At 62.1% G+C, this 110,818-nt stretch carries 115 protein-coding genes, 1 other RNA gene and 1 pseudogene (2 of these 117 running past the window's edge); 54 read left to right on the plus strand and 63 right to left on the minus strand.

Annotated elements, in window-relative coordinates; translation table 11 throughout:
- Window positions 1–89 carry the end of a prephenate/arogenate dehydrogenase family protein gene (locus tag HYPGJ_RS14485; RefSeq protein ID WP_083984192.1) on the plus strand. 841 nt of this gene lie to the left of the window's left edge, so only the last 89 of its 930 coding nucleotides appear in the window; its start codon lies off the left edge, out of view; the stop codon is at window positions 87–89.
- Between the two features lie 30 nt (window positions 90–119).
- Here the strand turns inward: HYPGJ_RS14485 and HYPGJ_RS14490 are convergent, their stop codons facing one another.
- Together HYPGJ_RS14490 and HYPGJ_RS14495 are read right to left on the minus strand one after the other, a co-directional pair.
- Window positions 120–545 (minus strand): hypothetical protein, encoded by a 426-nt coding sequence (locus HYPGJ_RS14490; protein WP_013216716.1) that lies wholly within the window; start codon window positions 543–545, stop codon window positions 120–122.
- 311 nt (window positions 546–856) lie between these two features.
- Entirely contained in the window at window positions 857–3,286 is a 2,430-nt protein-coding gene (locus HYPGJ_RS14495; RefSeq protein WP_046847763.1) for an adenosylcobalamin-dependent ribonucleoside-diphosphate reductase, read from the minus strand.
- 243 nt (window positions 3,287–3,529) lie between these two features.
- On the opposite strand from HYPGJ_RS14495, the gene HYPGJ_RS14500 reads away from it, so the two are divergent.
- A complete protein-coding gene (locus tag HYPGJ_RS14500; protein WP_013216714.1) occupies window positions 3,530–3,850 on the plus strand; it encodes a multidrug efflux SMR transporter in 321 nt (106 codons plus the stop codon).
- Between the two features lie 25 nt (window positions 3,851–3,875).
- Here the strand turns inward: HYPGJ_RS14500 and HYPGJ_RS14505 are convergent, their stop codons facing one another.
- From HYPGJ_RS14505 to ftsE, 4 genes are all read right to left on the minus strand, one after another.
- Window positions 3,876–4,673: a lysophospholipid acyltransferase family protein gene (locus HYPGJ_RS14505; protein WP_046847764.1), complete on the minus strand. Its 798-nt coding sequence runs from the start codon at window positions 4,671–4,673 to the stop codon at window positions 3,876–3,878.
- A complete protein-coding gene (locus tag HYPGJ_RS14510) occupies window positions 4,666–5,310 on the minus strand; it encodes a YdcF family protein (protein WP_046847765.1) in 645 nt (214 codons plus the stop codon). The genes HYPGJ_RS14505 and HYPGJ_RS14510 overlap by 8 nt, the downstream gene beginning before the upstream one ends.
- A gap of 154 nt (window positions 5,311–5,464) precedes the next feature.
- Window positions 5,465–6,583 carry an ABC transporter permease gene (locus HYPGJ_RS14515; protein WP_046847766.1) on the minus strand — a complete coding sequence of 373 codons (1,119 nt, stop codon included), beginning with the start codon at window positions 6,581–6,583 and terminating at the stop codon, window positions 5,465–5,467.
- On the minus strand, window positions 6,567–7,223 hold the full coding sequence (gene ftsE / locus HYPGJ_RS14520; RefSeq protein ID WP_046847767.1) for a cell division ATP-binding protein FtsE: 657 nt from the start codon (window positions 7,221–7,223) through the stop codon (window positions 6,567–6,569). The genes HYPGJ_RS14515 and ftsE overlap by 17 nt, the downstream gene beginning before the upstream one ends.
- A 167-nt stretch (window positions 7,224–7,390) precedes the next feature.
- On the opposite strand from ftsE, the gene hpt reads away from it, so the two are divergent.
- Both hpt and HYPGJ_RS14530 read left to right on the plus strand, forming a co-directional pair.
- On the plus strand, window positions 7,391–7,933 hold the full coding sequence (gene hpt / locus HYPGJ_RS14525) for a hypoxanthine phosphoribosyltransferase (RefSeq protein ID WP_046847768.1): 543 nt from the start codon (window positions 7,391–7,393) through the stop codon (window positions 7,931–7,933).
- A gap of 37 nt (window positions 7,934–7,970) precedes the next feature.
- Window positions 7,971–8,333, plus strand: coding sequence for a response regulator (locus tag HYPGJ_RS14530; protein WP_046847769.1), 363 nt, complete (start codon window positions 7,971–7,973; stop codon window positions 8,331–8,333).
- A 28-nt stretch (window positions 8,334–8,361) separates the two neighbouring features.
- Here the strand turns inward: HYPGJ_RS14530 and moaA are convergent, their stop codons facing one another.
- From moaA to mobA, 3 genes are all read right to left on the minus strand, one after another.
- On the minus strand, window positions 8,362–9,411 hold the full coding sequence (gene moaA, locus HYPGJ_RS14535) for a GTP 3',8-cyclase MoaA (protein ID WP_046847770.1): 1,050 nt from the start codon (window positions 9,409–9,411) through the stop codon (window positions 8,362–8,364).
- A gap of 72 nt (window positions 9,412–9,483) precedes the next feature.
- Window positions 9,484–10,038 carry a molybdopterin-guanine dinucleotide biosynthesis protein B gene (gene mobB / locus HYPGJ_RS14540; RefSeq protein ID WP_046848441.1) on the minus strand — a complete coding sequence of 185 codons (555 nt, stop codon included), beginning with the start codon at window positions 10,036–10,038 and terminating at the stop codon, window positions 9,484–9,486.
- 23 nt (window positions 10,039–10,061) lie between these two features.
- A complete protein-coding gene (gene mobA / locus HYPGJ_RS14545; RefSeq protein ID WP_046847771.1) occupies window positions 10,062–10,685 on the minus strand; it encodes a molybdenum cofactor guanylyltransferase MobA in 624 nt (207 codons plus the stop codon).
- Window positions 10,686–10,852: 167 nt separating this feature from the next.
- Between mobA and HYPGJ_RS14550 the strand changes: the two genes are divergently transcribed.
- Entirely contained in the window at window positions 10,853–12,391 is a 1,539-nt protein-coding gene (locus tag HYPGJ_RS14550) for a P-loop NTPase (protein ID WP_046847772.1), read from the plus strand.
- Between the two features lie 9 nt (window positions 12,392–12,400).
- Here the strand turns inward: HYPGJ_RS14550 and HYPGJ_RS14555 are convergent, their stop codons facing one another.
- Together HYPGJ_RS14555 and HYPGJ_RS14560 are read right to left on the minus strand one after the other, a co-directional pair.
- Complete coding sequence (locus HYPGJ_RS14555) at window positions 12,401–13,375, minus strand: c-type cytochrome (protein WP_244466173.1); 975 nt, start codon at window positions 13,373–13,375, stop codon at window positions 12,401–12,403.
- Between the two features lie 187 nt (window positions 13,376–13,562).
- On the minus strand, window positions 13,563–15,509 hold the full coding sequence (locus HYPGJ_RS14560) for a malonate decarboxylase subunit alpha (RefSeq protein ID WP_046847773.1): 1,947 nt from the start codon (window positions 15,507–15,509) through the stop codon (window positions 13,563–13,565).
- A gap of 272 nt (window positions 15,510–15,781) precedes the next feature.
- Here HYPGJ_RS14560 and HYPGJ_RS14565 point away from each other — a divergent pair, with 272 nt between their 5' ends.
- Complete coding sequence (locus HYPGJ_RS14565; protein WP_046847774.1) at window positions 15,782–17,227, plus strand: DHA2 family efflux MFS transporter permease subunit; 1,446 nt, start codon at window positions 15,782–15,784, stop codon at window positions 17,225–17,227.
- Window positions 17,228–17,455: 228 nt separating this feature from the next.
- Here HYPGJ_RS14565 and HYPGJ_RS14570 read toward each other — a convergent pair whose 3' ends face one another.
- Complete coding sequence (locus HYPGJ_RS14570; protein WP_244466256.1) at window positions 17,456–17,977, minus strand: S-adenosylmethionine decarboxylase; 522 nt, start codon at window positions 17,975–17,977, stop codon at window positions 17,456–17,458.
- A 308-nt stretch (window positions 17,978–18,285) separates the two neighbouring features.
- Complete coding sequence (locus tag HYPGJ_RS14575; RefSeq protein ID WP_046847775.1) at window positions 18,286–20,622, minus strand: AsmA family protein; 2,337 nt, start codon at window positions 20,620–20,622, stop codon at window positions 18,286–18,288.
- A 102-nt stretch (window positions 20,623–20,724) separates the two neighbouring features.
- Between HYPGJ_RS14575 and HYPGJ_RS14580 the strand changes: the two genes are divergently transcribed.
- Window positions 20,725–21,498, plus strand: coding sequence for a pentapeptide repeat-containing protein (locus tag HYPGJ_RS14580; RefSeq protein WP_046847776.1), 774 nt, complete (start codon window positions 20,725–20,727; stop codon window positions 21,496–21,498).
- Between the two features lie 98 nt (window positions 21,499–21,596).
- Window positions 21,597–22,343 (plus strand): thermonuclease family protein, encoded by a 747-nt coding sequence (locus tag HYPGJ_RS14585; protein ID WP_046847777.1) that lies wholly within the window; start codon window positions 21,597–21,599, stop codon window positions 22,341–22,343.
- Window positions 22,344–22,351: 8 nt separating this feature from the next.
- Here HYPGJ_RS14585 and HYPGJ_RS14590 read toward each other — a convergent pair whose 3' ends face one another.
- The 8 genes from HYPGJ_RS14590 to HYPGJ_RS14625 form a co-directional block, all read right to left on the minus strand.
- A complete protein-coding gene (locus HYPGJ_RS14590) occupies window positions 22,352–24,079 on the minus strand; it encodes an SDR family oxidoreductase (protein WP_052750917.1) in 1,728 nt (575 codons plus the stop codon).
- Between the two features lie 54 nt (window positions 24,080–24,133).
- Window positions 24,134–25,927, minus strand: coding sequence for an OmpA family protein (locus tag HYPGJ_RS14595; RefSeq protein ID WP_046847778.1), 1,794 nt, complete (start codon window positions 25,925–25,927; stop codon window positions 24,134–24,136).
- A 158-nt stretch (window positions 25,928–26,085) separates the two neighbouring features.
- Window positions 26,086–27,717, minus strand: coding sequence for an ABC transporter ATP-binding protein (locus tag HYPGJ_RS14600; protein ID WP_046847779.1), 1,632 nt, complete (start codon window positions 27,715–27,717; stop codon window positions 26,086–26,088).
- Entirely contained in the window at window positions 27,717–28,928 is a 1,212-nt protein-coding gene (locus tag HYPGJ_RS14605) for an ABC transporter permease (RefSeq protein ID WP_046847780.1), read from the minus strand. The genes HYPGJ_RS14600 and HYPGJ_RS14605 overlap by 1 nt, the downstream gene beginning before the upstream one ends.
- Window positions 28,929–28,933: 5 nt before the next feature.
- On the minus strand, window positions 28,934–30,055 hold the full coding sequence (locus tag HYPGJ_RS14610; protein ID WP_046847781.1) for a microcin C ABC transporter permease YejB: 1,122 nt from the start codon (window positions 30,053–30,055) through the stop codon (window positions 28,934–28,936).
- On the minus strand, window positions 30,055–31,938 hold the full coding sequence (locus HYPGJ_RS14615; RefSeq protein WP_052750918.1) for an extracellular solute-binding protein: 1,884 nt from the start codon (window positions 31,936–31,938) through the stop codon (window positions 30,055–30,057). Before HYPGJ_RS14615 ends, HYPGJ_RS14610 begins: the two co-directional genes overlap by 1 nt.
- Window positions 31,939–31,966: 28 nt before the next feature.
- The gene (locus HYPGJ_RS14620; protein ID WP_046847782.1) at window positions 31,967–33,904 is read right to left on the minus strand and encodes an extracellular solute-binding protein; all 1,938 of its coding nucleotides are present in this window, start codon (window positions 33,902–33,904) and stop codon (window positions 31,967–31,969) included.
- Window positions 33,905–34,049: 145 nt separating this feature from the next.
- The gene (locus HYPGJ_RS14625; protein ID WP_052750919.1) at window positions 34,050–34,619 is read right to left on the minus strand and encodes a cytochrome c family protein; all 570 of its coding nucleotides are present in this window, start codon (window positions 34,617–34,619) and stop codon (window positions 34,050–34,052) included.
- Window positions 34,620–34,788: 169 nt separating this feature from the next.
- Between HYPGJ_RS14625 and HYPGJ_RS14630 the strand changes: the two genes are divergently transcribed.
- The 13 genes from HYPGJ_RS14630 to truA all read left to right on the plus strand — a co-directional run bounded on the left by HYPGJ_RS14630 (window position 34,789) and on the right by truA (window position 46,057).
- The gene (locus HYPGJ_RS14630) at window positions 34,789–35,541 is read left to right on the plus strand and encodes a 3-deoxy-manno-octulosonate cytidylyltransferase (protein WP_046847783.1); all 753 of its coding nucleotides are present in this window, start codon (window positions 34,789–34,791) and stop codon (window positions 35,539–35,541) included.
- A 54-nt stretch (window positions 35,542–35,595) separates the two neighbouring features.
- On the plus strand, window positions 35,596–36,507 hold the full coding sequence (locus HYPGJ_RS14635; RefSeq protein ID WP_046847784.1) for a prephenate dehydratase: 912 nt from the start codon (window positions 35,596–35,598) through the stop codon (window positions 36,505–36,507).
- Between the two features lie 5 nt (window positions 36,508–36,512).
- Window positions 36,513–37,265 carry a glucose 1-dehydrogenase gene (locus HYPGJ_RS14640; RefSeq protein WP_046847785.1) on the plus strand — a complete coding sequence of 251 codons (753 nt, stop codon included), beginning with the start codon at window positions 36,513–36,515 and terminating at the stop codon, window positions 37,263–37,265.
- A gap of 300 nt (window positions 37,266–37,565) precedes the next feature.
- Window positions 37,566–37,661, plus strand: an RNA gene (gene ffs, locus HYPGJ_RS18570) — signal recognition particle sRNA small type.
- Window positions 37,662–37,772: 111 nt separating this feature from the next.
- The gene (locus HYPGJ_RS14645) at window positions 37,773–39,617 is read left to right on the plus strand and encodes a DNA polymerase III subunit gamma/tau (protein WP_046848446.1); all 1,845 of its coding nucleotides are present in this window, start codon (window positions 37,773–37,775) and stop codon (window positions 39,615–39,617) included.
- 38 nt (window positions 39,618–39,655) lie between these two features.
- Window positions 39,656–39,976, plus strand: a complete 321-nt coding sequence (locus HYPGJ_RS14650; RefSeq protein WP_013216683.1) for a YbaB/EbfC family nucleoid-associated protein — start codon at window positions 39,656–39,658, stop codon at window positions 39,974–39,976.
- A 119-nt stretch (window positions 39,977–40,095) separates the two neighbouring features.
- The gene (recR, locus tag HYPGJ_RS14655; protein ID WP_013216682.1) at window positions 40,096–40,701 is read left to right on the plus strand and encodes a recombination mediator RecR; all 606 of its coding nucleotides are present in this window, start codon (window positions 40,096–40,098) and stop codon (window positions 40,699–40,701) included.
- 54 nt (window positions 40,702–40,755) lie between these two features.
- Window positions 40,756–42,153, plus strand: a complete 1,398-nt coding sequence (locus tag HYPGJ_RS14660) for an MATE family efflux transporter (RefSeq protein WP_046847786.1) — start codon at window positions 40,756–40,758, stop codon at window positions 42,151–42,153.
- Window positions 42,154–42,191: 38 nt separating this feature from the next.
- Window positions 42,192–43,166 carry an NAD-dependent epimerase/dehydratase family protein gene (locus HYPGJ_RS14665; RefSeq protein WP_083984142.1) on the plus strand — a complete coding sequence of 325 codons (975 nt, stop codon included), beginning with the start codon at window positions 42,192–42,194 and terminating at the stop codon, window positions 43,164–43,166.
- 31 nt (window positions 43,167–43,197) lie between these two features.
- Window positions 43,198–43,713, plus strand: coding sequence for a peptide deformylase (def, locus tag HYPGJ_RS14670; protein ID WP_046847787.1), 516 nt, complete (start codon window positions 43,198–43,200; stop codon window positions 43,711–43,713).
- Window positions 43,714–43,785: 72 nt separating this feature from the next.
- Complete coding sequence (gene fmt, locus HYPGJ_RS14675) at window positions 43,786–44,718, plus strand: methionyl-tRNA formyltransferase (RefSeq protein ID WP_046847788.1); 933 nt, start codon at window positions 43,786–43,788, stop codon at window positions 44,716–44,718.
- Window positions 44,719–44,821: 103 nt separating this feature from the next.
- The gene (locus tag HYPGJ_RS14680) at window positions 44,822–45,259 is read left to right on the plus strand and encodes a hypothetical protein (protein ID WP_046847789.1); all 438 of its coding nucleotides are present in this window, start codon (window positions 44,822–44,824) and stop codon (window positions 45,257–45,259) included.
- Window positions 45,260–45,316: 57 nt separating this feature from the next.
- Window positions 45,317–46,057, plus strand: coding sequence for a tRNA pseudouridine(38-40) synthase TruA (truA, locus tag HYPGJ_RS14685; RefSeq protein ID WP_046847790.1), 741 nt, complete (start codon window positions 45,317–45,319; stop codon window positions 46,055–46,057).
- 13 nt (window positions 46,058–46,070) lie between these two features.
- Here the strand turns inward: truA and folE are convergent, their stop codons facing one another.
- From folE to mgtE, 4 genes are all read right to left on the minus strand, one after another.
- Window positions 46,071–46,664: a GTP cyclohydrolase I FolE gene (folE, locus tag HYPGJ_RS14690; protein WP_046847791.1), complete on the minus strand. Its 594-nt coding sequence runs from the start codon at window positions 46,662–46,664 to the stop codon at window positions 46,071–46,073.
- Window positions 46,665–46,793: 129 nt separating this feature from the next.
- Window positions 46,794–49,973 (minus strand): multidrug efflux RND transporter permease subunit, encoded by a 3,180-nt coding sequence (locus tag HYPGJ_RS14695; protein ID WP_046847792.1) that lies wholly within the window; start codon window positions 49,971–49,973, stop codon window positions 46,794–46,796.
- A 27-nt stretch (window positions 49,974–50,000) separates the two neighbouring features.
- Entirely contained in the window at window positions 50,001–51,146 is a 1,146-nt protein-coding gene (locus tag HYPGJ_RS14700) for an efflux RND transporter periplasmic adaptor subunit (protein ID WP_046847793.1), read from the minus strand.
- A gap of 303 nt (window positions 51,147–51,449) precedes the next feature.
- Window positions 51,450–52,820, minus strand: a complete 1,371-nt coding sequence (gene mgtE, locus HYPGJ_RS14705) for a magnesium transporter (RefSeq protein ID WP_046847794.1) — start codon at window positions 52,818–52,820, stop codon at window positions 51,450–51,452.
- A 381-nt stretch (window positions 52,821–53,201) separates the two neighbouring features.
- On the opposite strand from mgtE, the gene HYPGJ_RS14710 reads away from it, so the two are divergent.
- Window positions 53,202–54,356: a patatin-like phospholipase family protein gene (locus tag HYPGJ_RS14710; protein ID WP_046847795.1), complete on the plus strand. Its 1,155-nt coding sequence runs from the start codon at window positions 53,202–53,204 to the stop codon at window positions 54,354–54,356.
- 66 nt (window positions 54,357–54,422) lie between these two features.
- On the opposite strand, the gene HYPGJ_RS14715 is transcribed toward HYPGJ_RS14710, so the two are convergent.
- The 3 genes from HYPGJ_RS14715 to HYPGJ_RS14725 all read right to left on the minus strand — a co-directional run bounded on the left by HYPGJ_RS14715 (window position 54,423) and on the right by HYPGJ_RS14725 (window position 56,530).
- Window positions 54,423–55,349, minus strand: a complete 927-nt coding sequence (locus HYPGJ_RS14715; protein ID WP_046847796.1) for a hypothetical protein — start codon at window positions 55,347–55,349, stop codon at window positions 54,423–54,425.
- Window positions 55,350–55,512: 163 nt separating this feature from the next.
- Complete coding sequence (locus tag HYPGJ_RS14720) at window positions 55,513–56,070, minus strand: hypothetical protein (protein WP_046847797.1); 558 nt, start codon at window positions 56,068–56,070, stop codon at window positions 55,513–55,515.
- A gap of 241 nt (window positions 56,071–56,311) precedes the next feature.
- The gene (locus HYPGJ_RS14725; RefSeq protein WP_046847798.1) at window positions 56,312–56,530 is read right to left on the minus strand and encodes a ChaB family protein; all 219 of its coding nucleotides are present in this window, start codon (window positions 56,528–56,530) and stop codon (window positions 56,312–56,314) included.
- Between the two features lie 169 nt (window positions 56,531–56,699).
- On the opposite strand from HYPGJ_RS14725, the gene HYPGJ_RS14730 reads away from it, so the two are divergent.
- Complete coding sequence (locus HYPGJ_RS14730) at window positions 56,700–57,761, plus strand: Dyp-type peroxidase (RefSeq protein WP_083984143.1); 1,062 nt, start codon at window positions 56,700–56,702, stop codon at window positions 57,759–57,761.
- Entirely contained in the window at window positions 57,754–58,572 is an 819-nt protein-coding gene (locus HYPGJ_RS14735; RefSeq protein ID WP_046847800.1) for a family 1 encapsulin nanocompartment shell protein, read from the plus strand. The genes HYPGJ_RS14730 and HYPGJ_RS14735 overlap by 8 nt, the downstream gene beginning before the upstream one ends.
- Before the next feature lie 645 nt (window positions 58,573–59,217).
- Here HYPGJ_RS14735 and HYPGJ_RS14740 read toward each other — a convergent pair.
- From HYPGJ_RS14740 to HYPGJ_RS14755, 4 genes are all read right to left on the minus strand, one after another.
- Window positions 59,218–59,502 carry a hypothetical protein gene (locus HYPGJ_RS14740; RefSeq protein ID WP_046847801.1) on the minus strand — a complete coding sequence of 95 codons (285 nt, stop codon included), beginning with the start codon at window positions 59,500–59,502 and terminating at the stop codon, window positions 59,218–59,220.
- Window positions 59,503–60,175: 673 nt separating this feature from the next.
- Window positions 60,176–61,216, minus strand: a complete 1,041-nt coding sequence (locus HYPGJ_RS14745; RefSeq protein ID WP_046847802.1) for a replication protein RepA — start codon at window positions 61,214–61,216, stop codon at window positions 60,176–60,178.
- 81 nt (window positions 61,217–61,297) lie between these two features.
- Window positions 61,298–61,720, minus strand: a complete 423-nt coding sequence (locus tag HYPGJ_RS14750) for a hypothetical protein (protein WP_046847803.1) — start codon at window positions 61,718–61,720, stop codon at window positions 61,298–61,300.
- Window positions 61,717–62,430, minus strand: a complete 714-nt coding sequence (locus HYPGJ_RS14755; protein ID WP_159108306.1) for a ParA family protein — start codon at window positions 62,428–62,430, stop codon at window positions 61,717–61,719. The genes HYPGJ_RS14750 and HYPGJ_RS14755 overlap by 4 nt, the downstream gene beginning before the upstream one ends.
- Window positions 62,431–63,147: 717 nt before the next feature.
- Between HYPGJ_RS14755 and HYPGJ_RS14760 the strand changes: the two genes are divergently transcribed.
- From HYPGJ_RS14760 to HYPGJ_RS14770, 3 genes are read left to right on the plus strand one after another with little or no spacing between them, the layout of a single operon-like run.
- The gene (locus HYPGJ_RS14760) at window positions 63,148–63,441 is read left to right on the plus strand and encodes a hypothetical protein (RefSeq protein WP_046847805.1); all 294 of its coding nucleotides are present in this window, start codon (window positions 63,148–63,150) and stop codon (window positions 63,439–63,441) included.
- A gap of 4 nt (window positions 63,442–63,445) precedes the next feature.
- On the plus strand, window positions 63,446–64,552 hold the full coding sequence (locus tag HYPGJ_RS14765) for a hypothetical protein (protein WP_046847806.1): 1,107 nt from the start codon (window positions 63,446–63,448) through the stop codon (window positions 64,550–64,552).
- A 41-nt stretch (window positions 64,553–64,593) separates the two neighbouring features.
- Window positions 64,594–65,211: a hypothetical protein gene (locus HYPGJ_RS14770; RefSeq protein WP_046847807.1), complete on the plus strand. Its 618-nt coding sequence runs from the start codon at window positions 64,594–64,596 to the stop codon at window positions 65,209–65,211.
- A 201-nt stretch (window positions 65,212–65,412) separates the two neighbouring features.
- Here HYPGJ_RS14770 and HYPGJ_RS14780 read toward each other — a convergent pair whose 3' ends face one another.
- Window positions 65,413–65,712, minus strand: a complete 300-nt coding sequence (locus HYPGJ_RS14780; RefSeq protein WP_143440533.1) for a hypothetical protein — start codon at window positions 65,710–65,712, stop codon at window positions 65,413–65,415.
- Window positions 65,696–67,405, minus strand: coding sequence for a zincin-like metallopeptidase domain-containing protein (locus HYPGJ_RS18875; protein ID WP_159108307.1), 1,710 nt, complete (start codon window positions 67,403–67,405; stop codon window positions 65,696–65,698). The genes HYPGJ_RS14780 and HYPGJ_RS18875 overlap by 17 nt, the downstream gene beginning before the upstream one ends.
- A 244-nt stretch (window positions 67,406–67,649) precedes the next feature.
- Between HYPGJ_RS18875 and HYPGJ_RS14790 the strand changes: the two genes are divergently transcribed.
- The 9 genes from HYPGJ_RS14790 (at window position 67,650) to HYPGJ_RS14820 (ending at window position 71,779) form a co-directional block, all read left to right on the plus strand.
- Window positions 67,650–68,216, plus strand: a complete 567-nt coding sequence (locus tag HYPGJ_RS14790) for a DUF2726 domain-containing protein (RefSeq protein ID WP_052750921.1) — start codon at window positions 67,650–67,652, stop codon at window positions 68,214–68,216.
- Window positions 68,217–68,272: 56 nt separating this feature from the next.
- Window positions 68,273–68,458, plus strand: coding sequence for a hypothetical protein (locus HYPGJ_RS14795; RefSeq protein ID WP_046847810.1), 186 nt, complete (start codon window positions 68,273–68,275; stop codon window positions 68,456–68,458).
- On the plus strand, window positions 68,455–68,586 hold the full coding sequence (locus HYPGJ_RS19550) for a hypothetical protein (RefSeq protein ID WP_280136165.1): 132 nt from the start codon (window positions 68,455–68,457) through the stop codon (window positions 68,584–68,586). Before HYPGJ_RS14795 ends, HYPGJ_RS19550 begins: the two co-directional genes overlap by 4 nt.
- 121 nt (window positions 68,587–68,707) lie before the next feature.
- Window positions 68,708–69,337: a hypothetical protein gene (locus HYPGJ_RS14800; RefSeq protein ID WP_143440534.1), complete on the plus strand. Its 630-nt coding sequence runs from the start codon at window positions 68,708–68,710 to the stop codon at window positions 69,335–69,337.
- The gene (locus HYPGJ_RS14805) at window positions 69,334–69,792 is read left to right on the plus strand and encodes a hypothetical protein (RefSeq protein ID WP_143440535.1); all 459 of its coding nucleotides are present in this window, start codon (window positions 69,334–69,336) and stop codon (window positions 69,790–69,792) included. Before HYPGJ_RS14800 ends, HYPGJ_RS14805 begins: the two co-directional genes overlap by 4 nt.
- A gap of 41 nt (window positions 69,793–69,833) precedes the next feature.
- Window positions 69,834–69,983 (plus strand): hypothetical protein, encoded by a 150-nt coding sequence (locus HYPGJ_RS19245; RefSeq protein ID WP_159108308.1) that lies wholly within the window; start codon window positions 69,834–69,836, stop codon window positions 69,981–69,983.
- Between the two features lie 249 nt (window positions 69,984–70,232).
- The gene (locus HYPGJ_RS14810) at window positions 70,233–70,442 is read left to right on the plus strand and encodes a hypothetical protein (protein ID WP_143440536.1); all 210 of its coding nucleotides are present in this window, start codon (window positions 70,233–70,235) and stop codon (window positions 70,440–70,442) included.
- Between the two features lie 560 nt (window positions 70,443–71,002).
- Complete coding sequence (locus HYPGJ_RS14815) at window positions 71,003–71,356, plus strand: hypothetical protein (protein ID WP_143440537.1); 354 nt, start codon at window positions 71,003–71,005, stop codon at window positions 71,354–71,356.
- Between the two features lie 180 nt (window positions 71,357–71,536).
- On the plus strand, window positions 71,537–71,779 hold the full coding sequence (locus tag HYPGJ_RS14820; RefSeq protein WP_046847815.1) for a hypothetical protein: 243 nt from the start codon (window positions 71,537–71,539) through the stop codon (window positions 71,777–71,779).
- Here the strand turns inward: HYPGJ_RS14820 and HYPGJ_RS14825 are convergent.
- The 15 genes from HYPGJ_RS14825 to HYPGJ_RS14900 form a co-directional block, all read right to left on the minus strand.
- Entirely contained in the window at window positions 71,766–72,026 is a 261-nt protein-coding gene (locus HYPGJ_RS14825; protein WP_143440538.1) for a hypothetical protein, read from the minus strand. The two genes, HYPGJ_RS14820 and HYPGJ_RS14825, sit on opposite strands and share 14 nt — an antisense overlap.
- An 11-nt stretch (window positions 72,027–72,037) precedes the next feature.
- Window positions 72,038–72,913 (minus strand): glycosyltransferase, encoded by an 876-nt coding sequence (locus HYPGJ_RS14830; RefSeq protein ID WP_052750922.1) that lies wholly within the window; start codon window positions 72,911–72,913, stop codon window positions 72,038–72,040.
- Between the two features lie 24 nt (window positions 72,914–72,937).
- Window positions 72,938–73,426 (minus strand): helix-turn-helix transcriptional regulator, encoded by a 489-nt coding sequence (locus HYPGJ_RS14835; RefSeq protein WP_046847817.1) that lies wholly within the window; start codon window positions 73,424–73,426, stop codon window positions 72,938–72,940.
- 210 nt (window positions 73,427–73,636) lie between these two features.
- Window positions 73,637–74,812, minus strand: a complete 1,176-nt coding sequence (locus HYPGJ_RS14840; RefSeq protein ID WP_046847818.1) for a hypothetical protein — start codon at window positions 74,810–74,812, stop codon at window positions 73,637–73,639.
- Window positions 74,799–75,647 (minus strand): hypothetical protein, encoded by an 849-nt coding sequence (locus HYPGJ_RS14845; RefSeq protein WP_046847819.1) that lies wholly within the window; start codon window positions 75,645–75,647, stop codon window positions 74,799–74,801. Before HYPGJ_RS14845 ends, HYPGJ_RS14840 begins: the two co-directional genes overlap by 14 nt.
- Entirely contained in the window at window positions 75,644–75,970 is a 327-nt protein-coding gene (locus HYPGJ_RS14850; RefSeq protein WP_046847820.1) for an HNH endonuclease, read from the minus strand. The genes HYPGJ_RS14845 and HYPGJ_RS14850 overlap by 4 nt, the downstream gene beginning before the upstream one ends.
- On the minus strand, window positions 75,963–76,160 hold the full coding sequence (locus HYPGJ_RS14855) for a hypothetical protein (protein ID WP_046847821.1): 198 nt from the start codon (window positions 76,158–76,160) through the stop codon (window positions 75,963–75,965). The genes HYPGJ_RS14850 and HYPGJ_RS14855 overlap by 8 nt, the downstream gene beginning before the upstream one ends.
- Window positions 76,157–76,393: a hypothetical protein gene (locus HYPGJ_RS14860; RefSeq protein ID WP_046847822.1), complete on the minus strand. Its 237-nt coding sequence runs from the start codon at window positions 76,391–76,393 to the stop codon at window positions 76,157–76,159. Before HYPGJ_RS14860 ends, HYPGJ_RS14855 begins: the two co-directional genes overlap by 4 nt.
- Complete coding sequence (locus HYPGJ_RS14865; RefSeq protein WP_159108309.1) at window positions 76,390–77,739, minus strand: type IV secretory system conjugative DNA transfer family protein; 1,350 nt, start codon at window positions 77,737–77,739, stop codon at window positions 76,390–76,392. The genes HYPGJ_RS14860 and HYPGJ_RS14865 overlap by 4 nt, the downstream gene beginning before the upstream one ends.
- 45 nt (window positions 77,740–77,784) lie before the next feature.
- Window positions 77,785–78,087 carry a hypothetical protein gene (locus tag HYPGJ_RS14870; RefSeq protein WP_046847824.1) on the minus strand — a complete coding sequence of 101 codons (303 nt, stop codon included), beginning with the start codon at window positions 78,085–78,087 and terminating at the stop codon, window positions 77,785–77,787.
- A 57-nt stretch (window positions 78,088–78,144) separates the two neighbouring features.
- On the minus strand, window positions 78,145–79,188 hold the full coding sequence (locus HYPGJ_RS14875) for a hypothetical protein (RefSeq protein ID WP_046847825.1): 1,044 nt from the start codon (window positions 79,186–79,188) through the stop codon (window positions 78,145–78,147).
- Complete coding sequence (locus HYPGJ_RS14880) at window positions 79,188–80,285, minus strand: hypothetical protein (RefSeq protein WP_143440539.1); 1,098 nt, start codon at window positions 80,283–80,285, stop codon at window positions 79,188–79,190. The genes HYPGJ_RS14875 and HYPGJ_RS14880 overlap by 1 nt, the downstream gene beginning before the upstream one ends.
- Window positions 80,286–80,294: 9 nt before the next feature.
- Window positions 80,295–81,122 carry a hypothetical protein gene (locus HYPGJ_RS14890; protein ID WP_046847828.1) on the minus strand — a complete coding sequence of 276 codons (828 nt, stop codon included), beginning with the start codon at window positions 81,120–81,122 and terminating at the stop codon, window positions 80,295–80,297.
- Window positions 81,119–81,637 carry a hypothetical protein gene (locus HYPGJ_RS14895; RefSeq protein WP_046847829.1) on the minus strand — a complete coding sequence of 173 codons (519 nt, stop codon included), beginning with the start codon at window positions 81,635–81,637 and terminating at the stop codon, window positions 81,119–81,121. Before HYPGJ_RS14895 ends, HYPGJ_RS14890 begins: the two co-directional genes overlap by 4 nt.
- A gap of 237 nt (window positions 81,638–81,874) precedes the next feature.
- On the minus strand, window positions 81,875–82,381 hold the full coding sequence (locus HYPGJ_RS14900) for a helix-turn-helix transcriptional regulator (RefSeq protein ID WP_143440540.1): 507 nt from the start codon (window positions 82,379–82,381) through the stop codon (window positions 81,875–81,877).
- Between the two features lie 419 nt (window positions 82,382–82,800).
- On the opposite strand from HYPGJ_RS14900, the gene dnaB reads away from it, so the two are divergent.
- From dnaB to HYPGJ_RS14920, 4 genes and pseudogenes are all read left to right on the plus strand, one after another.
- The gene (gene dnaB / locus HYPGJ_RS14905) at window positions 82,801–84,258 is read left to right on the plus strand and encodes a replicative DNA helicase (RefSeq protein WP_046848451.1); all 1,458 of its coding nucleotides are present in this window, start codon (window positions 82,801–82,803) and stop codon (window positions 84,256–84,258) included.
- Window positions 84,259–84,757: 499 nt separating this feature from the next.
- Complete coding sequence (umuD, locus tag HYPGJ_RS14910; RefSeq protein ID WP_244466175.1) at window positions 84,758–85,195, plus strand: translesion error-prone DNA polymerase V autoproteolytic subunit; 438 nt, start codon at window positions 84,758–84,760, stop codon at window positions 85,193–85,195.
- The gene (locus HYPGJ_RS14915) at window positions 85,192–86,451 is read left to right on the plus strand and encodes a Y-family DNA polymerase (protein ID WP_046847831.1); all 1,260 of its coding nucleotides are present in this window, start codon (window positions 85,192–85,194) and stop codon (window positions 86,449–86,451) included. Before umuD ends, HYPGJ_RS14915 begins: the two co-directional genes overlap by 4 nt.
- Before the next feature lie 143 nt (window positions 86,452–86,594).
- Window positions 86,595–86,993, plus strand: a pseudogene (locus tag HYPGJ_RS14920) (dihydrofolate reductase); the annotation flags it as partial.
- 98 nt (window positions 86,994–87,091) lie between these two features.
- On the opposite strand, the gene HYPGJ_RS14925 reads toward HYPGJ_RS14920, so the two are convergent.
- Entirely contained in the window at window positions 87,092–87,886 is a 795-nt protein-coding gene (locus HYPGJ_RS14925; RefSeq protein ID WP_046847832.1) for an IS1 transposase, read from the minus strand.
- A 148-nt stretch (window positions 87,887–88,034) separates the two neighbouring features.
- The gene (locus tag HYPGJ_RS14930) at window positions 88,035–88,430 is read right to left on the minus strand and encodes a hypothetical protein (RefSeq protein WP_046847833.1); all 396 of its coding nucleotides are present in this window, start codon (window positions 88,428–88,430) and stop codon (window positions 88,035–88,037) included.
- A gap of 410 nt (window positions 88,431–88,840) precedes the next feature.
- Between HYPGJ_RS14930 and HYPGJ_RS14935 the strand changes: the two genes are divergently transcribed.
- Entirely contained in the window at window positions 88,841–90,127 is a 1,287-nt protein-coding gene (locus HYPGJ_RS14935; protein ID WP_083984145.1) for a Fic family protein, read from the plus strand.
- A gap of 3 nt (window positions 90,128–90,130) precedes the next feature.
- Here the strand turns inward: HYPGJ_RS14935 and HYPGJ_RS14940 are convergent, their stop codons facing one another.
- Entirely contained in the window at window positions 90,131–90,556 is a 426-nt protein-coding gene (locus HYPGJ_RS14940) for a helix-turn-helix domain-containing protein (RefSeq protein ID WP_046847834.1), read from the minus strand.
- Between the two features lie 66 nt (window positions 90,557–90,622).
- On the opposite strand from HYPGJ_RS14940, the gene HYPGJ_RS14945 reads away from it, so the two are divergent.
- The 12 genes from HYPGJ_RS14945 (at window position 90,623) to HYPGJ_RS14990 (ending at window position 100,262) form a co-directional block, all read left to right on the plus strand.
- Window positions 90,623–91,264 (plus strand): cation transporter, encoded by a 642-nt coding sequence (locus tag HYPGJ_RS14945; protein WP_083984193.1) that lies wholly within the window; start codon window positions 90,623–90,625, stop codon window positions 91,262–91,264.
- A gap of 95 nt (window positions 91,265–91,359) precedes the next feature.
- A complete protein-coding gene (locus HYPGJ_RS14950; RefSeq protein ID WP_046847836.1) occupies window positions 91,360–91,920 on the plus strand; it encodes a Spy/CpxP family protein refolding chaperone in 561 nt (186 codons plus the stop codon).
- Window positions 91,921–91,944: 24 nt separating this feature from the next.
- Window positions 91,945–92,763, plus strand: coding sequence for a pentapeptide repeat-containing protein (locus tag HYPGJ_RS14955; protein WP_052750924.1), 819 nt, complete (start codon window positions 91,945–91,947; stop codon window positions 92,761–92,763).
- Between the two features lie 86 nt (window positions 92,764–92,849).
- Window positions 92,850–93,230: a hypothetical protein gene (locus HYPGJ_RS14960; RefSeq protein WP_046847837.1), complete on the plus strand. Its 381-nt coding sequence runs from the start codon at window positions 92,850–92,852 to the stop codon at window positions 93,228–93,230.
- Between the two features lie 103 nt (window positions 93,231–93,333).
- On the plus strand, window positions 93,334–93,729 hold the full coding sequence (locus tag HYPGJ_RS14965; RefSeq protein ID WP_046848456.1) for a FixH family protein: 396 nt from the start codon (window positions 93,334–93,336) through the stop codon (window positions 93,727–93,729).
- Window positions 93,726–95,198 (plus strand): efflux RND transporter periplasmic adaptor subunit, encoded by a 1,473-nt coding sequence (locus HYPGJ_RS14970; RefSeq protein ID WP_046847838.1) that lies wholly within the window; start codon window positions 93,726–93,728, stop codon window positions 95,196–95,198. Before HYPGJ_RS14965 ends, HYPGJ_RS14970 begins: the two co-directional genes overlap by 4 nt.
- Window positions 95,195–98,353: a CusA/CzcA family heavy metal efflux RND transporter gene (locus HYPGJ_RS14975; protein WP_046847839.1), complete on the plus strand. Its 3,159-nt coding sequence runs from the start codon at window positions 95,195–95,197 to the stop codon at window positions 98,351–98,353. Before HYPGJ_RS14970 ends, HYPGJ_RS14975 begins: the two co-directional genes overlap by 4 nt.
- A gap of 123 nt (window positions 98,354–98,476) precedes the next feature.
- Window positions 98,477–98,815 carry a hypothetical protein gene (locus HYPGJ_RS14980; RefSeq protein ID WP_046847840.1) on the plus strand — a complete coding sequence of 113 codons (339 nt, stop codon included), beginning with the start codon at window positions 98,477–98,479 and terminating at the stop codon, window positions 98,813–98,815.
- Window positions 98,816–98,944: 129 nt separating this feature from the next.
- Window positions 98,945–99,178 (plus strand): hypothetical protein, encoded by a 234-nt coding sequence (locus tag HYPGJ_RS14985; protein WP_046847841.1) that lies wholly within the window; start codon window positions 98,945–98,947, stop codon window positions 99,176–99,178.
- Between the two features lie 178 nt (window positions 99,179–99,356).
- Complete coding sequence (locus tag HYPGJ_RS19505) at window positions 99,357–99,572, plus strand: GDCCVxC domain-containing (seleno)protein (protein ID WP_083984146.1); 216 nt, start codon at window positions 99,357–99,359, stop codon at window positions 99,570–99,572.
- 215 nt (window positions 99,573–99,787) lie between these two features.
- A complete protein-coding gene (locus HYPGJ_RS19555) occupies window positions 99,788–99,922 on the plus strand; it encodes a hypothetical protein (RefSeq protein WP_280136166.1) in 135 nt (44 codons plus the stop codon).
- A 91-nt stretch (window positions 99,923–100,013) separates the two neighbouring features.
- Complete coding sequence (locus tag HYPGJ_RS14990; protein ID WP_046847842.1) at window positions 100,014–100,262, plus strand: DUF2933 domain-containing protein; 249 nt, start codon at window positions 100,014–100,016, stop codon at window positions 100,260–100,262.
- On the opposite strand, the gene HYPGJ_RS14995 is transcribed toward HYPGJ_RS14990, so the two are convergent.
- The 11 genes from HYPGJ_RS14995 to HYPGJ_RS15050 all read right to left on the minus strand — a co-directional run bounded on the left by HYPGJ_RS14995 (window position 100,252) and on the right by HYPGJ_RS15050 (window position 110,553).
- Window positions 100,252–102,090, minus strand: a complete 1,839-nt coding sequence (locus HYPGJ_RS14995) for a multicopper oxidase domain-containing protein (protein ID WP_046847843.1) — start codon at window positions 102,088–102,090, stop codon at window positions 100,252–100,254. The two genes, HYPGJ_RS14990 and HYPGJ_RS14995, sit on opposite strands and share 11 nt — an antisense overlap.
- A 440-nt stretch (window positions 102,091–102,530) precedes the next feature.
- The gene (locus HYPGJ_RS15000; protein ID WP_052750925.1) at window positions 102,531–102,842 is read right to left on the minus strand and encodes a copper-binding protein; all 312 of its coding nucleotides are present in this window, start codon (window positions 102,840–102,842) and stop codon (window positions 102,531–102,533) included.
- 48 nt (window positions 102,843–102,890) lie between these two features.
- Entirely contained in the window at window positions 102,891–103,391 is a 501-nt protein-coding gene (locus HYPGJ_RS15005) for a cupredoxin family protein (protein WP_244466179.1), read from the minus strand.
- Window positions 103,392–103,417: 26 nt separating this feature from the next.
- Window positions 103,418–104,803 carry a copper oxidase gene (locus HYPGJ_RS15010; protein ID WP_046847846.1) on the minus strand — a complete coding sequence of 462 codons (1,386 nt, stop codon included), beginning with the start codon at window positions 104,801–104,803 and terminating at the stop codon, window positions 103,418–103,420.
- A 15-nt stretch (window positions 104,804–104,818) separates the two neighbouring features.
- A complete protein-coding gene (locus tag HYPGJ_RS15015; protein ID WP_244466181.1) occupies window positions 104,819–106,138 on the minus strand; it encodes a TolC family protein in 1,320 nt (439 codons plus the stop codon).
- 150 nt (window positions 106,139–106,288) lie between these two features.
- Complete coding sequence (locus HYPGJ_RS15020) at window positions 106,289–106,546, minus strand: hypothetical protein (RefSeq protein ID WP_143440541.1); 258 nt, start codon at window positions 106,544–106,546, stop codon at window positions 106,289–106,291.
- 918 nt (window positions 106,547–107,464) lie between these two features.
- Entirely contained in the window at window positions 107,465–108,202 is a 738-nt protein-coding gene (arsH, locus tag HYPGJ_RS15030; RefSeq protein WP_046847850.1) for an arsenical resistance protein ArsH, read from the minus strand.
- Entirely contained in the window at window positions 108,202–108,615 is a 414-nt protein-coding gene (gene arsC, locus HYPGJ_RS15035; protein ID WP_046847851.1) for an arsenate reductase (glutaredoxin), read from the minus strand. The genes arsH and arsC overlap by 1 nt, the downstream gene beginning before the upstream one ends.
- A gap of 2 nt (window positions 108,616–108,617) precedes the next feature.
- Window positions 108,618–109,682 carry an ACR3 family arsenite efflux transporter gene (arsB, locus tag HYPGJ_RS15040; protein ID WP_046847852.1) on the minus strand — a complete coding sequence of 355 codons (1,065 nt, stop codon included), beginning with the start codon at window positions 109,680–109,682 and terminating at the stop codon, window positions 108,618–108,620.
- Between the two features lie 2 nt (window positions 109,683–109,684).
- Window positions 109,685–110,209: an arsenate reductase ArsC gene (locus HYPGJ_RS15045; protein ID WP_046847853.1), complete on the minus strand. Its 525-nt coding sequence runs from the start codon at window positions 110,207–110,209 to the stop codon at window positions 109,685–109,687.
- Window positions 110,206–110,553: a metalloregulator ArsR/SmtB family transcription factor gene (locus HYPGJ_RS15050; protein ID WP_046847854.1), complete on the minus strand. Its 348-nt coding sequence runs from the start codon at window positions 110,551–110,553 to the stop codon at window positions 110,206–110,208. Before HYPGJ_RS15050 ends, HYPGJ_RS15045 begins: the two co-directional genes overlap by 4 nt.
- Before the next feature lie 79 nt (window positions 110,554–110,632).
- On the opposite strand from HYPGJ_RS15050, the gene HYPGJ_RS15055 reads away from it, so the two are divergent.
- Window positions 110,633–110,818, plus strand: the 5' portion of a protein-coding gene (locus HYPGJ_RS15055) for a DUF4238 domain-containing protein (RefSeq protein WP_046847855.1). Its footprint extends 669 nt past the window's final position; only the first 186 of its 855 coding nucleotides appear in the window; the start codon lies at window positions 110,633–110,635; its stop codon lies off the right edge, out of view.

Consider the following 110,818-nt stretch of genomic DNA (forward strand, 5'->3'; position numbering starts at 1 on the left):
GGCGCGGCGTGATCCATGCCAACCAGGATACGCCGCAGCCCGACTTTGGCCGCCGCGCAACCGGCGACGCAAAAGTTACGCAGCGTTAGCTTTGTGTGAGCGACGCGACGTGACGTGATTTACGCCGAGCGCGGACCCGCCGAGAATTGCGCCGTGATCAGATCTTCTTCGACGGCGAGCGCTTCCTGCTCCGAAGCCGCGAGCAGATGGACATGCACTTCGTCCGCGCCGAGAGCCGACGCGTGCTGGCGGATTTCCGCAAGGTTCAAGGTGGCGTTCTGATTGCGCAGGCGGCCGATCGCAAGCACGGTGCGGGCAGCTTTGTTCGTGCGGCGCACGAGGATATAATTCGCGTCCTCGATCGCCGGGCAATCGAAAAGACTGTAGACGGTGTGCACGTAGCGCTTGCCCGAAGCGCCGGTCCAGAAATGGAAGCGCGGCGGATTTTCCGAAACCAACGGCGCCGTATCCACGAACGGCTGACTGGCTTCTTTGCTGGTGCGCCGCGTACGGACGTCGGCAAGCCAGATGATCTCGGCACTCATAACGCACACCCCTGATCGGCGAACTCTCGCCGTAGATTTCCTTGCGCCTGTGATACCCCGCTGGAATGTGAGGAATCGTGAACTTTGGATCGAAAATTTGACCGGCTGGCTCGAGCCGAGCGCGCGTGGTCAATGAAGTGTTGAGAACCTCGCGAATTGCGCACACTCCAGGTGAGCATTGGCGACAAGCGAGCGAGCAAATATCAACATTTGCTAACGGACGGATTTTCGCGGCGGCAACAATGCGGCAATCCGGCGGCGAAGGAGGGATCAAGCCGCCGCGCGCTGCCGCAATCCGTTAACGGACGAAATCATCCGCAATGAGAGTAGGAGCAGACGGCGCAGGTCCAGCACCCCTCGATCCGGCGGAGCGCTCGCTCTCCGCACTTGGGGCAAGCGCGGGCGCCGGGGATTGGCGCGGAATGCTGGCGATCGTCTTCCCGCGACGCGTCTGCGAGAGGCGCTCTGCGATCTTCGGCTGAGCCTCGCGCAAGGGCGACGGGTCGACGAAGCGTGCCATGATCGTCCACGCCCTCGGCCTCGTCGCGATTGAGAAAGCCGATGCGGAGCATATGTTCTTCGATCACGTCACCGATGGCGGCAAGCAGGCTCGGAACGTAACGCCCGCCCATCCAGCGCCCGCCCTCGGGATCGAAAACCGCCTTTAACTCTTCGGCAACGAATGCGACGTCGCCGCCGCGGCGGAACACGGCGCTGATCATCCGTGTCAGCGCCACGGTCCAAGCGTAATGCTCGAGGTTCTTGGTATTGATGAACACCTCAAACGGCCGCCTGCGCCCGTCGCGCACGATGTCGTTGATCGTGACGTAGAGCGCGTGCGCGCTCGCGGGCCACTTGATCTTATAGGTGACGCCTTCGAGGGCTGCGTCCCGCTCGAGCGGCTTCGTCATGTAGACGACGCCCGGGGTCGTCGCATCCTCCATCGGAACGCTGACACCTGCGGGCTTCCCGGATACGGGAGTTGCGAGCTTGCCTGACTGATCCGCGTCACCGTTCGCTGGCGCTTCACGCGACAGCACGGACCCCGTGATCGCATTCGGGCGATACGTGGTGCAGCCTTTGAGGCCCGAGTTGTAAGCCTCGATATAGATGTCGCGGAAGCTCTCGAAGCGGATGTCTTCCGGGCAATTGATCGTTTTCGAGATCGCACTGTCGACGTAGGGCTGGAGCGCCGCCTGCATCGCGACGTGCTCCGACGGCGTCAGCGTCTCCGCAGTTACGAAGGCCTTGGGAAGCACGGCATCGTCGCCGAATGCACTCCGGAACGCGCGGTGCGCGAAATCCTCGACAGTCTCTTCCTCTGCGCCACCGCCATCGCCCAGTACGCGCCTGCGGAAAACGAAGTCGAAAACGGGTTCGATACCGCTCGAGACGTTGCCCGCGAGCAGCGAGATCGTGCCCGTCGGCGCGATCGACGTCAGGCAGCCATTGCGCAACCCGTTGGCTGCGATCGCCTCGCGCACGTCATCGTCCAGTCGCGTGATGTTGGGGCGCGTCAGCATCGCGTTCGCATCGTAGAGTGGGAACGCGCCCTTTTCCGCGGCGAGTGCCGCGCTCGCTCGGTAAGCGGCATTCTGGATGATCGCCATCCACCGTGCCGCCTGTTCGCGCGCCGCCGCGCTGCCGTAGGACAGGCCGAGGAAGATCAGTGTGTCTGCAAGCCCCGTCACGCCGAGGCCGATGCGCCGCTTCGCCCGCGCCTCCTGCGCTTGCTGCCGCAGCGGATAGCGCGAAATATCGATGACATTGTCGAGAAAGCGAACCGCCGTCGCGACACGGGCTTCGAGTTTCGTGACATCGATGTGCGCCGTCGCGGTGAAAGGCTCTTCAACAAGACGCGCGAGATTGATCGAGCCGAGCAGGCACGCGCCATAAGGCGGCAGCGGTTGCTCCCCGCACGGATTCGTCGCCGAAATCGTCTCGCAGTATTGCAGGTTGTTGGCGGCGTTGATGCGATCGATGAAGATCACACCCGGTTCGGCATAGTCGAACGTCGCGCGCATGATCTGATCCCACAACGCGCGCGCCGGAACGGTCTTGTAGACCTTGCCGGAAAAAACCAGGTCCCAGGGCGCGTCGCGGCGCACGGCATCCATGAACGCGTCCGTGACGAGCACCGACAGATTGAAATTGCGCAGCCGCTGCGAGTCCGCCTTCGCCGCGATGAACGCTTCGATATCGGGATGATCGCACCGGAGCGTCGCCATCATCGCGCCGCGCCGCTGTCCCGCCGACATGATCGTTCGGCACATCGCGTCCCAGACATCCATGAAGCTGACGGGACCCGAGGCATCCGCGCCAATGCTCTTGACCGGCGCACCGCGCGGCCGAAGCGTCGAGAAATCATGTCCGATGCCGCCGCCTGACTGCATCGTGAGCGCCGCTTCCTTCACGCTCTCGAAAATGCTCGACAGATCGTCCGCAATTTCGCCGAGCACGAAGCAGTTGAACAGCGTCACGTTACGGTCCGTGCCCGCGCCGGCCAAAATGCGCCCCGCAGGCTGAAAGCCGAAGTCCGCCATCGCGTCGTAGAAAGCGCCGGCCCATTTCTGCTGCTGACGTTTGCCGCCCTTCTCCGCGGACGCGGCCGCAACAGCCACCCGCCGGAACGTGTCTTCGAGCGTCAGATCCGCCGGCACGTTCGGCGAGCCGCCAAAGCGATACTTGCGCCGCCAAATGGCGGTCGAGATCGCGGGCAAATCTGAAAAAATCGCGCTCATGGGGTGACCCCAGATATGGGAACGGAGCTCACTTTTTCAATTTCTTGTTCATGATATGTTCCGTAGGCATTGGTGTCAACGCTTTCCGCCGATCACAACGCATTTCGCTGCGAACTAACGTCCGAAAAGCTCCGAAACCTTTGAAACCCTCCCGAAGCAGGCTATCTGACGTCCAGGGAGGACGACCTCCCGATTTTCCACATCAGCGACCGGGACGACCCGGCTCTCAAAAGGAGGCCGGTCATGGCTTGGCTTTTGCTCATTTCCGCAGGACTGCTCGAAACCGTTTGGGCGTTCTACATGAAGAAGTCGGACGGCTTTACGCTGCTGTGGCCGACGGTCATCACCGGCGTCACGATGCTCGCGAGCTTCGCGCTGTTGTCGGTGTCGATGAAAACCCTGCCGCTGAGCAGCGCCTATGTCGTCTGGACGGGCATTGGCTCGGTCGGCGCGTTCATTCTCGGCGTGATGGTGCTCGGTGAGGAAGCGACCGCGATGCGCGTTCTCTCTGCCGTGCTCATCGTCAGCGGGATCGTCTTGATGAAGGTGTCGAGTTCGGACTGAAGCAGCCCGCAGGCTCAGCGCGATTTCACGCCGACGTGCGCGCAGCCTCGCGCGCCAGAGGCGGCGGTGACGGCGCCATCGCCGCTTCTTTGATCAGCCGCAGGCTCGCGTCTTCGATTGCGGTCTCGATGCGTGAGCGGAATTCGGCGCGCGGCAGCCCAGGCGGCAGCGACGGCAGAAACTCGACGACGATCGTACCGGGATACCGCCACAGGCTCCGCCGCGGCCAGAACAAGCCCGAGTTCAGCGCCATCGGAACGGTAACGACGTTGAGCGCTTCGTAGAGCGCGACGTAGCCCGGCTTGTAGTCCGGCGGCGCGCCCGGCACCGTGCGCGTGCCTTCCGGAAAAATCACGACTTCGCGCCCCATCCCGACGCGTTGCCTGGCATCGCGGATCAATGCCTTCAGCGCCGCGGAGGCCTTCTCACGTTTGACCAGGATGTGCTCGAACTTGACGCAGAACCAGCCGTAGAACGGGATCCACTTCAGTTCATCCTTCAGCACGATCGCCGGATCGCGAAACAGCGAAATGAGCCCGAACGTATCCCATGCCGATTGATGCTTGGCGATGACGAGGCAGCCGCTCTTCGGAACGTACTGCTGGCCGCGCACCTGAAGCTTGGTGCCGCAGATCAGGCCGAGCAGCCAGACGCACGTCCGTCCGTGCAACTCGAGGCCCTTCATCGCCCATCGTCGAGGGCCGAGCAGCAGCCAGGAGCCGAGCACGAGGTAGAGCGCCGTCACGATGTAGAACACCGCGAAGTAAATCAGCGAGCGAATGACGACGAGAGGGCTTGGCCCAGGCTTTGCGATGTCAGCCATTGGAGCTCGTCGATCCCACGGCAGCAACGGAACGGTCGCTGCGCCAATTCAGAACGCGCTGCGCCGCGAGGCGCGCGACGGCGGGCAGAAATTTCAGATACTCCGAAACGAGAACCCGCGTCGTGCTCGAGTGCAGCCACCACGCGGTCTCGGGGAAATGGCGCGGCGTGACGGGATAGGGAATGAGCGTCACCTTCGGCATCACGAGCGCGAGTTCGGCGAGGCTCCTCGGCATGTGATAGCGCGAGGTCACGATGATGAGCTTGGTGTAGCCGTTGTTGCGCGCCCAGGTCCGCGTTTCGTCCGCGTTCCCGACCGTGTCGAGCGCCTCATATCCGAGATCGACGCAGCAGTTGAATGTCTTTGCATCGAGCCCGAGAAGCCGCTGCATCTCTTCACGACGGACCTTCCTGTTGACGCCGGAGATCAACAGACGTTTGGCCCTGCCTTCGTTCAACAGCTTGGCGCCGGCTTCGACGCGAAGATCGCCGCCGGTCAGCACCACGATGCCGTCCGCCTTGTCCCAGCCGCCGACGTCATCCCGTGTCACGGTCACGGAGAAAAGCACGAAGCCGAAGACCAGCGCCCCGATCCCAAGCGCCAGCAGCAGAACGATGATTTTCGATAGTGTCTTCATTGTGCAAGGTGCGATTGCGGATGATGCGAAAACCACGTCTACGGCTGGATCGGAACCTCGCTTTTTGAGTCGGTTGCGATGTTCCGGCAAGCCGCATTCTCATTTCGCATTTCGCCGACCGCCGCAAGTCCCCCGGTCATGCACTGCAATGAAATCAGTGCTTGCCGTTGAGGATGCGGTGAACGCCCACTCGCGAGGTGCCCATGCACAGGCCTGCAATAATAATGACAACAAAGCCGAGGATGAGGTAGCCAAGCGCGTCCAGCGAACCCGTTCCGACGAGCCGCTGCATTTCGACGGCGCCAACCGGCCCGCCCCCGAGCAATTCCGTCAGCCAGGGCATGCACATGAAGACGATCATCGCGCACGTCGCGCCGACGATGCCCGCCTTGATCCCAAGCCGCAGAAAATGCTTTTCGAATTCCCGGGATATGAATTTATCGGTCGCGCCGACGAAGTGCAGCACTTCGACGATTTCGCGGTTCGACGCCATGGCGCTACGCGTCGCTGAAACGATGATGGCCGTTGTCGCGGCGGCAACGAGCGCCAGAATTGCGAGGCCGCCCAATGCGAGAGAGCGGGTCACGGCGCGGATCTGCTGCTGCCACCGGCGATGGTCGTCAAGTGACACGCCTTTGAAATCGCGAGTGAGCGCCTGTCCGACTTCCGCGAGATCCGGCGGCTGATTTCGGTCCACCTCCACCGCGATGAGGCGCGGAACGGGCAGCGATTTGAGGGCATCGCCCGAGCCGAGCCAGGGCTGCAGCAGGTCGGCGGAATCAGCCAGGTCGAGGGCCCGGACGTTCGCGATGCCCTTCTGCTTTTGCAGGTAGCTGACGACGTCCGCGACCGCCTTGTCCGTATCGCCGTTCTCCTGCGGCGTGACTTGAACCGTCACCTCGCTCGCGATGTCATTGAGCCAGGCGTCCGAGGACTCCTTGATCATCCAGACGGCGCCCGCCGTCAGACACGCGAGAAAGCACATGATGGCGATGACGAGCGTCAGCGAGCGGCCGGTGACCGAGCCGGGCGGAACGACCGGCGCCATCACCTTCATCTTGCGTCCGCGATCGCTGCCGCGCGTCGGAACGTACAGGTCGCCCGCCGCCTCCGGCGCTGGGGGAACATTGGGTCCGGCGGGTCCTTGACGCGCGTAGAGCGGCGGCTCCGTCGACGGCACCATTGTCGTCGGCTCGTCGTAAGGATCGTAGCTGCCCGGCATCGGCATGGCGGGCTCAGCGCGTCCGGGAAAGCGGCTAGATGATCCGGACATGGCCCCTGTGCACCTCAATGCGCGGCGCTTTGAATTGCCGCATGAGTTGATGATCGTGCGTCGCGATAACGACGGAAGTGCCAAGCCTGTTCAATTCCACGAACAGACGCAGCAGCCGCCGTGCCATCTGGGGATCGACGTTGCCAGTCGGCTCATCCGCAAGCAGCACTTCTGGCTTGCCGATGACCGCTCTGGCTATGGCCGCGCGCTGCTTTTCCCCACCCGACAGCACCGACGGGTTAGCATACATCCGATCGCCAAGACCCACCCATTGCAAAAGATCGGTGACGTCTTCGCGGTAGTCGGCTGGCTTTTTGCCGAGCACCTGTAGCGGCAACGCGACGTTTTCCCAGACGGTCAGGTGATCGAGCAGCCGGAAGTCCTGGAAGACGATGCCGATGCGGCGGCGCATCTGCGCACGCTTCTGCGGCTTTACAGCGGTTATGTCTTCATTGAACATGCGAATTTCGCCGCGACTGGGGTGCAGCGACATGAACATCAGTCTGAGCAGTGAAGTCTTACCCGCTCCCGATTCGCCATGCAGGAAGTGAAATGAGCCGGGCCGCAGATGAAACGTGACATCGGTCAAAACGTCCGGGCCGCTGTCGTATTTCAATCCGACGTTCGTCAAGCGAATCACGGGGTTTAACCTTGGCAGGAAAAGTTTGCGTCACGTGTTTGAAGCTGAGCCGCGTATAGACACGTCAAAGCCGAACCGATCAATCGATTACGATTGTGGCGCAGTCGTGTACACAGGAAGCTGGTAGCCTCCCGCACGGTGCACCGCGGGACTAAGCAGGATGTAACATGTCGAATACGGAAGTTGGACATTCCATTGAAACGATTTTTTCCGCGGAGGAAATCCTCAGCAGGCTGCAGGTGCTGGCGCAGGAAATTGCCGCAAAACGGCCTGAAAATCTGCTCGTAGTTCCGATACTCAAGGGCAGCTTCGTTTTCGCCGCCGATCTGCTGCGGGCGCTTCATGCTGCGGGACTTGCCCCTGAAGTCGATTTTCTAACACTGTCCAGCTACCGGAAGAGCCGGTCGTCGTCCGGGCAAGTCTCCATCCTTCGCGATCTCGATCTCGACGTGCAGCAGCGTCACGTGATCCTGATCGACGATGTTCTCGATTCCGGTCGCACCCTGGCCTTCGCAAAGGATCTGATTTCGGCGCGCGGCGCGGCGAAGATCGAAACCTGCGTGTTGCTCGATAAGCGGGCCGCACGTGCCGTCTCGATCGAGCCCGACTATTGCGCGTTCACCTGCCCTGACGTGTTTGTCGTTGGCTACGGCATGGACGTGGGGCATCGCTATAGAGAACTGCCGTTTGTCGGACGGCTTGTCGACTGAGTGAACGGACCTTCGGGTCACGCGTATGAGGTGTGAGATGGCGACGATCCTGCTTGCAGATGATGACGCCGCTGTGCGCGACCTGGTTCGCCGCGCCTTGAGCGCCGAGGGCCACACCGTGCACGTCACTCAGGACGGATTGGAAGCGCTGGAGTTTTTCAACGCGAACAGTGGTCCCATCGATCTGCTAGTGACGGACGTCGACATGCCTCAGCTCGACGGCATCTCGCTAGCCGAAAAAGCTCTGACGGCGCAGAGCAATCTTGCTGTTGTTCTGATGTCCGGCTTTTCCGATCAGCTCGAGCGCGCCGCAGGTTTGCGCGCCCGCCGTCTGCTGTCGATCGCCAAGCCTTTCACGCTGGATCAGATCAAGCAGGTCGTGCGCACCGTGCTCGCCTAGGGAGACCGAACGCCCAGTATCGCCGGTATCAGCCGCCCGTAACGCTCATATGGCGCGCAAGCGACGGCGTTTTCGTGCGCCGGTCGATGATGAAATCGTGGCCCTTGGGCTTTCGTGCGATCGCGTCGGTGATCGCAGCGTCGAGCAGAGCCGGATCTTCCGAGGCGCGCAGCGGCGCACGGAGATCCGCGGCATCGTTCTGGCCGAGGCACATATAGAGCGTGCCCGTGCAGGTGAGGCGCACGCGATTGCAACTTTCGCAGAAATTATGCGTCAGCGGCGTAATGAAGCCCAGCCGTCCGCCGGTCTCCTCAACCTTGACGTAGCGCGCCGGACCTCCCGTGCGATACGGGCTCTCTTGCAGCGTGAAGTGATCCATCAGCCGCGCTCTGACGACCGATAGCGGCAGGTATTGCGCTGTCCGGTCTTCGCCGATGTCGCCGAGCGGCATCGTTTCGATCAGCGTGATGTCCGCGCCGCGCCCATGCGCGAAACGGACGAGATCGGGAATCTCGTCCTCGTTGACGCCCTTCAGCGCCACGGCGTTGATCTTGATCTTGATACCGGCCTTCTCAGCCGCATCGAGACCGCGCAGCACGGTTGCGAGATTGCCCCAACGCGTGATGGCCTTGAACTTGTCGGGATCGATCGTGTCGATCGAGACGTTGATCCGCTCGACGCCTGCGGCCTTGAGTTCGCCCGCATACTTCTCGAGCTGACTGCCGTTCGTCGTCAGCGTCAATTCTTTGAGGTCGCCGCTTTCGAGATGCCGGCCGAGCGCCTCGAACAGCCACATGATATTCTTGCGAACCAGCGGCTCTCCGCCGGTGATCCGAAGCTTCTTCACGCCGCGTCGCACAAAGGCGCTGCAGAGCGTATCGAGTTCTTCCAGCGACAGGAGGTCGCGTTTCGGAAGAAACGTCATATGCTCCGACATACAGTACACGCAGCGAAAGTCACATCTATCGGTAACCGATACACGCAGATATTCGATCTCGCGCCCGAACGGGTCCACGAGTTGTGCTCCCTGCGGGGCCAGCGGACCGGAAATCGCTGCCTGTGCCAAACCTGCTGCCATTCTTTCAATATCGGAGGTTGCGTGGCCTGCCGCAAGGGTATGCCGGGACGCAGGGTTGCCAGATTCTAGGTGTCAGGCTCTCTGGCGCATATGCTCGCTGAGACCCAGTTTTTTCTCGATGAGTCCGGCGATGCCGGCAATGTCATCGAGGTTAAAAACGGGTTTCCCTTGCCCATCGACTTCGTAGTCTGACGCAATGGCGAGAACGAGTGCGTCGGACGCCGCAAGCAGCTTTTCCGGCGCGACGGCCGCTCGCCGCACTTCGATCTTCGGGATGGCGGCCGACTTGTAGCCTTCGACCAAAATGATATCGGCGGGCTTCAGCCTTGCCGCCACGGCTTCGAGCGCCGGCTCTCCGGCGGCTTCGATCTCCTCGATGATCGCGACGCGCGAGCCGGAAACGATCGCCGTCTCAGCCGCTCCGGCAGCGCGATGCCGCTGCGTGTCGCTTCCCGGCGCATCGATGTCGAACTTGTGATGCGTGTGCTTGATCGTTGCCACGCGCAGGCCCTTGCCCGCAAAGTGCCGGGCCAGCTTTTCGATCAAGGTCGTCTTGCCGGAGTTCGACCAGCCGGCGACTCCGAAGAGCGGCAGCGCAGGAGATGCGGACTGAAAATGTGAGGCCATGCGTGTTTCCTGCTCCGTCATTTTTATGCTTTGCCGGCGAACGCGCGTGCAGCGGCGAGATCGTCCGGTGTGTTGACGTTGAGAAACGGGTCCAACGCCATGCCGTCAATGTCGCGCATCGCGAACGGCACCGCAACCGCGTTCAGCTGTTTCGTCAGCGCGTTGACGCTGAGCCGACGTTGTTGCAGTGCATCAGCGATCGCAGCCCTCGAATTCACCGGCCAGATCGCAATCGTCGGATGTCGCTGATCCGCCGACGTCGCAACCGCGATGCCGCCGTTGCGCCCGGCATCGAGCCTCTGAACGAGATCGAGCGGCAGGAACGGCACGTCGGTCGAAACCGTCGCGAGCGCCGTGCAATCGTGCGCATGCTGACTTTGCCAATCGAGCGCCGCGAGCAGCCCGCTCAGCGGTCCAAGCTCGGCGTTTTTCTGGTCGGCGATGGTTGGGAGATCGAAACGCGCGAAGCGCTGCGGATCGCCGTTGATGCTGAGGGCAAGCCGCCCGACCTGCGGACGAAAACGCGCGATGACGTGATCGAGCACGCTTCTGCCGCCAAGCTCGGCCAAGCCCTTATCGCCGCCACCGAAGCGGCGCGACTTCCCGCCTGCGAGGATCACTCCGAGAATGCGATCGCGTTGCGTCATGGACGACGCTTTAGCATTCCTCCCGCGCCTCGCAAGTTGCGCGCCGGCAAATGACCCGGCCCATTGGCCGCGTGCGTGTCGCTTCCATCCTCTCCCGCATCGATTTATACCGGTTCCAAACAGGACCGCTTCGCGCTGCGTTTCGCTGCGCCCAGGAGACTCCCCACATGGCGATTGAAAAAGCCGAGGTGCTGACAGCACTTCGCCGGGTGAAAGGCCCCGACCTGACCAGCAACATCGTCGATCTCGGCCTCGTCTCCGAAATCCTGATCAAGGACAATCGCGCCTATTTTTCGATTACCGTTCCGGCAGCGCGCGCCCACGAATTGGAGCAGTTGCGCCTCGCGGCCGAGGCAGTTGTCGCCGAACTCAAGGGCATTCAGGGCGTCACCGCCGTTCTGACGGCAGAGGCGACCGAAGGCTCGCCAGCGCCGAAACGGACGGTTCTGCCGATTGGCCGTGCCGAGCACCCGCGCGTGCAGGCGGCGCGGGCCAAGGGCGCCACCGGCGACGGTTCGGGACCGCGCCAGGCAGCCGCCGCAGCGGCCGCCGGTCAGGGCGTCAAGGCGCAGGCTGTCCCCGGCGTTAAGCAGATCATCGCGGTCGCCTCCGGCAAGGGCGGCGTCGGCAAATCGACGATCGCCGTCAACCTCGCGCTCGGCCTGCAAGCGATCGGCTTGAAGGTCGGCATCATCGACGCCGATATCTATGGCCCGTCGCAGCCACGTCTGCTCGGCGTCTCCGGCAAGCCGCAGGTCGCGCACGACAAGGTCATCAAGCCGCTCGAAGGCTGGGGCGTCAAAGTCATGTCGATGGGCTTCCTCGTCGACGAAGACACGCCGGTCGTGTGGCGCGGCCCGATGGTCGTCTCCGCATTGAGCCAGATGCTGCGCGAAACCGAGTGGGGAGGGGACGGCGGCGAGCTCGACGCGCTGATCATCGACATGCCGCCCGGCACAGGCGACATCCAGTTGTCGATTTCGCAAGGCGTGCCGCTATCGGGTGCTGTCATCGTCTCGACGCCGCAGGACCTGGCCCTGATCGATGCCCGCAAAGGCATCGCGATGTTCAAGCGCGTCGAAGTTCCGATCCTCGGCATCGTCGAGAACATGAGCTACTTCCTCTGCCCGAAATGCGGCGAACGTTCCGACATCTTCGGACACGGCGGCGCGCGCGACGAAGCGCGGAAGCTCGGCGTTCCGTTCCTGGGCGAAGTACCTCTGCGCATGGAAATCCGCGAGGCGTCGGACGCCGGCAAGCCGGTCACGGTCGCCGAGCCCGAGAGCAAATACGCGCAGCTCTTCCGTGATATCGCCGGTCAGGTCTGGAGCGAAGTCGAGCGCGCCAAGGGAACGCTCACGCCGCCGCCGCATCTCGAAATCGCAGACGGCGGAAAAATGCTGAAGGCGGCATTCCCTGATGGGCGCACGTTCGAGCTATCGGCGGAATTCTTGCGTGTCGTTAGCCCATCGGCCGAAGTGCAGGGCCATTCGCCGTCGCAGCGCATCACCGTGCCGAAAAAGAAGCACGTCAAGATCACGGGCTTGACGCCGGTCGGCAACTACGCCGTCCGCATTGCCTTCGACGATGGCCATAACTCAGGGCTCTACACCTGGGGTTATCTGCATCTGCTCGGCCGCGAGAAAGACGAGCGCTGGGGCAAATACCTCGAAGAACTCGCCGCCAAAGGCATGACGCGCGAGTAGCTGCCGAAATTAGCGGCGCGCCTTGCTTTTGAGTGCCGCAGCGGCAGCTTTGATCGGCGCGAACGGCCCGAGCTTGTGCTGCTCGATCGAAAAGCCGTCGGCATAAGGCCCGTAGGGCGCGTCGACCGGCTTTTCCAGTTTGTCCGGATAATCGCGACTGAGGTCCGGCAGTTTCGGTCGCGGTTGCGCGTTCATGTACGCGGCAACGTCCCAGGCGTCGCTGGGCGAAAGCGCCGGTTCATTCCATGTCGTGCCGGCCGGCATGTTGCTGTGAACGAAATTCGCCGACTCGATCAAACGGTGCATGCCCGCGCCGTCGTTGAAACTGTCGGCGCCCCAGAGCGGCGGAAACATATAGCCCTTGGCGTCCCCAGCTTTGCCGTTGCGCTGACCTTCGCCATTGTTGCCGTGACAGGCCGCGCACGTCGTGGCGTAGACTTTCTTTCCCTTGTCGGGGTCCGCCGCGCGATCCAATTCCGACATTTGCCCGCTGCCACGCCCGTCGATCGCGCCTCCGGCCGGATGCCCGGACGATAGAAATTTCAGATACGCAACGAGCGCCGTCATTTCCGGGCCTTCAGGCGGCAGCGGCTTGCCGTTCATACTGCGCTCCATGCAGTTTTGAACGCGCTCTTCGATCGTTTCGACGCGCCCGATCCGCGCCGCATACGCCGGAAAATTCGCGTAGACGCCGACGAGCGGGAGCGCGAACTTTTGCGTCCCGGCGCTGATATGGCAACTCTGACAATCGAGGTTGTTTCCCGCGAAGCGCTTCTCGGCGTCCGCGACTTCCGGACCTATCAGCGACGAGGTTTTGCTGACGAGATCGCGGCCGTACCGAACCAGTTTTCCCGAGGCGTCGTCAGGCAGCTTGTCGATGTCGGGAACGGTCCACGCCGGGGGCGACGGAGTAGCGGCGCCGTCGGCATCGCACGTCCCGGGTATCGTAAGCGCCAAGACGGCAACCGCAGCGCTTAGCAACATCAAGGTGTTTGTTTTTGGACAGATCATAGAGCGACCCCCGCTGAACGGAGCAGCAAGATACAGGAGCCGATCGCTTATGTAAGCGGGGCTCCCGTTCTTGGTTTGCCGTTCATGCGCCGCCAAAGCTTCGATTTGATGCGAAGTATTCGCGCTTTGGTGAACGACGAAGCGGCGGCGCGTCGCTGACTTATTCCGCCGCCGTCGCTTCTTCGAGAGAAGCGGCAGCTTCCTTGGCGCTTTCATAGACGCGTGTCTGCAACCCGCGCCGCCGCAGAGCATCCTGCAGCTTCTGCCGGGTCAGCGCGCTCGTCGCATAGCGTGCCGTTCGCGCGTAATAGGCTTTCGACAGTTGCGCGACCATGTTCGCGTAATCGTCGTAGAGGTCCTCCGCGATCCGGCAGCTGTCCTGGTTGATCAGCGTGTTGACGCGCTTGCCGGCCTTTTCGCACGCCCCAGCGATCGCCTTCTGAAGATCGGTAATGTCGCTCTTCTTGCGCACGCTCCACGCGCTGAGGTCGACAGAAAGAACGTTGCGCTCAGCATCGTAGGAAATGCGCTCACCGAGTTTCTGATTGAGAAGATCGGAAAGCAGATCCATCGGCCCGTCGCGGAAGATCGCGGGATTCATCGGGATCGGATTGTGGATGTGCGGCTTGAACGCCATGTGCGGAAGAATATCGCGCTCGATGTCGATGCCCGGCGCGACTTCGATCAATTCGAGGCCGTGGTCGGTCAGCTGGAACACGCAGCGTTCCGTCACGTAGATCACCGGCTGCGATTTCTGCGCCGCATATTTGCCCGAGAACGTCACCTGCTCGACCTGGTTGACGAACTTGCGAGCGCGCCCCTCTTTGACGATCCGCAGCTTGCCGTCTTCGATCGCGATCTCGAGACCGCCCGCCGTGAACGTGCCCGCGAACACGACCGCGCGCGCGTTCTGCGAAATGTCGATGAAGCCGCCGCAGCCGTTCAGCCGTCCGCCGAACTTGCTGGTGTTGACGTTGCCCATGCTGTCGCATTCCGCCATGCCGAGGCAGGTCAGGTCGAGACCGCCACCGTGGTAGAAGTCAAACATCTGGTTCTGATCGAGAATTGAATGCGCGTTGGCCGACGAGCCGAAGCTCGATCCGCCCGCCAGCACGCCACCGACTGCGCCCGCTTCCGTCGTCATGACGAGATAAGGCGTGACTTTCTCTTCGTTCGCGACGTTCGCAACGCCGTCCGGCGCACCGACGCCGAGATTGATGACGCCATTCGGCGGCAGTTCGAACGAAGCGCGACGCGCGATGATCTTGCGTTCGTCGAGGTTCATTGTCGGCAGATTATCGACCGTCACGCGCACTTCGCCTGCGAGCGAAGGATCGTACATCACGCCGTAGTTCATGCGGTGCAGCTCGGGCGTTTCAGCGACGACGACGCAGTCGACGAGAATGCCCGGAACTTTCACGTCTTTGGGCTTGATCGAGCCATCGGCCACCAGACGCTCGACCTGCGCGATCACGACGCCGCCGTTGTTGTGCGCGGCCATCGCCTGCGCCAGCACGTCGAGCGTCAGCGCTTCCTTTTCCATGCTGAGATTGCCGTTGGGATCGGCGCTCGTCGCGCGGATGAGCGCGACGTTGATCGGCGTGGCCTTGTAGAACAGCCACTCCTTGCCTTCGACCTCGACGAGCCGGACGAGGTCTTCCTTCGTCACCGAGTTCACCTTGCCGCCGCCGAGACGCGGATCGACGTAGGTGTGCAAACCGACTTTGGTGAAGAGGCCCGGGCTTCCCGATGCGCAGCTCCGGTAGAGTTTGGAAATCACGCCCTGCGGAAGATTATACCCTTGAATCTTGTCTTCCTGCGCGGCGGCGGCGACCTTCGGCATGCGTCCGAAGTTGGCGGCGATCACGCGCTTCAGCAAACCTTCGTGATGCAGTCGTCCGGTGCCGAGACCTTTGCTGTCGCCCGCGCCCGCGCACATGATGAGCGTCAGGTCGCGCGGCGCGCCCGTTTCGACGAAGCGCCGTTCAAGCGCGGCATGCAACGATTCCGGGATGCAGCTCTGGACAAAGCCGGTTGTCGCGATGACATCACCCGGGCGGATACGTGCAATGGCTTCATCAGCCGAAACGACTTTGTTGATGCGCATGTTGGCGTTTCCCAGGGTGTTCCCCCGCTCGGGTTCCGCGGACCTTCATCCAGCACAAACCGGGAGGTGTTGTTGCTTTGTTCGTAGTCGGCGGACTTCTGACGAGCCCACGTCAGCGAAATAGCTTTTCTCGGGTGTCGACGCACCACTCAACCGGGTAACGACGGACTATCCGGCAGCATTCCAGCGGTTTTTGCCGCACCCTGGAGCACGGCTGCCATGTCGCCGGAATGCGGGCCCACGGGCGTTTGTAAGCGTGTTAGAGAGCCCCGATGACCGAACTTCTGCGCCGCAACCTTATTCCGCTGATCGTCGCCACGGCGCTGTTCATGGAGAACATGGACGCGACCGTGCTCGCGACCTCGCTACCCGCGATCGCGAAAGACCTCAGCGTCAATCCCATTAACCTCAAGCTCGCGCTGACGACATACCTGTTGGCGTTGGCCGTTTTCATTCCGGCATCGGGATGGATGGCGGACCGCTTCGGCGCCAAGAACGTCTTTCGTGCCGCGATGGTCGTTTTTGCCATCGGCTCCATCGCCTGCGCGCTCTCGACCGGCCTCGTGACCCTCGTCGCCGCGCGTGTGCTGCAAGGCATGGGCGGCGCCATGATGACCCCGGTCGGCCGCCTGATCGTGCTCCGAACAATCCCGCGCGCGGAAATCATCGGCGCGATTGCATGGCTTTCGATACCCGCGCTCGTCGGCCCCGTCGTCGGGCCACCGCTCGGCGGCTTCATCACGACGTATTTCAACTGGCGCTGGATTTTCTGGATCAACATTCCCGTCGCGCTTCTGGGCCTCGCACTGATCACGCGCTTCATTCCCGACGTGCGCGAGGACGCGCCCTCGAGCTTCGATCTGCGCGGCTTCCTGCTGATCGGACCCGGCCTGTCGCTATTCCTCACCGGTGTCACGCTGATGGGCGTCGGCCTGGCGACGCCGCAAACAATCGGCGTCATCACGTTGCTTGGAGCGGCGCTGCTGGCGGCCTACGTCTGGCACGCGATGCGCGTTCCCGAACCGCTCATCGACCTCAATCTGCTGAAGATCCCGACCTATCGTGCTGGCGTCATCGGAGGCTTTCTGTTCCGCGTCGGACTCGGCGCCGGACCGTTCCTGCTGCCGCTGCTGTTCCAGGCGGGATTTGGCCTCACCGCATTTCAATCCGGCATGCTGACGTTCGCGACGGGCGTCGGCGCGCTGTTCATGAAAACGCAGGTGGCGACGATCCTCGGGCGCTTCGGCTTTCGCCGCGTGCTGCTCATCAATGCTGTCGTCTCGAGCCTGTTCGCGCTGCTACCCGCCGTGTTCACGATCGACACGCCGGCGCTGATGATCATTCTGCTGTTTCTCGCCGGGGGATTGTCGCGCTCGCTGCAGTTCACGAGCCTCAACACGCTCGCCTACGCCGATATCCCGCCCGAGCTTCTAAGCCGCGCGACGAGCTTCGCCGCTGTTTGCCAGAATCTCTCGGGCTCGGTCGGCGTCACCATCGCGGCCATCGGATTGGAACTCGTGCAGAAGGTCGAAGGCGGCAACGCCATCGAAGTTTCGCACTTTCCGCCGGTCTTTCTGCTCATCGCCGCGATCTCGGCGTCGTCGGTCCTGATCTTCATGCGGCTTTCGAAATCGGCTGGCGCCTCGCTCCTGCCGACCGAAGCGATGAAAGCCGCCGAACCCGCCAAGGACGCCGCCCGCCTCAGCGAGCCGCTTTAGTCGCGAACGAGCACTCGCGATTCTGCTTTGGCGCAGACAGCACGAAAGCCGCGATCAGAGGACCCTGATCGCGGCGCCTGTCACTGGTACGAAGAAAGTCGAAGCAGCTTCGCGCGTGCGGCCAACTCCCCGCAAGGGGAGCAGCTCAGCGCAACGACACTTACCCGCGCCGGGCGGCCGGCTCCCCGCAAGGAGAGTCGCCCGGTGCAAACATTAAGAGTCGCTTTCTTAAGCCGCTTTCGCCTGGGCCCGCTGACGCTGGGTCTTGCGCGGCGCTTTCGCGATCACGCGCAATGCCGGCACGTCGAGGTCTGCCTGCGCCCGCTTGCGCTGGATGACGGCCTCGCGCGCCCCGAAGGCGTCCGCGAGAGCGAGCAAAGCCACTTCCGGCTTTACGCCCGCACATCCACGCGCGTCGACGGCCGCAAAGCCCGTCCGCGAGCATGCCTGCAGAGAGAGGTGCCCGGAACTCAGGAGCGCGACACCCGACACGCCGCCACCGGCGACGCGGTCAAGGTGGAGACTCTTGAGCTTGAGGCCCAGGGTCTCGACGGCACGCTTCGTCGCACGCTCGGCCGACTTGATGTCGTCGAGGCGCTTGGCGCCATGGAGATCGATAAAGATCGTAGTCCCTGCAGTGTGTACGCTTCGATCGACGATCGGACTCGAAATCGAGTCCTGCACTTCCGCGTTGAACTCAGCGCGCGAGTGATCTTCCTTTTGGGCGGTGCTTGAACGAGTCAAGTCCATCCCCAATTGGAAGAGGGTGTCATTAAAGGCCATATGACCCTCCCCAACCAGTAGACAGGTTTGACTCGCCCGCTCCTTACCTCATTGGTTCTGGAAAACCTCGACCATGTTGGCAGGTGGACAGACGAGAGAGCGTGCATATGAGGCCTATGCCCCCCCTGCGCAAGATTTTTTTTGCCCCATGCCGGATTTTTTTTCGTCGTGGAGGTCCAGGAGCTTAACCGAATGTTTTGCAATTGGCCGCGCGCGTCGTTTTAACGGGCGAAGCGTCCGTTTTTGACGTCAGAATCGCGACAAAAATGACGTCGTTACTCTTGCTGTTTACCGAAAAGCTTATTCAGCAAATTCTTCGCCGCCTTCTTGGTGCTGGCTTTGTCGCCGGAAGCGTCGCCATCGTCCTTGCCGAGCAGATCGTCGGCGATCTCGTTGACGCTTTTGCCTTTGTACTTCTTGCCAAGCTCTTTGATCGTGTCGACCGCCTTGCCGGGATCGGAAAGCACGCCCTTAAGGTCGGGCCGGTAGCTCGGCCGATCCCACGAGCCCGAGATTCTCACCGGCACTTCGATCCCGGTCTCCGTGGCGTTGCCGTCCTGGCCTACGAGAGACGCCACGAGCTTGGGCTTAACGGTATAATCGACCGTCCGCTCCGGCATGTGGATGATCCCCGCGCCGGAAACGCGCAGCAGCGGGCTCAGAAGCTGCAAATCCTGATTTTGCGCCACGCCGTTCACGACGGTGAACGAGGCCGCGAGCGCACTGAAGTCGGTCTTCTCGGACGGCGACTTCTTCAGCCCCGAGAAATCGCCGTTCGCGAGGCCGTGCAGCGCGCCCGGCAGATTGAAGCCGACGACCGCGCCATCGGCGAACCGGAACGCGGCGTTGCCGTTCAAGTTTTCGACGAGCTGCAATTGGCTCTGCCCGTTCGCGGTGAGGTTCAGCGCCACGTTGGCCTTGCCGGATAGCCACTCGAAATTCGCCGCATCCCGCAGGAACGGCAGCGCCGAAACGCCTTGCAGGTTGACGTTCGCGGCAAGATTGGCCGAACCCGTCGAACCGTCGAGTGTCACCCTGCCTTTGCCGCGCCCCTGGTACAACTCGACATCGTTGAAGTCGGCTCGCATCGCGGCGTCCTTCACGGCGATCGCCACCGACGAACGCCCGAGCGTCATGTTCTTGAAATGGATTTTCCCGGCGCTCGCGCGAATGTTGCCGTCGGCGACGTTGAGCAGCGTCAGATTGAGCTTTTCGCTCGACCACCCGGCGCGCTGGACGGCGCCGTAAACTTTCGCACCCGGATTCTGAGCGGGCGCGTTCAGAAGCTTCTCGATCTCGTCTGGCTGCTTTGCGCTGCCACCCGAGTTTGCGTTAGCCGGAGGCGCTGATGCGGGCGCGCGATCCGGCTCGCCCGCACTTTCCGTCGCGAGCACGCCGGTGACGGCGCTTGTGAGATAATGGTTGAGATCGAGTTCGGAGATCGCGAGATCCGCCTCGACGAACGGCCGGACGCCGCCAGTCGTGACACGGATCGTTCCCTTCGCGACCGCGCCGTCGAGGCCGAACTGCGCATTCTGGAAATCGGTGACATTGCTGCTCGTTTTCAACGTGCCCTGGATCGACAGCGGCCCGAATCCGGAAACCGGAGGCAGCCGCGTACCGAACCATTGCGCGAGCGCGCGTGCAGAGTCTGATTGCGCGTTGACCTGACCTTCAAGCGCGACGCCTTCGTCGAGCGTCACGCTACCGTCGTAGGATGCCGCCAGCACATCGTTCTTCGCTTTGAACTTGAGATGCGCCGGTTGCTGCAGCTTGAAATTGCCGACGTCGGAAACGGAACCGTCGAAATTGAGCAGCTTATCGTGCCAGGCGAACTGGCCCGTCGCCGTCAACGGCTTGCTGAGTGACGGAAGCCCGAGCTTCGCGTTGACGCCATGCACCTGCTCGGTTCTGCCGCTGCGTTCGTCAGTGAAGCGGAACGTGCCGCCTTCGATCCTCACGTCATCGAGCTTCAGATCATGAATTGCGATGCCGCTCTGCGCAGCAGGTGCAGCGTCCGCCGCAGCCATCACGAACGGCGCGACGTCGGCGCGCGTACCTTGTGCCTGAAGCTCGGCATAGCGCACGGGCTCTGGGCCTGACGCAAATCGCCAGTTCTTGCGCCCGTCCTTGTCGATGCGGAAATCGAACGTCGGATTTCTGAGCACGAGCGACTGAATCTCCGCGCGACGGGATAACAGCGCCGACGCGTTGATGCTGACGTCCAGCGCCTGCATCTGCGCGAGCTTGCCGTCCATGCCCGGCGGTCCCGACAACGACACGTCTTTGAGCGAGATGCCGACCGCAGGATAGAACGTGAAAGACGCCGGTCCGGCCATTACGAGTTCGCGCCCGGTGCGCGAGCGAACTTCGTCGGCGATCCGCTGCCGGATGAAGTCGCTCGGCGGATTAAACGCGAGATAGGCGACGCCCGCGCCGCCAACGAGAAGCACGAAGAGGAAGAAATAGACGATGCCAAGCAGGAGGCCGTTGCGTCGGGGCGGCGGCGGAGGGGGCGGCCGCCGGCGCGGACCGGAACCGAGCGGCGCACGAACGTAGTCCCCCCTAGAGCCGGGAAACTGTGGAGGTGGCCCAGGAGGTTGCGGTGCCATTCAAATCCTCGGAATTCGGTTAGTAGCTGGTACGTGAAACTTCAGGCCATTATATGATCCGTCGCTTGGGCGTCGGACGTTTTTTTGCTCGGCGGAGGACGAATGTTGGTTGGGCGCAAAGCAATATTGTGGATGATCCTCTGCTGCGCGGTTCCGGCTGCTGCGCGCGCCGCCGATATGACCGCGCGACAGGTCACGGCCCTTCTGTTTGCCACACCCTCGGGCCAACCGCCCAATCTCTCGAACAAGGATCTTTCTGACCTCGATCTGAGCGGCCTCAATTTCAAGAAAGCCAAGCTCGACGGCGTCAATTTCTATGGTGCGGATCTGACGGGAGCCGATCTCTCCGGCGCGAGCCTCAAAGCCGCGCGCCTCGATCGCGCCACGCTGATCGGAACGGATTTATCGCGCGCCGATCTCTCCGGCGCCAGTATTTTAAGGCCGAATGTCTTTGTCGATATGGCGACGCCTCGCGCGCCAATCCTGTCGTTCCGAAACGCACGTCTGGTTGCCGCGCATCTGAACGGCCGGTTCGATTCTGTCGATTTCAGCGACGCTGATCTGACGTCGGCGACATTCGGCCCGCGCGATCCGCGCGAAGAGGTTCTGATCACGCCGATGGCGAGCCTCGCCGCAGCGAACTTCAGCCGCGCCAATCTGACGGAAGCCAATCTCAGCATGAACAGTCTCGAGCACGCGAACTTCCGCGACGCCAATCTGGCGCGAGCCAATTTGCGAGGCGCGCGGCTTGGCGGCGCGAATTTCTCTGGCGCGACACTTGACGGCGCGGATCTGACGGGCACGGCCACCGTCGGCGCCAACCTTTCCGAAGCTCGCGGCCTGCAATCGGCAATCGGCCTATCTGCAACCCGATGATTGCCAGCGCGGACGGTTGTTATTGCAATATAAGATTGCATAACTCGGACACGAGTCCGCCCAGGTTGTGACACACGACTCACCGAGTCTCGACGCCGATGAATGTTTTGGCGTCCGTCCTGTCCGTAAAACTTAGCCGCACCGGTCTCTCGGCCGGTGCGTTTTTCGCTGCGCTCGCGGTACTGCTTCTTGTGCCGGCGATTGCCGTCGCAGTGACAGGACCATCAGCCACGAACGATCCGGCGATCATCACAGGACAAGCCCAAGTCGTCGACGGCGATACGCTCGATGTCGGGCCGACGCGCGTCCGTCTCGAAGGCATCGACGCGCCGGAACTGGCGCAGACGTGCCTGACCGCGAGCGGCGAGAGTTGGGACTGCGGCAAGGTCTCGGCGGCGTTCCTTCGCTCGTTGGTCCAACACAAGGACCTGACCTGCGACCGAACCGGAAGCGACGTCTACCACCGCACGCTCGCGGTCTGCATCGAGGACGGCATCGACATCAACGAAGCGATGGTTCGCGCCGGCATGGCGTGGGCGTTTGTCAAATACGCGCGCACCTACGTGGACGTGGAAGCCGAAGCGCGCGCGCGACAGACTGGAGTCTGGCAAGGCCCCGCCGAAGCGCCTTGGGACTTCCGGCGTGCCGGATGGAAGGTCGCCGAAGCGACCGCGCCGGGCGGCTGCGCGATCAAGGGCAACATCTCATCGCACGGCCATATCTATCACATGCCGTGGAGCCCGTGGTACGGCCGCGTGAAGATCGACACCGCGCGCGGCGAGCGATGGTTCTGCTCGGAAGCCGAAGCGCTCGCCGCCGGCTGGCGTCCCGCGTCGCCCGATTGATCACCTGCTCACAGCCTCACGGCCGCGACTTCGCCATCCTGGAAATCTCGCGCCGGTAAGATTTTGGGCTCGAGCCAGCCGCGATAATGCGCAAGCTGACCGATGAGCGGCAAGCCAATCGCGACGTCGAAGCGAAAGCGGCCGCGATCGTCGACGAATTCGCGTGTGTCCGATTTCGGCGCCAGAGCACGCGGCAGCGCGATCTGACCGAGACGCCAGCCGATGACCGGCATTTCGATCCGCTCGCCGACTGCTTTGATTGCGAGCAAAATCTTGAACGGCCCAAAGCGCTCCGAGACAACATTGCCGCTTTCGTGCGTCAGGCGCGATGCGAAACGCTGCCCTGCGAAGTTTCGCGTCCAAGTCTCCTGCCCCGCGCGCCGGTCGACGCTGACGGTGATCGGAACGTCACGTCCGGCAGGAGGAAACCCGAACGCAAACCGGACGCATCGCGCCAGGAGATTGCGCGAAACGTCAATGTCAACTTTTCCGGCCCAGACCGGAACGCCGTCGTTGTCGTGGAAGGCACGCAACGGACACGGCAGCGCGCGATAAGCGTCCGCTCCGCACGCTTCAGCGAATAAACTCGAACCGTGATCGTTGACGCTACTCGAACGCGAGGTGCGCAGCGACGGCGGCAGCATTTCCGCTTCGATTGCATCCAACGAGAGAATCCCGACTGCGGGACCAGCGCCACTGGCAACCTCGCCTTTGAGAAGAGCGCGAACCAACGCTAAAGCGGGCAATATCGGCACGTTCGGCCCCGCGCCTTGTTCAGCAATCAGCTTCCATTGTGCGCAAATCTGGCGGCCATCACTATCAACGCCCGCGCAATCGACCGTCATGCCGCCGCGATCGGAAGCCGTTACGCTCGTCAGCTTCCGTGCGGATCGGAGAAGCGGCGCAAGCCGCCGCAAATCTCCGGCGACGCCGATCTGGCGAAGCTTCGCGAGGCAGAGCAACCCGAACTGCTCGACGCGCGATTCAAGTCCGGCATAAAACGCGACCCGCGACGTGATCGCGACCCGCGCCGGAAGCAGGTCCGCGTCTGCCGTCTCGACCGGCGACAGATAGCGAACTCCGAGCCCATCGATGCGAGAGCGCCGCACGCTGCCCCATCCGTATGTCGCCACGGGCTGGCCTTCCGAGAAAATCGCGACCGGCGATCCGGCATAACTCAAGATCGTGCCGATCACCGCCTCGCCGACGTCACCCGCGCCGCCAGGTGTGATGGCGATATCGACGGTATCGATGCGCCGCCAGCCGCGCGTCAAACTCGCGACGACGGCATCCGAGAGCGCGGGCGTCGAACTCGCTCCGGCCCGCGCCACCAATCCGCGACTGCGCGCGAACCCATCGAGCGTTGCTTCGAACTCAAGAAGATAATCGCGCGCGTCGGCAAGATCGATCCAGTGCGCGCCCATGTCGAGAACGGCGCGCGCCAGACGGTAATCCGCCGATTGGAATGGTCCCGACGCATCGATGACGAGCCACGGCGGGAGAGCCCGCAATCGCTCAAGGCTCTCAGGATCATCGCGCTCGAACGCAAGAAAGTCCACGGACGCCGACTTGTGCGAGATTAGGATCGCTTCGGCCGCGTGTCGCGCCCGCGCCTCATCACGCGACGTCACGACAAGTGCGATCTGTGGAATGGTCGCCAGCCGATCAGCCAGTCGCCGACCGAAAAAGCCGGTCGCGCCGATCAATACGACGGGGCGCATCGGCTCGTCTTTCATGCTGCACACCGAATGAAAAAAAGGCGCACCATTAAGATGCGCCTTTTTATGGGATCAGTATCTGTCTGGTCCGCCGCGATCGTCGGGGCCCTGGTCATAGCGATCGTCGTCGCGGCGTGGCGGCGGCACGGCCCGGCCTGGCGGCTCGTCTCCGCGTGCCAGCAGCGGCGTGATGCGCCGGACAGCAACGCGCCGGTTCAGACGCTCAGGCGCCTGCGTCGGCACCTTGAGATAGTCCTCGCCGTAACCCTGCGTGACGAGGTTCTCGAACGGCACCTGGAACTCTTCGGTGAGAACTTCTGCGACCGATTCCGCGCGTCGGTCTGACAGCGAGAGATTGTCTTCCTGCGAGCCGACCGCATCCGTGTAGCCTTCGATCATGAAGACCTCGTTCGGGTTGCGGGAGATCACGCGCTTCATCGCACGGGCGACGCGTTCGAGCTTGTTATACTCGCCCGGATCGACTTCCCACGAGCCGAACTCGAAGTTGATGTCATCGAGGTCGATGCGGCGCATGCGATCGCGCAGCGTTGCCGTGGCGCGGATTTCGTCCAGCGTATAGCGATCGCTGAATTCGTCCACCGGCGGCGCGCTCAGAGCGTCGTAGACGGCCTCATCGCTCGCGCCTTCGTACTCGACGATGTACTGATCGCGCGGGATACGGACGCGCGGCGGCGGCACATCGAGCATGGAGTTGAGGATGGCTGCGCCAGCCACCACGCCGATACCGATCCCGACGCCCGCCGCGATATCACGGCCTCTGACGCCACGGCGATCGCGGCGCCGGTTGTCGATGATGATCACATCGCGACCGTCAGGCCCGCGCCGGTAGCGCCGGAGCAGGCGTCCGTTCGCATCCGTCTCGGAATAGATCTTGACGTTGCCTGGCCGGTCAATGACGGCGATGTTCGTGCCGCTGCGACCCTTCTCGAAACGCGCATTCGGAGCGACGCGACGCAGACGCTCGGTCTCGTCATGCTGAATGACGAAACGATTGTTCTGCTTGAAGATCGTCCGGTTGCCGGGTTCCTTGATCTCGACGCCGCCGCCCGAAAAAGTTTTCTCGGTCCGCTGCTTGCGCAGGTTTTCGAAACGCACGCGCGCGTCAGCGGGTGACGGCGGTCGTGGAAGATTTCTGGCGCGATCCGCTGCTGCCCCGAAGCCGCCGACCGATGGCCTCGGACGATCGCCCGGTCTGAAGTCCGGCGGGTTGCCCGTTGGCGAAACCGCGTTCGGAGCCCCACCTGGGCCAGCATCGGGTCCGCCTCTGGAGTCCGGATGCCGATCGCCGAACCGTTTCTTATCCCGCGAGCCGCGATCGGGATTGAATCGATCCGGTCCGCGGTCCTTGGAGAACGTGTTCGGAGTCGGAGGCGCCGTTTCTTTCGGAGCGGCGTTGTTGACGGGCGGAGCTTCTTGAATTCGCGGCTGCTTCGTAAACGAAGGCTTGTTGCCGTCGTCGTTTCTACCCGGTGCAAACGCCGGCTTGTTCGACGGCGGAGCGTTGTCGAAGCCCTGATTGCGCTGTGGCCGTTGCGGCTGCCCGAACTGACCTTGCGGCTTCATCTCCTGCTGGCCGCCGCCGCGTCGCTCCTCTCGCGGCACTTGCCCCTGACGGTCGCCGCCACGCCGGTTCTCGCGCGGCTCCCTGCCTTGCATGCCCGGGCCGCCGCCTTGGCCGTCTTCGCGCGGCGCACGCCGCTCGCCGCCCTCGCGTCCGCGATGCTTTTTGTCCTGCTCAGTTGCTGCGTCGCCTTGCGGCGGATCCGCAAAGGATACCGTCGGCACCATGACGAAGGCCGACAGGAGGGAAGCCGCTGCAACAGCCGCCTTTCGGTGCGAAATCATTGAGTTCCTCTCGAAGCGAAATCCGAAGCCATCGCACGCCGCCAACACGAATCGGCGCGCGGGGCGCTCACCTCGCGAGCAAAAGCGCGGCCGGTACGGCAATTCTGCGGCAGAGAGCTGTCCCTCGCCTGAATAATCGATATTAACCTGGGCCGAAGTTACGTCGCGAGCGCCGCCCGATGCGTGACCTTGATGTCGAAAGCGGCTGCGAGCAGCGCCTTCGTATAGTCGTCCTTCGGATGATTGAAGATCTCCCGCGACGGACCTTCCTCGACGACTTTGCCGTTTTTCATCACGATGACGTAGTTGCACAAGGCCCTGACCACTTTGAGGTCATGGCTGATGAAGAGATACGCCAGATCGCGCTTCTTCTGCAGGTCTCGCAAGAGATCGACGATCTGCGCCTGCACGCTCATGTCGAGCGCGCTCGTCGGCTCATCGAGCATGACGAACTTCGGCTTCAGGACCATCGCGCGCGCGATGGCGATGCGCTGCCGCTGTCCGCCCGAGAACTCGTGCGGATAGCGATCGCGCGTGGCCGGATCGAGTCCGACTTCCTGCAGCGCCGTCGCGACGCGTTCATTGCGGCCGTCTTCATCGAGTTCGGGATTCTGAATGAGAAGCCCTTCCTCGATGATCTGCCCGATCGTCAGACGCGGCGACAGCGACCCGTAAGGGTCCTGGAAAACGATCTGCATTTCCTTGCGCAGCGGCCGCATCTGTTTGTTGGTGAGGCCGTCGATGCGTTTGCCGACGTAGGCGATCGCGCCCTCGGACGAGAGCAGCCGCAACAGCGCCAGCCCGAGCGTCGTCTTGCCGGAACCGGACTCGCCGACGACGCCGAGCGTTTCGCCCGCGCGCAACTTCACCGACAGGCCATCGACGGCTTTGACGTAATCGACCGTCCGCTGCAGCAAGCCGCGCTTGATCGGAAACCAGACCTTGAGATTATCCGTCTCGACCACGACGGGGCGGGACGTATCGACCGCGGGCGGCTCGCCCTTCGGCTCCGCTTCGATCAGATGCCGCGTGTAGGAATGCTTCGGCGCGGTGAACACGTCTTCGGTATTTCCGGTCTCGACGATCTCGCCGCTCTTCATGACGTACACGCGCTCGGCCATGCGCCGCACGATTCCGAGGTCGTGCGTGATGAGCAGCATCGCCATGCCCATCTCTTTTTGCAGCGCCTTGAGCAGCTCCAGGATCTGCGCCTGGATCGTAACGTCGAGCGCCGTCGTCGGTTCGTCCGCGATCAGCAGATCGGGTTGATTGGCAAGCGCAATCGCGATCATCACGCGCTGCCGCTGGCCGCCGGAAAGCTGATGCGGATAGGCGGACAGCCGCTTTTCCGGATCGCGAATGCCGACCTTAGTCAGAAGCTCGACGACGCGGGCCCTCGTATCGCTGTCGGACAGTTTCTGGTGCAGCTTGATGATCTCGCCCACCTGCACCTCGATGGTGTGCAGCGGATTGAGCGTCGTCATCGGCTCTTGGAAGATGATCGAAATGCGTTTGCCGCGGATGCCGCGAAGCTGCGCCTCGTTGGCCTTCAGAATATCCTTGCCCTCGAACAGGATCTCTCCCGTCGGATACGAGGCGGATGCCGGCAGAAGCTGCAGGATGGACATCGCGGAAACGGTTTTGCCCGATCCCGACTCGCCGACGAGCGCAACGATCTCGCGCTTGTCGATATGAAACGAAACGTCCTTGACGACGCGCGTCGCCTCCGCGCCGTCGCCGAAAGCAACGGAGAGATTGCGCACGTCCACGAGCGGGGCGGTGTCGGCCATTATTCTTTCCCCTGCATCCGGAACGTCTTGCGCGGATCGAGCGCGTCGCGCACGGCCTCACCCATGAAGATCGCGAGCGAAAGAATGATCGACACCGCGACGAAGCCCGAAATGCCGAGCCACGGTGCTTCGAGATGCTTTTTGCCTTCGAGCAGCAGCTCTCCCAGCGACGGCGAGCCGGGCGGCATGCCGAGACCGAGGAAGTCGAGCGCCGTCAACGCCGCGATGCCGCCCGACAGTTTGAACGGAAGGAACGTCAGCGTCGCGACGGTCGCGTTAGGCAACAGATGCTTGAAAATGATCTGCCAATCGGAAAGTCCGAGCGCCCGCGCCGCGCGCACGTATTCGAGATTGCGGCCACGCAGGAATTCCGCGCGCACGAGCCCGACGAGCGACGTCCAGCTGAAGATCATCAGGATGCCGAGCAGCGTCCAGAATCCCGGAATGAACAGCGACGAAATGATCAACAACACGAACAGTTCCGGAATCGAGTTCCAGATTTCGAGCAGCCGCTGAAAGATGAGATCGACCTTGCCGCCGAAGTACCCCTGCACCGCGCCCGCGATAATGCCGAGCGCCGAGGATACGATGGTCAGAATGAGCCCGAACAAAACAGAAATCCGGAATCCGTAAATGACGCGCGCGACGACGTCGCGTCCCTGGCTGTCGAGTCCAAGCCAGTTTGTATTCCCAAGCTCATGAAAGCGCGCCAGTTGATCCGCTGGCGCGTCGCAGAGCTTCATCGACGACGACCACGGCGGCGGCGACGGATAGCCGAGACAAATGCCGCCCGTGCCGATGCGGCCCGGATAATCCTTGTTGATCGTGTCGTAGGAATAGCGGATCGGCGGCCAGATCATCCAGCCGTTGGCTTTGATCTCGTTGGCGATGTCGGGTGTCCTGTAATCCGTGACAGCGAGGAACCCACCGAACTTCTCTTCCGGATAATCGACGAGAACCGGAAACAGGATTTCGCCTTTGTAGCTGACCATCAGCGGACGGTCGTTGGCGATGAACTCCGCGAACAGAGAAACCAGGAACAGCCCCGCGAACAGCAGGAACGAGCGATAACCGAGCTTGTGCGCCTTGAAGCGCGCGAGCCTGCGGCGGTTGACGGGCGATAGATGAAACCGCCGCTTGAACCGCTGCCAGCGCGTCGTCGCAACCGGCGTGGTGCTTTCGATCGGAGAGCTTTCGGTTTTCTGGTCCATCCGGCTCAAACCTCGCGCGTCTCGAAATCGATGCGCGGATCGACGAGAGTGTAGACGAAGTCGGAAAGGATGCCGACGAACAGCCCGACCAGCGAGAAGATAAAGAGCGACGCGAATACGACTGGATAGTCGCGCTTCTCTATGCTTTCGAACGACAGCAGCCCGAGCCCATCCAGCGAGAAGATCGTTTCGATCAGCAGGGCTCCGGAGAAGAATGCGCTGATGAACGCCGACGGGAAGCCGGAAATCACGAGCAGCATCGCGTTGCGGAACACGTGCCCGTAAAGCACCTGATTTTCGGTCAAGCCCTTGGCGCGCGCCGCCACGACATACTGCTTGCGGATTTCATCGAGGAACGAGTTCTTGGTGAGGAACGTCATCGCCGTGAAGGAGCCGACCGCCATCGCGATGATCGGCAGCGTCAGGTGCCAAAGGTAATCCGTGACTTTGCCGAACAGGGAAAGCTGATCCCAGTTGTCCGAGAACAGTCCGCGCGACGGGAACCACTGGAAGAACGACGAACCGGCAAACAGAATGAGCAGCAGAACCGCAAACAGAAATCCGGGGATGGCATAACCGATCACCAGCACCGCGCTTGACCACGTATCGAACGGCTCGCCGTCCTTCACCGCCTTGCGAATGCCGAGCGGGATCGAGATCAGGTACGTCAGCAGCGTCATCCAAATGCCGAGGGAAATCGAAACCGGCAGCTTCTCCTTGATCAGCTCCAGCACGGACACGTCGCGGAAATAGCTCTTGCCGAAATCGAACGTCGCATAGTTCTTCATCATCAGGAAAAAGCGCTCATGCGCCGGCTTGTCGAAGCCGAACTGCTTTTCCAGACTCTTAATGAAGGCGGGATCGAGTCCCTGCGCGCCGCGATACTTCGACGTGATCGCGTCGGCGCCTTGTCCGAGCTGCGCCGTCGCGGCATTGCCGCCGCCGAGCGCGTCGCCGCCTCCACCGCCCATACGGCTGATGATCGACGAGGAGTTCCCGGTCAGCTGCGCGATCATCTGCTCAACGGGCCCGCCCGGCGCAAACTGAATGATGATGAAGGAAAACAGCATGATCCCGAACAGCGTCGGTATCACGAGCAGCACCCGTTTCAGAAGATAGATGGCCATCAGGGCTTCGCCGGTTGCTGTTGTTGTTGCGGTTGAGTTTCGGGTTTGCCGGACGCCAGCGCCTCGGCTTTCTTCGCATCGAACCACCATGTATCGAGCACGCCCGCATCATATTTCGGCTGCACGTCCGGATGCGAATACTTGTTCCAATACGCGATCCCGTACGACGCCTTGTACCAGTGCGGCACCCAGTAATGTCCGGCGCGGAGAACGCGGTCGATGGCGTTGGTCGCGCTGACGAGTTCGGCGCGTGATTTGGCGGCCGTCACCTTGTCGATCAAGCCGTCGATGGCCGGATCTGAAATGCCCGCGAGATTGAACGACCCGTCGAGCTTGGCCGCATCCGATCCCCAAAAGCTGCGCATTTCGATGCCGGGCGTCAGGCGAAGCGAATAGCGCTGCGTCGTCGCGTCGAAGTCGAAGGATTTGACGCGCCGCTCGTACTGGCTCGGATCGACGAGGCGCCAGGAGGCGTTGACGCCGATGCGCTTGAGATTGTCCGTATAGGGAACGGTGATGCGCTCGAACGCGGCTTCGAAGTCCAGGAATTCGATCGTCAGCACCTCGCCCTTGGCGTTGTGCAGCATGTGATCCGCGCCGGGCTTCCAGCCGGCCGCGATCAGCAGCTCCCGCGCCTTTTTGAGGTTGTCGCGATTGTTGCCGCTGCCGTCGGTCACAGGCGGCACATACGGTTCGCCGAAGACTTCCGGCGAGAGCTTGTCCTTGTACGGTTCGAGTAGCGTCAATTCTTCCGGTCGCGGCGCGCCTGTCGCCTTCATGTCGGAATTTTCGAAGTAGCTCGTTGTGCGCTTATAGAGCCCGTAGAACAGCTTCTTGTTCGACCATTCGAAATCGAAAACCAGATCGAGTGCTTGCCGCACGCGCGGATCTTTGAACGCATCGCGCCGCGTATTGATGAAAAATCCCTGCGCGCCGGATGGACGATTGTCGGGAAGCGACGTCTTGATCAGGCGGCCGTTACGCACGGCTGGAATATCGTAGCCCGTGGCCCACGAGACGCTTGAGAACTCCTCGCGAAAATCGATCTGCCCGGACTTAAGCGCCTCGAGTTCGATGTTCCGGTCGCGATAGTAATCGTAGCGGATCTCGTCGAAGTTGAAGCGCCCGCGATTGACCGGCAGATCCTTCGCCCAATAATCCTCGCGCCGCGCGTAGGAAATGAACGTGCCCGGCTTGAAGTCCTTGATCTTGTACGGACCCGACCCGAGCGGCGGCTTCAGCGACGTTTCCTCGAACGGCTGCGTCGCATAGTAGGCCTTGGACAGCACTGGAAGCTGCGCGACGGTGATCGGCAGATCGCGCGTCAGCGCTCCCTGAAATGTGTAGCGCACCGTTTCGGGGTCCAGCGCCTCCGCCGACACGACGTCGTGCAGCGGCTGCGACAGCGCCGGATGGCCCTTTTCCTTGATTGTCTTGAACGAGAAGACGACGTCGTCCGCCGTGATCTTCGTGCCGTCCGCGAACTTCGCTTCGGGGCGTAGCTTGAACGTCACCGACATCCGATCCGGCGCGACGTCCGCCGACTGCGCAACCAGACCGTAGACCGCGTCGGGCTCGTCCATCGCGCGCACCATCAGCGCGTCGAAGAGCAAATCCAGTCCTTGCGCCGAGTCGCCCTTCAGGATGTGCGGATTGAGATTGTCGAACGTGTTCGCGCCACCGGTGCCGAGCGTAATGATCCGGCCGCCCTTCGGCGCATCCGCGTTGACGTAGTCGAAATGCTGGAAGTCGGCCGGATATTTCAGCTCGCCGAAAACGGAAAGCCCGTGGCGCGGTTCGGCGCCGGCAACGCTCGCACTGAGCGGCAACAACAGCGCCGCCGCCACTGCGCTCAACGTCGCCAGTCTCGGCGTCGCAATCATTCGCATCTGAGAGAAGACCGGCACCGGATCATTTCGCCTTTGCTGTTGCGACGGCCTTCTGTTTGTCGGCATCGAGCCACCACACTTGCAACAACGAAGCCGATTGCGACGGCAGCGTCTGCGGCCGGCCGAAAATATCCCAGTACGCAATGCGCTCATAAGGATAGTACCATTGCGGAACGACGTAGAAGTTCCACAGCAGCACACGATCGAGCGCGTGCGTGGCGGCGACGAGGTCGGCACGATCCTTCGCGAACACGATCTTATCAATGAGTTTGTCGACGGCGGGATTCTTGATGCCGATGGTGTTGCGGCTGCCGGTCTTGTCTGCGGCGGCCGATCCCCAGAAGTCGCGCTGCTCGTTACCGGGCGAATTCGACTGCGCGAATGTGTCGACGATGATGTCGAAGTCGCGGTTGTCTTCGCGCTGCTTGTATTGCGCGTCGTCAACCGCCCGCACCGAAGCGTTGATGCCGATCGCCTTCAGGTTCTGGATGTACGGCAGAATGATATTCTGGAACGTATCGCCGTTGATCAGGAATTCGGCGGTCAACTGCTCGCCCTTGTCGTTACGGAGCACGCGCGCCGTCTTGGCAGACGACAAACCAATCGCGCGCATCGCCTTGCAGAAAAATCCGCACGAGCCGTCGTCGGTTGCTTCGCTCTTGATCTGCCATCCGGCGGCTTCGAAGAGCTTCAGCGCATCCTGCTGATGCTTGCGATAATCGCCGTCCTTGTCGTTGACCGGATTTTTCCATTCCGTCGTGAAAACTTCAGGCGGCACCTCGGATTTGATCTCGTTCAGGATCTCGAGCTCGCGCCCCTCGGGCAAACCCTTGGACGCAAGATCCGAGTTCTCAAAAAAGCTGTTGAGCCGCACATAGGACCCGTAAAACAGCTTTTTGTTCGTCTCTTCGAAATTGAACAGCAGGTTGAACGCCTGCCGCACGCGCGGGTCCTGGAATTGCGCGCGCCGCGTATTGAACGCGAATGACTGCATTCCGGCGACGCGCTTCACCGGCAACGCCTCTTTCTTCACGAGGCCCTTTTTCAGCGCATCGAAATCGTATTGCGCGGCCCACGCCGCAGCGCGGTTCTCCATCCAGAAATCGAGCTTGCCCGTCTTGAAATCTTCGAACGCCGGTGAACGGTCGCGGTAGTAGGTCACTTCCAGCGTGTCGAAATTATACTGCCCGCGCATCACCGGCAGATCTTTCGCCCAATAATCGGCGACGCGCTCGTACGTAATGCGGCGACCCATATCGACCGACTTGATCTTGTAGACGCCGTTGCCGAGCGGAACCTCGACCGTCGTTTCGCCGAGGCTGCGCTGGCGTCCGTTGGCGTCCTTGCCTTCCCAATACGCCTTCGGCACGACGCTGATCTGGCCGACGATCATCGGCAGCTCGCGGTTGCCCTTCGAGTCGAATGAGAACTTGACCTCGTGATCGCCGGTCTTTTCCGCCTTCACGACGTTCTTGTAATAAAACGCGTAGAACGGATTGACTTTCTTGAACTCGTCGAACGAGAAAATCACGTCCTCGGGCGTGATCGGCGTGCCGTCGTTGAACTTGGCTTCCGGCCGCAGCTTGAACGTCACGGACGAGAAGTCGTCCGGATAGGACGCGCATTCGGCGATCAGGCCGTATTGTGTTTCGGGTTCGTCGGGACTGTTCGCGAACAGGCTGTCGTAGATGAGGTTCAGACCGCCTGCCTTCACACCCTTGTCCGAAAACGGATTGAGCGTATCGAACGTGCCGTCAGCCCACTGACGAAGCGTGCCGCCCTTCGGCGCGTCAGGATTGACCCAATCGAAATGCTTGAAATCGGCGCCGTACTTCGGCTCGCCGATGAGCGAGAGCGCCGGGCGGCACTGTGTTTCGTCGGCCCGCGCTCCATTCGAAAGCAGCGGAGAACTGAGAAACGCCATGGCGGCAAAGGCAAACGTCGTCAGGCGCATCCGCATTTTCGATTTCGACCTTTCTCCTCGGGCTCGAAAGCCTACCATAGCCTAGAGGCGCGGGGGATAAGCCCACGCCGGATATGAAGCGACCCCGCCAACAGCTCGGCAGGGTCGCAAACTTTAGGTGGTATAGCGAGTTAACTTGCCGTCATTTTGGCAAGGGAACGGGCGTATCGGCAAGCGTTGCCAGATAAGCGAGCAGATCCGCTTCGTCGGTATCAGACGAGAGGCCCGCGAAAACCATTTTCGTTCCCGGAATGTAGGTCTTCGGGCTGTGGATGAATTTCGCCAGTTCCTCGAACGACCACTCGCCGCCCTTGGTCTTCATGGCATCCGAGTAGGCGAAGCCTGGGAATGACGCCCGTTTACGATTGACCACATCCCAAAGGTTCGGGCCGACGGTCGCTTTCTTGTCCTTTTCGGCAACGTGGCAGGATGCGCACTTCTTGAAGGTCGCCTTGCCGTTCTCGGCGTTGGCTTTGGGAAGCAGCGCGACGATCTTTTTCGCGGCTTCTTCAGGCGTTTCGGCTGCAGCCGGCGCCGCGCCACCTGGCGCTTCGGCACCACCGCCCTCGCTCGGAGCCGGAAGCGTAAAGCCCGGCTTGAACGCGCCGTGTCCGACGTTCATCTCGATGATTGTTTTCGTCCCGAAGATCAGCAGCAGCGCGGAAAGAACCGCACCGGCGATCTTGGTGAACTCGAATTCGTCAATTCTCATTTCAAAGCCCCCGGATTTGGCCAGATGGTGTTACGCAAGTATAGGTGCGAAAAGAAAGTTCTATACAACTGGTACGAGTCCACCGGCAGAGGTATATAAGCTCACCTCTCTCATGCAAGCGTACAAACCATTTCGCACCTGCTAGGGTGGCGAGACAGTTTGTCACCGAATGATGATTCTCGAGCCAGTGTCCCACCATAATCTGATCGTTATTCCCGCCCGCATGCAGGCGACCCGCCTGCCTGGCAAACCGCTCGCCGATATCGCGGGCACCCCCATGATCGTCCACGTCTGGCGCCGTGCCGTGGCAGCCAACGCCGGAGACGTCGTCGTCGCGACCGACAGCGGGGAAATCGCCGATGCCGTCACGGCCGCGGGCGGCAAGGCGATCATGACGCGAGCCGATCATGCGTCGGGCTCCGACAGGGTTTTCGAGGCCGTGACGAAAGCCGATCCCGGCCAGCGCGCAGGTATCATCGTCAACCTGCAGGGCGACCTTCCGACGCTCGATCCCGATCTCGTTACGCGCTGCCTTGCGCCGCTTTCCGATCCCGAAGTCGACATCGCGACCCTCACGGCCGTCATCAGCGAACCCGAAGAGCGCACGAACCCGAACGTCGTCAAGGTCGTCGGCACGCCGATCGCGGACGACCGTCTCCGTGCGCTCTATTTCACGCGCGCGTCGGCGCCGTCGGGCGATGGCCCGCTTTACCATCACATCGGCATTTACGCGTATCGTCGCGCAAGCCTCGAACGCTTCGTGTCGCTGCCGCCGTCGCCACTCGAAAAGCGCGAAAAGCTTGAGCAATTGCGCGCTCTCGAAGCCGGAATGCGCATCGATGTTGCGATCGTTGACACCGTTCCTCTCGGTGTCGATACTCCCGCCGATCTTGAGCGCGCCCGCAGTCTCATCGCGACATGATCCGTCCGCCTCTCACAATCCTGTTGATCTCCTAACCTTAAGCGCTGACACGCCATGCCGCATCGAACCGAGCCTGCCGACACGCCTGCCAAGATTTCATATCAGGGAGAGCCCGGCGCCAATTCGCATCTCGCGGCGCGCGAGGCTTATCCCGATCTCGAACCCGTCGCTTATCCGACCTTCGAAGATGCGCTGTCGGCGGTGAAATCCGGCGAGACGCGCTACGCGATGATCCCGATCGAAAACTCCGTCGCAGGCCGCGTCGCCGATATCCATTATCTGCTGCCCGATGCCGGTCTCTATATCGTTGCCGAGCACTTCCTGCGTGTTCGTCATCAGCTGATGGCGACGGAAGACGCGAGCCTCGAAACCATCAAGCGCGTGATGAGCCACACGCAGGCGCTCGGCCAGTGCCGTGCGACGCTGCGCAGGCTCGGACTGAAGCCGGTGCCGGAAGCTGACACGGCAGGCTCCGCGCGGCTTGTCGCCGAAGGCAAGGATCCGACGACGGCGGCCATCGCCTCGCGCCTCGCCGCCGAGATCTACGGCCTCAAAATCCTGAAAAGCGACATGGAGGACGAAACGCACAACACGACGCGTTTCGTCATTCTGGCCAAAGATCCCGATGACGCGGAACCCGGCAACGGGCCGGTCATGACGACGTTCCTGTTTCGCGTGCGCAACGTGCCAGCCGCGCTTTACAAAGCGCTTGGCGGCTTCGCGACCAACGGCGTCAACATGACGAAGCTCGAAAGCTATCAGGAAGAGGGCACGTTCAACGCCACGATGTTCTTCGCCGATATCGAAGGCCATCCGGTCGACCGATCCGTGCAGCTAGCGCTTGAGGAATTGTCGTTCTTCTCGACGCAGATCACGATCTTCGGAACCTATCCCGCGAGCCCGTTCCGCAAGGAAGCCGCCGAGCTTGCCGCCAGCGGCCAGATTCCGCTGAAGCGTTCGAGCTGATCCGCATGCGTCTCAGGGATAAAGTCGCGGTCGTCACTGGCGCAGCTTCGGGCTTTGGCCGCGGCATCGCTGAGTTGTTTGCGGCTGAAGGCGCGCGCGTCGTCATCGCCGACATCAACGACGGGCCGGCCTCCGCGCTCGCTGCTGAGATTGGTCCGGACCGCGCCATCGCGACGGCAACCGATGTCACCAGGCGCGCCGACGTGGACGCGATGATCGCAGCGGCCGTCGATCGCTTCGGCGGCGTCGACATTCTCGTCAATAACGCCGGCGTGACGCACAAGAACCAGTCGCTGCTGACCGTCAGCGAAGACGACTTCGACCGCATCTACGCCGTCAACGTCAAATCCATTTATCTGACGACGCTCGCTGTCGTGCCGGTGATGGAAAAGCGCGGCGGCGGTTCGATCATCACGACCGCTTCGACCGCCGGCATTCGTCCGCGTCCGGGATTGACTTGGTACAACGGCTCGAAGGGCGCGGCGATCACGCTGACCAAGTCGATGGCCGCCGAGCTCGCGCCGAAGAACATTCGCGTCAACGCCATCAACCCGGTCATCGGCGAGACCGGCATGCTCGAACAGTTCATGGGCCTGCCCGATACGCCCGAGAACCGCGCCAAGTTCGTCGCCGGAATTCCGCTCGGCCGCATGTCGAAGCCGCTCGACATCGCCAACGCCGCACTATTCCTCGCCGATCCCGCCAGCGCCTTCATCACCGGCGTCGCCATCGAAGTCGACGGTGGCCGCTGCATCTGATCTGCCGTCACGCTCATCTGACGAGCCAAAAGCCTTCGCTTGGCCTTCACCTGGAAGTTGTCGACAGACTCGCCTTCCGCTTTCCCCTCCACTCAGGGAGGGGTGGGGTGAAGACTAGGAGAAATCTCTCGGCGGGGCGTCTACGTCCGCCCCTCCAAAGCTCAGTGCAATCATTCGGCGGCTCATCGCCTCCGCACCTGACCGCGATCATTCGGATACACACGCCGAACCCAATTCCAGCAGCAATGTCACAGCCCTAACACGGGGTTGTACTTCTCCGCCGTTCGCCCCATTATAGCCGTGGGCTGGCGACGGACGAATTCGTCGCCAACCGGGTCAGGTCCGGAAGGAAGCAGCCCTAACGATCAGAAGTCGGGTCGTTCGCCAGCCTTTATTGCTTGCGCGCCGGGGCCACGAGGCCCTTGGCGGCGCGGAATTTTTGGACAAGGTTCGGCGCGGGTCGCCTTGCTCCCTCGCCCCGCGGGCGAAAATATCGATCCGGAGAACATGGCGAAAAAGAAATCAGATGCGTCCGAGGGCGTGACGGGCTCGGCTGGTTCCGAAGCGCCGAAGCCCTACGTCGTGCTGGCGCGCAAATACCGCCCCGCGACCTTCGACGATCTGATCGGCCAGTCGGCGATGGTGACGACGCTCCGCAACGCCTTTGCATCAGGGCGCATCGCGCAAGGCTATATGCTGACCGGCGTGCGCGGCGTCGGCAAGACGACGACCGCCCGCATCCTCGCCCGCGCGCTGAATTACGAGGCCCCTGGCATAGACAAGCCGACGATCGACATGCCGGGCCTCGGTGTCCACTGCAAGGACATCATGGAAGGCCGTCATCCCGACGTGCTCGAAATCGACGCCGCCTCGAACACCGGCGTCGACAACATCCGCGAGATCATCGAAAGCGCGCAGTATACGCCGCTCGTCGCGCGCACGAAGGTCTTCATCATCGACGAGGTTCACATGCTGTCGAAGGGCGCGTTCAACGCGCTGCTGAAGACGCTCGAGGAACCGCCCGCGCACGTCCGCTTCATTTTCGCGACGACCGAAATCCGTAAAGTCCCCGTCACTGTGTTGTCGCGCTGCCAGCGCTTCGATCTCCGCCGCGTCGAGCAGCCCGTGCTTGCGGCGCACTTCAAGAAGATTTCGGAGAGCGAAGGCGCCGAGGCCGACACCGATGCGTTGCAGCTCATCGCCCGCGCCGCCGAAGGCTCCGTTCGCGACGGCCTCTCGATCCTCGATCAGGCAATCGCGATGGGCGAGGGCCACGTCACCGCGGCGAGCGTGCGCGACATGCTCGGCCTCGCCGATCGCGGCCGCATCTTCGATCTCGCCGAAGCCATTTTCCGTGGCGATCTTCCCGCCGCGCTCAACGGCTTTGCGAGCCTGCATCGCGACGGCGCCGAAGCTTCCGAAGTGATCGGCGATCTCGCCGAGGCGGTGCACGCGATCGCGCGCGTCAAAGCCGTCGGCGAAGAACCGGCCGGCGAAAGTCTGACGGCGGAAGAAAAGAAACGGCTGAGCGATCTCGCGAGCCGCCTGTCGATGCCGTATCTCTCGCGCGCCTGGCAGATGCTGATCAAAGGTCTCGAAGAAGTCGGGCGCACGCCGAACCCGGACGTTGCCGCCGAGATGGTCCTGATCCGCCTCGCGTACACAGCGGACCTGCCGACGCCCGATGAATTGATCAGAGGCCTCGGCGGCTCGGCAATGCCCGCACGCCGCCCGGCTTTGGCGCCCGCCGAAACGCGCACGTCGGACACGCGGCCGACCGTCAACACGACGACGACCGCTCCGCGTGCGGAGCATGACGACCTCGCAACCGGCGACGTCTTCGATTTTGCCGGTGACGAAGGCAACCTCGACGACGGAATCGGCGACGGCGACGCTCTCGACGACGATGAGCAGACGTCTCTCTCATCGGCGCCGCGACTGCCTGATCCGCGTTCGTTCGTCGACGTCGTGACGCTCGTCGGCGAGAAGCGCGACGTCAAACTCAAGATGCATCTCGAGAACGACGTCAGCCTCGTGAAGTTCGATGCGGTGGCGGGCTCGATCGATATCTTCCTGCTGCCGGATGCGCCGCCCGAGCTTGCCAACGATCTCCGCGAGAAACTTAATCTATGGACGGGCCGGCGCTGGGTCGTTGTGCTGTCGAAAGACGCCGGTCAACGCCCGATCGGCGTCGTGCGCCGGGAGCGCGAAGCCGCCGAGCTTGAGCAGCTGAAGCAGCACCCCGCCATGCGCGCCGTCCTTCAAGCCTTCCCCGACGCGAAGATCGCGGAAGTGCGCCGCTTGCCTGGCAGAACGCTGGACGCCGACGATAAGGAAAGCGAAGCCGGCTGACGCCCTTCGCTGACAATTGCCGCAACGCAGAGGATTGCATGAAAGACCTGATGGGCATGATGAAGCAGATGGGCCAGATGCAGGCCCGTTTCAAAGAGATGCAGGAGGAGCTTGCGCGCGCCGAGATCGAAGGCCAGTCGGGCGGCGGCCTCGTTCACCTCACCGTTGACGGCAAGGGCGAGGTCAAGCGCGTCCGTATCGATCCAAGCCTGATGAAGCCCGATGAGGTCGAGATTCTCGAAGACCTGATCGTCGCCGCTGCCGCTGATGCGCGAGCCAAGGCCGATAGCGCGATGCAGTCGAAAATGGCCGAAATCACCGGCGGAATTCCGTTGCCTCCGGGAATGAAGCTGTTCTAGCCAGGTACACTTGGAAACGTCGCCTCCCGCGTCATGGCCGCCCTCCAGGCGGCCATCCAGTGCCAAGGACCAGCGGCAGTCCTGGCGTTCTGAAAAGCGGTCGCATAAATAATCATACGATGTCCCGGAAAATCGCAGGACCTGAAATCGAGCGCCTCGTGCAGCTCCTGTCGCGCTTGCCGGGGCTTGGACCGCGCTCGGCGCGCAAGGCGGTGCTGTCACTTCTGAAGCGGCGCAACGATTTGCTGCTGCCGTTGTCGGACGCGCTCCAGCAGGCCGTCGAAAAAATTTCCGAATGCCCCGTCTGCGGCAATCTCGATACGGTCTCGCCGTGCAGCGTCTGCAGCGATCCGCGCCGCGATCAAAGCCTCATCGTCGTTGTCGAAGAGGTCGGCGACCTCTGGGCGCTCGAGCGCGCGAATATCGTCTCGGCGCGCTATCACGTGCTCGGCGGCCACCTGTCGCCGCTCGACGGCATCGGGCCGGAGCAGCTCAACGTCGCCAATCTTTTGGCGAGAGCCGCAGCGTCCGAAGTCAAAGAGATCCTGCTCGCGCTCAACGCCACCGTCGAAGGCCAGTCGACTGCCCATTACATTTCCGATCAACTCGCCGCGACCGATGTGACGGTCTCGCGACTTGCGCAAGGCGTCCCGATTGGCGGCGAACTCGATTATCTCGACGACGGCACGCTCGCTGCGGCTTTCAAAGCGCGGCGCAAGCTGTAGAACGGCGTACCACGAGAGCCAGGACCGCACTGGCCGCCGAGGCAGAAAAACACGATGAGCAATATCGAAACGCCCCGGCGTTCCGCCCAACAGCAGCCGCGCTTTGTCACCGGCTCCCTCCTGCGCCACATCCTTGCGATGACGGGCGCGGGCGCACTCGGCCTCATGGCGATCTTCGTTGGCGACCTCGCCAACATCTACTTTCTTTCGCGGCTGAACGATGAAGCCGTCGTCGCGGCCGTCGGCTATGCGAGTTCGATCCTGTTCTTCGCGACCTCGGTCGGGATCGGCCTGTCGATCGCCGCGACCTCGCTGGTTGCGCCCGCGCTCGGAGCCGGGCGGCGTATGCGGGCGCGGCGTCTCGCGACCAACGCGCACTTGCTGTCGCTTATCGCTTCAGTCGCGATCACGCTCGTGCTGTGGTTTGCGATCGAACCGCTGCTCGAACTGATCGGAGCCCGCGGCCGAACGCTCGATCTTGCGGCTCTGTATTTGCGCATCCTCGTGCCGACGCTGCCGGTGCTTGCGCTGGCGATCACGGCCTCCGCCGTGTTGCGCTCCGCTGGCGACGCACGCCGCGCAATGTTCGTCACGCTGTTCGGCGCCATCGTCAACACGATCCTCGACGTGATCCTGATTGTCCATTTCGGCTTGGGCATCGAAGGCGCGGCGATATCCTCGCTGATCGCGCGCCTCGTGATGATGGGTATCGGCTTCTACAGCGTCTACAAGGTCCACGATCTTCTCGCGCGTCCGAAAATCGCGACGCTGGCGCAGGACACGCCCGCCTTCATTCAGATCGCCGGTCCTGCCGTTTTGACGAACATCGCGCCAGCCGTCGGCAACGGTTACGTGACCTACGCCATCGCAGCCTATGGCGATGCGGCGGTCGCTGCCTGGGCGATCCTCGCGCGTCTGACGCCGGTCGCCTTCGGCGCAATCTACGCGCTGTCCGGCGCGGTCGGCCCGATCATCGGCCAGAACTTCGGCGCTCGATCCTCCGAGCGCATGCGCGACGTGTTCACGTTCTCGCTGCTGACGATGACGGCATTCACCGGCATCGCATGGCTATGCCTCGGCGTCCTCGCCAACGAGATCGCGGCGCTCTTCAATGCCGGCGGCGAAGCGCGCGACCTGATCGTCTTCTTCTGCCGTTGGCTATCGCCGCTGTTTGTGTTCATGGGCGCGCTGTTCGTCGCCAACGCTGCCTTCAACACGCTCGGACGTGCGCATTTTTCGACGATGCTGAACTGGGGCCGGGCGACGCTCGGCACGGTCCCGTTCGTGCTGCTCGGCGGCAAGTTCTTCGGCGCGGCGGGCGTGCTCGCGGGCAACATGATCGGCGGCGTCGCCTTCGGTATCATCGCCACTTTTTCGGCCTACAAGCTGATCGATGCGATTGGAGAGACCTTCAAGCCGCCGCCAAATCCCGTGGCGCACGAGGTGATCTAGGTCTCTCATTTGAGAACGCGCCGGAGGGGAGCAGTCTGATGATGACCGCCAAGCCGCGAATTCTCGTCACGGGCGCGTCCGGGTTCATCGGGCAGCATCTCGTCCGCAGGCTGTCGGAGCGCGGCTATCTCGTCCGCGCCGCCTCGCGCCAGCCGGTCATCTTCGACGACCCGAATGTCGAGGGCATCGCGCTCGGCGACATGTCACGCTCGTTCGCGGCGGAATACGTCGTGCGCGGCGTCGACGCCGTCATTCACGCCGCCGGAATGGCGCATGCCCGGCCGGGACTGCCGGACGCCGCCTATACGGCGATCAACGTCGACGCCACCCGCCAGCTTGCGCGTGCAGCTCGCGCCGCGCGCGTCAAACGCTTCGTGCTGATGTCATCCGTCCGCGCACAAGTCGGCGCCGTGCATGACGGCATCGTCACCGAGGACACGCCAGCCAATCCGACGAACGCCTACGGACGCTCCAAGATCGCGGCGGAAGCGCTGACTGCCGATCTCCTCGCTGGTTCGAACACGCAGTGGACGGTGCTCCGGCCGGTGCTTGTGTATGGGTCCGGCGTCCGCGGCAACATGGCGACGCTGATGCGCCTGGCGGCCAGCCCCTATCCGTTGCCCTTCGCGGCCATGAAAGGGCGGCGATCGCTGCTGAGCATCAGCAACCTTATCGCGGCGATCGAACACGTGCTGCAGGCTGAGGCCGCCAGGGACGGGACCTTCATCGTCGCCGATAGTGCCCCGGTTACGATCGCGGATATGATCCGGGCATTGCGCAAGGGCCGCGGCCGGCCGTCAATGCTGGTGCCGATGCCGGAGGCTGCGATCGTGGCCGCGCTCCGGAAGGCCGGGAAGGGCGAAATCGCCGAGCTTCTGGGGGGCGACCTTATCGTTGACGCCGCCCGGTTAAGGCAAACGGGCTGGCAGCCCGCCGAAGCCACCGCCGACGCTCTGGCATCGGCCATGCGCGAGCGCGCCGCAGCGACGGATACGGACCGCACGCGCCATTGACCGCCGCCACGGCCTTCCATATGTGAGCGTCATGGCCATTCTACCGATCATAACAATTCCCGATCCCGTGCTCCGCAAGATCTCCGATCCCGTCGAGCGCGTTGACGACGCCGTCGTCAAGTTGATGGATGACATGCTGGAGACGATGTACGACGCGCCGGGCATCGGCCTCGCCGCCGTGCAGGTCGGCGTGCTGAAGCGCGTCCTCGTCGTCGATGCTGCGGAAGACGGCGCACCGCCGAACCCGATCGCTATGGCGAACCCGGAGCTTGTCGCGCTCGGCTCGACGACCCGGCTGCATGAAGAAGGCTGCCTCTCGATCCCCGACGTACACGTCGAGATCGAACGTCCGGCGAGCGTGACGGTTCGCTACATCGATCGCCACGGCAAAGAGCAGGAACTCGCCGCCGAAGGCTTGCTCGCAACCGCCATTCAGCACGAGCTCGACCACCTCGACGGGCAGCTCATCATCGATTTCCTGTCGCGCCTGAAACGCGACATGGTCATCCGCAAATTCAAGAAACAGGTACGCGAGGCGCGGAGCTAACGAGCCCCGCTCGTCTCGCGGTGCGAGCGGACTGGCGACGCCGATCATTCGCGCGCAAGTGAGGACTGCCGGATGCCGCTCGACATCGTGTTCATGGGTACGCCGGACTTTTCCGTACCGGTTCTGGATGCGCTCGTTGCGGCCGGACATCGCGTCGTCGCGGTCTATAGCCAGCCGCCACGACCGGCCGGGCGCGGCCTCGCCGAACTAAAATCACCAGTTCATCGCCGCGCCGAGGCGCTTGGAATTCCCGTGCGCACGCCGAAGAATTTCAAGACGGACGAAGATCGCGCCGCGTTCGCGGACCTCAAAGCTGACGCCGCCGTCGTCGTGGCCTACGGGCTGTTGCTGCCGGCCGCCGTGCTCGACGCGCCGCGTCTCGGATGCTTCAACGTCCACGCCTCGAAGCTGCCGCGCTGGCGCGGGGCGGCGCCGATCCAGCGCGCCATCATGGCGGGCGACGCCGTGACCGCCGTCAACATTATGCGTATGGACGAAGGTCTCGACACCGGCCCCGTCTGCCTCGGGCGCGACGTTGCGATTACCCCAGACATGACCGCCGGAGAGCTGCACGACACGCTCTCGGCATTGGGTGCCGAGCTAATAGTCGCAGCCTTGGCCGAACTTGAAGCCGGCACGCTGCGCGCTGTCCCGCAACCGCAAGAGGGCGTGACCTACGCCGCGAAAATCGACAAGCGCGAAACGCGCATCGATTTCGCAAAAACCGCGACCGAAGTTGCAAACCACATTCGCGGATTGTCGCCGTTCCCCGGCGCATGGTTCGAAGCGAACCTCGGCGGCAAGCCCGAACGCATCAAGGTGTTGCGCGCCTCGTCGATCGCAAAAGACGGCGAGCCGGGCGTGCTGCTCGACGGCGAACTCACGATCGCTTGCGGCGAGGGAGCCATCCGCATCGAAGAGCTGCAGCGCGCCGGAAAGCAGCCGATGAAAGCCGCAGATTTCCTGCGCGGCGCACGTCTCGAGCCCGGCACGCGGCTGGCCTGACGTTTCCCGGATCGTGAATTAAGGATGCTGGGAAATCGCTCTGCGGAATTCGCGCGGTAAGGCTAATCTCACGTTCTCGTTCGTTCTGTTTCGAGGACTTGAGATGCGCCGTTCGTTTCCAATGTTTCTGATTGCGCTCGCGTCGGCCATGCTGGCGATGACGGGTGCGGCTTCTGCCGACGGCTTCACGGCCCGCATCGTAACGCAGCCGTACTACGGCGCAGTCACCACGCTCGAGCATGGCGTGCGCGTCATTCGCCCGTTGCCGCCGGAACGCTATGTCATCGTCAATCCGAACCGCACGCCGCTGGCGCTGAGCTTCAACGAGAATAACGTCTACGACTACAGCTCGAACGCAACGAGCAGCGGCGGCGATCTCGGCGTCGTCGATCCCGACGGCCCGATCTATACCCGCCCGTCTTATGGTCCGGGCTACTGGAAACACCGCAACGGCGGCTGGTATTTTCGAAACGGCCACAACGGCCATTTCGCTGGCGGTCCGCGCGGTAAAGGCAGCCCCGGCGCTATCGGAGCGCATTGAGCGACGGCGCGACACCCGTTAGGGATGGCGCGTTCCGACGCTGCGCACTGGTCCTGAATGCCCCGCTACCGCATCACCATCGAATATGACGGCACGCCCTTCATCGGCTGGCAGCGCCAGGCCGAAGGCGTATCTATTCAAGGCGCGCTCGAAACGGCGATCCGCAAATTCTCTGGCGAAGCGCCGGGCGTGCGCGGCGCTGGGCGAACCGACGCGGGGGTGCACGCGCTCGGGCAAGTCGCGCACTTCGATCTCGAAAAGACATGGGAACCGGGACGCATCCGCGATGCGATGAATTTCCACCTGCGTCCAAATCCGATTGGCGTGGTTGCCGCCGCTCAGGTTGACGACGCGTTCGACGCGCGCTTCAGCGCCGTGAAGCGCCACTACGAATATCGCCTGCTGACGCGCCGCGCGCCGCCGATCCTGCAGCGCCATCGCGTCTGGTGGACGATGCAGAACCTCGACGCCGCCGCAATGCACGCCGCCGCGCAAGAACTCGTCGGAAAGCACGATTTCACGACGTTTCGCGCCGCTCAGTGCCAGGCGAAATCGCCAATCAAGACACTCGACGTTTTTGATGTCTCACGGGAAGGCGAGGAAATCGTCTGCCGCGTCTCGGCTCGCTCGTTCCTGCATCATCAGGTTCGCTCGATGGTCGGCAGCCTGAAGCTTGTCGGCGAAGGCAAATGGAGCCGCGCTGATCTTGCGTCCGCGCTCGCCGCCGCCAATCGCGAAGCCTGCGGACCGGTCGCGCCCGCGGCCGGTCTCTATCTCGTCGGCGTCGATTACGAATAGAACAGCAGGCGCGTCAGTCGTGTCTCTGATCCTCGGTGACGAGCGCCAGGAATTCCTGCCGCGTGATCGGGTTATCGCGGAACACGCCGAGCATGCGGCTCGTCACCATGTCGGTGCCGGGCTTGTGGGCGCCGCGCGTCGTCATGCAGTGATGCTCCGCCTTGAGCACGACCGCGACGCCTTCCGGATCGAGCACTTCCTGGATCGTGTTCGCGATCTGCGCCGTCATCTTTTCCTGAATCTGAAGCCGCTTCGCAAACGCATCGACGGCGCGCGCCAGCTTCGAGATGCCGACCACGCGCCCGCGCGGGATGTAGGCGACCCAGGCGCGCCCGATGATCGGCGCCATGTGATGCTCGCAATGGCTTTCGAACCGGATGCCGCGCAGCACGATCATCTCGTCGTAGCCTTCGATCTCCTCGAAGGTCTTTTGCAGAATAGCTTTCGGATCGTCGTTGTAGCCGCGGAAATATTCCTCATACGCGCGCACCACGCGCGCGGGCGTTTCCAGCAGCCCATCGCGGGTCGGATCGTCGCCGCTCCAGCGGAGAATGGTTCTGACCGCAGCCTCGACTTCGGCGCGGGTCGGCTTCTTATCTGAGCTCATAGGATCACTAAATTTCGAGGTTCGACTGAAAAATATCTGGACCGAGTTTGGCCCAATTTTTGAGCGGACGAAAGATGCGACACTACGCGTCGTGGGGCGCGTTTACCGCGGATGATCTCCGTCCGCTAACTATCTTGTGGCCTCGCCGGCTTCAATATCCGCGCTGTCGCGCGGCTTAGGCGAGAGCTTGCGGACGACGACGTAGAACACCGGCGTGAAGATCAGGCCGAATAGCGTCACGCCGAGCATGCCGGAGAACACGGCGGTTCCGAGCGATTGCCGCATTTCAGCGCCCGCGCCTTCCGCGAATACCAACGGCACGACGCCGAGAATGAATGCCAGCGACGTCATCAGGATGGGCCTCAAGCGCGTGCGCGCGGCTTCGACCGCCGCTTCGCTGCGCGACAGCCCCTGATCTTCACCCTGCTTCGCAAATTCGACGATCAGAATGGCGTTCTTCGCCGCGAGGCCGACGAGCACGATCAAGCCGATCTCGACCAGGATGTTGCGGTCGAGCCCGCGAATGTTCACGCCGATCATCGCCGCCAGAATGCACATCGGCACGATCAGGATGACCGACAGCGGCAGCATCCAGCTTTCATACAGCGCTGACAGAAGGAGGAACACGAACACGACCGAAAGGCCGAACGCGAGGATCGCCGTATTGCCCGCAAGTTTTTCCTGCAACGCGATTTCGGTCCACTCGAAACCGAAACCGGACGGCAGCACCTTGTCCGCGATGGCTTCCATCGTCTTGATGGCTTCGCCCGTCGAATAGCCGCGCAGCAACTGAACCTGAACTTCGGCCGCCGGATAGAGATTGTAGCGCGGCACGCGATACGCGCCCGTCGTGTCGTTGAATGTGGCGACCGATCCGATCGGCACCATCTCGCCCGTGTTGCTTCGCGTCTTGAGATTTGCGACGTCGCGCAACGACAGGCGGAACGGATTGTCGGCCTGCGCCGTGACGCGATACGTGCGGCCGAGAATGTTGAAGTCGTTGACGAACGCCGACCCCATGTAGACCGACAGCGTCTCGAACACGCGGCTGATCGGAACGCCGAGCTGCTCGGCCTTGGTGCGATTGATGTCGGCGTAGATCTCCGGCGTGCGCACGTTGAAGAGCGTGAACGCCTGCGCGAAGCCGGGCTGTTGTCCGGATGCACCGGCCATCGCCCACGCTGCGCCCTCGAGCGCCGGCAGCCCGCGTCCGCCCTTATCCTGAACGTAGCCCTTGAGACCGCCGCCCGTGCCGATGCCCGGTACCGATGGTGGCTCGATGACGAGCACGAACGCTTCCTTGATCTGCGCCATCTGCTGCCGCAGGTCGTTTAAGATCGCGTCTTTCGCTAAACCGGTATGCGCCCGCTCGGCGAATGGCGCCAGACTGACGAAGATCACGCCCGTGTTCGGCGCGTTGGTGAATGTCGCGCCGTCGAAGCCTACGAACGCGACGGAGTGGTTGATGCCCGGTCGCGACAGCAGAATATCACCGGCCTTGCGCACGACGGCATCCGTGCGGCTAAGCGTCGACCCCGGCGGCAGCTGCAACGCAACGATCAGATACGCGCGATCGAGCGGCGGGATGAGACCCGTCGGCGTCGAAGTCAAGCGCGTGTACGTCGCGAACAGCAGGCCGCAATAGACGAGGATCAGAAGCAAGCTGATTTTGATGAGCTTGCTCGTCAGCCACGCATAGCCATGCGACAGCGCACCGAACGCTGCGTTGAAGGCGCGAAAGAACAGCCTAAGCGGCGCGCCGAGAATTCTCGCAAGAATATTCTGCTTCTCGTGCGTGGCGCGATGCGGCTTCAGCAGCAGTGCCGCCATGGCGGGCGACAGCGTGAGCGACACGATCAGCGACAACGCCGTGGACGCGGCGATCGTGATGGCGAACTGCTTGAAGAACGTTCCCTGCAGGCCCGTGATGAAAGCCGTCGGCAGGAATACGCCGATAAGCACGAGCGAGATCGCGATCAGCGCCGTGCCGACTTCGTCCATCGTTTTATGAGCCGCGGCCTTCGGGCTCATGCCTTGCTCGATGTAGCGTTCGACGTTCTCGACCACGACGATCGCGTCGTCGACGACGATGCCGATCGCAAGCACCAGTCCGAACAGCGACAGCGTGTTAAACGTGATGCCGAGCAGGCTCATGATGAAGAACGTGCCGATCAGCGATACCGGAATGGCCAGGATCGGAATGATCGCCGCACGCCACGTTTGCAGAAACAGAATGACGACCAGAACGACGAGCAGGATCGCTTCGGCGAGCGTCTTGACGACGGCATCGATCGAGAACTGAATAAATTCGGTCGGATTATAGACGACCGTGTAGTCGAGGCCCGGCGGGAAGCTCTTCTTCAGCAGTTCCATCTGGTGCTTGACGGCGGACGCCGTCGCGAGCGCATTCGAGCCCGGCTTCTGAAACAGCACAAGCGCCGTCGCGTTGCGATTGTCGAGATACGCATTGACGGTGTAGTCCTGCGCGCCGAGCTCGACGCGCGCGATGTCGCGAACGCGGATGACTTGCCCGCCCGGCTCGGCCCTGACCACGATGTCTTCGAACTCGCTCGTGGCTTTCAGGCGCCCGAGCGTCTGAACGTTGAGCGTGAACGCGCCGTCCGATGTGGCAGGCGGCTGGTTGATAGAGCCTGCCGCAACCTGCAAGTTCGCTGCTTGCAACGCAGCCACGACATCGCCCGCCGTCAGTCCGCGCGACGACACCTTGTCCGGATCGAGCCAGATGCGCATCGAGTAGTCGCGTGCGCCGAACACGTTGACGTCGCCGACGCCGTCGATGCGCGTCAGCACGTCTTTCACATAGAGCGTCGCGTAGTTCGAAATGTACTGTTGATCGCGCGTGCCGTCGGGCGACACCATGTGCACGACCATCATCAGGTCGGGCGACGCCTTGCGCACCGAAATGCCGAGACGGCGCACGTCTTCCGGCAGGCGCGGCTCCGCCACCGACACGCGGTTCTGCACCAGCACCTGCGCCTGATCGACATCGGTGCCCGGCTTGAAGATGACGCTGATCGTCACCTGCCCGTCACCCGTCGACTGCGAGTTGATGTAGAGCATGTCGTCAACGCCGTTGACTTCCTGCTCGATCGGCGTCGCGACCGTCTCCGCGATCACCTGCGCGGAGGCGCCCGGATACGTCGCGTGAATGCTGACTGTCGGTGGCGCGATCTCCGGATACTCGGCGATCGGCAGGAAATTCACCGAGATCAATCCGAGGATCGTGATGATCAGCGATACGACGGATGCGAAAATCGGCCGGTCTATGAAGAAATGGGTGAGGCGCATTGGACGTTTTCTGCGTTTGAGCGCGAACTATTTCTGAGCGGTTTTTTCAGGCGGCTTGATTGCGCCCAAGGTCGGCGCAACTTTCGATCCGGGTCGGATGGCCGGATTGGCGACGCCTTCGATCACCACGCGATCGTCGGCTTTGAGCCCTGATTTGATGACGCGCAGCCCCTCGTAGATCGGGCCAAGCTCCACCGGCGTCGCGACGACCACGTCGTCGGCGTTGACGGTGTAGACGATCTTGTGCGCCTGATCCGAAACGATGGCATCGTCGGGAATGAGAAACGCATCGATATCGCCAGCATAAAGAGCAAGGCGCGCGAAGACGCCGGGAGTCATCAATCCGTTCTTGTTCGGAAAGATGGCCCGGCCGCGTAGCGTGCCGGAATGTTCGTTGAACGCATTATCGATGAAGTCCATCGTGCCCTGATGGCTCCAGTCTTTCTCGTCCGCGAGTTTCAGGCGCACGGGTGTCGGCGAGTTCGGCGAGGAATCGCGCTTGCCCGATTGATTGAGACGCTGGTAGCGCAGGTAGTCTGCTTCCGACGTGTCGAACACGAAGTGAATGGGGTCGGTCGAGACGATCGTCGCCATCAGCGTCGCGTTGACCTGTCCGCCGATCACGAGATTGCCGACGTCGATTTTCTTATCCGAGATGCGTCCCGAGATCGGAGCGCGAACCTCGGCCCACTCGAGATTGAGTTCCGCCGACTTGAGTTGCGCCGCCGCCGACATGACCTGCGCTTCAGCGACGCCGAGACTTGATTTGCGCTGCTCGTAAACCTGCTCGCTCAGCGCCTTGGATTCGACCAGCGGTGCCGCGCGCTGCAGATCGGCCTTCGCGAATTCGACTTGCGCGTGAGCGCGCGCGACTTCGGCCTTCGCAGCCTCGACGGCAATTTCGAACGGCCGCTTGTCGAGCGTGAATAGAAGATCGCCGAACTTGACGTCGGAGCCTTCCTTGAAATTCACCTGATCGACGTAACCGCTGACGCGCGGTCGCAACTCGACGCGCTGAAACGCTTCGAAGCGGCCGGGATATTCATCCCACGTCTTGATGTGCTCGGAGAGCGGCGGCGCGACCGTCACCGGAAACGCCGGCGGTCCTTCTTGTGCTTTGACCGGCGCAACTGCGCCGGCAAGAACAGCAGTTATCAGCGCCAAGCAAGGCATGAAAGAATGCCGCCGCAGCGCGGATCGCAAAGGCTCATGTATCGTCATGGATTGCGCCAAAAATCTTATGAGTAAATGAATTCCGGCGTTCCCGCCCGCCGGCATGGTGAGGCCGGGAACGTATCACAGCAGCGCCAACGTGCTACTCGAATTTCGCTGATCAGTCGTTTTAGCGGACGTTATCATCGCGCGTCGGTGTCACTGTACGCGCAACAAATGTATCGCTGTCGACGATTGCGCAAACTGAACCACCGGTACGCTACGATGTAAATGAGCGTACCGGCGGTTTGATGTGTCACGCATTCATAGCAGCGTGCCGCGCAGGATCAGCAGCGCGACGCTGAAGTAGATCATCAGGCCGGTGACGTCGACGAGCGTCGCAACGAACGGCGCTGATGCGCTTGCAGGGTCGAACCCAAGCCGCTTCAGCACAAACGGAAGCATAGAGCCCGCGAGCGAACCGAATGTGACGATCCCGACGAGGCCCAATCCGACGGTCAGCGCGACCAGCATCCAGTGCTCGCCGTAGTCGAAAATTCCGAGATACTGCCACAAGCTGATGCGTGCGATGCCGATGACGCCGAGGATGGTGCCGAGCGTCAGGCCCGTGGGAATTTCTCTGACCGCGACGCGCCACCAATCCCTGAGACGCAACTGTCCGAGCGCAAGCGCGCGGATCAGAAGCGACGTCGCCTGCGATCCCGAGTTGCCGCCCGAGCTCATGATGAGAGGGATGAACAGCGTCAGCACCACGGCTTTTTCAAGCTCGTCGGAGTAATGCTGCATGGCGCTCGCAGTCAGCATTTCGCCGATAAAGAGCGCGCACAGCCATCCCGCGCGCTTCTTGATCATCTCGACGAAGCCGATCTCCATATATGGTTCGGCCATGCCTTCGACGCCACCGAAGCGCTGCACGTCTTCCGTGCTTTCCGCGAGGATCGCGTCGATGACGTCATCGAACGTGACGATGCCGAGCACGCGATGGCGGGCGTTGAGAACCGGCACGGCCAGAAGGTCGTGAATGGAGATCAGCCGCGCGACTTCTTCCCGATCGGCGTCGGGCTCGACCCAGATGGGATCGCGATCGGATGCGACGTCGAGAATGTTGCTGTCGGGCTCGCTGGAGATCAGCTGCCGCAACGATACGACCTGACGTAGCTCGCGCGATGCAGGATCGAGAACGTAGATGGCGTAGACCGTTTCTCGCGTGTGCTGCACTTCGCGAATATGCTTCAGCGTTTCCGCGACGGTATATGTTGACGGAACGCTGACGAATTCCGTCGTCATGATGCTGCCCGCGGTGCCCTCGGGATAAGCGAGCAGCAGCTTCAGCGATTGCGCCGTCTCGAAATCGACGCGCGCGAGAAGATCTGTGCGGTCAGTCCCGTCGAGCTGGCGCAGCATGTTGGCGGCGCGGTCGGCGGACATGCCTTTCAGAATGCGTCCGGCAAGGTCCTCGGGAAGTTCGAGGATGATGTCGCCCGCGCGCGACAATTCCGGCCGGTCGAAAATATCGACCGCGCGTTCCAGCGGAAATTGCGAAAGGATCGAGGCGGTCGTTTCGAGATCTTGCTCGTTGAGCTGCGCGACGATGTCAGCATCGTGCTCATCGAGCAGTTCGACCAGCAGGATCGGATCGACATCGTCGCCCGACACGTAGTGGACTTCTTCCATGGCTCACCTCGCGATCCGCCGTCAAAACGGACCGTGGCGAGCCGACCCAACGGTCAGACCACGGGCCGCGACGGCCGGGGAGTTCGACAACTACTGTCGCTAGACAAGGGTTGGGTTCCTTCGAATTCACGGCATCGAGGTCATCGAGTGCCGTTGCGGTCACATGGGCCGATCAGGATGACCTGTCAAGGAGAGATCGAGATTGTTTCTGTGCGTTGGGTTCTGGCGAGCGGGATTGAGAATGGAGCGTGTCCCGGAAGCCGAAATCGATAATGCGGCCGCCGACGTTGTTGCATACAGTTTCGCATTCGATCCGCGGCCGAGGCCGGTCAAGGCGTCGGCGATACGGTCGTGATACACGCGGGATCGCAGAGGATAAGCATGAACGAAAACACGGCCGCCACGCTTGGAGTCGTTCTGCCTGGTGGCGGTGCCAGGGGTGCCTATCAGGTCGGCGTCATCAAGGCTCTCGCCGAGCTCACTCCGCCTAATCGCAACCCGTTTCCCGTCATCGTCGGCTCGTCCGTCGGAGCGATCAGCGCGGCATTCCTCGCGGCCCATGCCACGCGCTTCAACGAAGGCGTCGCCAAGCTCGTCGAGCTTTGGCAGAACCTTCATTGTAGGGATGTCTACCGTACCGATTTCGTATCGATTTCCTTGCACGGGCTGCATTGGGTTCTGTCTCTGACGCCGATTGCGTCCCTGGGACTGCCCAATCCGCGCTCGCTCCTCGACAACGACCCGCTGCGCCAATTCCTCATCGACCACACCGAGTTCGAGCGCATCTCGGAAGCGGTGAAGGCAGGGGCGCTCAAAGCCTTATGTGTCACGGCTTCGTCTTACGATCGTGGGCGCGCGGTCACCTTCTTTGAAGGCGCGCCCGATATCGCTGAATGGAGCCGCGCCCGCCGCGATGGTGTTGCGACCCGCTTGACGGTCGACCACCTGCTTGCGTCGTCCGCGCTGCCGCTTGTGTTTCCGGCGCAGCGCTTGGGATCCGAGCACTATGGCGACGGCTCGCTTCGGCTGACATCGCCGCTGAGCCCGGCAATCCACGCCGGAGCGGATAAGATCATCGTCATCACCACCCGCGATCGCGATGTCGATCCGCCGACACGGCCGGATGAAGTTCAATACCCGCCGCTAGGCACGATTGGCGGCAGCATGCTCGACATTATTTTCATGGACAACGTCGACGCCGACATCGAACGCGCGCAGCGTATCGATCACACGCTGTCGCTGGTTGCTGAGCGCCGACTCGGCGAAACGTCGTTGCGCGACATCGATGTCATCGCGCTCGATCCGTCGGAGGATATTCGCGAGATCGCGCGCCGTCATGCTGCGGAGATGCCGTGGACCGTCCGGATGCTGCTGCGCAGGCTGGGCGTTTGGGGAGAGGACTGGCGCCTGCCGAGCTATCTGATGTTCGAGCCCGGCTATTGCCGCGCCCTGATCGAGCTTGGCTATCGCGATACGCTAGCGCGTTCGAAAGAATTGATCGCATTCATCAGCGAACGCCCAGCGGCGGCCAAATGACCTTAGTGGTTGAGATGGCCTAAAGCCTTGCAGCACGATCTCAATGCCATTCTCTTTGAGCTGTTACTACTCTTGGCTAACTTGCTCCAAGGCAAGTTCAGGACCATCGTCTGCAATATTTACCGGGAATCCACCCGCCGCCATTTTGTTCAGCATGTACGCAGCAAAGAAACCAAGTGAGGGACGATACCTGTCCCCTGCCGTGGGCATCGCGCCGGCAAGCGGAATTTGCCAGACGGACACCTGCTTGGCGTCGGCGAGGTCAGCCCACGAAGAGGCGGTTAAGAGGCCGACGTTTGCGTCGATAAGATAAGTTTGCCCATCCAGATCGAATTCATTCCACGTGTGTCCTGAGCCCGCGAGACGTCTGTTCTCGATCTTTTCGCGACGGAGAATGGCGCCCATCATGATGGCGTAATCATCGCAACAGCCGATAACCGCGTTGAGAAACTGTTTTTGCGAGAGAGCGACCGTCACCTTCGCGTGTCCGGTCCGTTCGCTCCAATAGGAGCATCCTGGCAAATCCCTTTTCGTCCGGTTGCCATACTCGAAAAGCGTTCCGACGGTCGCAGCGAAAAAAAGAACCCTTCTGAGTTTTTGAGATTGCAGTCCCCATCGCTCCGCGATCGCCGGCTCTGCAGCAACATAGAGACCGCTGACATACTCGTGGAATTTATCGAAGCTCTCTAATGCCGAGTCCGGAAACCCATCTCGATCGAAGGCTCTCAGAATGCTGTCATGATCTATCGCGAGCTGTCGAACATTGAGTCTGCTCAGAACTGGAGCTGCGCTGCTTAACTGAGCAATTGCGGCCTTCTGATTTTCGATCAGCACGGCATACTCTGCCAATTGCTGATTGAGCGCCGCGTTGTTCGCTTTCAACCCGGTGTAATTTCTGTAAAGCCGCTGGCCAACAAGCGCTGTGCCCGCACCGACGATGAAAAGCGCCAGGGCCGACACTCCGAGGAGTGCCCATTTGACATACTTACCCATGGTCCTTCGCGTCCCCCATTGTCACAGTTGGCGCGCAGTCTGCTGCGATGTCAATATTGTGGCAGCTTAACCTCCCGGGGAATTTCGTGCTAGCGTGTGCCTCGGTGGAGAACTCGAGAACCGCCCACTCAAGGGGCGGATGACAAACGCGGGTGCGCGTTGGCTATTCGGCAGCCGTGCTGGTCCGTTGCACCAGGCCGCCACTGTCATCTGCGGGGTGGACAGGCAGTCCCGCATCCGCCGCGGCCATCCAGTGCTGGAAATCGGCGGCGTCGGTCGCCGACGTATGCGCAGGGAGCCCTCGCAAGGTCTGGATCCGATCATTCATTGCCATCAACGCCGCCGCCGTATGGGGTGCGATGTGCCCGTCCTGCTTCAGGGCTTGGATGATGTGATGATAGCTGTCGCGGCCGAGGCCCGCGTATTTCTTACGCAGCAGCGGGTGCTGAATGTTCGTCACCGCGAGGTCGATGCGGTCGCGGACGCGTTGCCAATCGCTGTGGAGGTTCTGCCAGAGGGCGTGCGCCGCGATCGCTTGCGGCGGGGCGTGTGCGTGCATTGCCGCTGCGGCCGCATCCGCGGAGTTGCGAGCGGCCTTCGCGATCTCGGCCGTTACGACGATCTTGTCGTTCAATTCACCGGCAAACTCGGAGACCAACGCACCGATTTTGCGGCGCTCGCTTTTAAGGCGCTGGCTGATCCAGAAGAGCCCGCCAACCATGAGAAGGCTGTTCAAAGCCCCCCAAGCAGACTTAAGAGTATCTATCCAGGGTGCGGCCTGCGACAGCCACGGCAATTGCGCAAACTGTTCAAAATAATGCTGCCACATCGCGCTTCCCCACGCATCCTCGTGGATGACGTACGGGACATTAAAGGCACTTGTGACGCAATAAAGGCGGAATGGACGGGGCGGCAATTTACATGTGAAATTGGGGCGTCATCGTCCGGGCGTGGTACGATGTCTAGCCCGGAACTCCGCGCCGAATCCAGACGTCACCTTCCTTCACGTAGACGCGCATAACCGCCTCCCAGGCGAGATTATGCGCGTCCGCATCCTCGATCGGGTCGCGCGCCGCGTTATCAATGGCTGCATTGAATGCGGACCGGTAGATATCTTGCGCGGTTTGCGGCAGTTGCCGCCTCACGTCAGGAGGAAGGTCGGCATTGGTGTCGTAGCGCATCGGCGCCTCCCAATGGCATGCCAATATAGTTCAATATCGAATGGTCACGCCTTCAGAAATATGGGCTGAAGGAGTTAACACACACACACGGACAATATTCAGAATATTTGCCGCCTAGTCGCTAGACATTTACACTGAATATCCCGAGCAGGTCAGCAAGGAGTTCACTTTGCCATCCGTCGTGCCGCAACCCGCTGTCGCCACTCTCACGCGATCCGCGCTATTTCTCGTCGTGACCATCAACTCCGGGAAGGAGCATGATGTCGCCGTGCGCGGGCTGTGTGGCGACCTCTCCTCTCTTTTGCGCGCAGTGGGTTTTCGTGACCTCGACGGACGGTTGTCCTGCGTCATGGCTTTTGGCGCGGCGGCCTGGGATCGACTCTTCGGCGCTCCCAGGCCGAAAGACTTGCACCCTTTTCGTGAAATTCATGGTGTGCACCACGCCCCTTCGACCCCGGGCGATATACTCTTTCATATCCGCGCCGAGCGGATGGATCTGTGTTTTGAACTTGCGGCGCAGATCATGGAGCGGCTTCGCTCCGCGGTTTCCACCGTCGACGAAGTGCATGGCTTTAAATATTTCGATGACCGCGACTTGATTGGATTTGTTGATGGCACCGAAAACCCCGTGGGTCAGGCCTGTGTCGATGCCGTTATTATCGGCGACGAGGATCCCGTCTTCATGGGCGGCAGTTACGTCATCGTACAGAAGTACCTGCATGACCTGAAGGGATGGAACGCACTGCCTGTCGAGGAGCAGGAGAACATCATCGGCCGCCACAAGCTGTCGGATATCGAGCAACTCGATTCCGTCAAGAAACCCTATGCGCACAATGTTCTGACGTCGATTGAAGAGAACGGTGAACAGCTCCAGATCGTGCGCGATAACATGCCTTTCGGCGAAATCGGAAGCGGAGAATTCGGCACCTATTTCATTGGCTATGCCCGCTCTCCCCACAGAATAGAGCAAATGCTCGACAACATGTTCATCGGCCTCCCACCCGGCAATTATGATCGCCTGCTCGACTTCAGCCGCGCGGTTACCGGCACGTTGTTTTTTGCGCCGTCGGCAACATTCCTCGACAACGTCACAGCAGATGGAGCGCCCGCGTCCGCGAACGAAACGAGCCAGAGTATGGCCGTATCGGCAAGCGATGGTCCGTCGCCTTCCTCCCGCGCTGATGGCTCACTCGGTATTGGTTCTCTGAAAAATGAGGCAGAACATGAATAATCTTCATCGCGAACTCGCCCCCATCTCCGACAAGGCCTGGGCGCAAATCGAAGAGGAGGCGTCTCGCACCTTGAAGCGCCACATGGCGGCCCGACGGGTCGTGGACGTGTCGGATACGAAAGGGCCGGAACTCGCCGCTGTCGGCACCGGTCATCTTCGACAGATCAAGGCTCCAGGCGACGGAATTCAGGCGTCGCAGCGAGAAGCGAAACCCCTGGTGGAATTGCGCGTCCCCTTCGAGCTCTCGCGCCAAGCGATCGATGACGTTGATCGTGGCGCGGAAGATTCGGATTGGTCGCCTGTAAAGGAAGCCGCGCGGAAAATCGCATATGCGGAAGACCGCTCCATTTTCGATGGCTATGCCGCCGCTGCCATTCAGGGTATTCGCGAAGGCAGCAGCAATGCGAATATTCCTCTTCCCCCCAATGTGCAGGGATATCCTGCTGCAGTGGCGCAAGCCGTTAGCCAGTTAAAGCTTGCGGGAGTTAACGGCCCCTATGCACTCGTGCTCGGAGCTGATGCGTACACGACGGCCAGTGGCGGTAACGAAGAGGGTTATCCTGTCTTCCATCACCTCGAACGTATCGTGGATGGAGGGATATTCTGGGCTCCCGCAATCAAGGGAGCGTTCGTGCTCACGAAGCGCGGAGGCGATTTCGCATTGGATATTGGGCAGGATATTTCAATCGGATATTTGAGCCATTCCGCGACGAGCGTAGAACTCTATTTCCAGGAGAGCTTCACTTTTCGCGTATTAACGACGGAGGCTTCCGTGGTCCTCACAACGGGCGAGAAACCCGCTGGACGTTAAACGATGCGCTTGATGCGTGAATGGGAGATGAGCATCAGCCCTTTCATTCATTGCGGAACGCAAGCTCCTACCGCGCGTGCTGCACCTCGCGCGGAAAGGTAACGCTGAGCCGCGACATGCACAAAATTTAAGGGCTTTTAGGATGATTTGAGATGGTGCTGCCGGAGGGGATTGAACCGTATTTTTTGTGTATTGAAAAATCCAAGTGATATGCGCGAGTTAGTGCACGAAAGGCGACAACATTGCAAGCGGATTCCACTCCTGATTCCACGCCTAATTCCACGCCAAATTTTGCGTCTAGGTTTCGTCCAGCTAATGTTTCAAATTCAGCACACCGGTCGAGCGGTTCAGTGACGCGTCGTCGCTTGTTGATGATGGCGTGAGCAGGGTGCGGAGGGCATGGCCAAGTCCGTGAGATGGTGCACTCACGGTACAGCTGAGAAGCCAAGGCCCAGCCAATGAGCACCGAAAGGTGTTCACCCTGGAAGACCAGTCGGCCTCGCGCATGCGCCCGGCAATTCCTCCCAGGTGGAAACACATCCGATCATGCCCGCCGCATCCCAGCTTTGCGCAGGGGGCCGATTTTCAAAGCCAATGAAGAACCGCCACGAGGATGGACAGGACGAAGGGCGGCACGTGGCCGTCCTACTTTTTGGGTTTGTACGGTTTCGCGAGCAGGGCGATCTGGGCCGACGCCGCATCGGGGTGGAAGGAGCGTGGCGCGGTCTCCTTGAGGCGACGCTCCAGGACGGCCCTTAAAGCGTTTCCGACCTCCTGCTCGAACTCGCCCCCGGCTTGCGCGCAAAACGCTTCGAGCGCCCCGACCAGGCGCCAATGGCGGTCGAAGGCATAGTCGGGGCCGCCTGCCCAGGCGAACGTCTCGATGAGTTTCTCGGCGAGCTTGGCATAGTCGTCGGGCGAAGGTGTCATGCCCCCCTATGGGGCCCGGCAGGAGGCCTGCTGACAACCAAGCGTCACTCCTCTTCCCTCCCGCAAAAACCTTTTTCTGGAATTCTGGAAAGTGTTTTGAAGAGAGTGTTCGGGGATGTTCTGTTGTTCTGTTCTATATAGGGGCCTAGCGGTTATGCGCGGAAACGGGAGTGGCTATGCGTGCCCTGCCCTAGTGCTTATGCGTGGTCTTCTTGCGCTTCCCTAGCGGTTATGCGCGAAGCCCCTAGTGGCCATGCGTGCGGGGTCCGAAGAGTGGCGGATTCCTGCGGCGCGCAAAATCCCCCCTTCCTAGTGGATATGCGCGCAGGGCGGCCTGCCGCTGTCCTAGCGGTTATGCGCGGGTCAACCTAGTGGTTATGCGTGCTCGTGAAGGGTGGGCTCCTATTGGTTATGCGCGGGCCTATCCTGGTGGTTATGCGTGCCGCCGCGCTGGGCTCCTAGTGGTTATGCGTTGCTTGCGTCCTAGTGGTTATGCGAGGGGATGCCAAGCTGGTGCCGCAACGGCGAGAGGCGCCATTCGGCGCCATCTGTTCCTAGTGAATATGCGTAGCCGAAAATGTTCGGCCCTAGCGTTTATGCGTAAGTTTCCTGCACAATATCCGTGTCTTGGGCTAACCACCCTCTCCCAACGCCTTGATGGCTCCCGTGCCCGTCATGCCTTCCGGCCTTTCGTCGGGATGGCCAGGACCTCGGAAACGCTGTGGGAGACTTCTATGCCGGTGTCACTGAATCTGACCGGCAGCTTTTCAAAGACTTCCTTGATCTCCGCAATCTCGCGCACGAAGTCGCGCTTGAAGTTGTCCAGGCGTGCGTAACCCTCTCCGAACTGTTCGGCGAGGGCTTCCCAGCTGATGCGGGTGATGCCTTCGCCGCGGATTCGGAATCCCAGCCAAAAAATGATGTCGAGCTTGCGGGCTGAGCCGGAGAAGGCGCGCACCGCGTGCATGTTGACGGGCAGTGCATGCTTGGCGAGGGTATCGAAGAATTCCGGGCTGAAGGTGATCTGCGAGGGCCACAGCGGCGGCTGGGCGGGATCCTTCATGTAGAACACGTCGATCTTCTTGAAGGGTTTTGCGCTCATCGTGCTCGACTGCTTGCCGTTGAAGAAGCCGAAGGTCATGGAGCACGCGGCCAGGGCGTTGATCTGCTGCTTGAAGGAATTGAGGGAGCCGTTCTTGCCGCCCGTCACCTGGAGGCCCATCGCCTTCATGAAACCGGAGAGGCTGTCCTCGATTTCGATGGTGGCGGATTTGGTGCGGATGGCTTCGCTGCAAGTGTGAAGCAAAATGAGGCGCGACCGCGATCCGAACGGAAGTGGCTGCTCAACCCAGTTGCCGGTGGGGTCCATCAGCTTGCCCGCTTGGACGAGCAGTTTCATGTCGCCTTGCTTCCTCTCCCATTCCCGCACGCTGATGTCCTGGCGTGTGTAGGGAAGAGAGCAAATCGCGAGCACGCTGTGGATGTGCTGGAGATCATCGCGGGAGGCCCCCTTCTCTTCGCGGAAGAGGTCGGCCGTTTGGACGCGGCGCCGCTTGATGGTCGAGAGTGCTGCCCGGTTGTCCCGTTTGGCCTGGATCTGTTCGCACTCGCGGGTGACGACGTCGCGCACGATGGGCTTCGCCTGCGCCAGGCGTTCAAGCAGGTCCTTGTCGCGGATGGTGTAGCCGGATGAAAGGTCGATGACCGCGCTCATGGCGACCCCCTTCCCCGGCGGGGCGCTCCATCGACCCGTTGGAAACAACGGAACAACGGGCGTTGAAGCGAACGGGTGTTGTTATTGCCCACGGCGGCCATCCTCTTCGAGGTCGGCATCGTGGACGGTGAAGCCTCCGGCCTTGAGCGCATTCAGGATGAGGAACTTCTGCGTCTTGCCGCTTTGTGCTGCCGCCATCCGAAGCTCCTTGATCAGGTAGAGCGGGAAGTCATGCGACACGCGCTTGGTTTCTGCGGCGGTTTTCTTCGGTCTGTGCTTGATGGTGGTCACGTTGTCTTTAGCCAGCGGTGCTGCAGCCGGGGCGGGTGCAGCCGTCTCTGAGGCTGCGCGCTGCTCAGAGGGCTTGGTCATGTAGGGCGTGTCCTTGCGCTCGGAGTAGGTTTCGATGGTCTTGTCGATCTTGTCCACGTCAGGCGCGGGCATCGCGCCCAGCTTGAGTTTGCGCACTTGGGGGATGGGCGCGGTGGGTGCGAGGTTGCTCATGCGGCGATGCTTTCTTCTTGGTTTTGGGTTTGAGTATTGAGGAGGTCGTAGATCTCGCCGACCAAAGCGTCGATTTCGGCGATGGCGGACGGATTGAATGGCGACGCATAGTGCGGGGTTGTGCCCTTGCCAAAGGATTCGGTGTACGCGCCCCGGCGCCGGATGACGGTGTTGAAGTTCGGAAGGACGGAAGTCTTCACGTCCTCAAGGAATGCGGTCTCGTGCTTGCTGATTGAGTTGGGGTACTCGTTGAACAGAATCCGCTGGACGATGGTCTTGTTGTAGTCCCGCCCGATCTCGATCAGTTCCAGGTAGAGCTTGTTGGCCTGCATGATGTCGGGCTCGCTCACCTTGCACGGCGTGACGACCAGGTGCGCGGCGGTGGCAACCCAAAGCAGGTCCTTGGTGAACTGCCCGGGGAGATCGAAGAGCACGAAGTCCTTGTCCGACTCGTTGCGCGCGATGGCGCGCATGTAGTCGCCGAAGTTGGTCTCCGGCGGCTTCTCCACCGACAGTCCCTTGATGGTTTGGGCTGTCGGGTTGTCCTGGTACCAGCGGTGCAGGGTTTCGGAGATGTCGCAGTCCACCACCAGCACGCTGTTGCCCATGGCCGCGAGTGCGCCGGCAACGTTGAGGCAATTGGTGGACTTCCCCGCCCCTCCTTTAGATGAGGCGAAGGCGATGATGCAGGGCGGCTTGTGGTTTGTCATGACGGGATAGTGCGTACACGGACGGACCGCGTCAACGTATACCGCCTCCATACCGTGCAATCATCATGAGGGGGTGTTGCAAGAAGAACGGACCAACGCCTCAACGCCCCAACGCCTATTGATTTATAGAAGCGAACGGCCGTTGAAGCGAACGCCTCATGGGACGAACGGAACAACGCCCGTTGGGATAGGTAAGCGAACGGAACAACGGGTGTGGGTGTCGGGGGAGCCCGCATAACAAGGGGTTAAGCAGCCAACGCCCCAACGCCCGTTCGCATCAACGCCCCAACGCCCGTTGGGGCGAACGGAACAACGCCCGTTGGTATATAGGTCCGAACGGAACAACGCTTGTACAAGCGAACGGGCGTTCGCCCCAACGCGTTCGGAACAACGGGCCCTGGGGCGTTCGCCACAACGCCCCAAGAAGACAACGGTCGAACGGAACAACGGCACAAGAAGCGAACGGAACAACATCCGTTGAGGCGAACGGACCAACGCATCAACGGAACAACGCCTGTTGGGGCGAACGGGTAGTCTAAATCGAAGGTGAGAGTCTCCCTCGCGGTATCAACTGTGGTTGAAAGTTGACCCGATCGAGGCCTCGGTAAGCGTTCACTTAGTAGCTCTCGGTAAGGAACAGGTAGCTTTCGGGGCATCACTTTACATCCCATTTTTCTCGTCCTTTTCTCCATCGCCAACACGGGAGATGGGCGAGGAATGGCGACGAGCCGGGATGCGGTAAGGCAGAGGTTCCTGCGGGTGCGAGAAGCTCCGGAAGCGACGCGTCGCGCCGACTTCAAAGGCTACCGCCGTAAGCTCGTCATCCGAGTCGACAACGAGCTCATGGCCGAGCTGCAGCTGCTTAAGGTCGTCAGTGGTGAGAACAAGAATGCGTTTTGTGTGCGCGTGCTGAAGGCGCGCGTGGTGGAAGCCCTGAAACAGGAGAAGGAGAAGCATGACCCGTCTGACTGGCAAGTCCTCATCCGCGTCGCCCGCGAGGGGAGGGGATAGATCGATGGGAGTGGATGCGCTGGTGACAATCGGGATCGCGTTGAGCGTGGGTTTGATTGCGGTGTCGGCAACCCTCAATTACCGCATGGGCTACAGGAGCGCGGACACCGAGATCGACGGCATCATCTATGGTTCTGGCGCGGGGTTGGCCGACGGCATCAAGGCCATCAGCCCCTTCATGGGAGCGTGGGGCTGGCGCAACGGTGATTATCTGGCAGTGGCCTGCGCGGCTGTGCTTTTCACCGTGCTGACCTCCTATTCCTTCACGGCGGCCTTGGGGTTTGCCGCACAGCACCGGGCCAACAAGACATCCGGTATCGCCCGCGACATCGAAAGGCATGGCGACCTTCGGCGCCAGTTGGACCGGGACGATAAGCGGCTGGCGGCGCTTGGACAACAAAGGTCCTCGGCGGAAGTCTCCAAGGAAATGGAGGCCAAACTGCAGAGCCCCGTGGGCAAGAGCACTGTGGGCAAAGTCTCCGACAACTGCACCTTGAACAGGTTGGCGACGCGGGCGGCGTGCGCGGATGTTGCCACGTTGGGGGAGGAGCTGGCCCGCACGCAAGAAAGGGAACGCTTAGAAGCGGAAGAGCACGAGCTGAGGAAGGAACTTGATGGGCTCACGAACGGCACGGCGTCGAGTGACGATGCCCAGGTCGACGCGGTGCGGCAGCTGGCGGATCTCACGAGGCGGGAGGTCAAGAAGGAAAACGTGGTGTTCGGCCTGTCGATGCTGCTCGCGCTGCTTGTGGAATTGGGAAGCGGCCTTGGCCTTTACGTCGTCACCACGCCATGGCGGGCAAAAGACCCTCCACCTCCGCCCACGCAAGTCACGCCGCGAGGACGTTCCATGAAACAATCAAAGGATGCGACAGGCCTCGGCATGATCGACACGTATGTCTTGCAGCGGCTGGAACCGGCGCAGGCGACGCTTGGCTTCCGTGAACTCTACCAGGATTACCAGGCGTGGTGCCGTTGGCGGAGCGTCGTCCCTTTTATCGAGAAGGAATTCGCGCGGCAGTTTGATGAGCTGGCGCGGGAAGTGGGCATGCCCTGTCTCACGGACCGGAAGGGCAGGGTCTACCAGAACGTCAAACTGATAGGTCGATAGGAGATGTGCAATGGAGATGAAGCAATGGGCGTGAGCCTGACATGGGCGAAGTGGAAGACAGGGAAGAATTGGTTCAACGCCACTTCGAGAAGGTACGCGACGCGTCGCTCCGCGTGCTGAAGGCCAAGGGGGCAGCTGAGGTCAAGGGTTCTCTCGACAGCCTCTTGAGGATCTATGTCCGCATCGCGATGGCGGATCTGGCGAGTGCCCGGGATGAGGCGGAATACCAGCGCCAGGTGATGGTCCGTGAAGAAAAGGGCGTTCGCTACAACCTCGATAAGATGGTGGGCATGTTGGACGAGGGGAACGCCGCGCTGTTGGAGGTAGGCAGCGTGCAGCCCTTTTTGAGCCTCGCCGTGATGTTCGCGGAGAATGCCGTCGCCTGTACGAATATCAAACTGACGCGGGGACCGTATGCGGCGCTTGCCCATGTGGCGATGATGCTGGCGGGCAATGCGGCGTTCGTCGATGCCGATGCGGCGGATGAGCTCGCCAATCTTGCCTGGTGTGCGAAGCGGCTTCCCGAGGATGCCGACCCCTTCGGGGCGACGCCGGAAGGGCAGGTGTTCAACAGCAAGCACGGGGATATCGCTTTGGAATTCTCTGTCAGACGTGAGCGTGGCAGCATGCAGAGAAAGGGTGCCGATGGGTCGCTCTGAGCTTGCAGCAGTCGACGGCAGGCCTGGCCTCATTCACATGGGTGTGCCGATGGGGAAAGGGGACACAGGTTGAGCGGTGGTATGGGGTGGAGTGGTTGGGTGGCGGGGCCCAGGGCATGAGCCTGGGGGAGTTGGACGCTCTCATCAAACAGCACACGAGCCCGAAGTTGGTGCAGAGCCAAGGTTAGGAAATGCGAGCGCCTAGCGGAACAAATCACCCTGTTTCCAGCGCGCGAGCGCAATGGCATAGCGCGAATGAACGGCATCCCGGTCCATCCAGGCGATGAGGTAGGTGACCACGCCGCCCGCCGCGGCGACGTTGTCTTCATCGAGTTCATGGACGTGGTATCCGTTCTCGGTGAAGGGGAGGGGGGCACCGCGCGGATGCACCACCTTGATGACGAGGCGTGACCAGCCGTCGATGCGCCAATCCCGGATGTGCTCCACCCGGCAGGCGACGTCCCGCCAGGTGAAGGAAAAGGTTTCAGGCGGCCTTGGCATGGTGCGCCCCGCTTTCCGAGAAAGAGGTGATGTAGCGCACGGCCTCGGAGGCTCGGGCTGCGGCGCGGAAGATCGCCTTCTTGTCCTCTTTCAAGTGCTTCAACCAGTGGCTGATGTATTCCGCGTGCTCCTCCCTGACCACCGGCGAAATGCCGAGTTCGGCACAGACCATCGCGGCGCCGGCGTCGGCAATGAGCTCTTCGAAGGCATAGACCGCATCACTGAAGGTCTTGCCCTTTTCACGGTTCAGGCGGTGAGGCGCGCCGGTCCAATGGACCAGTTCGTGTGCCAAGGTCGCGTAAAATGCTTCGCGCCGTTGTTCCATGTCGCCGTGGAACAGACCAGCATCCGGCATCTTGATGAAATCGGCATCGCGGACATAGCAGGCGCTATCGCCGCCAACGACCACCGTGGCACCTGTCGCCCCAAACACGCGCTCGGCGTGATCAAGGCGCTCAAAGGCGGGCGCAAGCGGCGGCGCCACCTTCGGCACCCAGCCATCGCACTGCTCGACGTTGAAGACCGAGTAATGCTTCAGCACCCGCCGCGTGCCGTCATCCTCCTCGCGCTCGGCATCGGGTTCGACGGTGATGGATTTGTAGAACACGACGATGGAAGCTTTCTCGCCCTTGCGGACTTGAAGACCGGCTTTCTGGAGCTGGCGGAAGGAGCCCCACGTGTTGGTGCTGTAGTGTTTGTGAAGGGCGCAGCAAAACAAGTGGATGCAGTTGACGCCGTGGTAGCTGTGGCCTTCGATGTTGGCGGGGATGAAGGACAAGCCGTTGCCCTGGTGCCATGGCATCTTCCATTCGCCGACGCCACGCTCGATGGCGGCGACGATGGTGTCGGTGACGGTCTGGTGGATGTCCAGTTGCTTGCTCATCGGACCACCTCCCGCCACACACGGACCGGAGTCGACCCCGCGCCCGCCGCCGGACTTGCCATGGTGAAAGATCCAGGCCCTTGCGGCGCGCGTGATACCGGTGTCCTCGAGATCGGCTGTCGCCAGGGACTCCGGGAAAGCGCCCGAACAGCTCATCGTCCCTACGTCGTGGAGGTGAAAGCTGCACGTGAAGCGCGGTGTGGTGATTTGGAACCGGTTGCTGTAGGCGAATGCCAGTCGCTGAACCTCGCCGCTTGCCAGGATGACGTAGTCGCCAACCAACGGCTTGAAATGGATGGCGCGAAACTTCATCGCCGTGCCGAGGATGGCAGCGTCCTTTTCGTCGAAGACGATGTCCTCCGTGACGGGGACGATGTCGGGGATGGTCACGTCCTCGAAGACAGGCTCGGTCTTCACATCGACCTCGTCATAGACACGGCACGGGATCATCGCCGTGACGCCGTTGTGTGCGCGGGAAACGCCATGGTGGAAGAACCAGCAAGCGCCTTCGCGGAGCTCGAGGCGCTCCTTGAGGTTGGCCCTCTTGATGGAGGGATCGAGGCTGCCGGAATAATCCAGCGCGCCGCTGGCATCGAAATAGAACGACCCCGCCTGGTCCTTCACCGTCACCTGGAGGCTGTCGCCATGGTCATGGGTGAAGCGGCGCACTTCGCCGGTCTTGAGGATACAGAAGTCGCCGACGCGTGGGCCAGCGATGTGGGCGCGCCGGGTGACGCGCTCGAACAGGATGTCCTCATCCCGGTCATCGAGGTCGGTGCGGTCTTTTCTTAGCGGTTGAGAGCTGCTCATCTTTCTCGTCTCCTTGTTTGGCAAGGGCGGGCGCATCAGGCGCGCCGCCCGCGCCGTTCAAGGCCGGGCCACAAAGGGCCCCGTCACCCCGAAGGGGCGAGCGCGAAGCGCGAGAGGCGAAGCTTTGACGGGAAGGGGGGCCGGACTAGGCGCCGGGCTCGGCGGCGCGCCCCCGCCTCCTCTCTCTCCACCTCGCTGCCGAATTTGTTTGCCAAGGATGATGCTTTGGGATTCTAGGTGACCCATGAACGGAAATGCGATGATGTGGCTGCTGCTCGCCCTTGCTGTGGCGGTGTGCATAATTCTGCTGCGGGCGCTTTTCCGCAGCCGCCGCGCGAACGAGGTCGCTGATCCAAAGAAGCAGTTGGGTTTTGTCTCCAGGGTGGAGTTCGAGGGACGGCCCCTTCTCAACAGGAGTGAGTTCCAAGTGCTGCTGGCCCTTGAAGAAGCTGTCCGCCTCCTCAATGGCGGCCACCGTGTGATGGCCCAAACCTGCTACGGCGAGTTCCTCAAGCTGAAGAGCCGCGAGAGGAACGACGACACCGACCGCGCCTACCGCTCTATCAACAGCAAGCGCGCGGATTTCGTCATCATCGACGCGGCGGGTTACCCTGTTGTCGTTGTCGAATACCAAGGCTCTGGCCACTACCAGGGCACGGCCGAGCTGAGGGATGCGGTCAAACGCGAGGCCTGCCGGTCAGCGGGCGTGGCATTGATCGAGGTGTTCCCGAAATTCGACAAGGCGACGTTGTCCCGCGATCTCCGGCAGGCCTTGCAGCGCGCCGAAGGTGTCAAGGCCGTATCGCATTAGACCGAGCGGGAACAACACCCGCGTGATCTCCGTTGCAGCAGCAAAGGAGAACAAGCATGGCCGTCAACAAACCCACTGGCGACAACGCCCGCAAGGGCGCTGTCAAGAAGCGCTCCCAACTTCCCGGCAGAATCCAGGGGGAACCTACTTTCACCAAGCGCAGCAGGGAAACCGGCGAGTTTCTGAGTCAGAAGAAGGCACCCGCCAAGAAGAAATACAAAGGGGTGCGCACGGAGCGATGACGGATGAAAATCAAAAGCCGGACCAGCGCAAAGGGCCTTGGCAGTGCATGTTGATGTTCGTCCTTGCTCTGGGCGTGGCAGGAACAATTCTGGTGGTGCTGTTTGGCGGAGTTCTTCATAAACCATGAGCAATGGGCTGCAGCTCTCTCATTTCTGAGAGACGTCAGGTGTCGGCGATGAAATGGCGTGCAAAAGGTTTGCCGCCGGAATCCTGACGGTATACAATAAGGGCAGAACGAAAGCCCTGCTTTGAAGCCCAGTCTCGCGCACGACGCCTCCTCCGCCTTGAACTGGGCAGACCCTGTGCACCGCGCCCGCATTTCTGAAAACCTCCGTTCAAACGCGGAAATCCTCATTGAAGAGATCCATGCGACCAAGCTTGGCGCCGATCGCGCGGCGCTGTTCCATGACCTGAGCCGCGTTTATTCTCGCCTGGCGGTATGCGACCTCGACGCCGCGCGCCAAGCGGAAGGCAGGATCAGGATGGAAACGCAGCGCGATAATCTTTGCCGGCTCACCCTCGAGAAAATGGCCGACATGCTTGAGGAGATGTGCTGGACGGCCGAGAAAGACATGCAACGGCACTACATGGTGCTGGCCCACGCGTTCGGCCGGACCATTGGCCAGGAAGGCCTCACTGGCTGGTTCGACAAGGGACCGATTGGCGCGCTTAACCGGCTCGCCGGCACGGTGGCGGAAGTTGATGTCGATAAGGCCATCGGTGAACGGGAAGCCTTTCCCGAGCTCATCAAGATGGCGCGCATGATCCCGGTCCATCAAGGCGTCGATGGGGAAGAGATCGAATCCCAAATCTTCCGCGATGGCCTCCGCCTGTTCCGTCGCCACCAGGGCTTAGAAAAATACTCCTTCGAGAAGTGAGCACCGGCACTGCCCTCTCCACCGTCACGCCCACGTCCAACGTGGTGCAGCTGATTGAAGTGCGCCTTCGCCACCGGCTGGATGAGATGGCGGGCTGCATCGACGAAGCATTCCAGTCATTTTCCTACGACCGCACCTACTGGATCGTGATGGCGAAGATGGCCGCGCGGCAGGTGGCCGATCCCGCTGCGGGCAGGCTCTCGCTGGGCGCTTCGCTCCGCACCGGCCGCTACGGTGGATTGAGCGTGGTGGCCAACCTGCTCGCACCCGTCAGGAAGGACGCGAAGCGCTTCATCACTGATTATGCCGAACTCACCTGGCACGCACGTGATCTGCTCGATGGGGTTTCGCCCTTCGCCGACGAGATGCTGCACGCGGATTTTCAAGATGCCTATTACCGCCTCGCCAGATCCCTCAACAAGGACGGCTGCCTCAAGGAAAGCCGCATGCGCTGAGCCACCCCGAACAACCCGACCTGTTCTTCGACTTCATCGGCATGGAGGCATACCGGCGCTGGCAGCGACGTGAGGAAGCCAACGACAACCAGGTGAGCGCTGCCCACAACCGCCTCATCATCGAGAACGGCGATCCAGAGTGCGAGAAAGTCATCGCCGCGCTGGAGGAAGGCTGGAGCGAAGGCAGATGATGGAGGAGGTTCAAGCGGATGCAGGAAGAAGAAAACCGGACGATCTGCAGAACCCGTCCGGTTTCCACCCCGCTGCCCTTATGCCCGTTGGCAATCGTGACGGAATGCTAGTGGAAACGCTGGCCGCTTTCCTGGCCTAATTTGGTACGCTGGCGGACGACCATGCCTCAGCTGAACACGGGCCAATCTCCTGCTCTTGCCAGGAACAAAGGCGCCTTCAGCCAGTTCGCTGGCAAAGGAGCACCGCCCATGGACACCGACGACATCCTGGAACGCAACAAGCAGCAGCTGGTCGACAAGGCGAACGAGATTGCGGAAAGCGCCAAGCCGTATCTCGATGAGGCGAAGCCCTACATCGACAAGGTCACGAACTATGCCAAGGCCAATCCCGTGGAGGCGATGGTGATGGCCGGGATTGGCGCGTTCATCTTGGGCGCCTTGTTTGGGCGCCGCCGTTAGGGTGGCAAGGGAAAGGACACCGGCGAACCGGTGTCCTTTCATCCGGAGCCCCGGAAAGCGGACGCACGCAACACGATCGACCGCCCCGGTCGGGGCAAGGGGGCTATCCCCTCTCGTTCCGAGGATCACACTGCATTTGTTTTCATGGCATGAGCGGCAACGCTCACGCTTTTTTAAGACGCCCGTGGGGTTGGGGATGGACGCATTCGACGCGGTACAATCCGGCCGTCCAATCCCCCCGTCTGCACGTACGCGGTAACTCACCGTGCAAGGAGACAACCGGGTCCCTACGCCCCGGTTGCACAGCTTACCGACCAAGCCTGTGGATAAGCCCGATCCCCCAGGGCGAATTAGCGCTTTCTCTAGCGTTTGGTACATCTGATACCCGCTCTAGCGCGGCCCAGCAAAGCCAGTTTCGAAACGGCTCAAATGAGCGCCCCGTGGGCATACACTTGGCGCTAAACACCGTACGCTGATAGAATTCCGCCATGAAGCGAGAGGATGACTGGCTTACCTACCTGCAGGCCGAGTTGGCCAAAGCCGGGAACGAAGGACCTGCTATGGCGGTCGTCACCAGGATGCTCACGCACGAGGAGATGGACGCCGCGCTCGCGGACCTCGAAGCGGTGGGCGTCAGCGAAGACGAGGAGGAGGTGGCTGAAGCCCTCGAGCGGCTGCAGGATTTCTCTTACTGCTGGTCCACCGTGGATGTGGCGCGCTGCGGAGAGTACGCCCCCCACGTGCTGGAGGAGCTGATCGCCTTCATGTCCACCTACCGCCTGGGGCAGGTCAAGCGCGAACTCAACCAGGTCGAGCAGGAGTTGGTGGAGGCCACCAGGATGATCGCGGAACGCCGCGACCCGGGCACCGTCATCGACGCGGCCGGCAAGTTCACGTCCCGTGACAAGAATTGACCTCAAAGGAAAAAGCCCGACGCCGGAGGGTCCAGCGCCGTCTATTCCGGACGGGGCCCGCACGTCATGCAATGATCTGCGGAGCCGCACGAGCAATCACCGGGTTGGCGAGTCGGTACAACCTCGAAGCCGCACTTCCTCACAGGATTGCTCAGATGCACTTTGTGCGGTTCCCGGCAGGTGTCCCTGCTGCCCGAAGCAGAAAACAACGTGGTGGGGCGCAAGCTCGTCCCCGGCAACACCTACGTCATCATCACAGAAACGCCGGCGGGATTTGTCTGGAGTTGCGGCGGGGGCATGGGCAATGTCACGCCGGGAGCGCATGACCCGTCATTCCCGGGGGAAGGTGTGACAGTCGTATGGTGCGCGGTGCTCAAAGTGGGCGAGCAGAACCAAGCAGGATTTGGCATCAAGGGTGGATGAGCGGAGGCTGCCGAAGCATTCCCATCGGCAGCAGGCAACCCCGGCCATCCGGCGTCACCGCCAACCACAGCATGTCGCTCAGGAAGCGGTAGCGTTTGATGACGGCGCCACTTTGGAAGGTTATCTCATCGTCGGGGACGAAGCCGTTCTTGCGCAGATACTGGTCGAACCACGCCGCATCCTTGCAGAAGGATTCCAGCTTGGGGTCGATCTTGACGGTGGGCGTCACCATAAGCACCAACGTCATGGCGAGGGATGTTACCGTCTGCATGCGCGCATGACGGGGACGAGGTTCGCATCGGGGACGAAAGACGCGCGGGCGCGGAATTGCGCGATTGCCTCATGGGCGAGGCCGAGGTCGCGGCATGTGGGGTGGTCATGGCGCTGCGCGTCGCGCCTTGTCGGCGGCATGGTCCAGGTGGCGGCGGGGTCGGCACGGCCGGCGGCGCGCTCCCGGGCGGAGAAAAGCGCGAGGTCGCGGTAGAACGATTGGGGGAGCTTTGTGCTTTGCGAAACCTGGTCGGGATGGATCCGGTACTTGAAATGCACGTCGGGCATGTTGGCCACGGCATTCGTTTCCGAAAGCCGCAGCCAGAGGTCATAATCCTCGGCATGCGCGATGGCCTCACGGTATCCTCCCATCTCCATGATGGGTTTCCTGCGCATCATGATGCTGGGGTGGACGACGGCGCAGGTGCCGCGTGAGAAAAGGGTGTGGCGGAGCGAGGCGGGCGTGCAGGGATAATCGCTTTTGCCGGTTTCACGTCCTGCAGCGTCGATGAAGCTGGCCTGTGTCCCGACCGCGAGGATGTGGGGGTGCCGGTCGAGGTAGGCGATCTGGGCCGACAACCGTCCTGCAAGCGAAATGTCGTCGGCGTCCATGCGCGCGACATAGGTGCTGGTGCTGGCGGCGAGGCCCCGGTTCAGCGAGGCGGCGACACCGGTCGGCTGTTGGCGGAGGACCATGACGTTGGGAGCGCCCAGCAATCCCCCCGCCGCGTATTCCCAATTATCGGTGGAACCGTCATCGATGATGATGAGGGTGCCCAGCGTCTCGTCGGCGAGAATGCTTTGAAGCGCCGGGGCAATGAAGCGCGCCCCGTTCCTGATGGGCATGATGACGTCGGCACGCAAGGGCACGGGGAAGCTCCGGTTGAATCAGTCTTGGGTTTCGTCGCCGTTGATGAAGCGCCGCCGGTAGTCCGAGGGCGTGGTCTTGAATTCCGCGCGGAACGCGTCGGTGAAGTGTTTTTCGTTGTCGTACCCGGCGCGCTTGGCGACCTTGTTCACGCGGAGCCGTGTATCGGTCAGCAACTTCGCGGCGAAGCGGATGCGCGCCTTGCGGATGAGTTCCCCGGGGCGGGGCGCCTTGAGCTTCTGCAGTTCGCGGCGGAACGTGGCTTCACTCATCCCGTCGACGCGCATGGCGAGCCGGTGGGTGGTGAGGATTGCATCTTGGTATCGGGCGGCGCGCTCGGGATTCCATCCGAGGGCAAGGGCCTCCGCCCTGATGGCTTCCTTCCTTTCCCATTCGCCTTCGATCCATTCGTCGATGATGGCGTGGACGCGCTGGAGGAAAGGGTCGCTGCGCGGGCGTTGCGGACCGGGGTTGATGTTCATGGATGTGGCGTATGGTTCGGGTTTCATGGTGATCGGGCAAAATCCACCCTGTGCCCGCGAACAGCGCTGTTCGCGGGATTGGAAAATCGAGAATGAAAAGCAGTCCCCTACCGCTCCAAGGGAGCGCTAATGCCCGTTATCACCACGGTGGTTTAACGTCATCCGGATGATGGGAAATCCCCCGGTAAAGCAGATTAATCAGGAGTGGCGGGCAGTTTCGAACTGAAGGTTTCGTTGTCATGGTGAGCTTGCGCGAGGCAGAGCATCGCCCTTCTTCGAAGGCGCCGAGGGCATGTCGCAGTCGACCATGCCCGGTGAGTAGGTTCGTGAGGGATAAGCGCAGTCCGGTTCAAGCCCCAAGGCGACTTTCCACACGTGGACGTAGGTGCGGGCGATCATCGGCGCCATGACGACGCTGAGGGGCAGGAGAAACGATAACAGGATGGCCATCATCAGATATCCCAGCCATTTGTGTGCGGCCGTGAGAAAGGCGTGACGCGTGGGCGGTATCTCCGGCTGTTTGCAGTTGCTGGCGGCGTCGCTTGTTGGCATGGGGTCCTTGGGCTCCTTCGTTGGGCGTTCGTGGGTCGCGAGTTGTCGGAGCGCGGCCGGTGTTGCGCCGCCCTCCACCTTGCAGATGTTGCCGTGTGTGGTGCGGAGTTTTTGAAGGGCGCCCGCCAGCGCCTCGAAAACCCCTTCGTGTGCAGACGGATCGGCAATGAGGTGCTCGAGGGTGCCGCCATGGCATTCAAATGTCGCCACGCAGGTTCCACCGATGAGCAGCCCGAACAGCAGCCGGTCCTCGGAGGCCACCTCGTCCCAAAATTGGTGGTCGACATCTGCGCCGCGCGCGAGGGCCGCGACGTGCGATTGCCAGGCCGCATCGAGGGACGGGTTGGTCGCGAAAGTGCGCAGCCCCTGGTAGCGGACCACTGTATATCCGGGCTCGTCGGTCAGCGCGGCGGGGCGGCCCGATGCCCGACGTCGATCGCGGAGCCGCTCGAGGACCGGCGCGCGTGTTCTGGCGCGTTCCTTGGAGGTCACGCGCGGCATGAAGCCGGGCATCAGCCGCATGGCAAAGGACGAGGTCCGCGAGAAATCCAGGTCTTCCGTCATGATGGCGGCAAGCCAACCGATTTCCTGGTCCACCCTCTGCGCGGTGTGGCCGAGGCGGTCGAGCCGGTCCATGTGCGCGGCGGTGATCCAGAGGGCGTAGGTGCGGACATCCTCCCGCTCATGGAGGTATTTTCCCGCGCGCAGCAGGTGCCAATAGGCGAGTGCGATGATCCGGGGCTTTTTGGAGGGGACGATGCGCGGAAGCGGCCAAAGCAAATGCCGCGCTGTCCCGTCGGCGGTCATGCCGTCGAGCACATGTTTGAGCTGGATGTTGATCGGCACCTCAAAGCTGTCCATCGGTTTGCTCCCCGGTGTCGCCGTTTTTGAAAAGCGCGAGCTGCCCGGGGTCGGTGGGCTGCAGGAACCCCGCCGCCGTCGGCCACAAGGCCGGGAATGCGCCGGCGTCAACGGGCCCGAGCATCTCCTGGATGCGGTCCGCGAAGTGGGGAAAGACCACGAAGAAATCCTTCGGCGGCTTGTTGAATTGGACCTGGGTGATTCGGTCCTTGGTGATCTGCAGCAGGAGGCAGACCAAGGTGCGGTGGCGGATGGTGAAGAGGTGGCGCTGTTTCCGCTTCACCGGTGTCCAGTACATGGTGTTCGGCAAAAACCCGTTGCCGTGCGGGGTTCTGAGGCAATTCGTGAGCGTGGTGCCGATCTCCAGGAGATGCGCGGCGTGCACGAGCTGCTCGAGGACGAAGTCCCCAACCGTGAGCTGGACGGGTTTGGCCGGAATCGGAAGACGTGTGAGGTCGGCGATGACTGCGTCCTCGGTGAGATACTGCTGGTCTTTTTCTCTGTGCTGGAAAGCCTGGTACTGCGTGTAGATGGCGCTGCCGAATCCCAGCCGCGTGGTGAGCTGCTCTGGGTGGTTTGAAAACCAAATGACGCCCGCCATGTGCTGGATGGTGTCGGTTTCGCCCCAACCGGTGCGGATGATGTAGATCGCGAACTTGCGGATGAACTGCACGCGTTGCGCGTCGGTGATCGCCCGCGCGTGGTTGACGAACGTGCGCGTGGTGTGGACCACGACATCGAGGGCGCGGGGATCGTGGGGAAAGGCGATGGCGGGTCCGCCCACCTTTCCGCCGATGACGCGGTGGACTTCGGCGCGGATGTCGATGCTGTTCATGAGGTTGCTCCGGCGTGCGACGGGACAAGCTTTGCTGGGCGTGGCGGTGTCTCGGCGCGCTCGATTTCCATCAGGCAGAAGAACAGGAGCCACGGCGTCGTGCCCCGGCGATTGTTGCACGCGTTGCAGGCCGCGACTTCGTTCGGGAAACCCCGCCGTCCGCCCTCGGCGAAGGAAATTAGGTGCTCGAGCGTGACCTCGCGCGGGTGTCGGGGTCGATGGCGGGTCACCAGCATCGGCGACGTGCAATAGAAGCAAAGGCCGTCCTGCTCGTGGAAGAGCGAGGCGCGGCGGATGGGGTCATTCTGCTTAAGCCTACCCACGTGGGGCCTCCGTCGAAGCATCGCGGCGGCCAAGCGCGTAAGCCTGGCGGAGCGCGTCGCGCAGGTGGTCGAAGGAGGCCATGCGGGCGTGGTGGTCGACGTAGCTCGAGTGGAGCCCAAGCCAGTCGATGATCTGCTCGACGGTCTCACAGGCCCGCAGCGTTCCGTCGTCGATGGGGAACGTGGTCATCCGCGACCTCCATGGAGGGGGATCGGGATGCGGCAGTCCCCGCCGCATGGCGGCGGCGCGAGCAGTGCCCGCCATCCGTCAAGCGAGCTTCGTCCGAACTGTTGGGGACTGACGATGAGCAGCGGCGTGATGCAGAATCCGACCGCCGCAAAGGCCAAGATGAAAAGCACGACGACTGCGTCGACGCCTTCGCGGCAGGCGTTCAGTAGTATTCGGACAACCGTTTTCGTCATGTGTGCTCCCTTGCGGGGAAGTGGAGCAGCACGCCGCCTTTGTCTTCATGGACCTCGTAGTCCTCGTCCACGAGGGCGAGCTCCGGCTCGGATGTGTAGAAGGGATTGGCATCGAACTGCCCCGCGAACATCGCGTCGGTGAGGTAGTTGGGCATCCGCGCCACCGTGCCCTTGTGCCCCGGCCGGTAGAGCGCCAGCTGGTTGTTCTTGAGGGACGTGATCGGGCGCGGGCAGGTATCGGCGAGATACTCCTGAAGCACCCGGGCCGCCATCGGCGTCGATGCGCCGAAGTATTGATGAAAGGCGCTGTTGTTGAGGATGGATTGCCAGTCGTGGGGGTAGACCTTGGCGAGCTGCGTGAGATCTTGCCAGAATGTCCACACCTTCACCCCATAGCCGCGCATCAGCGTGATGGCGGTGGTGATCTCCTTCACCTCGCCCAGCTGCGCCGCCTCGTCCACTAGCATCAGGGTGGGCAGTTTGGGCGCCGCCTCCCGTCGCCCGATCGCGCCAAGCAAGGTGATGAGCCAGAGCCGCAGCAGCTTGGCGTGGGTAAAAAGCTTGTTGGGGGGCAGCACGAGGTAGATGGTGATGGGATCGCCGCGTTCGACCTTTTTGAGGTCGATGGTCGAGTGGAAGAGGCTGTTCGCCACGGCGCCGCCGGTAATGAAGTTGAGCTGGTCCATCGCGGTGGACGTGATGGAGGTGCGGGTCCGCTCGGTGCCCATGCCCAACGGCGCAAAGGGCTCCAGGATGCCGTGATGGGCCGAGGCGACGGGCGCCGGCGAGAAGCTCGTGGCGCAGACCGAATACCGGTCGTAGTTCTCGATGACGGTCCTGACGTCCATGAGCGTGGGCTTGATAAGGTGGTCCACGCAATATTCGATGGCGTCGGTCACCAAACTCGCGGCGCGCGAGTCCCAGTAGGGATCATTCTTGGTGCTGAGCACCTTTTCCTGGATCACCGCGTGCGCCAGCACGCGCATGTCGTCGTAGCTCGCCTGCTTCAGGGGGCCCAGCATGTCGAAGGGATTGAGCGAGGCGCGCTGGATGCAGTCGGTGACACCGAAGGGGTCGAGCACGTGCACCTTCTGGCCCATGTCGCGCCTTCTCCGCGCGGTCACCGCGTAGTTCTCGCCCTTGGGGTCGATGACGATGGCGGGCCCGCGCCAAGTCAGCAGCGCCGGGATGATGCAGCCCACGCCCTTGCCCGCGCCCGTGGGCGCGACGGTGATGAGGTGGCCTTCCTCCCCCTCAGCCCAAACCGGCTTTTGAAATCCGCCTTTTTCCTTCTCGGCCCACCCGAGCAACAGCCCGTGCTTTGGCTGTGTTCTTACCGGCGACACGGAACCCTCCATCAGGATAATCAAAAGAATTCAAACAAAGCCCGCTCAATGCGCCGTGGGCAGGCAAACACGTTTCATCATCAGCCTGAGCCGCCGCTGCGATGTGATGCCGGTGAGTTTCAGCCAGCGGATGAAGACGAGGATGACGGCGGTGCGGACGCGGTCGAGCGCCATCTCCTCGGGCATGTGCTGTTCGAGGTCGCTGAACAGTGCCACCAGGATGATGCCCATGGCGCTGACATTGATGTTGTTGACGGCAAGCACGATTGGTTTGCCGCGCGATTCTCCGTCCGCCGTGTAGCCCTCCATCACGTTGAGGAGCTGCGCGTAGACATCCGGTTTCTTCATGCGTGAATCTCCAAGGTCAGGAGCGTGCCGTCAGCGTCTTGGGCATTGGGGCACGCCTCAGCCGTCAATGGGCGCTGGCCGGCGAGCGCGAATGCGCCAGCCATCTTGAGCCGTGTGTGCCGTGATGCGGTTGCGGATGTCATTGTCGGGCCCCCAGGGCAAACAGGCTTCATTGGCTTTCTCGGAGAGGAAGGTGTCGCGGAATCTCTTGGTCGCCATGAAGTGGCGTGGACCGTGCCGCAGCCGCATCCACGCGGCGATTTCCGCCAACGTGGAGTGGGCCTCGTCATGCTGCGTGTGCACGACGGTGCGCACCGGCGTGTGGATGATGGTTGCGGCATGGTTGAAGTCGCTGTCGTGCCGGAGCGAGTAGATCAGGCAACAACCCTTCTGGATCAGCAGCCAGTACGACAAGAGGCGGATTTCGTCGGCATTCGTGGCGTAGGCGTCTTCACCACGGAGATAGAGCAGCATGGCGAGGCTGCGGTAGCCGGACTCGAACACGTGAAACGGATGCGTGAGCTTCACGAACTCCAGCGAGCCGTCGGTCCATAAAACGGGCGGCGGTGGCGCACACATTTCTGCGCGGAACGCCTCGAGCATCGCGAGGGTCTGCTGCTGCTCTTCGCGCTCCAGGGCTTCGGCAAGGCTGTCCCACTTGGCCGCATAGTCATAGAGCGTCAGCGGCAGGAAGAGGGCATCGGGATTCCGGGCGAGATAAAGACCGGCACACAGCCAGGCGAGCGTCTCCGGCTCGGCCGGCAGCGAGATATGGTGGATGCACTTGCTGATGATGAGCGTGCGCGCCCGGTCATCGAGCGGGAGCTTGCCGTCGAGGTCGCGGAGCAACGTGCCCGCGACGTGGCTGACACGGCAATAATCCCGCACGTTTTCCGGGTTGCTGGTCGCCGTGTGCAATGCAGGCAAGCCATCGGCGGTCCAACCACGCTTGACGTTGTTGATCTGGTCTTCAAGCGTGATGGGTGGAACAATCGGCGGCGCTTTTATCTTGCCGGTGATTGCCGACGCAGACGGCATCAATGCTAATGCACCGCTGCCAAATGCGAATTTTCGGCGGGAAAGCTTATCTTGCTCGGACATCAAACCACCTCCCCGCGATCGCGTGGAATGACGAACCGATGTGGTGGTTCGGGCCACGGCGCTCCAAATTGTGTGCGGGCCATATCCGAGAACGCAGGCTCAAGCGTGAGGTGCGGGTTTTTATGGGGGCACGATAGCAGCGGTCCGTGGTCCCTCGTGGCGACGCTCATCGAACGGACGAAATCGGTCCGCGCGCTGCCACGAACGATCCGGTTTGTGGCGCTATCGAACAGAGTGCCCGCGCACACTGCAAAGTAACCGCTGGTGCGGCCATCCACCTTGAACGCATAAAGCGCGTAGGCACCCGACGCGATGAACCGCCAAAAGAGAAGGTGCTCAAGGTCATCCGGGTAGCGGAAGGCGCTGGTGCGGATCGGTGGGTTGGCAAACTGATAGGCGATGGGTGAGTTGGTCTCCACGCCAGTGACGTAGACGCCCATGGGGCTGTCCACCGCGTGGAGCTGGTTCCGTCCGCAATCCGACTGCCACACCACCGGCCCTGAAGGGCAGTCATTGTATCGGCGGTGGCAGGTCTGCCAAGTTTCATCAGTCGTAAACACTGCCCTGGTGTGCCGGGATGGAAAGGTGTTGGGAGGCGCAAGGGGAAGCGCGCGTCCTGGCTCGATCCAGGGGGCTAGGTCTGTCGTGCCCGGCCAAATCAGATCGGGCCGGTGGGACAGGTAGTGGGCCGCGAGTTCGACGCGGTGAACGAAGTCCGGCATGAGCGCGGGCAATCCCACGTCACGGTGGACGTAGCGGAGGAGCATTAACAGGGCGCGCGTGCGTGCGGGTGAGCCCGGGCCGATTTCGGCACGGCGCGAGATGATGTCCACCATCCGCTCCGCCGCAAGGATCATGGTGGTGAGCGAGACCGCATCCCGGGCGACCATCTGGTTTGACGGTAGCGGAAAGGTCGTGGAGGCCGGCCTTATGCGCATGACGTCGAGCAGCTCCTGCTCGGTGGTTGATGGCGAACTCGGCTGCGAGACGTCGTCTGCTGCGGCGGGCAGGCTGATGGCTGGTGGCGCGATGGCAAGCGTACCTGCCCCCGCCATGAAGCCGCGCCGTGACAAGGAAAGTTTCTGGCTGCTGGTCATCGCCTTCTCCTAGATCTCGTCGTTCTCTTTGCATTGCTGTTCTGGCGTTGAAGCCTCTTCGCAGCGATATTGATGAGGAATGTACGGCCCGCTCCCGCTGTGTTGGCCGAGGCACTGGTCAAGCAGCGCCACGCAATGGGAGATGAAGTCCCACACGCCATCCGGCGTGTGCACATAGCTCCATTCAACATGGTCGGGGCCCCGGAGCATGAAGAGCGCGCAGAGAAGCTCACCCTGGGTGACCGTGAAAAGTTTGCCGCGCCCCTCTGCGATGCGCAGCCAGTAGCCGGAGGCCAAGCGAGGTCCCGCGAGACAGTTGCCCGCCCGCCCGCCGCTGGAGAGGAGGTGGTGGGGATGCACAAGCTCGGAGAGCGTGAAGCCTCCAGCATGGGCCCAGACCACCGGTGCGGGTTCCGGCACTCGCATATCCGCGCGGAAGACAGTCCACGCCCGGCGGGCTTTTTCGCGGAGGCGGTGGATGTGCTCATCGCGCCCTAGCCGCGCGGCGCTGCCAAATCCAAGCTTCGACGAAATGGTTTCGGGATGACTTGCAAACCAAGCCAATCCGTCGACGATTTCCTCGGGGAAATAGTCATCACGCCCACGCCTGATGATGAAAAGCGCAAGCTTGCGAATGACAGCGGTGAGCTCGTCCTCGGTGGCATCGGGTCTCTGCGTGAGGAATTGGTCCGTCCAGCGCAGGAGAGTGCTGAATCGGCCAGGATTTCGCGGGTAAGTGATCGGTGCGTGCCGGTGAAGGCCACAGACGGTTTTGCCGTCGAGCACGTTGGCAATCTTTCTCCGCAGGCTCGGCGTGTTTGTGCTGACGCAGGTCATCGGTGGCTCCGGAGAATGAGCTGCGGGCTGATGAGATGCTCGGTACCGGGCTGCGCCTCCTCGAAACAGGGATAGACGACGTGATCTCTGCCGAGTGCGATTTCGTTGATGCAATCGGCAAGAGGGCCGTATTCGGTATTCAATTTGTCAACGCAGGCATCGACGAAGGTTTGGAGGCCTGCTGGAAACTTCAGGAACTGCCATTCATGGTAGGCTCTGCTTGCGACTGTGAAGAGCGCGCACAGTTTGAGGCGGTGCCGGATTTCGAACACCCGCATTTCATCGCGCGCGACGGCCTCCCAGTAGCGGGCAAGCGGCAGCTCCTCGCGCCCGAGGCAATTCCTCGCCTCCTTTCCCGCGCGCAGCAGCTGGCGGGGATGGCGAAGTTCAAGGAGAGTGAAGCTCTTCGCCATCAGCCAGGTGATCGGCGGCGTCTCATGCGTCTTGAGGATGAGGTGAAGCTTCTCCAGCTCCGGCAAGCGGAACAACGCGAGAAGTTCTTGTTCAAGCGGCATGGTCCAACACCTCCCTCAAATTCCAAACGTCGGGTGGTGCCGCGCGCTCGACCAAGAGGCACGAAGGCTCACGTCCGGCTAGGGAGCACGGACATACGGGAGGGTAGGACGGGGACCCCGTTGCCACCGCATCCGCTCGGGAGCGGCGCAGCACCGGGTGATGAAAAATACCATGCAAAAAGACGCGATTGTGGCGCGATTTGGTCAACTCAAAGGTTCGCGGCCAATTAGCGAACTTCAGCTTTCTTGCGCATTTTCCTTAGGTAAAAGCGCGGAAATGAATGTGTCCGCGCCTCCGGGAAGGTCGAACTCATTGGCGATCTTCGCAGCATCGTGCCAATTGAGTACCGGTGTTTTCCTGTCTCCCCGGATCACGCCGTTGATTGTGCTTTTCGACATGCCAAGGAGTTCACCCAGTTGGCGCTGGCTGTAGTTGTGCGCAGTCGAAGCCTCTGCCACACGGCGCCAAACCTCTGTCACCTGCCGTGCTGATGTGCGGTAGAAAGCCCATTCTGCTTTCTCGTCTTCCGTGAGATGGCGCGAAAGCTCGTGCTCATCCATCTGGAGGGCCGCTGCAAGTTCATTTACGTCCTTCATGCTGAGCATGATTGAACCACGTCGGAGTTGTCGGGCGATCTCCCGGTACATCTCAGCTTGGGTGAGACGTGTGGTGGTGATCCCAAGCCGGTAGAGGTGATAAGCCACGCGCGCTGCGAGAGCATCAGGGTCCTGACCATCCTCCAACAGGGGCAAGGGCCGCCGCGCCAGTCATCTCGCTTTCTTTGCGAATGATTATGCGGAAGCGTGCAAAGGGGGAAACTGACAGGTCGACTTTATTGCTGTTTAAATGGTCAAATTTGAATGGATCAAAAGGCGCGGCTGCAAAGCCCCTGTTTCAAAGAGATGTGAGGTCCCGTCGGGCGTCGATGACGGAAACGATGCGGATGACAGAAGTTTGGGATCGAGTGGCTGGTGGAAAGTTGCGTCAATGCGCTTCGGATAAAAGGCGAAAGCGATCTGACCTGTGGGTTGAGGCGAACCAAATGTGCCACGCTTTATTGAAATGAGTGGCGAGAACGTGTGCCCACCGAAGAGGCAGCTTACGAGACACCTCGGCGGATTTCCGTCAATCTCGGCCCATGGGAGAAGCGAAGGCGGTCGGGATGTCCGCGGCGAAGGCCGCGCATGTCGTCGCGCTCAAGGCCACACCCCATAGCGTCGCCGCCGAACAGGCGCTGCTCGGCGCCCTTATGGTCAACAACCGCTGCTACGATGAGATTGCTGGGCAGCTCACACCCGAGCATTTCTACATTCCTTTGCACGCGGCCGTGTTCGAAGCCATCGAGCGCATCATCAACACCTCAGGGGTGGAGGCGAACCCCATCAACATCGCACAGCAGTTGAAGTCGACAACCTTCAATGCGCAAAACGACCTCTACCCCCACCTCTCCAGCATGTTCGAAAACGCGGGCCTTGCGGGTGACATCAAGAGCCTTGCGCAAGTCATTCAAACAACGAGCATCCAGCGTCAGCTGATGGGCTTGTCCGACTCTCTCAAGGTCGAGGCGGAAAATGCCGACACCCGGGAGCGCACGCAGGAGGTCATCGAACGGGCCGGCGATGCATTGTATCGCCTGACCAGCTCCAGCACCGCCGGCACCATGAGGCCGCTCCGCGACAGCCTGCGGGAGATGTACGCGCAGGCCGAACTAGCCAAGCGCGCGGGCGGCGGCATCATCGGCATTGGCAGCGGCCTCGTCGATCTCGACAAGCTTCTTGGAGGTTTCCAGCGCAGCGACCTCGTCATCCTGGGCGCACGCCCCAGCATGGGGAAGACCAGCCTGCTGCTCAACATCGCGCACAACGCGGCCAAGGCGCTGGTCGAGGGAAAGCCGCACGGTGCGGCGGTAGGGGTGCTCAGCCTCGAGATGTCCAGCCGTCAGCTGGTGCAGCGAATGGCGGCCGGCGCCGCCGGCATCGATGGCCAGCGGATCGCGAGCGGGCAACTGACCGATGCGGACATCAGCCGTCTTGCGGCCGTGACAGGCGAACTTGCCGATCTTCCGATCCACGTCGACGACAAGGCCGGCATGTCCGTGCAGGAGATGCGCGCGCGGGCGCGCCAGATGAAGCGGCAGTATGGCATCGGCCTCCTGGTGGTGGACTATCTTCAGCTCGCCACCTCGCCCAGCAAGCGCAGCGAACTCTCCAAGGTGCAGGAAGTGTCCGACATCAGCATGGGCCTCAAGCAAATCGCGCGCGACCTGGACATTCCGGTGCTGGTCGCTTCGCAACTTTCCCGCAGCGTGGAATCCCGCGAGAACAAGCGCCCCACCCTCTCCGACCTGCGCGAAAGTGGTAGCATCGAACAGGACGCTGACGTCGTGGCCTTTCTCTACCGCCCCGAATACTATCTTAGACAACAACTTGGCGCAGGAAGCGAAAGCACTGCCGCAAGCGATTCCGAGCGCCGGAAGCTCATGGAGCTGCAGGACCAGATCGAGAAGTTGAAGGGCGTGACAGAGCTCATCATCGCCAAACACCGCAATGGGCCGACGGACACCGTGCGTCTGCTGTTCCAGCCGCAGACCACAACATTCCACGCGTATGCCGCGCGCTAGTGACGGCGGTTGTTGCCGAGCAGCCGCGACTCCACTGAGCGTGTTCCGCACCCGATGATGGCGGCGGCACGTTCATACGTTACCACAAGTTTTCCATCAGGCCCTTTGGTCATCGTGCTCTTCTGCATCGCATTTGGCCCTTTTCTGTTCCTCATCATGTACGAAATGTTTGGCGGGAACCTCGCCGACGTGATGAGGAGCGGTGGCTAACGAATTGACAGTCAAGACGGGCAAAGACCCAACAAAAAACCCGACGCCGGAGGGTCCAGCGCCGGGTAGTCCGGACGGGGCTCGCAATTCACGCCAATGATCTGCGGAGCCGAACGAGCAATCACGGGGCGGGCGAGTCGACACAACACCAAAGCCGGTGCCGTCCACAGAATTGCTCCTGAGTACGATAATGGATACCCCTAACTGGTTGGAATGTCGTTCCCCTCTTGACGGGAACGCCGATTGGAACAAACCATGAACCGTACGAATTTCATACGGGGGTGTCGGGATGGGTATGGCGAGGTTGTCTTCAGTATATGCGGTTGAGCCGCGCACGGCTGCGCGGGTGCCGTTTGCGCTGACCCCGGTGCCGGCTGGCTTCCCGTCCCCGGCCGAGGAGTACCTGGACCGTCCCCTCGACTTCAACGAGTTGCTGATCCTCCACCCCGCCGCGACCTTCGCGGTGCGGGTCGCCGGCGACAGCATGATCGGCGCCGGCATCTACCCCGGCGACATCGCGGTCGTCGATCGCGCGCTGACCGCAACAGACGGCGCCATCATCCTCGCCATTGTGGACGGTGAGTTCACCATCAAGCGTTACCGCATCAAGGATGGGGCGGCCTGGCTCCAGCCCGAGAACGAAAACTACAAGCGGATACCACTCACAGAGGACTGCGAATTCCAGGTCTGGGGCGTCATCAAGAACAGCATCCGGATGTTCGCGTGACCCACCCCATCGCCCTTGTTGACTGCAACAATTTCTACGCCAGCTGCGAACGGCTGTTTCAGCCAAAACTGCAGAAGGTCGCTCTGGTCGTCCTCAGTAACAACGACGGCTGCGTGATAGCGCGCAGCAACGAAGCGAAAGCCCTTGGCGTCCAGATGGGTGAACCCTGGCACCTCTGCAAAAGCAAGAAGGGTGTCATCGCCCGCTCCTCCAACTATACGCTCTACGGCGACCTCTCCGCCCGCGTGATGACGGTGCTCAAGACCTTCACGCCCAACCTTGAGGTCTACTCCATCGACGAGGCCTTTCTCTCGTTCGAAGGCTTCGAGAAGCGCCTCATTTCCCACGCCACCGCCATGCGCAAAGAGGTCGTCCAGTGGACCGGCATTCCGGTGTCCGTCGGCATCGCCCCCACCAAGACGCTGGCGAAAGTGGCGAACCGCACCGCCAAGAAGAACGCGAAGTGGGACGGCGTGTGCAGCCTGATGACGGGAGAGGATCAGACCGAGGCCCTCAAAGCCCTCGACCTCACCGACCTCTGGGGCATTGCCGGCCGGCTCGACAGGCGCCTGCGCGCGCTTGGCATTGAGACCCCGCTTGCGCTTCGGGACGCCGAGTCGGAATTCGTCCGCAAGCATTTCGGTGTGGTGGTGGAGCGGATGGTGCTGGAGCTTCGGGGAATCCCCTGCCATCACCTGGTCGAGGTGAACCCCGCCAACAAGCAGATCATCGCCTCCAGGTCCTTCGGCCGCGAAGTGACAACCCTCACCGAGCTTGAGGAAGCGGTGGGCAGCTTCACTGAGCGCGCCGCCGCCAAACTCCGCCGCCAGCATCTCAACGCAAACAGGCTCGGTGTTTTCGTCACCACCAACGTCTTCAAGCCGAACGACCCACAGTACAATAACGCCTTCAGTATCAACCTGCCGATCGCCACCGCCGACACCGCCCGCCTACTGCGGGCCGCGATGTGGCTCACGCACAAGCTCTGGAGGGACGGCTACCGCTACAAGAAGGCCGGGGTCGAACTCTCCGACCTCACCGAGACCTCATCCCTCCAGGCCGACCTCTGGACCGCGCCGGACTCCACCAAAAGCAAAACGCTGATGCGCACCATCGACCGTCTCAACCTCGACCATGGCCGCGGCACCGTGAGCTTCGCGATGTCCGGCACCAAGCAACGGTGGGGCCTCAGGGCCGAAAAGAAAAGCAGGCATTACACGACGGATTGGGAACAGTTGCTGGAAGTGCGTGGCTAGACGGATCTCTCGTGGACGTTCGGATGCTTATTGGAACTGAGTGGCTTGGTCGTGGAAATTTTAATTTGCCGCTTTGTCGGGCTGGCCGATTCCTGGGCGTCCTTGCCCTGCGTTAGGATTGGCGATTAGCGGGGGAGAAGGTCTTGGGAAAAGTTCGTGTGGCGGGGTTTGCGGTGTCGATCGATGGCTATGGTGCGGGGCCCGCGCAGTCTCTCGATCACCCGTTGGGCATAGGTGGCCGGGACCTGCATCAGTGGTTCTACGAGACGCGCGCCTTTCGTTCGATGATCGGTAAAGAAGGAGGAACGGACGACCGCTTCGCCGATGACGCGATGTCGGGTTTTGGCGCGTTCATCCTTGGCCGCAACATGTTCGGTCCTGCCGGTGACAATTGGGGCGGCCCCGACTGGCGCGGTTGGTGGGGCGACAATCCTCCCTATCACGCGCCGACCTTTATCCTCACCCACCACGCGCGCGACCCCATAGTGATGGAGGGCGGGACGACGTTCCATTTCGTGACCGGGGGTATCGAGGGTAGTGTTCTAGTTTGAGGGTGGCCTGTCCGCCACTGTAACAGTTTGAGCGCAAACAAAAGGCCCGGTTCCGAAGCTCCGGGCCTGTCTTCCGAGCAGCCTTCGCACTATTCCAAGAACGCCAGCAATTCGCTCAGCGTCCAGACGTGGTCGGTGATGCCCGCCGCCATCGCCGGCGTGACGCGGAGGCTCCCGTGCACAACGCAGAAGTTATAGGCGAACATGTTGAGCGCCACCGCATACTGGTGATTCTCCATGGATTTTGAGAACGCCAAACTCTTGCGGAAGTACCGTCGGCACATATTCCTGAGCGTGCCGTTAAACCTCTCAACATGCGATGTGCCGACCAGCTCCCGGTCGGGGCTGCCGCTGATGACCTGGATCACCGCCGAGGGCCGGTTGGTGATGCGGTCGGTGAAGACCACCTTGCGCGCATAATCGATGTCCTTGCCGAAGGCCGCCTCCACCGCCGCCAAGTAGGCGTCGTGGCCGTCCGTGGAAAGCTGGATGCGGTTTCTCAGTCGGCCACGCAGGTCGTGCATGAAGTCGGTGCCGGTGGGAATGCCGCGGCAGCCCAGCTTCCAGCTGACCACCAGCTTGGTGTCTGGACAAAGGGCCACCCACAGCCACACGTCGCCGCCGTCCTGGCCACGTTGCGCGTATTTCAAGTTGTCCCGCTTGACGCGAAGGTAGGTCCACACCTCATCAGCCTCAATCCGCTTGCACGGGACATCACGGACGTGCTGGTCGAGGATCTTCATGGCCGCCACGCCTGCGCGCTTGAGCAGGGACAGGCAGGTGGTGGGGCTGGCGCCGCTGAGGCGGCCGCTGCTTCGGATACTGTTGCCTTCAATAAAGCATTGAAGGATGGAGAGTTGGCGGTAAGCCGGTAGAGAATTCACATCTGTAACTTCCGTTGGGTTATTTGTTGGGCACAAAAATACGCTCAAGCGCCGCTTGAGCGTCGGAGAATTCTGGGATATAGGGATGTGGTGATCCCAGCTAGGACCACATCGCATATACCCACTCGGTTCTCGAAAGCGGGTGGGTTTATTTTTTGATCATGAACAACCTCCTCACCTTTTTGATGTGGTGTTTCTTCTTCAGCGCACTCAGCTGGGAAGAAAGGGAGGAAGCTTTGACCGTCATTCCGTATTTGGGGAATTCCGCGATGATACCCTCTTGGGTGATACCCTCGGGATGCGCCTCGATGATGGTGTAGGCGACGCCTTTCTGGGTTTTCAGGTCGGGAACGAACTTGGTGCGCTCAGCGCGGCGATCGCTTTCGCCGGTGGACAGGTCGCCCTCGATCTTGTCGAAGTTGCTCAGCAATTGTTGGTATAAATCGTAATCCCGCTTGAGGGTGTCGTACTCGGCGAGGCGGGCCTTCAGGGTCTCGCAGTGCCGCGCGATGGCGGTGTAACTCAGGGAGCGTGGGTCTTTCATACGGGGGCAATATTTAGAGTATCGCCGAATCGCAGGCAATCAAAAATCGTTCGCGGCGCGTTTGGGTTGCTCTCGAATGAATCGCAGAAGGGGCGATTATCCATCTAATCATATAGTTCGATATGATGCGGAGGTGTCGCATACCTTCGGACTCTTTCCTTCGGAACTTATGAAGTGGAGCAATCCGCGAGTGATTTCCTATATTCGTTTTATTTCAAACCATTGATGAATTGCGCCACTAATTACGCCACCAATTCCGACAAATAGTGGCGCAATTAATTGATGGTTTGGACGGGGCCGGGTAAATTCCAATTTGAAGGAAAGTCCCGCATGTGAAGCGTTCCCCAGCCGTACAAGAACAAGCGGACCGAATCCGTAAAGCGTTCGGGGAGGATGGTACGGCGCTCTCGATGGGAAAACTCAGGGCCGCCCTCGGCCGCTACGACATTAAGCCCCGCACCTTGAGCCGCCGGCTGCAGGAGCTGGTGGATGGCGGGGAGATCCTGGTGGAAGGCATCACCAAGGGGGCCCGCTACCGGCTCAAGCCGAAGAATGCCGATCCCCGCCACATACCGTTATCGGCCGCAGGCGAAGGGATCGAACGCCTGCTGGCCATTCCGGCGGATCAGCGCCTTGCCGTCGGCTACAACAGGGACTTCCTCGACGCCTACGTTCCCAACACCACCTTCTATCTGTCGAAGGAGGACCGGCAGACGCTTGCAGAGATCGGCAAAAGCCCCGTCACCGGCGCCAAGCCCGCCGGCACCTACGCGCGAGACATCCTCAACCGCCTGCTGGTGGACCTGTCTTGGAACTCCAGCCGCCTTGAGGGCAACACCTACAGCTTGCTGGACACGCAGCGGCTCATCGCTTTCGGCCAGGCGGCGGAGGGCAAGTCACTGCAAGACGCGCAGATGATCCTCAACCACAAGAACGCCATCGAATTCCTGGTGACTTCAACCGAGCCGCAGAAATTCACGCGTTACACCATCCTCAATCTGCACGCGCTGCTGGCCGAGGGGCTGCTCGGCAATCCGCGCGCGGCGGGCACCATCCGTAACGTCCCGGTGAGCATCGCGGGCTCTGCCTACACCCCGCTGGCGGTGCCTGCCGCGATCGACGAGGTATTCAACGCGATCCTCGCCAAGGCCTCAGCCATCAAGGACCCGTTCGAGCAGTCGTTCTTCGTCATGGTGCACCTGCCGTACCTGCAGCCCTTCGAGGACGTGAACAAGCGGGTGTCGCGGCTTTCCGCCAACATCCCGTTCCTCAACCGCAACCTCTCTCCGTTGTCCTTCATCGAGGTGCCGGAGGAGGCCTACATCAAGGGGATGCTCGGGATCTACGAGTTCCACCGCGTGGAGCTGTTCCGCGACGTCTACATCTGGGCCTACCAGCGCTCGGCCAACCAGTACGCCGCCCTACGCCACACCATCAGCCAGCCCGATCCGGTTCGCCTGCGCTACCGCAGCCTGGTGCTCAACACCGTAGCCGACATCGTGCGCGGGCCGTTGCGGCAAGCGGAGGCCAGGAAGCTCATCGACCGGCGGTCGGAAGATGTGAAGGCCTCCGACCGCGCGCGCTTCATCGAGATGGTGGAGTCGGAGCTGCTGGCGCTCCACGAGGGCAACATCGCGCCATACAAGGTGCTGCCGTCAGAGTTCGCGGCATGGCGGAGGGCGTGGGCCAGAGGGTGATGGTCAATGCTCCGCGTGCAGGCAATGTTCGTGGTGGGAGAGGGTGTCGATGATCCGGCACTTGGCGATGCGGCCCTTGGCGCAGGCCTTGATCATGCTTTCCACCTCGACCTTCAGCGCGGTCAGGCGCTCGATGCGGCTGGTGATGCTGCGGAGATGCTCGCGCGCCAGCGCGTCGACTTTAGCGCAAGAGCGCTGTGGCTGTTCCGCGAGGTCCAGCAGTTCGCGGATGGCCTCAACCTCGAACCCCAGCTCCCGCGCGTGACGGATGAAGCGCAGGCGATCCACCGCCTTGGCGCCATAAAGGCGCCGGTTGCCTTCGCTGCGCGGCGGGGGCGGCAGGAGGCCGATGCCCTCATAGTAGCGGATGGTGGGCACTTTCACCCCGGTTTTGCGTGACAAATCGCCGATGGCCATGAGGTCGGTCATAAAGTTCTTGCTCCTCTAGTCGCTAGAGATTGTACGCTCGCGGTCATGGAAACAAAAGGCCCGAACATGACCGACACCTGCCAATCCTCCGCCTGCGGTTGCCACGGCAATCCGCGCTTCGACGGCATGGACCCGCGCTACAAGCGCGTGCTGTGGACGGTGATCGCCGCCAACGGCATCATGTTCCTGGTCGAGATGGCGGCAGGCCAGCTTGCGGCGTCGCAGGCCTTGCAAGCCGACGCACTCGACTTCCTCGGCGACACGCTCACCTACGGCATCAGCCTCGCGGTGATCGGCAAGTCCTTGCAGGTCCGCTCCGGTGCGGCGCTGGTCAAGGGTGTGAGCCTTTCACTGATGGGGCTGTGGGTGTTCGGCAGCACGCTCTACCACGTTCTCATCCTTGGGCTACCCCGCGCCGAGATCATGGGCGGCATCGCGGTGCTGGCGTTGGCGACCAATCTCGCGAGCGTGCTGCTTCTGCTGCGTTACAAGGACGGCGACGCCAACGTCCGGTCGGTGTGGCTGTGCTCGCGCAACGACGCGATCGGCAACGTGGCGGTGATGATCGCCGCGCTCGGCGTATGGGGCAGCGCCAGTGCGTGGCCCGACCTGGTGGTGGCGGGCATCATGGCCTGCGTCTTCCTCACCTCATCCACGCAGATCTTGCGGCAAGCCTGGATGGAGAGGGAGGAAGCGCGTCTGGCCTAGCGCGTGTCACAGCCTTGTAAGGTTTGAGCGACGTCAAGGCGTTTGGGAGGTGCACGGCGCAAATTCCCGCAAAACATAACCAGGGAGTTTCAATCATGGCAAAGGCAGTCAAGTTAACCACCCTCTCCATGGTGCTCGCGATGGGGCTGGCCCCCGTGGCGCTCGCCCAAAGTCCCCAATCCCAGGGCATGATGGGCTACGGCTGGGGCCAGGGCATGATGGGCCCGAACGGCATGATGGGCTGGGGAATGATGGGGCCCGGCGGATGGTCCAACCGCATGGGTCCGGGCATGATGGGTTACGGGTTGATGGGCCCCGGCATGATGATGGGCTACGGTGCGGTGATGGACGGCCAGCTCGCCTATGTGAAGGCCGAACTCGGAATCTCGGATACGCAGGCCCAGGCCTGGGATGACTATGTGAAAGCCCTCAAGGACCGCGCAACGACGATGCAGACCATGCACACGTCGATGATGCAGGGCATGCAAACCGGAACCGCACTTGATCGTATGCAGATCCACATCCAGGCGATGCAAGGCATGCTCGACAGCATGAAAGCCATCGTGCCGGCGACGGAAGCGCTCTACAAGACGTTGAACGACGACCAAAAGAAGAAAGCAGACCTGCTGCTGGGAACGGGCTGCTGCATGATGTGAAGCAATCCTTAGCAAGGCGGGCGGTTGGAGAAGGCAGACAAGTTCCAAAGGCTTGGCAGGAAGAACGCGCGAACCATCTGTGCGCTCATCGGGCTTGTCATCGCGCCAATTCAACTGACCGGCGCCGAGCTTCCGCTGCACCAAGTTGTCAAGGAACTGTTTGATGCCAGGCCGGACGCACCACCCGACTTTTCAGGAAAAGATTTGTCGCTGCTTGACCTGAGCGGCGTCGACTTCAAGCGCGCGAATCTCGCCGGCGCCAACCTGCTGGGTGACGATCTTTCCGGAGCGAACCTCGCGGGCGTCAAGCTGGCGGGTTCCAAGCTCGACCGCACGACGTTGGCGCGAGCGAATTTCAATGGGGCGGACCTTTCCCGCGCCACGCTCTTCGATGCGGTGGGATCGCTGACCTTCGAGGCGCCCGCCGCCAATGCGCCGACCTTCGTGGGCGCCAATCTGTCCGGCGCCCGCATCTTTGCCCGGCTGAGCCGCGCTGACTTCCGCAACGCCAACCTCGCGGGTGCCCGGCTCGGCACCGAGCGCAACCAATTCAAGATGCCGAAGCAGACCGACCTTTCCGGCGCGCTCTTCGGCGGCGCCAATCTGGAGGGCGCCGACCTCACCGGCGCCAACCTGATCTTCGCAAATATGGCCGCCGCAAATCTCAAGGGGGCCATCTTGACCCGAAGCGATTTGTCCAATGCGGATCTCAGCGGCGCGGAGCTCGCGGGAGCCGACTTTGCCGGCGCCAATATTTACGGGACAATTTTCAGGGGCGCCAAGGGACTGGCGGGGGCGAAAGGCCTCGACAATGCACTCAACCGCGACAAGGCCATTTTCTGAGAAGCCGGCATTACGCATTATTCATTGGTCAGTGTTGGGCCAGAGCTTATGTTGCGTCGCAGCTGAAGCTATGGCAGTTTGATTTGGTGAGGAATCGCTTTTTCCAGCGCTGGTTCGTGACGCTCGGCATGTTCGCCATGCTCGGGGCTCTCATTTCCATGCCTCTCACCGCGACCTACGCGCTGGCCATGGCGGGCACCCACGCCACAGTCTCCCACGGCATGACGATGGCCGATGCCAAGGGCGAGATGCCCTGCCAGAAGCCGATGAAGTCGTGCCCGGACTGCCCGCAGAAGGTCTGCCCGGAGATGGGCAGCTGCCTCGTGAAGTGCTTCCAGCCCTTGCCCGCCCCGATTTCCGAGGCGCGGCTTTCCCGTGACGTAATCGCCGAGCGCCTTGTGCCGTTGCCGGTCGCCGTCACCACCGGCTCCTTGATCCCTCCGCTCCTCCGACCTCCCAGCGTCTGAACCGCGCCCATCGGGCGTGACTGCGGCTGCGGCTGACGCCGTGGCTTCGCGCGCGTCGGCCAATGATGGCCCGCGCCGGTTCACGACAACAGGAGATACCATCATGAAAAGTTACTCATTGCGCGCGGCCGCCGTCGGCGTCGCGTTGCTCATGGCCATGGCCGGTTCGGCGATGGCTGACACCAAGGACTACGAGTTCCAGCTTCTCGACAAGGACGTGAAGGCCGGCGCTGCGGTCATCGCGGTGAAACTGGTCCACAAGCCCTCCGGGCGCGCCATCGCCGATGCGGTGATCTTCGCCAAGCGCATCGACATGGGCCCCGACGGCATGGAGATGATGACCGCGCCGATCGAAGCGGTCTCATCCACCGAGCCCGGCGTCTACAAGTTCAAGACCGACCTCGGCATGGCCGGGGATTGGGCCTTGACCCTGGGCGCCAAGGTGCAGGGCGAGACCGGCACGGTCGAGAACAAGCTCATCCTCAAGGCCGTGCAATGAGCCCGCTCAAGGCATTGGTTTCCGTCGCAGCGATTGTCGCTGCGGCGGGAGCCGGCTTGTGGGCCGGCCAGACTGGCCTGCTCAAGCTGCCGATGACCGCCGCGGCGATGACCGAGGCGCACCCCGCCGCCAGCGGGCCCGTCATCTATTACCGCGACCCGAACGGCAAGCCGTTCTACTCGCTGACGCCGCGCAACACCGACGGCGGCCAAGCCTATGTGGCCGTGCTCGCCAGCGAGGACGTGTCGCTCGAGCCCAAGCCCAAGACCGATGCAGTTGCCCAAGCGGCAGCGTCATCCGGCGACAAGAAGATCAAGTATTACCGCAACCCGATGGGCCTGCCGGACACCTCGCCGGTGCCGAAGAAAGACAGCATGGGGATGGATTACATCCCGGTCTACGAGGGCGAGGACAGCGACGACGGCTCCATCAAGGTCTCTCCGGGCAAGATCCAGCGCACCGGCGTCGAGACCGTAGCAGTCGGCCGCCACCAAATGACCCGCACCATCCAGGCGCCGGGGTCGGTCGCCATTGACGAGCGCCGCGTCGCGGTGGTGGCACCGAAGTTCGACGGATACGTCGTGAAAGTCAGCGACGTCACCACCGGCACGCACGTCAAGGAAGGCGATGTGCTGGCGACGGTGTTCGGCCAGGCCATCCTCGACCAGGCCGCGCGCCTGCTCATCGAGCAGAACTCCGGCTTCGTGCGCGGCGACGACGCATTCACGCCCCCCGGCCTCAAGGGTCCCGGTGGCGTGGTTGGTGCCAGCCGCCGGCTGGAAAACCTCGGCGTCACGCAGGAGTTCATCGACCAGGTCAAGCGCAACCGGCAGGTGCCTGACACCTTCACCATCCGCGCGCCCATCAGCGGCGACGTGCTCGAACGCAACTGGAGCGACGGCCAGGGCTTCAAGGCGGGCGACGTCGGCTTCCGCATTGCCGACCACAGTGTAGTGTGGGTGATGGCAGACGTGGCCGAAGGGGACATCGCCCTGGTCAAGCCCGGCCAGCGCGTAAACGTGATGATGCGCGCTTATCCCGGCCGCGTCTTCGCGGGCAAGGTCACGGTTGTTTATCCGCACCTGATGAAGGAAACGCGCACCGCCCAGGTCCGCATCGAGTTGCCCAATCCCGATATGGCGCTGCTGCCGGACATGTACGGCAACGTCGAGATCGCCACCGGCGGCAACGCAGACACGTTGGCTATTCCCGCGAGCGCGGTGATCGACAGCGGCAACCGGCAGGTGGTGCTGGTGGACCTGGGCAATGGCCGCTACGAACCGCGCGACGTGAAGCTCGGGCGAACGGGCGACGGTTTCCGCGAGGTGCTGAGCGGCCTCACGCAAGGCGACAAGGTGGTGGTCAATGGCAACTTCCTCATCGACGCTGAGAGCAACCTGCAATCCGCCCTGAAAGGCTTTGAGGCGGCTTCGCCCACCATGCCATCCAACACGGAGGCCAGCCAATGATCGGCCGCCTGATCGCCTGGTCGGCGAAGAACCTGATGCTGGTGTTCATCGCCACCGCCTTCGCGGTGGTGGCGGGGGTGTGGGCGGTGAAAACCTTGCCCCTCGACGCCATCCCCGACCTCTCCGACACCCAGGTTATCGTCTACACCGAGTTCCCCGGCCAGTCGCCGCAGGTGGTGGAGGACCAGGTCACCTATCCGCTGACCACCTCGATGCTCACCGTGCCGCGCTCCAAGGTGGTGCGCGGCTTCTCGTTCTTCGGCGTGTCCTTCGTCTACATCATCTTCGAAGACGGCACCGACATCTATTGGGCGCGCTCGCGCGTATTGGAATACTTGAGCGCCGCCGCCAAGCGCTTGCCGACCGGCGTGACGCCGACCCTCGGCCCCGACGCCAGCGGCGTGGGCTGGGTCTACCAATACGCCTTGCAGGCGCCCAACAAATCCCTCGCCGACCTGCGCTCCATGCAGGATTGGGACGTCCGCTTCGGGCTGTCTAAAGCCGAGGGCGTGGCGGAAGTCGCCAGCGTCGGCGGCTTCGTCAAGCAGTACAACGTCATCGTCGACCCGAGCCGCCTGCGCAGCCTCGACATCCCGCTGGACAAGATCCGCGACGTCATCCGGGGCAACAACATGGACGTCGGCGGCCGCACGCTGGAGCTGTCCGAGCACGAGTTCATGGTGCGCGGCCGCGGCTACCTCAAGGGCGTGGGCGACCTCGAGAACATCGTGGTCAAGGCCGACGGCGGCGCGCCGGTCCTCTTGAAAGACGTTGCGCGTGTGGAATTGGCCGGCGACGAACGGCGCGGCATCGCCGAACTCAACGGCGAAGGCGAAGTGGCCAGCGGCATCGCCCTGCAGCGCTCGGGCGCCAATGCGCTGACCGTCATCGACAACGTCAAGGACCGGCTGAAGGAGATCATGCCGTCGCTGCCGGCGGGCACGCAGATCCTGCCCGTCTACGACCGTTCGCAGCTCATCGAGCGCGCCATCGAAACCCTCAAGCACACGCTGTTTGAGGAAAGCGTGGTGGTGGCGCTGGTGTGCATCATCTTCCTGCTGCACTTCAGGAGCGCGCTGGTCGCCATCCTGATGCTGCCGGTCGGCATCCTGATGGCGTTCACTGCCATGAAGGCGCTCGGCCTCGGCTCCAACATCATGAGCCTCGGCGGCATCGCCATCGCCATCGGCGCGATGATCGACGCCGCCATCGTGATGATCGAGAACGCCCACAAGCACCTGGAGCGCGCACCCAAAGGCAAACCGCGCCTCCAGATCCTGGTGGACGCGGCGGCGGAGGTGGGTCCGGCGTTGTTCTTCTCGCTGTTGGTGATCACCGTGTCGTTCCTGCCGATCTTCACGCTGGAGTCGCAGGAAGGGCGGTTGTTCGGGCCGCTGGCCTTCACCAAGACCTTCGCCATGGCCTCGGCCGCGCTGCTGTCGGTGACGCTGGTGCCGGCGCTGATGGTGATTTTCGTGCGCGGGCGGATCATCCCCGAGGAGAAGAACCCCATCAACAAGGCGCTCATCGCCGTCTACCGACCGGTGATCAAGGGCGTGCTCAGGGCGAAGACGCTGACCATCGTGCTCGCGGCGCTGATCCTCGCGGTGTCCGTGTGGCCGGTGACCAAGGTCGGCAGCGAGTTCATGCCCAACCTCAACGAAGGCACGCTGCTGTTCATGCCGACCACGCTGCCGGGCATCTCGATCACCAAGTCGGCGGAGCTGCTGCAGACCCAGGACCGCATCATCAAGTCGTTCCCCGAGGTGGCGTCGGTCTATGGCAAGGCCGGGCGCGCACAGACCGCCACAGACCCGGCGCCGACCGAGATGTTCGAGACGGTGGTCAACCTCAAGCCCAAGGAGGACTGGCGCCCCGGCGTGACCGTCGACAGCCTGGTCGCCGAAATGGACAAGGCGCTGCAGTTCCCCGGGGTCTCCAACGCCTGGACCATGCCGATCAAGGCCCGCATCGACATGCTGTCCACCGGCATCCGGACGCCGGTGGGCATCAAGGTGATTGGTACCGACCTCACCGCCATGGATGGCGTCGCCCGCCAGGTCGAAACCGTCCTCAAAACCGTCCCAGGCACCTCCAGCGCCTATGCCGAACGGGTGATGGGCGGCTATTACCTCGAGATCGTCCCCAACCGCGAGCGTCTGGCGCGCTACGGCCTGATGGTCTCGGACGTGCAGGACGTCATCTCGATGGCGCTCGGCGCCGAGCCGATCACCACCACCGTCGAAGGCCGCGAACGGTATACGGTCGCCTTGCGCTATCCGCGTGATCTCCGCTCGGACCCGCAGGCCATCGCCAAGGACGTGGTGGTCTCCTTGCCCGGCGGCGGCACGGTGCCGTTGGGCGAGGTCGCCGACATCCGGCTGACCCAAGGCCCGACCACCATCCGCACCGAGAACGCCAAGCTCGCGACCTACGTCTACGTCGACATCCGCGACCGCGATTTGGGCGGCTACATCGCCGACGCCAAGAAGGCGGTGGAGGCGCAGGTGAAGCTGCCGCCGGGAACCTACCTCGTGTGGTCGGGTCAGTTCGAGTACCTGGAACGGGCGGAAGCGCGCCTGCAGATGGTCGTCCCGGTGACGCTGATGATCATCTTCCTGCTGCTCTACCTCAACTTCCAGCGCCTGACCGAGACCCTGATCGTCATGCTGTCGCTGCCGTTCGCGCTGGTGGGCGGCTTCTGGCTGATGTGGTGGCTGGGGTTCAACCTCTCGGTCGCGGTGGCGGTGGGCTTCATCGCGCTGGCCGGCGTTGCCGCCGAAACCGGCGTGGTGATGCTCATCTACCTCGACCACGCCTCGCGCGAGGTCCAGGCCGAGTGCCTGCTTGAAGGTCGGCCGTTCACGCGGGAGGACCTCTACCGGTCCATCATGGTCGGCGCGGTGGAGCGCGTCCGGCCGAAGATGATGACGGTGGTGGCTATCATGGCGGGTCTCTTGCCCATCATGTGGAGCACCGGCACCGGCTCCGAGGTGATGCAGCGCATCGCCGTGCCGATGATCGGCGGCATGGTCTCGTCCACGCTGCTGACGCTCATCGTCATCCCCGCCATCTACGGCTTGGTGAAAGGCTGGCGGCTTCCGGCCAAGGCGGCGGTCCGCACCCACCGGCTTGAAGCGGAGCACCGGCCATGATGGGCGGCGGCATGAACGGCATGATGTGGGCCATGGACATCCTGGGCCTGTTGCTCCTCGCGGCGCTGGTGCTCGGCATCGCCGCGTTGGGCAAATATCTCTTTGCGCGGAAGTGATGGGCATATGCAGATGATACGCACGCTGATCATCGTGGTGCTGGCGCTGGCCTCGGCTTTCGCGCCAGTCGCGGGCGCCGCCATGGCCAAACCCTGCACGATGGCCACCGAGATGCGCGCGGGCAGCCCGACTGAATGCCCGTGCCACAGCGCGATGAAGGATTGCGCCTCGCTGCCGCAATGCCGGACTTCCGCCGGTTGCGCCAGCCAGTGCTTCACGGCTGGCGCTTGGCTGCCGACGGAGAGCGCCTTCACAGGCTCGGCGGTATCCCGTGAGCGGAGCATCTACGAGGCCCGTTTCACGTCGCTGATGCTTAAGCCGCCCGCCCCGCCCCCACGAGGATAGCCGCGCGTCGCACCACAGGTGCCGCGCGCTCGGGACACGTTTCAGAACCGGACGGCCTGCACGTTGCGACTCTGCGGAGCACCCGGCGGAGCCGTCATCCAAAACCTTCAATTCAAAGGACTACCAACCATGAAGATCCTCTCGAAAGCCGCCGTCGCGGCCGTTGCCCTAGTTGCCAGTTCGCTAGCCAGCCAGGCGAACGCGGAGACCACCGTGCGCTTCATGCCCAAGGGCGGCGTTCCGTACACCTACACGGTGCGACCGGAACAGCAGAAGGTCGCCGCGCGGCCGGTGCACTACCGGCATGTCGCCAAGGGCTACGTCAATGTGAAGACGGCCAACAAGGCGGACGTCGCGCACTAACGCGAGCTCAGGTGCGTCGGTCGGTGTCCGGCCGGCGCATTTGCTCTGGGCGAGCGAGGAATGAACGGGGGGGAGCTCGGCTTCTGCTACAGGCCTAGCGGATGCAAGTTGGAGCCTATTTAATACATCACCCACCGGGATCTGGATGAGAATGCGCCGTGAACTAGGAGTAACCGCCATGATCAAGCTTCAATCGACGGTCACATGCCCCGAGTGCGGTCATCAATCGGCGCAGACCATGCCCGAGGACGCCTGCCAATACATTTACGTTTGCGAACGCTGCGGCGTGCAGCTCAAGCCCAAAAAAGGGGATTGCTGCGTTTATTGCTCGTATGGCGACGTACCATGTCCTCCCGTGCAGCAAGAACGGACCAGTTCCATGAGCAAGGAATGAGCGGAAGCCGAGGCACTTTGCGGGGCAATCCCCGCGACGCGGCAACCACCATCTCCATCCGCTTGCGATCGTCAACTGATTTTGCTTCCTGGGCCCTCGGCGGGCCGCGCTAGATCGCGACGTTGAATTCAACCCGCTACAGCGCTAAACAGCTCACCTTCAAATTAGATCACTAGCGACACTGCGCGGGTTTATCCCCACGTTCGAGCGCCGGCATGCCGGTCGCGGCAGGCGGCCTCTACCCCTTCTTCGGCGTGCTGCTGTCTCCGATCATCGCGGCGGCGGCGACGGCGTTGTCCTCGGTAAGCGTGGCAGGCAACGGCCTGCGGCTCAACCGGAGACGGCTTTGAGGCGAAAGGGAGCATGCTTGACCGGGGACAATGTCCACCGGCATCCGCCCCGGCGTACTAGGTTGGACGGCGCTTGCAGGAGAAGAGGCCAATGAACCACCGCGAACCGGCGCCCTTCCAAGGCAACCACCTCGTGATCTTGCTCACCGTTCTGGCTGCGGTGGCCTTGGCCGTTCTTTGGCCCGCGCACGGCGGCCATTTCCTGAACCTGCTACCGATCTTCCTTGTCTTGATGTGCCCGCTGATGCACCTCTTCATGCATCACGGGCACCGGCATCATAAGGATGAGGCCAGGCCCAATAAGGCAACGGACGACATGGACGGCAAGGCTAAGCGCTGACGTCGATCACCACCATCAGTCCACCGCCGCCGTTGGTCTCCGTGTTGTTGTTGGTGGTGTGGTGGCCGATGTGGCAGTGGATCAGCCACTTGCCAGGATTGCGCGCGGTCCAGATCACATCGTAGCGCTGTCCGGGCCCGAGGTTGACCGTGTCCGCCAGGTACCGTGCGGAGGCCGGGAGCGTCTCGCCGTCCCGCGCCACCACCAGAAACGGTCCGCCATGGATGTGCATGGGATGGATGAAGCCGTTGCTTGATCCGATGAAGCGCACCTTGAGTGTTTCCCCGACGCGCATGTGGATCGTCTCGGTTGAGGGATAGGAGCGGCCGTTGATCGTGAAGTAGTTGGGCTGCGCGCCATCCATTGGCATGGCAGGATAGGTCAGGCCCTCGCGCATAAGCCACTCCTGCACCTGAAGCGTATACTCGTGCGTCGCGTCGAGACTGGGATCGGGCGTCTGCGGATCGATGATGAAGGCGCCGTAGAGGCCAAGCGCCTGCTGCCGATCAACGTGGTCGTGGGAATGGTAGAAAAACGTGCCGGCCTGCCCGGCGCGGAACTCGTAATGGTAGACCCCGCCCTTTTCAATGGGGTCTTGCGTGACCTTGGCGGGTCCGTCCATGGCATTGGGCAGGATTAGCCCATGCCAATGCACGCTCGTAGTCGTGGGCAAATGGTTGGTGACATTGATGCGGACCACGTCTCCCTGCCGCACGCGCAAAGTCGGCCCCGGCACCTGGCCGTTGAACGCATAGGCGTCGACCGCCACGCGCGGCAGGATCTGCCATTGGATCACCGCGGCATCGAGGTCGAATACCTTGACCCCATTTTCGAGGCGGGGCTGAATCTCGCGCGCACCGTTGACATCCATGCCGAACTTGGCTGTGACCAGCCTCGGGTCGATTGCCGCCATGTCGCGCATGGTGTCGGCTGAAGTATCCCGGTCCATAATCATACCCCGAGGCATGATGAGGTCTCCGACTTCGCGCGCGCTCAGCGACAGGTTGATCCAATTGGCCGGGGCGACGAGGCCTATCAGCAAAGCCACAAGCGACACGCCTGCCCACGCTGCCGTCTGCGGTGACGTGGCATCGCTTTCCATGTGATGATGTTCGCCTCCCGCCGCATCACCGTGCCGAGGTCCGTGACCGCCATGTTGCTGAGTGCGCACGGTCATGAGACCGTGCTTGAGGCGGAACGCTACCATCCAGATATTCGCCGGGTAGGCCACCGCGAAGCCCACAGTGACCCCAAGGGACATCACGCCCCAGAACAGCAGCTCCGTGGGATCCATCGCCCGCATGTCCCGCCCCATCATGAGGAAGCTCATCACGGGAGCCATGCCGGCCATCATGAAGTTCATGCTGATGAATTCGGGAAGGAAGCTGCGTTTCAGGTTTTCGAGATAGGTGCCGCCCATCATGCTCATCATGAAAAGCGACTGGAAGATGAAGAGCCCGAAAGCGAATCCCGCAAGATACTCGATGATGAGGTCGAGCCACATGGGCAAGCCGAGGGTGGCAGTCACCACGGCGGCAAGGATGATGCCCGTGGCGTCCCCGGCGACGCAGTGGATCGCAGAGCCGATACCCTGCTTCCACAATGGCCGCGTGAACTCCTCATGGGTTCCGGGCTGAGGTTCCTTGTCGGCGATCACGTAGAGCAGAAGCCCCAGCGGTCCCATGTACAGCGTGACGAGCACGAAGCCCCATTTCATGACCGCCGGTTCGGGATTGCCACGGAACTGGTCGAGGGCGACGTAGAGGGCGGACAGACCGGCGAGGAACAACCAGCCAGCCACGAAATAATCGATCGGTTGGACAAACATGGGTTTCCCGTGTGCTGTGAAGCTTGCAGATGGCGCTTACAACCCGGCAAAGTGGTTTGAACAGAATTCACCGTTGATGTTTGCGGTGATCCGGCCCCCAATTGCCGTCGTGCCTCTTCCTATCGTGCGGGCTCACCGCCGGTTCACCGGTTTTTCGCGTGTAACATACCGCGAAGCGTCCCTCATTGTTGTGGCAGTGACGGTATGCCCGCGTATCGACGCGTTGAAAGGCTGCTTCGCCCGGCATGTTACCTCGAGGCAGCGGCATAGCCGCCGCGCCGTTGGAAGCCACGTTCAGCATAGCAAGCATCAGGCCTGTGCCACGCGCCATTGTTCTAGTTTTGCAAGTCATCGTTTAGTCCTCGCCAAGGAAACGGCGTCTAAGAAAATTGTACGATTAGCGGACGGCCTACGGGGGACGGAGGCCGCCCGCCGCGCGGTCACTTGGCCTTTTCGACTTTCATGACCGTGATCTGCCCGTTGACCTTGTCAGCGCTGAACTTGATCTTCTCGCCGGGCTTCACATCCTTCAGCATCGCGGGGTCGCTGGCTTTGAACACCATCGTCATCGCACCCATGTCGAGATTGGTGATGGCGTCGTGCTTGATGGTCATCTTGCCGGCGGACTCGTCCACCTTCTTCACTTCGCCATTGATCATCGGCAGTGAGTTGGCGTCCTCGGCGATGGCCAATGGGCTGAGCGACATCAGCGCCAGGGCAGCGGCAAGCAGGCTGGTAGTGGGTCGTTTCATAGTTACAAACTCCTCATGCTGTTTGGTGGTGGTGGGATTGGGGCCGCGTCATTTGACGAGGACCTTCCCGTGCATCCCGGCCTCGTAGTGGCCGGGGATCAGGCAGGCGAATTCGAACTCGCCGGATTTTGTGAACCGCCAGAGGATTTCCTTCTGCTTCCCCGGTTCGACGGTTTGGGCATTTGGATCGTCGTGCTCCATCTCGGGGTTCTTCTGCATCTCGACCCGATGGCTGGCGTTCTGGGCCACCGACGCGAGGTGGAACTCGTGCTTGAGCGCTCCCGCATTGTGGATGATGAACTTGATCTGCTCACCGCGCTTCACGTCGATTTCAGCCGGGGAATAAATCATCGCCCCGTCCTTCTCCGACATGGTGACCTCCAGCACGCGGAATGGCCGCTTGGCATCGCCGGGCTCACCGGCGGCGAAATCGTCATCATCCTCGCCTTCATGCGCGATGGCGCTTGGCGCCACCGAGGGCAGAACGCCGAGATGCGTGACGGCGCCGAGTACGGCCATTGCCGCGAGGACCTGGTACTTACGAAGCATGGACATCTTTTCTCCCTGTTGTTGACTCAGTGGTTCATCGGACCCGTGGGCTTCACCACATGCATCTCGACGTCATTCGGATTGTTCTTGATGGGGGGCGCCTCTGCCGCGCTTGCGAGCTCGCCCTTCCATTCCCGGGCCACCGTACCCTCGGGGTGCTTAAACCAGCCGGGGTCCTTGTAATCGTTGCGGTCGAGCCCCTCTCGAACCTTCAGCACGGTGAACATGCCGCCCATCTCGATCGGTCCGTACTGGCCGTAGCCTGTCATCATGGGCAGCGTGTTGTCGGGAAGCGGCATCTCCATTTCGGCCATGTCGGCGCCGCCCGCCTGGCCCATCGGCATGTAACCGTCCGGAATGACTTTCGAGATCTTCTGCTGCATGCTTTTGAGATCGACCCCGACGTAGGTCTTCACGTCATGGCCCATGGCATTCATGGTGTGATGCGACTTGTGGCAGTGGAACGCCCAATCGCCGGGATGCGCCGCGATGAACTCCACAGCGCGCATCTGTCCCACCGCGCAATCAACCGTCACTTCCGGCCAGCGCGCCTCAGGTCGCGTCCAGCCGCCGTCGGTGCACGTCACCTCGAACTCGTGACCGTGCAGGTGAATCGGGTGGTTGGTCATGGTGAGGTTGCCGAAGCGGATGCGGACCTTGTCGTCCTTGCCCACCACCATGTGGTCGATGCCGGGGAACGCGCGGCTGTTGAAGGTCCACAAGTTGAAATCGAGCATGGTGTTGACCTTGGGCACATACGAACCAGGCTCGATGTCATACGCGTTGAGGAGAAATACGAAGTCGCGGTCGACGCGGTGCAAGGACGGATCCTTGGGATGCACGACGAAGAACCCCATCATGCCCATGGCCATCTGCAGCATCTCGTCTGCGTGCGGGTGGTACATGAACGTGCCAGAGCGCCGGATCTCAAACTCGTAGACGAAGGTTTGGCCGGGTTTGATCTGCGGCTGCGTGAGCCCGCCAACGCCGTCCATCCCGTTGGGCACCGGCATGCCGTGCCAATGGATGGTGGTGTGTTCCGGCAGCTTGTTGGTGACGAAGATCCGGACCTTGTCGCCCTCAACCGTTTCGATGGTGGGCCCCGGCGATTGCCCGTTGTAACCCCAAAGATGCGCCTTCATTCCCGGCGCAATTTCCCTCACCACCGGTTCCGCCACCAAGTGGAATTCCTTCCAGTCCCCGTTCCGCCGCCAGGGCAGCGTCCAGCCGTTGAGTGTGACGACGGGCTGATAATCCTGCCCGCTTGAGGGATACAGCGGCGGCTGCATGAGCGGCGATGCCTGGGTCGGCGCTTCTGGAATCGCCGCCGCGGCGACGCGGCCGGTGACCTGGCTGACGCCCGCGAGCGCGAACCCGGATGCGGCGATGAAATTGCGGCGCGTGACTGTCATGCGCGGTGGTCCTTCCTAGTCGTTTTGTGCGCTGGCTTGTTGGCTCGGGGTCGGTCCGCCGCCCGCGTCTCCGCCACCGATGATCGCGGCCTGCATCTCGACATCCGCGAGCCAGAAATCGCGCTTGGCGTTGATGGCCTGGATGTTGGCGGAGATCCGGTCGCGGGCGTCGGTCAGCAGGCCGAACAGGTCGGAAAGCATACCGTTGTAATTGAGGAGGGTTTGCTCCGAGATCGTCTCCCTCAGCGGCAGGATGGTCTTCTCGTAATAGCGGGCGATGTCGTAGGAGCCGCGATAGGCCTGGTACGCTTGCCGGGCATCCGCACGGACATTGACAGCCTTGTCCACCAGTGCATTCACCGCGTGGAGATAGGTTTCCTCGGCACGCCTCGTCTTGACCTCCCCGAAATCGTAGATCGGGACCTGGAAACTCAATTCGTAGCCGCTGCGCGGCGTCCGCTCGCCCGGCTTGATCTCGTTGCGGTCGACGCCGCTCGCCTCGAGCACGTCGATGAAGCGCGTCGCGTGGGTGAGGCCGTAGTCCTTGGCCAGCGCGGCCAGCTCCATCCGCATCTGTTGGAGGTCGATGCGTGCGCCGACCGCCTCGGTCTCCACGTCCCGGGCGATGCGAGGCTTGGGCGGCAGGGCCGGAAGTTTCTCAGGCAGGCGATAGGAGAGCTGATCGCCCCACAAGCCGAGCGCGCGGTTGAGGTCCTCGCGGGCTTTCCGCTGATTGAGCCGCGCCGTGGCAAGCTCACCGTTTACCTCGGCGTAGAAGGCATGTTCTCGCGCCTGATCGAGTTTGGGCAATGCGCCGGTCTCACCTAGCTTCTTCGCCAGCTCGGATACAGCATCGGCCGCCGCGCGCGACTGCTCGAGGAATTTAACAGTCTCGGCCGCCGCCACAGCACGGTAGTACGCGCGGCGGCCTTCGGCGGCCGCACCGAACGTCGCGGCAATGGCGCGCGCTTGGGCGACCTTGAACTTATCCGCGGCAATCTCGCGCCGCCGCGGCAACGTCAGGAGCGCCAGGATGTTCTGCGTCACCTGGCGTTCGATCTCGAGTTCGGCGCCGGTCAGATGCACGAGGGAGAACGTCGGCGCCGGTGGCAAGCTGGCCTCAATCATATCGGTCTCGGCGACGCCTAGGTCGTTGTAGGCCGCCTGCAAGGCGCGGTTGTTAAGCAATGCGACCTTGACGGCGGCCGCCGGCGTCAGCGGCGCGGAAAGGATTGCGCTGACGCGCGCCCGCGCCGCGGCGGCATCCGCATCGTTCCTGATTTTCATTGCAGGCGCGCCAAGCACGCTTCCAGTCTGGTCCGCGACGAGAGCCATCCCGCCATCCTTTGAAAATTGGGCGCAGCCGCCGAGCCCCAGCCCGGCTGTTGCGATTGCCAAGGCGGCGCCGGCGCCCCCGCGCCAAACGAACCGCCGCACCTTCCCCCCGTGCATGTCGTTCCTCTCTTCATTCCGAAATTGACGGTTTCAGTGGGCGCGTTGACCCTGCGGATCGTCCTGGCCTTGCGGTTGCTTCGGCGCGACCTGGCGGTTGACGTCCCCCCACGGCAACGGCTCGACCGGCTCGTAACCTTTCGCGCCCGCGTTCACCGGCGTGTAAGATTGGCCGCGAACTGCAACGGGCTGGTCAGGCATCGGACCCGCGACGGGCCAAGGCAGACCGGCATCGCCCCAACCGGCAAGCGCCGGAAGCAGCAACGCCATGGCGAATGCGCGCATAAACATGCGTGACCTCTTGCAACGAGGTTGAACGGCTGCCGACGAGCGCATGGCAAAGTGCCACGGGGCGCGTCGACATGAAATGTCATTGGAAAAATGCGGCGCCCCCGATCAGGGTTTTCCGCGCATAGGCCGAGAACCGGCCGCGCCCATCCGGACGCAATTAGGCTCTGGGAGGTCTCTCAAGACCGAATTTGCGGTCCAGGGCGCGCAAACTCATGTCGCGGGGAACACCGACGCGTGTGACCAACGGCGCATGCAACAAAACTTGCCCGTCCTGGCTCATCGCAGATGATGAAGGCCCGCAAGGTGCACAATGGGAAGGTCCATCGCAACAGCACTCGCCATTGCAATGGCCGCTCGGCAAGACGCTCGAATTTTCGAACTGGGCATCAGTTGTGACGATGCTCTGATCCGTGTCAGCAGTTGCAACCTGGACCTGGGGCGTCGCCCGCTCATCTTGGCCGCCGTGCGCACTCGCCGCCGCAGGCACGCCGAACAGCGCGAGTGCAAACAATGCGAGGATTTGAAACCAGGTGCGCAAAGCGAATCGATCCAAACGTGCAGCCTATTTGCCGCGAAATCCGCTGTGTTCTCAAGTTTAAAGACGGGAAAAGGTTCCCGTCCACGACTTCATGTTGTTGCAATGCAACTCGTTTGTCCAGTTACGAATCTTTAGTAAGTCGGCCAACGGACCTGCACTTGCCCGTGCCACAGTTGAAGTCCGCTTCCTTCCGCCGAACACGGTCGAGAACGGCGCACCGGTTAAAGCGGCGTGACTTCAGCCTTCACGGCTCAGCCGGAGAATCGGAAAGTGGCATGCGCAGGTGCATGACCGGCTGGTCGCAATGGCGCCGTTCCTGTCAAGACGGACGTCGCCCACGAATGGGTTAGGTGAATCGTCGGGTCTCCGGGCGGAGCACTTTATTCGCTTCGCCCATCCACGGCGGAGGGCAGGTTCACCCGGCGAGTCAGCTCCTCCGCGCTTTCCTTCCGCTCGCTGTAACGGTCGACGAGGTAGTCCGCCCGGTCGCGGGTGAGCAGGGTGAACTTCACCAGTTCCTCCATCACGTCCACCACGCGGTCGTAGTAGGCGGACGGCTTCATGCGGCCGTTCTCATCGAATTCGTTGAAGGCCTTGGCCACCGAGGACTGGTTGGGGATGGTGATCATTCGCATCCAGCGGCCGAGCACGCGCATCTGGTTCACGGCGTTGAAGGACTGCGAGCCACCGCTGACCTGCATCACCGCCAACGTCTTGCCCTGCGTTGGCCGGACGGCGCCGGTGGACAAGGGAATCCAGTCGATCTGAGACTTCATCACGCCGCTCATCGCGCCGTGGCGCTCGGGCGAGCACCACACCTGGCCCTCGGACCACGCGGCTAGCTCTCGCAACTCTTGCACCTTGCGGTGCGTCTCCGGCGCGTCGTCCGGCAGTGGCAGGCCGTGGGCATGGTAGATCTTGGTCTCGGCGCCGAAGTGCTCGAGCAGCCGCGCGGCTTCCATGGCGAGGAAGCGGCTGTAGGATCGCGCGCGCAACGAACCGTAAAGCAGCAGGATGCGAGGCTTATGGGTGTCGGCCGCCGCAAGCTTGTCCTTGGCGGGCATGTGCAGATGTTCGTGGGCGACATTGTGAAGGTCGCTGGCGCCGTTCTTGCTCATCAGGCGGTCTTCCTCGCCGGCACCACTTCGCCGTCCTCCTTGGTGAAGGTACCGATGTCGGCGTTCGGCAGAATGTCGATCACGACCTCTGATGGCCGGCACAGCTTCACACCGCGCGGCGTCACCACGATCGGTCGGTTGATGAGGATGGGATGCTCCATCATGAAATCAACCAGTTGGTCATCGGTCCACTTTTGATTTCCGAGGTCGAGTTCGGCGTAGGGCGCGCCCTTCTTGCGCAGAAGTTCGCGCGGACCAATGCCCATGAGCTTCATCAGATCCACGAGCGTTGCGCGCGTGGGCGGCGTCTTCAGGTACTCAATGACTTCCGGCTCCTCGCCGCTTTGGCGGATCATCGCCAGCGTGTTCCGCGACGTGCCGCAGGCGGGGTTGTGGTAGATGGTGATGATCATCTTTATTCTCCCGCCTGCGCCGATAGTCCACGCTTCCTGACGGCATGCCCGGCCTCGTACCAATTCCGGGAAGAATTGACGATCTTCACCACCGACAACATCACCGGCACTTCAATGAGCACGCCGACCACGGTGGCCAGCGCCGCGCCGGAGTGAAGGCCGAACAGGCTGATCGCCGCCGCCACCGCCAGCTCGAAGAAATTGCTCGCGCCGATGAGCGCGGAAGGACCGGCGACGCAATGGGCTTCGCCCGCCGCGCGATTCAGGAAATAAGCCAGCGCAGAGTTGAAGTAGACCTGGATGAGAATAGGCACTGCCAGCATGGCGATGATCAGCGGCTGTCCCAGGATCTGTTCGCCCTGGAAGCCGAACAGCAGCACCAGCGTGGTGAGCAGCGCCAGCAGGGACAGAGGCTGGATGCGGCCCAGCAAAGCGTTCAAAGCCGGTTGGCCGCCGCTGGAGAGGACGACGCTGCGGATGAGTTGGGCGAGGATGACCGGCACCACGATGTAAAGTGCCACCGACAGGATGAGGGTGTTCCAAGGCACCGTGATCGCCGAAAGCCCAAGCAGCAGGCCGACAATCGGCGCGAAGGCGAAGACCATGATGACGTCGTTGAGCGCCACCTGACTCAGCGTGAAGTGCGGCTCGCCGTCCGAGAGGTTGCTCCAGACGAAGACCATGGCGGTGCAGGGCGCGGCCGCCAGCAAGATGAGCCCGGCGATGTAGCTGTTGATCTGCTCGGCGGGCAGGTAGGGCCGGAATAGCCAGCCCACGAAAATCCAGCCCAGCAGCGCCATCGAGAACGGCTTAACGGCCCAATTGATGAAAAGGGTCACGCCGATGCCGCGCCAATGCGCCGTCACCTTGGACAACGCCGCGAAGTCGATCTTCACCAGCATCGGGATGATCATCAGCCAGATAAGGGCGGCGACGACGAAGTTCACGTTGGCCACTTCCGCCCCGGCGATCGCCGCGAAGGCGGAGGGGAAGAAATGGCCAAGCGCGATCCCGACGACGATGCAGAGGGCGACCCACACCGTCAGGTAGCGTTCAAAATTGGACATGCTCAGGCTCTCTCCGGGCTCGTGACGTTTTTGGACCGACCGATGCCGTCGAGCTGCTGCTGCAGGCTCAATTCATCCAAAGATGAGAGCGGCAGGCTGGTGAAGATGCTGATGCGGTTGTTGAGCATGCGGTAGGTATCGGCGAAAGCGAGCGTCTTCTCCACGTCGGTGCCCTGGACCTCGACCGGGTCGGGGACGCCCCAATGCGCCGTCATTGGCTGGCCCGGCCAATATGGGCACACCTCGTTGGCGGCGTTGTCGCAAACCGTGAACACGAAATCCAACTCCGGCGCGCCGAGCGCGGTGAACTCTTCCCAGGACTTCGACCGCATGGTGCTGGTGTCGTAGTTGAGCTTGCTCAGCAGGGCGATGGTCATCGGATGGACCTGGCCTTTGGGCATGCTGCCCGCGCTGTAGCCTTTGAATTTCCCGGCGCCGACGCGGTTGATGATGGCCTCGCCGATGATGGAACGGGCGGAATTTCCGGTGCAGAGAAAGAGCACGTTATACGGACGGTCTCGCTTCATTTCGTTTCTCCCTTACACAGCTTGCGCGCTTTTTTGATTGTTGAACCGCAAAGCTCGGGGTTCCCCTGGCAGCAATCCTCGGTGAGGAAGGTCAAGAGCTGCCGCATGCCTTCAACGTGAAGGGCATAGCGGATGTACCGGCCGACCCGCGTGGCGTGGATCAGCCCAGCACGGTCCAACTCCTTGAGATGAAAGGAAGCGCCCGTGGGCGTTGCGCCCACGGCCTCGGCGATTTCCGATGCGGGCAGGCCATTTGGGCCCTCCCGCACCAGCAGGCGGAAGATGGCGAGGCGTTGGTCATGCGCCAGGGCGGCAAGTCGGATGACGGCGTCTTTGCTGTTCATTGGTCCATACTACAAGGATTCTTGTAGTATGCAAGGGGTGCAATTTATTTTCTGTATGGCGTTATGCTAAGATCCTGATATGCGACACCACTTTGTCCCGCAATTCCTTCTCCGCGCTTGGGCGGACGGCTCCTCCGACGGGAAGCTGCAAGAGTTCCTGGTTGACCACGAAGGCGTACCCACCAGCCGGCGCGCCCCGAAGGGGACCGGATTCCAAGACGACCTCTACGCGCTGTCGAAGGACAACGTAGCGGGGATGGACAAA

It is taken from the genome of Hyphomicrobium sp. GJ21, assembly GCF_001006785.1.
Lineage (GTDB): Bacteria > Pseudomonadota > Alphaproteobacteria > Rhizobiales > Hyphomicrobiaceae > Hyphomicrobium_B.

Coding starts and splice junctions, on each gene's coding strand:
- HYPGJ_RS14510 (WP_046847765.1), bottom strand. CDS start 5,310: ATGAAGACACTATCGAAAATCATCGTTCTGCTGCTGGCGCTTGGGATC.
- HYPGJ_RS19245 (WP_159108308.1), top strand. CDS start 69,834: ATGGAGGCATACCGGCGCTGGCAGCGACGTGAGGAAGCCAACGACAAC.
- HYPGJ_RS14580 (WP_046847776.1), top strand. CDS start 20,725: ATGTTGGTTGGGCGCAAAGCAATATTGTGGATGATCCTCTGCTGCGCG.
- HYPGJ_RS14755 (WP_159108306.1), bottom strand. CDS start 62,430: ATGACAAACCACAAGCCGCCCTGCATCATCGCCTTCGCCTCATCTAAA.
- HYPGJ_RS14975 (WP_046847839.1), top strand. CDS start 95,195: ATGATCGGCCGCCTGATCGCCTGGTCGGCGAAGAACCTGATGCTGGTG.
- HYPGJ_RS14845 (WP_046847819.1), bottom strand. CDS start 75,647: ATGAACAGCATCGACATCCGCGCCGAAGTCCACCGCGTCATCGGCGGA.
- HYPGJ_RS14935 (WP_083984145.1), top strand. CDS start 88,841: ATGGGAAAACTCAGGGCCGCCCTCGGCCGCTACGACATTAAGCCCCGC.
- HYPGJ_RS14970 (WP_046847838.1), top strand. CDS start 93,726: ATGAGCCCGCTCAAGGCATTGGTTTCCGTCGCAGCGATTGTCGCTGCG.
- mobA (WP_046847771.1), bottom strand. CDS start 10,685: ATGACGCAACGCGATCGCATTCTCGGAGTGATCCTCGCAGGCGGGAAG.
- HYPGJ_RS15005 (WP_244466179.1), bottom strand. CDS start 103,391: ATGCTTCGTAAGTACCAGGTCCTCGCGGCAATGGCCGTACTCGGCGCC.
- mgtE (WP_046847794.1), bottom strand. CDS start 52,820: ATGGAAGAAGTCCACTACGTGTCGGGCGACGATGTCGATCCGATCCTG.
- HYPGJ_RS14880 (WP_143440539.1), bottom strand. CDS start 80,285: ATGACCAGCAGCCAGAAACTTTCCTTGTCACGGCGCGGCTTCATGGCG.
- HYPGJ_RS14500 (WP_013216714.1), top strand. CDS start 3,530: ATGGCTTGGCTTTTGCTCATTTCCGCAGGACTGCTCGAAACCGTTTGG.
- HYPGJ_RS14985 (WP_046847841.1), top strand. CDS start 98,945: ATGAAGATCCTCTCGAAAGCCGCCGTCGCGGCCGTTGCCCTAGTTGCC.
- folE (WP_046847791.1), bottom strand. CDS start 46,664: ATGAGCTCAGATAAGAAGCCGACCCGCGCCGAAGTCGAGGCTGCGGTC.
- HYPGJ_RS14550 (WP_046847772.1), top strand. CDS start 10,853: ATGGCGATTGAAAAAGCCGAGGTGCTGACAGCACTTCGCCGGGTGAAA.
- truA (WP_046847790.1), top strand. CDS start 45,317: ATGCCCCGCTACCGCATCACCATCGAATATGACGGCACGCCCTTCATC.
- HYPGJ_RS14990 (WP_046847842.1), top strand. CDS start 100,014: ATGAACCACCGCGAACCGGCGCCCTTCCAAGGCAACCACCTCGTGATC.
- HYPGJ_RS14950 (WP_046847836.1), top strand. CDS start 91,360: ATGGCAAAGGCAGTCAAGTTAACCACCCTCTCCATGGTGCTCGCGATG.
- HYPGJ_RS15050 (WP_046847854.1), bottom strand. CDS start 110,553: ATGAACAGCAAAGACGCCGTCATCCGACTTGCCGCCCTGGCGCATGAC.
- HYPGJ_RS14875 (WP_046847825.1), bottom strand. CDS start 79,188: ATGTCCGAGCAAGATAAGCTTTCCCGCCGAAAATTCGCATTTGGCAGC.
- HYPGJ_RS14965 (WP_046848456.1), top strand. CDS start 93,334: ATGAAAAGTTACTCATTGCGCGCGGCCGCCGTCGGCGTCGCGTTGCTC.
- HYPGJ_RS14710 (WP_046847795.1), top strand. CDS start 53,202: ATGAACGAAAACACGGCCGCCACGCTTGGAGTCGTTCTGCCTGGTGGC.
- HYPGJ_RS14600 (WP_046847779.1), bottom strand. CDS start 27,717: ATGGCCGACACCGCCCCGCTCGTGGACGTGCGCAATCTCTCCGTTGCT.
- arsH (WP_046847850.1), bottom strand. CDS start 108,202: ATGAGCAAGAACGGCGCCAGCGACCTTCACAATGTCGCCCACGAACAT.
- HYPGJ_RS14490 (WP_013216716.1), bottom strand. CDS start 545: ATGAGTGCCGAGATCATCTGGCTTGCCGACGTCCGTACGCGGCGCACC.
- HYPGJ_RS14570 (WP_244466256.1), bottom strand. CDS start 17,977: ATGGACTTGACTCGTTCAAGCACCGCCCAAAAGGAAGATCACTCGCGC.
- recR (WP_013216682.1), top strand. CDS start 40,096: ATGTCCCGGAAAATCGCAGGACCTGAAATCGAGCGCCTCGTGCAGCTC.
- umuD (WP_244466175.1), top strand. CDS start 84,758: ATGGGTATGGCGAGGTTGTCTTCAGTATATGCGGTTGAGCCGCGCACG.
- HYPGJ_RS14740 (WP_046847801.1), bottom strand. CDS start 59,502: ATGACACCTTCGCCCGACGACTATGCCAAGCTCGCCGAGAAACTCATC.
- HYPGJ_RS14640 (WP_046847785.1), top strand. CDS start 36,513: ATGCGTCTCAGGGATAAAGTCGCGGTCGTCACTGGCGCAGCTTCGGGC.
- HYPGJ_RS14695 (WP_046847792.1), bottom strand. CDS start 49,973: ATGCGCCTCACCCATTTCTTCATAGACCGGCCGATTTTCGCATCCGTC.
- HYPGJ_RS14895 (WP_046847829.1), bottom strand. CDS start 81,637: ATGCCGCTTGAACAAGAACTTCTCGCGTTGTTCCGCTTGCCGGAGCTG.
- HYPGJ_RS14870 (WP_046847824.1), bottom strand. CDS start 78,087: ATGAAGAAACCGGATGTCTACGCGCAGCTCCTCAACGTGATGGAGGGC.
- HYPGJ_RS14555 (WP_244466173.1), bottom strand. CDS start 13,375: ATGTTGCTAAGCGCTGCGGTTGCCGTCTTGGCGCTTACGATACCCGGG.
- HYPGJ_RS14635 (WP_046847784.1), top strand. CDS start 35,596: ATGCCGCATCGAACCGAGCCTGCCGACACGCCTGCCAAGATTTCATAT.
- HYPGJ_RS14680 (WP_046847789.1), top strand. CDS start 44,822: ATGCGCCGTTCGTTTCCAATGTTTCTGATTGCGCTCGCGTCGGCCATG.
- HYPGJ_RS14725 (WP_046847798.1), bottom strand. CDS start 56,530: ATGCGCTACGACACCAATGCCGACCTTCCTCCTGACGTGAGGCGGCAA.
- moaA (WP_046847770.1), bottom strand. CDS start 9,411: ATGGCAGCAGGTTTGGCACAGGCAGCGATTTCCGGTCCGCTGGCCCCG.
- HYPGJ_RS14750 (WP_046847803.1), bottom strand. CDS start 61,720: ATGAGCAACCTCGCACCCACCGCGCCCATCCCCCAAGTGCGCAAACTC.
- HYPGJ_RS19505 (WP_083984146.1), top strand. CDS start 99,357: ATGATCAAGCTTCAATCGACGGTCACATGCCCCGAGTGCGGTCATCAA.
- dnaB (WP_046848451.1), top strand. CDS start 82,801: ATGTCCGCGGCGAAGGCCGCGCATGTCGTCGCGCTCAAGGCCACACCC.
- HYPGJ_RS15045 (WP_046847853.1), bottom strand. CDS start 110,209: ATGAAGCGAGACCGTCCGTATAACGTGCTCTTTCTCTGCACCGGAAAT.
- HYPGJ_RS14700 (WP_046847793.1), bottom strand. CDS start 51,146: ATGCCTTGCTTGGCGCTGATAACTGCTGTTCTTGCCGGCGCAGTTGCG.
- fmt (WP_046847788.1), top strand. CDS start 43,786: ATGCCGCTCGACATCGTGTTCATGGGTACGCCGGACTTTTCCGTACCG.
- HYPGJ_RS14590 (WP_052750917.1), bottom strand. CDS start 24,079: ATGAAAGACGAGCCGATGCGCCCCGTCGTATTGATCGGCGCGACCGGC.
- HYPGJ_RS14505 (WP_046847764.1), bottom strand. CDS start 4,673: ATGGCTGACATCGCAAAGCCTGGGCCAAGCCCTCTCGTCGTCATTCGC.
- HYPGJ_RS14835 (WP_046847817.1), bottom strand. CDS start 73,426: ATGAAACCCGAACCATACGCCACATCCATGAACATCAACCCCGGTCCG.
- HYPGJ_RS14815 (WP_143440537.1), top strand. CDS start 71,003: ATGGCGGTCGTCACCAGGATGCTCACGCACGAGGAGATGGACGCCGCG.
- HYPGJ_RS14665 (WP_083984142.1), top strand. CDS start 42,192: ATGATGACCGCCAAGCCGCGAATTCTCGTCACGGGCGCGTCCGGGTTC.
- HYPGJ_RS15010 (WP_046847846.1), bottom strand. CDS start 104,803: ATGACAGTCACGCGCCGCAATTTCATCGCCGCATCCGGGTTCGCGCTC.
- HYPGJ_RS15020 (WP_143440541.1), bottom strand. CDS start 106,546: ATGTTTATGCGCGCATTCGCCATGGCGTTGCTGCTTCCGGCGCTTGCC.
- HYPGJ_RS14945 (WP_083984193.1), top strand. CDS start 90,623: ATGACCGACACCTGCCAATCCTCCGCCTGCGGTTGCCACGGCAATCCG.
- HYPGJ_RS19550 (WP_280136165.1), top strand. CDS start 68,455: ATGACGGATGAAAATCAAAAGCCGGACCAGCGCAAAGGGCCTTGGCAG.
- HYPGJ_RS14860 (WP_046847822.1), bottom strand. CDS start 76,393: ATGACGAAAACGGTTGTCCGAATACTACTGAACGCCTGCCGCGAAGGC.
- hpt (WP_046847768.1), top strand. CDS start 7,391: ATGTCGAATACGGAAGTTGGACATTCCATTGAAACGATTTTTTCCGCG.
- HYPGJ_RS14530 (WP_046847769.1), top strand. CDS start 7,971: ATGGCGACGATCCTGCTTGCAGATGATGACGCCGCTGTGCGCGACCTG.
- HYPGJ_RS14615 (WP_052750918.1), bottom strand. CDS start 31,938: ATGATTGCGACGCCGAGACTGGCGACGTTGAGCGCAGTGGCGGCGGCG.
- HYPGJ_RS14995 (WP_046847843.1), bottom strand. CDS start 102,090: ATGTTTGTCCAACCGATCGATTATTTCGTGGCTGGCTGGTTGTTCCTC.
- HYPGJ_RS14810 (WP_143440536.1), top strand. CDS start 70,233: ATGGACACCGACGACATCCTGGAACGCAACAAGCAGCAGCTGGTCGAC.
- HYPGJ_RS15000 (WP_052750925.1), bottom strand. CDS start 102,842: ATGAAACGACCCACTACCAGCCTGCTTGCCGCTGCCCTGGCGCTGATG.
- HYPGJ_RS14645 (WP_046848446.1), top strand. CDS start 37,773: ATGGCGAAAAAGAAATCAGATGCGTCCGAGGGCGTGACGGGCTCGGCT.
- HYPGJ_RS15015 (WP_244466181.1), bottom strand. CDS start 106,138: ATGGCTCTCGTCGCGGACCAGACTGGAAGCGTGCTTGGCGCGCCTGCA.
- HYPGJ_RS14980 (WP_046847840.1), top strand. CDS start 98,477: ATGCAGATGATACGCACGCTGATCATCGTGGTGCTGGCGCTGGCCTCG.
- HYPGJ_RS14560 (WP_046847773.1), bottom strand. CDS start 15,509: ATGCGCATCAACAAAGTCGTTTCGGCTGATGAAGCCATTGCACGTATC.
- HYPGJ_RS14735 (WP_046847800.1), top strand. CDS start 57,754: ATGAATAATCTTCATCGCGAACTCGCCCCCATCTCCGACAAGGCCTGG.
- HYPGJ_RS14575 (WP_046847775.1), bottom strand. CDS start 20,622: ATGGCACCGCAACCTCCTGGGCCACCTCCACAGTTTCCCGGCTCTAGG.
- HYPGJ_RS14495 (WP_046847763.1), bottom strand. CDS start 3,286: ATGAGCGCGATTTTTTCAGATTTGCCCGCGATCTCGACCGCCATTTGG.
- HYPGJ_RS14515 (WP_046847766.1), bottom strand. CDS start 6,583: ATGTCCGGATCATCTAGCCGCTTTCCCGGACGCGCTGAGCCCGCCATG.
- HYPGJ_RS14745 (WP_046847802.1), bottom strand. CDS start 61,216: ATGAGCGCGGTCATCGACCTTTCATCCGGCTACACCATCCGCGACAAG.
- HYPGJ_RS14565 (WP_046847774.1), top strand. CDS start 15,782: ATGACCGAACTTCTGCGCCGCAACCTTATTCCGCTGATCGTCGCCACG.
- HYPGJ_RS14790 (WP_052750921.1), top strand. CDS start 67,650: ATGAACGGAAATGCGATGATGTGGCTGCTGCTCGCCCTTGCTGTGGCG.
- HYPGJ_RS14595 (WP_046847778.1), bottom strand. CDS start 25,927: ATGATTTCGCACCGAAAGGCGGCTGTTGCAGCGGCTTCCCTCCTGTCG.
- HYPGJ_RS14855 (WP_046847821.1), bottom strand. CDS start 76,160: ATGACCACGTTCCCCATCGACGACGGAACGCTGCGGGCCTGTGAGACC.
- HYPGJ_RS14610 (WP_046847781.1), bottom strand. CDS start 30,055: ATGGCCATCTATCTTCTGAAACGGGTGCTGCTCGTGATACCGACGCTG.
- HYPGJ_RS14770 (WP_046847807.1), top strand. CDS start 64,594: ATGGGCGAAGTGGAAGACAGGGAAGAATTGGTTCAACGCCACTTCGAG.
- def (WP_046847787.1), top strand. CDS start 43,198: ATGGCCATTCTACCGATCATAACAATTCCCGATCCCGTGCTCCGCAAG.
- arsC (WP_046847851.1), bottom strand. CDS start 108,615: ATGATCATCACCATCTACCACAACCCCGCCTGCGGCACGTCGCGGAAC.
- HYPGJ_RS14660 (WP_046847786.1), top strand. CDS start 40,756: ATGAGCAATATCGAAACGCCCCGGCGTTCCGCCCAACAGCAGCCGCGC.
- HYPGJ_RS14585 (WP_046847777.1), top strand. CDS start 21,597: ATGAATGTTTTGGCGTCCGTCCTGTCCGTAAAACTTAGCCGCACCGGT.
- HYPGJ_RS14630 (WP_046847783.1), top strand. CDS start 34,789: ATGATGATTCTCGAGCCAGTGTCCCACCATAATCTGATCGTTATTCCC.
- HYPGJ_RS14760 (WP_046847805.1), top strand. CDS start 63,148: ATGGCGACGAGCCGGGATGCGGTAAGGCAGAGGTTCCTGCGGGTGCGA.
- arsB (WP_046847852.1), bottom strand. CDS start 109,682: ATGTCCAATTTTGAACGCTACCTGACGGTGTGGGTCGCCCTCTGCATC.
- HYPGJ_RS14605 (WP_046847780.1), bottom strand. CDS start 28,928: ATGGACCAGAAAACCGAAAGCTCTCCGATCGAAAGCACCACGCCGGTT.
- HYPGJ_RS14795 (WP_046847810.1), top strand. CDS start 68,273: ATGGCCGTCAACAAACCCACTGGCGACAACGCCCGCAAGGGCGCTGTC.
- HYPGJ_RS14780 (WP_143440533.1), bottom strand. CDS start 65,712: ATGCCAAGGCCGCCTGAAACCTTTTCCTTCACCTGGCGGGACGTCGCC.
- HYPGJ_RS14940 (WP_046847834.1), bottom strand. CDS start 90,556: ATGACCGACCTCATGGCCATCGGCGATTTGTCACGCAAAACCGGGGTG.
- HYPGJ_RS14720 (WP_046847797.1), bottom strand. CDS start 56,070: ATGGTTGGCGGGCTCTTCTGGATCAGCCAGCGCCTTAAAAGCGAGCGC.
- HYPGJ_RS14840 (WP_046847818.1), bottom strand. CDS start 74,812: ATGGACAGCTTTGAGGTGCCGATCAACATCCAGCTCAAACATGTGCTC.
- HYPGJ_RS14765 (WP_046847806.1), top strand. CDS start 63,446: ATGGGAGTGGATGCGCTGGTGACAATCGGGATCGCGTTGAGCGTGGGT.
- mobB (WP_046848441.1), bottom strand. CDS start 10,038: ATGGCCTCACATTTTCAGTCCGCATCTCCTGCGCTGCCGCTCTTCGGA.
- HYPGJ_RS14930 (WP_046847833.1), bottom strand. CDS start 88,430: ATGAAAGACCCACGCTCCCTGAGTTACACCGCCATCGCGCGGCACTGC.
- HYPGJ_RS14890 (WP_046847828.1), bottom strand. CDS start 81,122: ATGACCTGCGTCAGCACAAACACGCCGAGCCTGCGGAGAAAGATTGCC.
- HYPGJ_RS14620 (WP_046847782.1), bottom strand. CDS start 33,904: ATGCGGATGCGCCTGACGACGTTTGCCTTTGCCGCCATGGCGTTTCTC.
- HYPGJ_RS14650 (WP_013216683.1), top strand. CDS start 39,656: ATGAAAGACCTGATGGGCATGATGAAGCAGATGGGCCAGATGCAGGCC.
- HYPGJ_RS18875 (WP_159108307.1), bottom strand. CDS start 67,405: ATGAGCAGCTCTCAACCGCTAAGAAAAGACCGCACCGACCTCGATGAC.
- HYPGJ_RS14825 (WP_143440538.1), bottom strand. CDS start 72,026: ATGACGTTGGTGCTTATGGTGACGCCCACCGTCAAGATCGACCCCAAG.
- HYPGJ_RS19555 (WP_280136166.1), top strand. CDS start 99,788: ATGCCGGTCGCGGCAGGCGGCCTCTACCCCTTCTTCGGCGTGCTGCTG.
- HYPGJ_RS14715 (WP_046847796.1), bottom strand. CDS start 55,349: ATGGGTAAGTATGTCAAATGGGCACTCCTCGGAGTGTCGGCCCTGGCG.
- HYPGJ_RS14625 (WP_052750919.1), bottom strand. CDS start 34,619: ATGAGAATTGACGAATTCGAGTTCACCAAGATCGCCGGTGCGGTTCTT.